This window comes from Asaia platycodi JCM 25414, assembly GCF_000614545.1.
Lineage (GTDB): Bacteria > Pseudomonadota > Alphaproteobacteria > Acetobacterales > Acetobacteraceae > Asaia > Asaia platycodi.
Genome location: NZ_BAKW01000002.1, coordinates 168217 through 260849, shown reverse-complemented (window position 1 = coordinate 260849; position 92633 = coordinate 168217). Strand labels below are relative to the sequence as shown.

Here is a 92633-nt window from a genome sequence, read left to right as displayed (position 1 = left end):
ACACAGAAAGGGCGCAGTCCCCGTTCCGGGACTGCGCCTTCTTTTCATGACATCAATGCCACTCAGAGCGCGGCGAGAAGCGCATCAACATCACAAGATTCGGTCGCCCAGCAGGTGACGAGACGGATCAGAACCCCTTCAAGACCCGGTGGATTGGTCCATCGGTAGAATTCGTACCCCTGGGCTTCGAGCGCCGCGACACCGCGCTCGGGCAGTACGACGAAAACCTCATTGCCCTGTACCTCGAAAGGCAAAGCCGCCACCGGGTGGCGTCGCAGGCCATGGGCCAGACGCTGGGCCATGGTGTTGGCATGGGCCGCATGGCGTAGCCACAGATCGTTTTCGAGAAGGGCCAGAATCTGGGCGCTGAGGTAACGCTGCTTGGACCAGAGATGCCCGCTGCGCTTGATGCGACGCAGAAAATTCTTCGCCAGGTCCTCGCGGAAAATCATCACCGCCTCGGCAGCCATGGCACCATTCTTGGTGCCACCGAAGCTGATCATGTCAAACCCGGCTCTCCAGCTCACATCGGCGGGGCGACAGCCGAGCGCGGCGATGGCATTGCCCAGACGCGCGCCGTCAAGATGCGTGGCGAGACCCGCTTCACGTGCACGTGTCGTCAGCGCACCCAGCTGGTCGAGCGAATAAACCGTGCCCCATTCCGTGCTCTGGGTAAGAGAGAGAGTCTGGATCGGGCTGGTATGCACCCCGTGACCGCCATTCTCGGTCAGCACCCGGTCGAGATCTGAGAGCGCCATACGCCCGTCATCAGAGGGAATTGGAACCAGCTTGGCACCATGCGTGAAGAACTCCGGCGCGCCGCCCTCGTCATTGGCAATATGAGCGCTCTGGTCGCACACCACCGCCCCGAAAGGATCGGTCGCCGCGGACAGGGCCAGGCTATTGGCTGCCGTACCGGTCGCTACGGGAAAGACCCAGACATCGCGCTCAAACACTTCACGCGCCATCGCAGAGAGGGCTGCCGTCGTTTTGTCCTGACCGTAAGAGGTGTCAGATCCGTGATTCACTCGCTCAAGCGCTCTCATCACTTCAGGGCAGACAGGGGCGATGTTGTCACTCGCGAAGTTCTTGCGTATTGCCTCGGTCACGTCCGTTCCTCACTTCGTTTTCAGGCCCCGTCTGGTTTTTCGCCCGGCCAGGCCTCCTTGTCACAGGAATCTTCCGCATGAAACACGATCCGGCGCTGTCAGGAAAGCTTATCGACGGCAAGGCCATCGCCCGCAGCCTGACGGATCGTGTCAAGGCAGAGGCCGAAGCCCTGCGCGAACGAACGGGCAAGATACCGGGTCTCGCCGTCGTCCTGGTTGGCAACGACCCGGCCAGCGAAGTCTATGTGAAGAACAAGGCGATCCAGACCCATCGTGCCGGGATGCGCTCTTTCATGCACATGCTGCCCGAAACAACCGAGCAGGACGAGCTGCTGGAACTGATCGCCCGACTCAATGCCGATCCGCAGATTCATGGCATTCTTGTGCAGTTGCCCCTGCCACAGCAGATTGACCCGATCGTGGTGACCAATGCCATTGCCCCCGAAAAGGATGTCGACGGTCTGGGCGAGGTCAATGCCGGGCGTCTGAGCTCGGTATTGATGGGCTTGTGCCCTGCACGCCGCTTGGCTGTCTGATGCTGTTGAAGGAAACCCTGCCAGGTCTGCGCGGCCTCCATGCCGTGGTGATCGGCGCCTCGAATCTCGTCGGCAAACCGATGGCGCAGCTTCTGCTCAAGGAAGGCTGCACGGTTTCGGTCGGTCATATCGACACCAGAGACCCTCAATGCCTCGCGCGCGAGGGCGATATTCTGGTGGTCGCAACGGGCAAGAACGGTCTGGTTCGTGGCGACTGGGTCAAACCGGGAGCGACGGTGATTGATGTGGGTATTACCCGCATCTCGCTGCCGGACGGCAAGACGCGCCTTGTCGGCGATGTTGCCTTCGAAGAAGTAGCCCCGATTGCAGGGCATATTACTCCGGTGCCGGGAGGTGTCGGTCCCATGACCATTGCCTGCCTGCTGCATAACACGCTTCAGGCCGCTCGCAACGTGCTGGAGCGCCCCGAAGCATGAGCCGCGTCGCCATCGAGCTGATTCCCCGGGATACAGAGAGTCTGAATACCGATCTGACACTGCTGCGCCAGATCGCCCCGGCAGTCGAAACGGTCAACCTTCCCGATCTGCTGCGCCTGCCGCTCCGCTCGTGGGAAGGCGCTGCTCTGGCGCAGAATCACGGCTACACGGCGATCCCTCATATCCGCGCCATCGATATCGCGCCTGACGCGCCTCTCCCTTGCGCAGAGCAGGCAGGCGTCAAGGAGGTGCTTGTCATCGCTGGCGATCCGCCGCCCGATGCGACGCACCGCATCTGGCCCAACAGCTCGGCACAGATCATTGCCCGCTATCGCCGCGAAGCGCCTCATCTGACCGTCTATGCTGCTTTCGACCCCTATCGTCGTGCGCCTTGGCAGGAACTCGAAGACCTGAAGCAGAAGCGTGACGCAGGGGCTGCCGGGTTCTTCACCCAGCCGCTGTTCGACCAGCGCATGTTCGAACTCAGCGCCTCATGGCTCGAAAAGGATCGCGTCTTCTGGGGGTTGTCCCCCGTGATAGGGCCAAAATCGCGCGCCTATTGGGAGAGGGTCAATCATGTGGTGTTCCCCCATGATTTCGACCCGAGCCTTGACGCAAACATCGTATTCGCACGCAAGATCCTGACCGAGATCCGTGTCAGAGGCGAAGATGCCTATCTCATGCCGTTGCGCGTGGCGCTCGATTCCTATCTCGGTCCGTTGCGCGACCTGCTGAAAGGCTGAGCCATGCTCAGCCCGGTGTCTGACCTGCCTGGGTTTCCCTGATTACATCGTGAATAAAAGCCAGCTTGCGCCTGATGCTGGTCGTCAGAACAAAAGGATAGAGATCCTGCAGCCCCATTGAGCGATTGAGGCTGTTCACCGCCATGCTGAGCGGTAACCAGGCGCTCATGATCTCGTCGAAGCCGAGGGTAAGATAGGGATCGCCACCGATAGCAGGAGCCGAGAATTGCGACGCCGAGGGCGTAAGTGGCGCGATGGCGATGCCGTAGAGCCAAGCCGTTTCGAGTGTCGAAACGATATGCAGATAATGCGCCCAGGTCTCGGCAAAGTCTTCCCAAGGATGCGAAGCCGCATAGACGCTTACATGATCGGCCTGCCAGTCATCGGAGGGTGGCTTGGCATAATGCGCCTTGAGCGCCTCCTGATAATCCTGCCGGTCATCGCCGAAAACGGCGCGACACCGTTCTAGCCTGCCGGCATCGCGTATGAGTAGGTTCCAGTAGTAATGACCTATCTCGTGCCGGAAATGCCCGAGCAGGGTGCGATAATACTCTCCCATCTCGACACGCATCCGTTCACGCTGATCGTCATCCGCCTCGTTAATGGCAAGTGTGATCAGTCCGTTGCTGTGGCCGGTCATGACCGGCCCGGAGCCGTCGAGTGCGTATTCGAGAAAGTCGAAAGCCAGTCCGTTCTCAGGATCGTCGCGCCGGTTCACGATCGGCAATCTGAGGCGGATCAGCGCATGAAACAGGCGATGCTTGGCCGTCTCGATCTTGCGCCAGCGTTCAAGATTATGGGCATCGTTCAGATCCGGGATGAAGCGATTGAACTGGCAGGCATAGCAGAGCGACCCCTGAACGCTCTCTTCCGGGCTCAGTAACCAGTTGCAGGCATCATAGGCATGGTTGGCGCAATAGCGTTGAGGTACGCCTTCATAGCCCGGCTCGAAAGCCAGCCATGTGCCGTGCTGCGGGCCTGGATCAAGCGCAGTGAGATCCGAGACCCTGTGCAGATAGCCGACTGCATGATGGCACGATTCGCAGCGCGTATTTTCGAAAAAAAGAGGCTGGTTGCAGCACTCGCAGGAAAAGAGTTTCACGAATCGATCATCCCGTTGGCCATACCATCGGGAACCCCGCGTCATGGCTTTGGTTCCCTGTGAAGGTAATGAGCCTGCATCAACACATCGAATTCCGCCTCGCACTGATCGAGCAGCCCCGAGACGGGGGCTGCCGTCTCAGGCGTATCCGACGCAGCGAGAGGAATATGATTCTGCGCCGCAATCAGCCCGGAAGTCGTATCGAATCCGACCCAGCCTGATCGGGAATCCAGATTTCCGCCCAGGCATGCAGATCGCAGACCAGACGATCCGGGTCAGCCTGCAAGGCCGAGCTCAATCAGATAGCCCGAGACAAAGCGCGCCGCATAACCGAGATGACGCGCCAGAGCGATCAACAGCCAAGCGCTATCGCGGCACGACCCTGCCTCGCGCGCCAGTGTCTCGCCCGGCGGCCAGACTCCCGGTTCCATCCGGCGCATGTAATGCAGCCGGGTCGCAATCCGCCTTGCGAGCGTGGTGAGCCGAGACAGATGGGTTTCGGCCGGTGACGGATCATCGGCGCTCAGAAAAGGGTTCAGAATGGCGGCATCGGCGATGAGGCGACGATAGGCCGGGTCATGTTCTCCGAACGCATTTCGTGCATCTGCGGGAGCCTGTAACGGGTCATACGGGGTCAGATCGACGATCATGCTTACATCGACAACAAACTGCGCCATACGCTCGGCGAACACGACCTGCGAGACGAGATTGTCATGCGCGTCCTGCCCCCAGCTCAGACTGGCGTGATTGGGGCCTATGGTCAGCGCATAGGTCGTCATGGCATTGCGCATGCGCAAAGGGGGACGCAGACGAATGGTCTGAGGTCCAAGCGAGACCATCCTGTCATAACTGTAGGAAGTGCGATGATTGAGCAGAATCGGTTTACTCACGTCCCTCGCCTCCCCGCACCAGACTTCATGGCGACCTGATCCTCTTCCCTTTTCCAAGCCCGGTTCTCGTTTACGTCATCGTAACGACGCCCCCTCGGAAGGCAACTCCGTGTGTCAGACAGGGTTATTGTGTTCAACTGAGCAAAACAGCGCCTCACTCAGCCTTATTCTATGCCAGTGCCTGTTTTTTCTGTCTTGGCAAAGCGGAAAAACTGATAGTTTAATAAACATTCGTAACGTTCCACCGCAATACGCGCCACGTCATTGCAGGCTAAAGGTGAGAAGAAATGGCGTCAGACAATTCGCCTCTCCACGAGGCGGGTATTTTCTCCACCTACGACACGCCCTTTTATTACTGCGAGCTGATGAATCGCGGGGCGCCACTGCCCGAGGCCCTGCAAGCGGTGCAGGAGAGGCTCTCCCATCTCACCCTCACCGATCTGCGCGAGCGCACGGCGAATGCCGAAAACCTGCTCTGGCGTCTGGGCATCACTTTTACGGTTTATACAGAGCGCGAGGCGATAGACCGCATCCTGCCTTTCGACGTCATACCGCGCCTTCTGACCGCAGAGGAATGGTCCCTCATCGAACGCGGTGTGCAGCAGCGCGTCAAAGCCATCAATCTCTTCCTCTGGGATATCTATCACGAGCGGCGCATTCTAAAGGACGGCATCGTCCCGGCCGGCCTGGTGCTGAACAATCCCAATTACTGCAAGGCGATGATCGGCGTCGATGTGCCGGGTGGAGTCTATGTGCATATCAACGGCACCGACCTCATCAGGGACCGTTCAGGGCGCTTTCTCGTGCTCGAAGACAATGCCCGCACGCCCTCGGGCGTGTCTTACGTCATCGAAAACCGTCATATGATGCTGCGTCTAATGCCCGATCTGGCGTCGGGCATGGCGCTGCGCTCGGTCGAGGATTACGGCGTGCGCCTGCACAAGGCGCTCTGCGACGTTGCCCCTGCCAGCGTTGCCGACCCGCAGGTCGTGCTTCTCTCGCCCGGCATCTACAACTCGGCCTATTTCGAACATGTCTTTCTCGCACGCGAAATGGGCGTGCCCCTCGTCGAGGGCCGCGATCTGGTGGTGAAAGACCAGCATGTCTTCATGCGTACGGTGGCGGGGCTTCGCCCTGTGCATTCGATCTATCGTCGCATCGACGATGCGTTTCTCGATCCGCTCGCCTTCAATCCTGAAAGCCTTCTGGGCGTACCCGGACTTGTCGAAGCCTATTGTCTGGGCAATGTCACGCTTGCCAATGCGCTGGGCACCGGCGTTGCCGATGACAAGGCTGTCTATGCGTATATGCCTCGCATCATCCGTTATTATCTGGATGAAGACCCTATTCTCGACAGTGTCGAGACCCATATCTGCGCCGAGCCGGAGGGCCTTACCTATACGCTCGACAATCTGGCCAGTCTTGTCGTCAAACCTGTGGGCGATTCCGGTGGATACGGACTGATCATTGGTCCTCATGCCACAGAAGACGAGCTCGAAGCCTTTCGTGAAAAGCTGCTTGAAAACCCGTCGAACTATATCAGCCAGCCCGTCATTGACCTCTCTGTCGTGCCGACCCTTTGCCCGGCAGGCGTTGAGGCGCGCCATGTCGATCTGCGCCCCTTTGCCGTAACCGGAAAATCGACCTGGGTTCTCCCCGGCGGTCTGTCTCGCGTCGCCCTGCGCAAGGGGTCTCTGGTCGTGAATTCCTCTCAGGGTGGGGGGTCGAAAGACACCTGGGTGATGTCGAAATGAGCCGATTCAATCCGCACATGGCCGGGATGCTGCCCGACCTCAACACGCTGCTTTCGCGCTATGCCGAAAACATGATGTGGCTCGCCCGCTATATGGAGCGTATCGAAAACCTGGCCCGCGTACTGGAGGTGACCGAAGCTTTTGTCCGCGGGGCAGACGGCAAGCCCGTCTGGGAGTCGATCGTGCAGATCAACTCCGACGAGGAACGCTTTCGCGCCCTGTATCCAGGGGCGAACGAGGAGGATTATCTGCGCTTTTATGTCACCGACAGCGCCAATCCGAGTTCGATCAAGGCCATGGCGCACTGCGTGCGTGAGAACGCCCGCTCGGCTCGCCCCCTGATCTCCACTGAAATGTGGATGCAGCTCAATGTCTTCACGCGCTGGGTGCTCGATCTCGATGTCAGCGATATACGTCGAACCGGCCTTTCGACGCTTTGCAACCGCATCAAGCAGGATTGCCAGTCTCACGCCGGGGTCACCGAAGGCACGCTCTATCGCGATCAGGCATGGCTGTTTTACCTGCTGGGCCGTCACCTCGAACGCAGCGACCAGATTACGCGGCTGATCGACACGCGCTATCACACGCTTCTGCCTGATTCCTCTGAGGTCGGATCTGAAATCGATATGACCCAATGGGCCTCGGTCCTGCGTTCCGCGGCGGCCTATCATGCCTTTCGCCGCCTCAAGCCCGTCACCACCACGCCGGCCAATGTGGTCGGGTTTCTGCTCAAGAACGAAGGCTTCCCCCGCTCTCTCGCCTTGAATCTCCGCCATGCCGATTCCGTGCTGGCCGCGCTCTCAACGCATTACAATCTGCGCCGTCAATGCTCGGATGTACAGGAACGACTTTCCGAACTTCGCGCCATGCTCGAAGATCAGACCGCCGAAGAGATCATCATTCGCGGTCTTCATGAATGCATGGACTGGATACAGGACCAGATCGAAGCCTGCCAGAACGGCCTCGCAGCAGCCTATTGGCCGCCAGCGGAGCCTCTCCCGGGCAGTGCACACTCACAATCTCAGTAAACAGGGCTCTGCCCCACTCCCCGGAGAAGGAGGGGCTCACCCCTTTCATCCCCGCACCCACCAAAGGGCGGTCGCCCTTTGTGGGTGCGGGGCAGCGCCCTGCGTCGAACAGACCTCAGCCCTCGGAATCGTCTTCCTGTTCTTCAGGCGCCGTCATCATGGCGTCTGCCACCACACCGGATTGCTCGCGAATGCGACGCTCGATATCAGCCGCCATCTCGGGATGGTCGCGCAAAAACTGCTTGGCGTTTTCACGCCCCTGACCGACGCGGGTGCTATCATAAGAGAACCAGGCACCCGATTTCTCGACGATATTAGCCTTCACGCCAAGATCGATCAGCTCGCCGACCTTGCTGATGCCCTCGCCATACATGATGTCGAATTCAACCTGACGGAAGGGCGGAGCCATCTTGTTCTTGACCACCTTCACGCGCGTCTGGTTGCCAACCACCTCGTCACGATCCTTGATCGACCCGATACGGCGGATGTCGAGACGAACAGAAGCGTAGAATTTGAGCGCGTTGCCCCCCGTCGTGGTTTCGGGATTGCCGAACATCACGCCGATTTTCATCCGGATCTGGTTCAGGAAGATGATCATGGTGTTCGAGCGCGAAACGGTGCCGGTCAGCTTGCGCAGGGCCTGGCTCATCAGACGCGCGTGAAGACCGACATGACTGTCGCCCATATCGCCCTCAAGCTCGGCGCGCGGCACGAGAGCGGCCACGGAATCGACCACCAGCACATCGACCGCACCGGAGCGCACGAGCGTATCAGCAATTTCCAGCGCCTGCTCACCAGCATCGGGCTGGCTGAGAAGCAGATTATCGACATCCACACCCAGCTTGCGGGCATAGCCAGGATCGAGCGCGTGCTCGGCATCGATAAAGGCGCAGGTGCCGCCCTTCTTCTGGGCTTCGGCAATGGCATGAAGGGCCAGTGTCGTCTTGCCCGAGCTTTCGGGACCATAGATCTCGATCACACGCCCCCGCGGCAGACCACCGATACCCAGGCCGATATCGAGGCCCAGCGATCCGGTGGAAATAACGTCAGCCTGCTCCTTGGGGCGCTGCCCCATACGCATGATCGAGCCCTTGCCGAAAGCACGTTCGATCTGGCTCAGCGCACCCTCGAGTGCTTTCGTCCTGTCTACGCTCATGTCCTGTCCTCCGCTCGCATCAGTCTCGCCGAACTCCGCCGGAACGGCAATCGGGCATGAGGCGATTCGTCTAAATCGTTCACTTTTGTTCTGGGGAACATATCATGACCAACGCCCCTTTGCACAAGGGGCAACAAAGAAAAATGCCCCCTCTTTCGAGGGGGCATGAAGTCATGTCCTGATCAGTTGTTTACGCTACCGACCGAAAGGCCGCCGCCGCGAGGGTCTGTGTCGCCGTGACACGTATCGCCCTTGCAGAGCGAGGCGTTCACACGACCCTGCCCCTCATGCGGCACTTCCGTGCCCGATACGGCGGCACGGGTGGCTGAGGCCAGCGCATCGGCAGCATCGTTCTGGCCAGAACTGGCCAGAGCCGCAACGAGGTTACCCCGCCTCTGGACGATGGCGGCGGAAAGCAGAGGCGCAGGGTAGCGCCCCGGCGATGCCGCGAGCAGCACACCCGTACCATCGGCCATGCGGCCGGTGCCAAACAGGTTGTTATTGGTCAGGGCGCAGGCCACCGCGCCGCCCTTGTTGTCAGTCGCGACAAATGAAGTCGAGGCCGGAAGTGCAGGAAGGGCGCCGGAACGGCTGGAGCCGGCATTGACCAGCGTCTGGGCCGCGCTCAGCAACGCGTCACCACTCAGGCCATGACGGTCTTCGCTACGCCATGTTGCGACCACACCCTGTGCCGAGGCGCCGGTGTGGAACGCCGCAGCAGCGCCGATTCCACCATCGGCCGGAGGCGGCAGGAACGAGGCCGTATAGCCGTCCTGTTCAACCTGAAGAGCGGCAAGCTGCATCGGCATCGCCGTGCGCATTGACGCTGTGGAAAGCCCGGCACCCGCCTTGTTGGCCCCTTCGACAAAGATCGCGCCGAGCGCGCCATTATAAAGGTCGCCCACGCCAAGATTGGTCATGCGCTCAAGGAAGCTCGCGAGTTGCGGCTGCACCATCGCGTCGCCATTCTGGAGCGGCGTGCCGTCTGCTCGGCTGAAAACGGTATGGGCGGCATCATCCGCAAAAAGCGGCGTCTGCACGGCTGCGATATCCTGTGCCAGAATGCGGCTCACCGTCGTGCCGGACCGCGCCAGGCGCACCGACGGGCCAAGCAGATCGGCGAATTCTACGGTGCCGTAGCGGAGCTGCATGGTAAACAGGCCGCGCGGCGTCATCGGAATGGCGGCCTGACGCGTTGCCGGCGCTGCCGGAGCCGCTACAGGCAGGAAGACGAAGGCCTGCGGAGCCTCACGGCCACGGCTCACAAGGCAGGCCCCGCCACCGCCCAGCGAAGCGCGCGAGGGCAGCGTGACCGCAAGAGCCATACCGACCGCTGCTGCAGCATCGGCGGCGTTACCGCCATGAACCAGCACATCGCGCCCGACCAGTGCCGCGCGCGGCTCGTCGGCCACGACCGTGCCGATATAGCCCGTGACGATCGGCGTGGTCTTGCCGAACAGACTATGACCGATATGCGCGACGTCGCTGCATCCGGCCAGAAGCATTGCCGCAGTCAGAGCGCAGGCCGAGCGCAAACCCGCCTTGCGCGTGATGCGCTCTGCGGGGCGACAGGGGGCGTTCGTCCGACGATGCGCCACGTGCGGTGTCTCCATGACCCGGCAAGCCTCTTCTCTTCTGTTCCGCAGGGCCGGTCTTCGAAGCCGAAGACGCAACCCTTCGGAAATTGGGTTCGTTAACGCATCTAACCGTGATCAGGACGATGGGCAACCTGCCAGACGCGTCCCTGTTTTGCGAAATCGCCGTCTCTGTCTTATGCAGAAGCTCCTTTTCTCCCGCCTTGCAGGATCGCTCTCATGACCCGCCCGACCCGCGCCCGGCTTGCCGGTGCCTTTCTCGCCCTCGGTCTGACCGCATCGGCCAGCGTTTCCGCCTTCGCCGAGCCTGCGACCAGCTTCACCTCGCAGCAGCGGGCGGAGATCGTCTCCATCCTGCGCCAGGCGCTCAAGGATGATCCCAGCATTCTGAGCGATGCCATCGTCGCGCTGCGTCAGGGCGCCCAGCAGAAGGCGAGCGACGACGCGCTTTCTCACGTCAAATCCGACCGCGAGCGCCTGCAGAAGGGTCCGGACTACACCATTCGAGGCAACCCGAACGGCGATCTGACGATCGTGGAATTCCTCGACCCACGCTGTGGCTATTGCCGCAGCATGGTGCCGGTCGTCGATGCCCTGCTCAAGGCCGACCCGAAACTGCGCCTCGTTGAAAAAATCGTCCCGGTTCTGAGTGAGAAGAGCGTGCTCGACACTCAGGCCATTTTCGCCGCAGCTCTTCAGGGGGGCTATGACAAGATGAAACGCGCCCTGATGCAGGACACGGCACCCCCGACCCTCGATCGTATTCGTCAACTTGCTACCGCCAACGGCCTGAGCGCCGACAGACTGGTCGCTGATATGCACGCCTCAAGCGTGGCCGCCCAGATCAACGAAAACCTCGCCGAAGCCCGCCTAATCGGCCTCGACGGCACCCCCACTTTCGTGTTCGGCACCAACGCCATCATCCCTGGCGCCGTCTCGGCAGAAGAAATGCGCGCTCAGATCAAGAACGCACGCGCCGCTCACTGAGCTTGAACCAGCCGGGCTCTGCCCGACCCGGCAGGGACCAGGCCCCCTGCACCCCTGTCATTTTGAACGGGTTTCCAAAGGGCGACTCGCCTGGCGGGGGGGCGGGCCAGCGCCCCGCGTGCCCCTTCTTACGGATGGCTCGCCTTGATCGCGGCCTCCAGCCTTTCGAGATTCTTGAGAATCTCCGGCGAAGGCGGCGGCGGTTCAGGGCTCAGGCTTTCGAGCTTTTCGATCAGGGCTTCCATCACCACCATGCGCGAGAACCATTTCTTGTTCGACGGTACGACCAGCCAGGGCGCGTGCTCGCCAGCGGTGGCGCGGATCGCCTCCTGATAGGCAGCCTGATAATCCGGCCAGAACTTGCGCTCGGCCAGATCGCTTTCGTCGAACTTCCAGCGTTTATCGGGACGATTCAGGCGGCGTAGCAGGCGCTCCTGCTGGCAATCGGGCGACATGTGCAGCATCACCTTGAGAATATGGATGCCCTGACGAGACAGATAGGCCTCGAAATTGCAGATATCCTCAAGGCGATGATCCCAGAATTCCTGCTTCCTGGGATCGCCCTTCATGCCGTTGGTGTTGAGCGTGTCGGCATGAACGCGTGCCACCAGTACATCCTCGTAATGGCTGCGGTTGAACACGCCGATCTGCCACGCCCCGGCACAGCCATATGCACACGCCACAGATAGTCATGGGAAAGCTCGATGTCGCTCGGCTTCTTGAAAGAGACGACTTTCGTACCCTGAGGGTTCATGCCCGTCATGACGTTGAGGATCAGGCTGTCCTTGCCCGCACCATCCATGCCCTGAAGCACGATCAGGACCGAGTGGCGATGCTCGGCGGCAAGACGCTCCTGCAGCGCGCCGAGGCGCTGCTTGCGCTTGTCTAGCCAGGCCTCGACCTCGTCCTTGTCGAGACCGGCATGGTCATCGGGTTTGACGGAATCGAGCTGAAAGCCTTTTCCGTCGGTGATCATGTAACGCCCGGGGAGTTTACGGGCCACGCTCGCTGTGAGTTCAGTCACTTGTTCTATCCACTGCAAGACCACCGGCTGCCTGACAGACAGGCATCATTTCGATGGCGTTGATGTTCACATGAGGCGGCTGGCTCAACAGCCAGGAGACGGTCGACGCGATATCCTCAGGCGTAAGCGGTTCTGTGCCCTTGTAGACATCCGCAGCCTTCTGGTTATCGCGCAAACGCACATTGCTAAATTCGCTGCCACCGCACAGTCCAGGTTCGATCGTACTCGCCCGGATACGCGTCCCCAGCAGATCCGTACGCAGGTTGCGCATGAACTGGGCAACAAAGGCCTTGGTGGCGCCGTAGACGTTCCCCCCGACATAGGTAGGTGCCTGCGATGCTGCCAAGCGTAATGATGTATCCGTGGTTGCGTTCGATCATCTGCGGCAGAAACGCACGAGTGACCTCGACGACACCCGTCACATTCGTGTCAATCATGGTTCTCCAATCCTTGAGATCGGAATTCTGGGCCTTTCCAACCCCCAGAGCGAGGCCGGCGTTATTGATCAGCACGTCAACCTGACGCCAGTCAGAGGGCAGGCTCTCAGGAAGGGCTGCAATCTTCTGCTCGTCGGTGACATCCAGTTCGAGCGGCAGGAAGGCATCGCCCAGTTCGGAATGCAGCGCGTCGAGACGTTCCTTGCGGCGGCCTGTGCCGATCACCTTATGCCCCTCTTTCACGAGGCGCACCGCTATGGCCCGACCAAAACCGGCTGTCGCACCGGTCACCAGAATTACTGCCATTGTCTTCTCCCTTGTCAGGCTGCAGGTCTTGCGAAGGACGCACCCGTTCAGACGGGTGACACCGTCTATGGTTGCCGCAAGGGCCAACCCTTGCAAAACCACAGGCAATGGCCGACATTTTCAGCCATGGTTTCTGATTTCACAAATTCTGCCGATAATCTGACGGGCCGCCTGCTCATTTCGAGCCCGTCGCTTGGCGATTCGGAATTTGCACGCAGCGTGGTTTATGTCTGCGCCCATTCGGCGAACGATGGCGCAATGGGGCTGATCATCAACAAGCGCGCGCCTCACCCCACACTTGAAACCTTACTGGAACAGCTGGAAATCACCCCCTCGCCCCCGCGTCGGCGCATCAATCTGTGCATGGGCGGCCCGGTAGAGCCGACACGTGGTTTCGTGCTGCATTCTGCCGATTGGCAGCGCGATGACAGCCTCGTCATCAACAATGAGAACTGCCTGACGGCGAGCCTCGATATCCTGCATGAAATTGCCAATGGAAAAGGGCCGCGTCACGCTTTGCTGGCCCTTGGCCATGCCTCATGGGAGGCAGGTCAGCTCGAGGACGAAATCATCCGCCAGAATGCATGGCTCAATGCGCCTGCCTCGGATGATCTGATCTTCGGGACCAATCATATGGCGAAATGGCGCAAGGCTCTGGCGACAATCAATATCGACCCGCTCCTATTGTCCAATAGTGTCGGTCATGCCTGAGCATCGCTCGGGCAGGGGCAGTCTCGCATCGAGAATACGCTTTGCATCGGCTTCATCGATTGGGTGGCGATAGAACTCGCGATAGAATTCCATGATCCGCCCGATCATGTCCGGGCGATCGATCGTGCCATTCTGCACCAGCTGTCGTGCCCAGACGATTTGCAGCAGCAATTCGGGGCTATAGCGATCCCAGTTGAAGACACCGGCCGGATTGCGAAACACCTTGTGCCGCATCACTGCCGGGATCTGCGACCAGAGCGCATTCCCGGCGAGCCCATCCGGACTGCCTGAATCGGCTCCCATGATGATGATGTCCGGCGCCCAGCTCAGGATCTGTTCAAGCGATACCGGGCGCTTGTTGCCGTGAAGTCCGGTTGCGGCATTCACCCCCCCTGCATCGCGTATCCATTCATCGATGATGCTCTGATCGCCATCGACCGTCAGCGGCTCGAAAGACGCGATATGGAGGATACGCGGCGCCCCTGCTTTTGCCTCGCGGTGGGAAAGAACATGGGAGAAGGCTTCTCTGTAACGTCTGGCCTGAGATCGCGCGAGGGGCGTATCGAGAAGCGACGCACTTTGATCGATGGTGCTCAGCAAGCCTGCGAAATCGGCAAAACCGACCGCAACCGCGTTCAGGCCGAGCTTCTGTAACCCCTCGACACTGTGCGACTGCGTGGTGACGAAAGTCAGATCGGGATGCAGGGCCAGAACCGCTTCGGCATTCAGATTCATGCTGCCGAAAAATTGCGCGCGGCGCAGTCCTGGCGCAATGCAGACCATCCAGGGGAACCGGCTGGGCGAAATCACCGTGCCGATAATCCGGTCCGACGCGCCAAGCATGATCAGCGTTGCGTTATGGGCGTACCACCCATCGACGATGCGCTCGGGCGCGGCCACTGCCGGTGGCACGGCAAGACCGAAACACAGAGACAGGCCTGCCAGAATCCGTTTCACGACTTTCCGTCCCCTTCCATGAAAAAACGCTGACCGTCATGATCGTGATGACGCAACGCAACCCCATAAAACGCGCCCAGCGTCGCAGAATCCAGCACTGTTTCGGGATGCCCCTCGGCCAGCAGCCTGCCGTGCTCAAGCAGCACCACATGAGAGGCATGACGATAGACGAGATCGCTGGTGCGCTGTCATCACGACCAGCCGCCCCTCCTGCGCCAGCCTGGCCAGAAGCGCCATGAGTCTGATCTGATGACCGTAATCCAGCCCGGAAAGCGGCTCATCGAGCACAAGAACCGGCGCATCCTGCACAAGGACACGCGCCAGAAGGACGCGCTGATATTCCCCGCCAGACAGCGCCGTGCATGGCCTGTCTCGCAGATCTGCCAGATCGAGTAACGCCATGGCGGCCTCGACATGCGACACATCCTGCTCGGAGAGCCCTCGGGTCAGACCGCCATAGGGCAGACGGCCCAACCCCACGATCTGCGCAACGCTATAAGGCGGCAGCAGATCCCGGTTCTGCGGCACATAGGCCATAAGCCGCGCAATATGCTTTCGCGACAAACGGCGCAGATCCTCTCCATCGAGCAGCACCCTGCCCTTCTCGGGACGTAACAGACCCAGCATCAGACGCAGCAGGCTGGTCTTACCTGCGCCATTGGCCCCCAGAATGCTCACCAGCTCGCCCTTTCGGAACCCCATAGACAGGTGACGCAGCACATCCCTGCCGGAACGTGAGAAGTGGACTGAATCGAGCGACAGAAACGTCATCAGAGTCGCCCTTCCCGCCGCAACCGACGCAGAACGAGAATGAAGCCGAGCGCACCCAGCAATTCCGTCATCATGCCCAGCGGAATTTCGGAAGGAGACAGACTACGCGCCGCCGTGTCGGCCAGAAGCAGACAGCACGCCCCCAGAAGGGCGGCGAAAGGCAGCAGGCGCCGGTGCTCGGGGCCGATCAGCAACCGCGCCATATGAGGCATGATCAGCCCACCCAGCCAATGATACCGGCCAATGACACCGTCAGGGCGCTGAGCGCCGTTGCGACGGCCAGAATACCGAGGCGCAGCACCCCAATGGGCAGGCCAAGGCTGCGCGCCTCGTCGTCACTGAGCCCGAAAACATCGAGCACGCGTCCACTCGCCCAGAGCACCGCCATGCCCAGACTGAGCAAAGGCACCAGCACGGTCAGTTGCGCCCAGCCCGTCTGGGCAAGGCTACCGAGAAGCCAGTAGATGATGGTTGGCAGCTGGTCGAAAGGATCGGCCAGATATTTGAGCAGCGACAGCAACGCCGTGAAAAGCGCGCTGCTGATCAGGCCGCCCAGCAGAAGCGGCAGTGCCCCCTCCCTGCCGACCAAGCGGGCGACAATAAAGCCGAAACCGACCGCACAGGACCCGCCCAGAAAAGTCGCGATTTCAATTTCCAGCGCGCTGCCATGAACGATGATAGCACCGGCAGCGCCGAACGCCGCCCCGCTCAGCACCCCGAGCAGATCGGGCGAAACGAGCGGATTACGGAACACCGACTGAAACGCACTGCCCGACATGGAAAGGGCCGCCCCTACGAAAAGCGCGGCAATCATGCGGGGCAGTCTCGCCTCAAGCAGAACGGCTCTGATCTCGGGCGCACCCTGCCCCTCGACAGAATGCAGCAAATCGGTCGGGCTCAGCGCATAACGCCCGATAATCAGGCTCAGACCAAAGCTCAGCCCGAGCACGACAAGAGCGACAGCGAAGCAGAGGCGACTGCGCATAAAAGCTGTTTCTCCCCCGGCGCAGCATTATCGCATTGCGCGCTATCGACCTGAACGAAAACCCTGTTCAGCGATAAGGATCATCCGAGCAATTGGCGAGAGTGAAACCACGCCGGAAGGCACTGAACCGTCAGAAACAAACAGAAAAAGCAGGGAGAAAATCTCGACCGGAATTCTGATCGCCTCGCTCGGAAGCAAGAAAAAACGTCAGATTTTCCGGGAGAAGCCCCTGAAAAGGGGCTGATTATCTGGTCGGAGTGAGAGGATTCGAACCTCCGGCCCCTGCGTCCCGAACACAGTGCTCTACCAGGCTGAGCTACACTCCGAACCGATGGATGGGGCTATACTGCCAGTTGCGCGGCTCCGCAAGGGGGGGTGACTCTCAAAGTCGATGGGTTTCGGATTTTTCCTCGCGCTTTTTTTCGCGACCCAGAACGTCGAACGCCTTGTCAACGCTTGAAACGACCGTGTACAAACGGCGCGCAGACGGATCGGCCAGTCCCTGTTCGATCGATGCTTCGAGGGCAGCGATCACATGGACTGCCCAGTTGGCGACGTTCACGATCAGGATCGGCTTGTCATGCAGAGAAAGCTGGCGCCAGGTCAGGATCTCCATAAGCTCATCGAACGTCCCAAGTCCGCCCGGCAGGATCAGAAACGCATCGGCTTGGCAAACATCAGCCGCTTGCGCTCATGCATAGACTCGGTGACGATCAGATCGGTCACCCGGTCGTTCATGACTTCGCGATCATGCAGAAAGGTCGGAATGATGCCCGTCACTTCGCCACCCGCCTCAAGCGCAGCCTCGGCCACAACACCCATCAGCCCCACTGCGCCACCGCCATAAACGAGATGAATATGCCGCTCCGCGAGACCCTTGCCCGTTGCGCGGGCGGCTTCAGCGAATTCAGGCCAGGCACCGTGGCGCGAGCCGCAAAACACAGCGGCAGCAGCGATCGTCATCTCGAACTCATCCTTTGATCAATGATGTCAGGCTTTGGGGACGCGACGGAGACGCATCACCTGCACAATGCCGAGAAATGTAATGCATGCCGTGAAGATGAACAGGGCCATATAGCCGGATGCGTGAATCACGAGCCAAGCAAAGGGCCGGAAATGCCGATGGCGAGATCGAGAAACACCGAAAATGCCCCAAGCGCTGCACCGCGATTTTCTGCTCCCGCCCTGTCGACAGCCAGAACGCCGAGCGCCGGAAAGACGAGAGAGAACCCGGCTCCCGTCACAGCAGCACCCAAAGTTGCCGCTTCAGCCGAGGGAAGAAAGGCCAGAATCAACAATCCGAGCGTCTCGACAGCCAGCGAAATGATGGCCACATTCGTGCCGCCGATGCGACCGATCTGGCGGGCAAAGACGAAACGCACGATCACGAACACCATGCCGAACACGGCGAGTGCCTGAGCCGCGTCAGGCCAGTGCTCGGCTGCGAAATAAAGCGCCAGACACGAAGAAATCGCGCCAAACCCAACCGAGCCCGCTGCCAGCGCGCAGCCATGGGGCAACACAAGCCTGAACACTTTCGAAAATGACATGGCCGGAGCGTCGTGCTTGATGGGGGCCACGGCAGGATAGGAGCTCGCCAGAACCGTTCCAATGGCAGGAAGGATAGTGGAAACGATGCCCAGCGTCACAAGCCCGCCCCATCCTCCGCCCAGATGGGACATCTGCTCGCCTATGGTGGCGCCGAGCGCGATACCGCCATAGGAAGTGATGCCATTCCAGGAAATCACCTGCGCCGTGTTGGCGGCGCCTGCGCGACGGATGTTCCAGACGATTGCCGCCGTCGATGCCCAGCTTTCGGCCCAGCCCAGCGCAAGACGACTGGCGAAAAGACAGATCAGGGAGAGGGGGATGAAACCGGCGCTCAACCCTGAAACAAGCAGCATCAGGCCCGAGCCGATTCCGAGCGCCAGGCCAGCCACCGCCACGGGTTTGGGTCCCCGCGTATCGATGCGCTTGCCTGCCGAGGCGCGCGAGGCGAAAGTCGCAAAATACTGGAGCGAGACGGCGAAGCCCGCAATCACGGTGTTGCAATGCAGCACGCTGTGAACAAAGAGCGGGATGACGGCCATCGGAAGGCCAATCACGATATAGATAATCAGATTGAGCGATACGACCGGCAGGATGCGTCCGATCGGAGAACGCAGCACCACATCCTGCCCCGCAGCCATTTTGATTTCCTTGAGTCGTTATTCGTTGTGAAGCGTCAGATTTTGCCAGCCCGCTTACGCGCTGTCACCCCGCACTGACGCTTTTGCTCCGGTTTTTCACGCTCAACCGGCGCCCAACGCACAGATCAAGATCGAAAAGACTGCGCCGAGCCAGAGGGATGAGGAAGAAAACACCGTGAGCATGATGGCGATTCCTGATGCGAGAGGGAGGTCTCTCTCCAACGCAGCAGCGAGAAAAAAGGCAGCGTCAGGACTCACCAAAAAGTGTCAATTGCGCCTTTTTTTCGTCACTTTCTGTCGAGAGACCCGACAACGCCACGCCAATCAGTCTTATCGACCGCTCCAGCGGGAAAAAACCCTCAAGCAATATCTCAGCCTGAGCACATAAGGCCGCTTCGGTTTCAAAAACGGTCGGGTTCGAGCGCGTGCGCGTTGTTAGCTGGAAATCGGCATATTTTAGTTTCAACACCAGCGTGCGCCCGCTCAGCGCCTGAGCCAGACATTGCCGCCAGAGTTTGGCACAGAGCATTTGAACAACGTGACGCGCCTCCGGCAACGTCGAAACATCCGATTCAAAAGTGGTTTCAGTGCCAATCGATTTACGTATCCGGTCGGGCACAACCGGGCGGTCGTCTATGCCTCTGGCGATCGACGCATAGAAAGCGGCAGCCTTGCCAAAATGGCGCGCAAGAACATCCGGCGGGATTGCACGCAGATCGGCACCCGTGAAAATACCCAGCCTGTTCATCTTCGCCCGCGTCGCGGGGCCGATACCATGAAACTGCTCTACACGCAGCGAGGCCGCAAAATCCGGCCCCATGGCAGGTGTGATAACAAACTGCCCGTTCGGTTTGCGGTGATCCGAGGCGAGTTTGGCCAGAAAACGGTTATAGGAAATGCCCGCTGACGCGGTGAGCCCCGTTTCCTCATGGATTTCGGCTCGTATCAATCGGGCAATATCTGTGGCTGAACCGTGATCCCGATAGCTGCCGGTCACGTCGAGATAGGCTTCATCGAGAGAGAGTGGCTGAATGAGGTCGGTGTAGCGCGCAAAGATCTCATGAATCTGCCGCGAGACCGCGCGATAAACATCGAAACGCGGTGGCACGAAAACCAGATCGGGACACTGACGCAGGGCAGTGCGTGACGGCATGGCCGAGCGTACGCCAAAGCGACGGGCCTCGTAGCTCGCCGCAGCCACGACGCCGCGCCCCTCACCGCGCCCCACTGCCACCGGGCGCCCCCGCAACTCTGGCGCGTCACGTTGCTCAACGGACGCATAAAAGGCATCCATGTCGATATGGATGATGCGACGTGTTGCTGCTGTTCCGGCGGTCTCGACCATGAGACCTCTATGCCATCAGGACCCAGAACAAAACAAGATCATCTTCCAGGCAAGATCAATCTGTCAGGCGATGACATTCCATAGAAGACCGGGCACATAACGCGAGATTTCCGCGCGGACTGAAGGGGAAACCGCATAGAGAACGCGAAGAAACTCGTCATTGCTCGGCGCGACGGCCGCATCACGTATCCAGCCGATGATATCACCTACTTTCGTGTGCAGACCGGGCGTGAAAGGCAAGGGCGAAGCGAACGTCTCAGGAGGCGGCAAATCGCAGGGCTCAAGCGTGAGATACTCCCACTCACCCGCCTGATGGCGATTGACCTCGGTTACCCCCTGCCCGTCATGCGGCGGCAGGAGAGCCAGGTAATTGTTCTGCATGGGGCTCATGAAAGCCACATGTCCCTCATCCTGATGTCTGAGCTGGAAAACAATTGTCTTCATCGCCCTTGGATCGATCGGGAATTTGATAAACGTATCGACATTGCCCGGCACGTAGAGGGTAATCAGATCAGGCGTCGCGGGATCGATGCTGCCGATAACCTCTCGCAGGCCGACTCGAGCCGCGAAATCCTCATCGGCATGAACCACCTGCCCCTGACGGGGAGAGTAATAGAAATATGTGTCAAAGAAGCTCCGTATGCGGAACACGGAAGCCGGTTGAGCCTCTGCAAGACCAGCCTTCGGGGCAGCCCCTTCCGAGAGAGTGCCCGCTGCAACGAACCCGGTCTTGAGACTAAGGACAGCACTCTTGACCATCTCCTCATAGATCGGAGCGATATATCGCTCCAGCCTCGGCAACAGAGCCAGCGGCTCGAGATCAGTCACGTCGTTTCTATTGAAGTGGTCCCAATAGCCCGAGGAATCTGTGAGATCGACATTCAGACGACGTTTGATGCGCTGGATATAGTGCTCCATGCTTCGGCAGATGTAATGCATGACAAATGCGTGCGACCATTCGATCTGCTGGACTGAATTGGCGCTTTCGACATATTTGCCGCTGGGGCGCGCGTATCGCTCGGTTGCCACGTCAAACCAGTGCGGCGTGCCATAGTCGGTGCCCATTTTCTCTGGACGCACAAAGCTCTTAACCAGAACGTTATCACCCAGTTCTTCTGTCGAATGCTGCGTGAAAACCTCGACTGTCGGCAGCTTTGGCCGGACGACGCGATTGGAACTGCCGTGAATACGCCAGGAAAAGGCGATGGCATCGGCGTGTTTGAAACCGCGCAGAAACTCGGGAAGATTGTCGAAATGCCTCAGATAGAGATATTCGTCACCGTCCAGAAAGCCGAGCCAGTCGAACTGATGCCGACATTCCATAGCCGCCTCCAGGAACGAATCCTTCTGACGATAATAGAAATCCGGCTGCTTGATCGGATCGGTTCTTTTCAGACGAATGTCATAGCATTTGGCGGCAGCTGCAGGATCTCCCAGGTGCCATCGGATGAATGATCGTCGAAAATGAAAAACGTCTTCACACCCAGCGCGGCGTGCCATGCCACCCAGCCTGCGATATCCGAGAATTCGTCCTTGACGAAAAGCGCAAGGGCGACACTGAAGATTCTCGGCCATAAAGCAAACTCGCTGATCGGAATGAAGAGAAGCGGGTTATCGCACGTTACGTCAGCACGATCTACTCGGATTACGCTATTCGCTTTTTTTCTGTGGTGACTTGTTATGAAATCACAAGTCACCACAGAACTGTATTTTTATATTAGCGCTTGATATCAAAAAAAATAGATACAGGCGTCACCTGAAGCGATCGCCTTCACTCCGCGGCCCCTGACGGCTCTGAAGCATAAGAGATCCGCAGGAGAATGGCCGGAAGACGCATTGGGCTTATCGTGAGGGAAGGCTCTCGCGGATCAATGCCTCGAGCAGGGCAATGGCCCCTTCGCTGTCGTTAAGGCAGGGTACGAGCGTCAACTCCTCGCCACCAGCTTCAATGAACTCTTCGCGCAGCTCATTGCCGATTTCGTCGAGCGTCTCGATGCAGTCGCTGATAAAGCCGGGCATGATGACCGCAATACGGGTAATGCCCTGCTCCGGTAGCGCCGTCACATAAGGGGCCGTATAAGGCTGCACCCATTCCATTGGCCCGAAACGTGACTGATAGGTGATGGGCATCTGCTCTTCGCTGAGGCTCAGTGCAGTGCGAAGAGCGCGAAGGGTGCGCTCACAGTCATCGGGGTAGTAATCCCCCTTGTCGACGCAGAGCTTCGGCAACCCGTGGAATGAGGCTACGAGGCGCTGCGGCTTCCAGGAAAGCGACGCCAGATGGTCGCGCACACTCTTCTCGAGCGCCCCGATATAGTCGGGATGATCGGGAAAGGCTGGCAGAGTCTGCACGGCGGGCTGGCGGCGCAGCGTCATCAGATGGCGGAAAAGCTGGTCATTCGCCGTGGCCGTCGTGGTCGCACTGTATTGCGGATAAAGCGGGAGGAAGATCAGGCGATCGCAGCCTGATCCATCAGCTCTTCCACTGCATCGGCGATGGAAGGTTTGCCGTAACGCATGCCCCAGGCTACCGGAAACTCGCCTTCAAAACGTGCGGCCAGCTTTTCGGCCTGGGAGCGCGTGTAAACCCTGAGTGGGCTGGCATCTTCCTCGCGATCCCAGATGCGTGCATACGCCTCCCCGCTCTTGGACGGACGGGTCGTCAGAATTACGCCTTGCAGGATCGGCTGCCAGATAGCAGGCGGCGCCTCGATCACCCGGCGATCGGAAAGAAACTCGCCAAGATAGCGACGGACCGAGAAATAATCGGTGCCATCAGGTGTGCCAAGATTGGCGATCAGGACGCCTGTCTTGCCACCAGCCGGGACCGGATGCGTGGGGATGTTGCTCTTGAACGCCATGTCTCTCAATCAAATCATCAAAGTACAGAGAGACGAAAACAGCTCAGCGCGAATTCGGTTTCCGCTTGATGCGCACTGGAACCAATTTCGGAGCTGGCATGCAGCGAAGAGCACCTAAAGCGGCAAGGGCAAAAATTCCTGCGGCGAGCGTGTCGATAACGGGCATTGTCATCTCCGTTCAGGCCATTGCAGCACAACCCTGCATCCACCCTTGAACAGAGTTTGGCATCACGCGTTGCGCACGCAATGCCAAACTTACATGAATGACAAAATTGTAATGATTTGAGGCTGAATCAGCCTTTTGCCCGATCAGATCGAGCGCAATCAGCGCCTCAGCGATCTGAACCGCGTTGAGAGCCGCCCCTTTGCGAAGATTATCGGACACACACCACAGCGCGAGTCCGTTCTCGACAGTGTCGTCGATGCGCAGACGCGAGACATAGGTCGCATCCTCGCCGACGCATTCGATCGGAGTGACGTAACCGCCATCGTCACGCTCATCACGCAGGATAACGCCATCGGCCTCGCGCAGCGCCTCACGGGCACGGGCTAGATCGACCGGCTCCTCGCATTCGATATTGATGGCTTCGGAATGACCGATGAACACCGGCACGCGCACACAGGTCGCAGCCACCTTGATATCCGGATCGAGAATTTTGCGCGTCTCGACCGCCATCTTCCACTCTTCCTTCGTGGTACCGTCTGGCAGGAAGCTGTCGATATGCGGAATGACGTTGAAAGCGATCTGCTTGGTGAACTGCGCTATCGTCGGCGGGTCGCCCACAAAGCTGCCTTTACACTGGGCAAATAGTTCGTCCATCCCGTCCTTGCCCGCACCGGATACGGCCTGATAGGTCGAGACAACGATACGCTTGATGGTGAACAGATCGTGCAGCGGCTTGAGCGCCACCACCATCTGCGCTGTCGAGCAGTTCGGGTTGGCGATGATGTTGCGCTTCATCTTCTTCAGCGCATTGGCATTCACTTCCGGCACCACCAGCGGCACATCCGGGTCCATACGGAAATGCGAGGTATTGTCGATCACGATACATCCAGCCGCCGCCGCGCGCGGCGCATGGACGGCCGAGATCGAAGCGCCGGGCGAGAAGAGCGCAATGTCCCATCCCGCGAAGTCGAAGGTTTCGAGATTCTGGATTTTCAGGACTTTCTTGTCACCAAAGGACACTTCCTGTCCCGTGGAGCGTGCCGAAGCGAGCGCCGCCACCTCGGAAACAGGAAAATCTCTTTCGGCAAGAATGCGCAGGAGTTCACGACCTACAGCACCAGTCGCACCCACGACCGCAACGCGGTATCCCATTATCACTTTACCTCAGTCAGAATTCGACGGTCACCGTGCGAAGGACAGACGCTTGAGCAGCGCCGACAGACGATGACGGCGCAGTTCATAGCGCGCCTTGTTATTTGTGGCCATGTAATTCAGCTGAATAGTGTAGCGCGGACCGACATACTGCCTGTGTCCGTGCCAGGTTTTTGGGCCATTGGGGAAGATGAGCAGCGTACCGTGGGCAGGCTTCACCTCGACATCATAATCCTCAAGATTATCCGGCCCGTTGAGCAGGCGCAGACATCCTTCCTGAGCCGACCAGGCCGCGCTCTCCGGGTTCAGGTAAAGCAGAATGGTGACCAGCTTCGCTTCTGAGTCACGATGAATGCGCCCATCCTTCTCGCGTGTGCGACCGCGAAGGGTCAGCATGCTCGGCGCGCTCTCGATATCGAGGCCGAATTTCTGAGCCACAATCTTCTTCAGACGCGGTCCCTGCAGCTCTTTCGTCAGCGCCCTGACCGTCGGATGCAGCTTGAGGCCTTCAGGGGGAAAAGATCCGCCAGAGCGCATTTCCGGCATCAGATTGATGAGAGTCTGGAGGTCCTCTTCGCGCACGAAGTTAGGGACGACCACATGTCTGAACGGTGCCTCGCTGATCGGGGTCCGTTCAAGAGCTTCGTACTGAAGAGCGATCTGTGACATGGAACGCGAGCCTATTCCTGACGCGGTCCAGAGACAAGGCGCTTCTTACCCCTTCATGCGATGATGTGGGTGACGAACGGCGCTGTTGCGCACGAATTGCGTATACCCAGCCCCGATGCGGTCCGTATCGGAGAAACACGAGCGCAGAGATGCGGTCTTCTCCTGACGCTCCTGCCCGGCCAGATAGGCAGCACGCACGAGGTGCGGCGCCGTAGAGCAGCGCAAGGCAGCCCGACTGTCGAAATCCATACGGCGTCCCTGCTGTTCGACCGGATGCTCGGGAGCCGCCTCGCCCACGCCGAATCCCGTCACCAGTAGCGAAAATGTGACTGCCACCAGTATGGGCATGCGGCGCATGACAGACCCCTCCAAACTGCAATATCAGAACACGCGCTGATGGGTTAGACCCTCAGCGCGCTCTGGTGCGGAGTCTATAGACGGGATCCGGCATTGAAAGTTTCGACTCTTTCTGGTCCCCTCTTCAGAACGTGCGATTGTGAACTGAAATCGTTCGGAAAAGTTTTATGCTTGTTGCTGTCAGGCGAGAGTTCCATGGTTTTTTGCGCCATGAGAGTGCCATTTTGAGACGCTATGCAGATCTGCGAGAAACAGCCGGGGAGGGCTGCGAGCATGGGTGAGATCGGTTCGTTACCAAGCGCGTTGAACGGGGCCAATACAGTCTATCTGGCCGACCTCCATGCGAAGTGGAGTGCAGACCCGAGAAGCGTCGATCCGTCCTTCGCCGATCTGTTCAAGGCGCTGGACGCCGAGAGCCTTGCAGCCCTGACCGGCGCAGCGGAAACGAGCCACCCCCACCCGGGCGCCGATCGCCCTGCCTGGGGTGAGCATGCCTCGCTACTCGACTCCCGCTCGCAGGGACAGTTGGCACCGAGGCCGAATACAGAATTTTCGGCGACCGATCTGCTTTCAAGCGTCGATGACAGCGTGCGTGCGATCCAGCTTGTGCGCGCCTACCGCGTGCGCGGCCATCTTGAATCGCGTCTCGACCCGCTCGGCCTTCAGGTGCCGAAATCCTATACCGAGCTCGACCCCGCGACTTACGGCTTCGGCCCCAATGACCGCGACCGCCCGATCTATCTGGGACAGATGGTCAGTTCGCTCCTGCCCGAACGGGCCAGCGCGACCATCAACGAGCTGCTCGCCGCCCTGCGTCAGACCTATTGCGGCCCGATCGGCGTCGAATACATGCATATCCAGGATGCCTCACAGCGCCTCTGGTTGCAGCACCGCCTCGAGGGGGATGACTGGCGCCACACATTCTCCGCCGCAGAAAAGAAGATCATTCTGAACCAGCTGACCGAAGCTGAAGGCTTTGAAAGCTTCTGCCAGAAACGTTTCACCGGCACCAAGCGCTTCGGCCTAGAAGGCAGCGAAGTCACCATTCCCGCTCTTCATGCCATTATCGAGCAATCGGTGCGCCACGGCACACGCAGCGTCTCGGTCGGCATGGCTCATCGCGGCCGACTGAATGTGATGGCCAATGTGGTGCAAAAACCCTTTGCCGCCATTTTCTCCGAATTTGCCGGGGCGTCTTTCAAGCCGACCGATGTGCAGGGCTCGGGCGACGTCAAATATCATCTCGGCACAGCAGCGACACTGCATGTCTCGAACGAAAAAGTGCGTGTCACTCTCCTCCCGAACCCTTCGCATCTCGAGGCGGTCGATCCGGTCGTAGTGGGGCGCGTGCGCGCCATTCAGGACTCCGAAGGCTGTGTCGGTCTCGAAAACCGCTATCGCCATCTCGGTCTGCTGATTCACGGTGACGCCGCTTTTGCGGGCCAGGGCATCGTTTACGAAACCATGGCGATGTCGCAGCTTATCGGCTACCGCACAGGCGGCACCGTTCATGTGGTGACGAATAACCAGATTGGCTTCACCACGATTTCGGCTCATGCGCATTCGGGCTTCTACTGCACCGATATCGCCAAGGCGGTTCATGCGCCCATTCTGCATGTGAATGGTGACGAGCCCGAGGCTGCTGCCTATTGCGCGCGCCTGGCTGCCGATTATCGCCGCGAATTTGCCGCTGACATCGTGCTCGATCTGGTGTGCTATCGCCGCCACGGCCATAACGAGGCGGACGAACCTGCCTTCACGCAGCCCACGATGTACAAGGCCATCGCGGCCCGCCCGACGACGCGTGCGCTTTATGCCAAGCGTCTGGCCCGCGAAAAGATCATCGATTCCGAGACCGCGGACGACCAGTTCCAGTCTTTTCAGGACCATCTGCAGAACCAGTTCGAAGCTGCAAAATCCTACGAGCCCAGCCGCGAAGACTGGCTGGAATGCAATCAGGATCCCTCGCGCCTTTCTGACGAGCCCCTGCGCGAACAGCCGGTCACGGGCATCAGCATCTCGGGCCTGCAACGTGTCGGTGCGGCCCTGACGCGTATTCCTGAAGATTTCGCGATGCATCCTCGTCTGCGCCGTGTCATCCAGGCACGCGGTCAGGCGATTGAAACCGGGGCAGGCATCGACTGGGCCCTTGGCGAAGCCCTCGCTTTCGGCTCGCTGCTGCTGCAGCATCACCCGTGCGCCTGTCAGGCGAAGACTGCCAGCGTGGGACGTTCAGCCAGCGCCACGCCGTTCTGGTCGATCAGCTCAACCAGAGCGACTATGTGCCGCTCAACAATATTGCGGACGGTCAGGCCAAGATCGAGGTCTATAACTCCCTGCTCTCCGAATTCGGCGTGCTGGGTTTCGAATATGGCTACACGCTCGCCGCCCCGAATTCTCTGGTCCTGTGGGAAGCGCAATTCGGTGATTTCGCCAACGGCGCACAGGTCATCATCGACCAGTTCATCGCGTCGGGCGAAACCAAGTGGCTGCGCACCTCCGGCCTCGTGATGCTGCTGCCCCATGCTATGAAGGCCAGGGTCCGGAGCATTCTTCGGCGCGTCTGGAACGGTATCTCCAGCTATGCGCCGAGAATAATCTGCGCGTCTGCAACATCACCACGCCCGCGAACTACTTTCATGCCCTGCGCCGTCAGATTGCGCGCGAATGCCGCAAGCCTCTGATCATCATGACGCCCAAATCGCTACTGCGTCACAAGGAGGCCGTGTCGGAGCTGGTCGATTTCGGACCGGAAACGCGTTTCCGCACCGTTCTGCCGGAAACCGATGCCCTGCTTCCGGATGCGGAAATCAAGCGCGTCGTGCTGTGTTCAGGCAAGGTCTATTACGATCTACGCGCCGCAAGACGTGAGTTGGACCGCAAGGACGTGGCGATCCTGCGCCTCGAACAGCTTTATCCCTTCCCGCGCGATGTGCTGTCGCAACAGCTCGCCCGTTATCCGAATGCCAGGATCATCTGGTGTCAGGAAGAGTCGCAAAATGGTGGCGCCTGGGCTTTTGTCGATCGTCGCATCGAGAACTCGGCCGAGCGCTGCTCTCACGCTCAGCCCCGCCCGCTCTATGTCGGACGCAAAGCTTCGGCTTCACCTGCAACCGGTCTTGCCAGTGAGCATATGGCAGAACAGGCCGCGCTGGTTCAGGAGGCACTCGGCTAACGCCGTTCCGCTCGAAGCCGCCTGGCACCCTGAAACCCGAGGAGATCATTTTCTCTCCTCGGGTTTCAGGGAATATGGCCGCGGATCAGATCAGCGCAGAATGCTGCGCACAGGCTCTGACCATATGTTGCGTCAGATCCGCAAGCAGGGCGCTCTTCAGCCGAGGCGTCACCCAGTACAACGAAACATCGACCGGGTGATCCGGGTCGATAGAGACCAGTTCGCCATTTTTGAGAAAGCGCTGGACCAGCGACAGGGGCTGCAAGGCCCAGCCGAGGCCCCGCACTGAAAAATCGATCAGAGCCTGGGTAGAAGGCACGTAATGCGTGCGCCTCGGCTCGGCTTCAAGCCCACGCGTTTCAAGCCAGCGCCGCTGCACTGAATCGCGTTTATCGAAACAAAGGCAGGGAGCCGTGACGATTGACGTGTCATTGAGCCCCCCTACCAGATGATGCGCAGCGAAAGCGGGGCTCGCACAGGCGATATAACGCAGGCGTCCGATCGGAATGGATTTACATCCTGGCACAGGGTCGGTCTGCGCTGTCACAGCCGCCGTGACTTCCCCAGAGCGAAGCCTGTCCGCCGTAAGGGCCTCATCTTCTACCAGGAGATCGAGACAGATATTCAACTCTTCCGCGCAGCGCGTGGCGATATCGGGTAGCCATGCGGCAAGACTGTCGGCATTCACGGCCACGCGCATCGTCACAACAGGAATATCTCCCTCGTTCGCAGCTCCTGAAAGATGCGGTATTTCCGCCTCGAGCAGACGTACCTTGTCGACATGGGCTGCAAGGGTTTCACCCAGAGCAGTTGCCCGGCAAGGTTGGCCACGCACGATGAGCAACGCGCCTAGACGCTCCTCATAACCGCGAACACGCTGTGACACGGCCGAAGGGGTTATACGCAACTTGCGCGCAGCGCCTTCAAATGACCCCTCGCGAATCACGGCACTAACGGCGCTCAGACAGGCATAATCAAGCATGAATTAAGTTTTCCTGTTTCTGGATAAACAAAACAAGTTTTTCTTACCCTCCCAGCTTCAGCTATCGACACAGCATGATGTTGCGTGCCGCCCCCTTCATGACAGGGTTTGCCCTCTTCGCCTCCCTGAGTGTGGCGATCGGGCCGCAGAGCCTTTTCGTGCTTCAGCAAGGTCTGAAAAAAAACCATATCGGTCTCATCGTTCTCTTTTGTTGCCTTTCGGATGTTGCCCTGATCGTTGCGGGGGCCGGATTTGCCCATGGTGTTTTTCTGCTTCGCCCGACCTTGGCACGATGGCTGACACTGGCAGGCGCCGTTTTCCTGCTCTGGAATGGCATAAGCTCCCTTAAGCAGGCGATGGATACAAGATCCATTGCGGATAAGGAACAAAATCCGGTTTCATGTCGCGCCACGCTGCTTATCGCAGCCGGATTCACCTGGCTCAATCCGCAAGTCTATCTCGATACGGTGCTGCTGATCGGATCCGCCACACTCGCACAACCGTCACCATTAAGACCCTCCTTTTCCCTGGGAGCAATCGCGGCGAGTTTCCTCTGGTTCACTGCGCTCGGTTACGGCGCACGGCTCCTGCGGCCGATCTTCACCAGACAACGTCCACGTCGATACCTCGATATTCTCACCGGCAGCGCGATGCTCTGCCTTGCTTTGCTCGCGATCGGAACCGCACTCGACCCGTCATTTCTCCCGCTTCGCTGAACTGACCCGAGACAAAAGAAATACGAGACAAATTCATTCCACTCTCACGCAGAAAGAGATCAAGACATGGCGAATATCGTCAAATGGAATCTGCCTGCTACAAAATGGGTCCCGGTGGAAAAATCATTTCTCTTGGCATGTCGACGCTCCATGTGGATTTTGACCGCAAGCGCTATCAGATCGAGTTTGCGGATGGCACGACTGTTAAAGGAATGATCCTTACCTATTATTCGGGCGGCTCCTATCAGGCTTGGGGTATGATCGGTCTGGGCACCCAGACTGACGTCTATATGTTCGGCACGAACAGCGCTTTTTATCCCGGATATCGCACTTATACCTATCTCGGTAACAACGGTCTGGTCTGGCTACCGCAATCTTCGGGTATTGGCCCGGTCATCAAGGCCAGCGACACAGGCTTTTCAGCGACGAACCTGCCCACAGGCCAGAAGGTATCAGCCATCTGTTATCTACCAGGCACGATGATCGCCACCCAGCAAGGCGAACGCGCAATCGAGACGCTCCGTCCAGGCGATACACTCATCGCCTGGACGGACGGTATCGCACAGCAGAAGACCATCATCTGGACCGGCAAGGCGCATCACATCGTCGATGCTCTCGCCTTGCATGACGATTGCGCAGGATATCCCGTCTGTTTCCTCAAAGGCTCGCTTGGCAACGGAACGCCCGATCGCGATCTGTTCGTTACGCCAGAGCATTGTCTGCATATCGATGGATGCTTTATCCCGGCGCGCATGCTCGTCAACGGCAAGACAGTTTTTTACGATAAAACGATCGTCGCCTATGATTATCATCATATAGAACTCGCACGACACGCGGTTATCCAGGCGAATGGCGCAGCCAGCGAGAGCTATCTGGATACGGGAAAACGATGCATGCGCGCCCCTCGCTGTCGCCCCGGATATCGTCAAACCCATATGGGAGCGACTGTCACCCCTGAGCCTGGAGGCATTTCTGGCGAAGAGTAGCACGACATGCGACCCTGATCTTCATTTGCTGGACAGCGAAAGGAACCTGTATCTGCTGCCTTATCGCCGGACCGGAAACACCTGGCTCTTCCGGATTCCGAACGTGAGCGCCGTTTATACTATCGCTTCCAATAATGTGCGCCCATGCGACGAATTCGGACCGTTCCTCGATGACCGTCGCCATTTTGGCGTTCTGGTATCCCAGATCACGATCTGGGGCGGCGACAGAACCACCTCCCTCGATCTCGATAGAATTGCGCAGTCTGGAGACGGCTGGCATCGAGAAAAAAACGAACAGGGCTACTGGACAGATGGCGCCGCCTCCCTCGACCTAGCCGACATCTCCTCTATCGGGACCGACACGTTCATTCTTTCTCTGACGATTGCCGAGACCAGACGCTATCCGCAGGAAGGCCATCCTGCTTCTCTCGACCGGACGGTAACAACCAGACGGAAAACGGCCTGACCAGACCTACCGGACGTCAGGAGCGAAGGCGCGACTAGGCCGATGCGGAAAATGCAGGATGCTCGGCGCATTGTTTTTTCAGATGCGCTGTCAATTCATCAAGAATGGCGCTCTTGAGGCGAGGCAAGATCCAGTAGAGAGGCACCTGCAATCTTCTGCCAGGATCGATCTCCACCAGATCGCCGCTGGCGAGATGCGGCGCTGCCAGGGTGACCGGTTGCAGCCCCCAACCGAGGCCACTCAGAGTAAAATCGAGCACGCCGCGGCTGGACGGAACATAATGGGTCATCGGCGACAACTCGGGCCGCTCCATAAGTTCCAGCCACTGCTTCTGCAGGCTGTCCTGTGCTTCAAGACAGATGCACGGTGCGGCGTCGATCGCCTCAGGCGTAAACCCATCAGGAAAATAACGCACCACAAAATCCGGCCGTGCACAGGCGGCATAATGCATCGACCCGAGATACACTGCTTTACATCCTTGCAGCAGATCCGTTCGCGTCGTGACAGCCGCCATCACATCGCCCGATCGAAACAGATCGGCTGTCATGGCGACGTCTTCGACCTGCAGATCGATGCAGATGCCTCTTTCAAGGGCATATTGCGTCATGACTTTAGGCAGCCATGTTGCCAGACTATCAATATTGACAGCCAGACGCAGCGCGATTTTTCCCTCATTTGCCGAAAGGGGGAGACCGGAGGTCTTGTGAATATCGGCTTCAAGCAAACGCACCTGCTCGACATGGGCGCTGAGCAACTGTCCCAATGCGGTTGCCTTGCAGGGATAGCCACGCACGATCAGAAGGGCGCCGAGGCGGTCTTCGAAGCTGCGCACGCGCTGTGATACCGCAGATGAGGTGATGCGCAGAACCCGTGCGGCGCCCTCGAACGAGCCTTCACGAATAACTGCTGCTACTGCGCTGAGCGCCGAGTAATCAAACATATCTCAAGTTATGCTTAATGGGCCTAAGCATAACAAGTTTTTCTTAAGGCCAAGTAACGTCTATGGTCGCGCATGTCGCCAGATCTCACCTTTTCGCGTCTGATCAAATACACCTACAATATGAGAAGTAGAAAGTAAACAAAAATATAGTATGCGTTTTTGGATGTATATCGTTATTTTGTAATAATATAGCATCTATATATAAATATAGAGTGTGCCGAATAATCGGGTGGTTTTATGTCTAATATCCAAAAATGGACTGTGCCTTGCTACTCCAGAGGGCAGAATGGTGACGGAACTGCGATATCTTCTCTCGGAACTGCAACGCTTTATATTGATTTTGATCGTAAGCAGTTCCAGATAGAACTGGCTGACGAAACCACGATTACAGGCACAATCCAGACCTATTTATCGGGTGCAGCCTATCAAGCGTCCGATATGTTCGGTTTCAGCACTAAAAACGCCACCTATATGTTTGGTGATAACAACCGTTTTTACCCGGGCTATCTGCTCTGGTCCACGACTGGAGACGGGAGCCTCGTCTGGTCTTCCAAGCAGACGAGCACCTATGGGCCTGCAATCAGCGCAAGCAAGACGGGGTTCACCTCCACTACTCTTCCTGCTGGTGAGACCGTTGCAGCCATTTGCTATCTGCCCGGCACCGCTCTCATGACACCGGGCGGCGAGCGCCTGATAGAGACTTTGAAGCCAGGCGACAGAGTGATCACACTGCGCAACGGCGTCGAACAAAGTGAGACAATCATCTGGACAGGCAAGGCCCGACACAGTGTGGGAAGCGACAGGCTGGACGATGATCGCGCCGGCTATCCGATCTGTTTTCGCAAGGATGCACTCGGGGAAGGAAAACCCAATCAGGATCTGTATGTGACCGCCGAGCATTGCCTGTATCTTGCAGGGTGTTTCGTGCCCGCCAGAATGCTCGTCAATGACATGACGATTTTCTATGACCGTACGATCACCGATTATGAGTACCATCATATCGAACTCGAGCGACATGCAATCATTCTGGCAAATGGTGTCGAAAGCGAAAGTTATCTCGACACCGGCAATCGGATGATTTTTGAGCAAAGCGCGCTGACGGGCTCCACGATACACCATCTGCCCAGAACTGTTCCTGGCAGCACGATGCCTGCGCGCCACTGAATGTCACAACGGACTTTGTCAGAGAATTATGGGAACGTTTCTCCCCTATTGCTCTGGAAAATCTCTATGCGGAGGAGGAATTTACCTCCGAACCGGACCTGCATCTCGTCAGTCAGAGCGGCGGCCGCTCGATCCGTTCAGACAAACGGGGAATACCTATCTTTTCCGCCTGGATGGGCCGCTTGCCACGTATAAAATCACCTCGCGTCGCGCCCGGCCTTGCGATGAAACCGGTCCCTTTCTGGATGATCGTCGTTATTTCGGCGTGCTGATCTGCGATATGACACTCTGGGCCAGCGACAGAACTCTGTCTCTGGATTTGAAAGAGACGTCCCATATCTGTTCGGGCTGGCATCGCGGTGACCAGAACGAAGGGTGCTGGACAACCGGATCGGCCAGTGTCTGCCTGAGCCCAGGCATGGAAGAGGGCGATGGCCCTCGTGTCCTGTCCGTGACGATCACACGCACGCGACGATATTCACTGGGCGTTAGTGGATTGCCGGCTCTTCCTACACTCTGCGCATCAACGAGTAGAACGAAAATGGCCCTACGCTGAAAAACAGGCATCGCCCCTCTGCCATGCGCGGCGATCGATAGCCGCACACTGAAATCGACACGCAAATACCAAGGGTATCATGACTCACTCTAGACTGTCCTTACTGGCCCGAGCATTTGCCTGTGCCGGGTTCCTTATGAGCGCACCCGCCTTCGCCGACACTCTGGACGCGAAAATTGCCGATGCCTTCGCACCTTTCAAGGAACGCTACGCGGTGCCAGGCCTCGTGGTCGGCGTGACAGTAAACGGTGTGCATCATTTCTATGCGGCAGGGCTGGCATCACGCGCCGATCATCGCCCGGTCACACCTGATACGCTTTTCGAGCTTGGTTCGATGAGCAAGATTTTCAACGTGACGCTGGCGGCCCTTGCGGTCGAGCGTGGCAAGATGAGTCTGAACGATACGGTCGCCCATCATCTTTGCGACGATCGATGCACAATCGGCACCAATCTGACCCTTCTCGACCTTGCTACCCATCACTCGGGGGGGCTCCCCCTTCAGGTGCCGGAGACAGTCACTGACATCAAAGGTCTGACCCAATGGCTCGAAGCCTGGCACCCCCCGCAGCCCGGTGCGCGAAGCTATTCCAATATCAGCATCGGTCTGCTGGCTATATCTCCGCCCAATCTCTGGGAATGAGCTATACCAACGCCGTTCAGACGATCCTCTTCCCTGCTTTCGGCTTACGCCATAGCTGGATCGAGGTACCGGCCAGCGAGATGAAAATTTATGCATACGGCTATGACAGGAAAACCGACGCACCCGAGCGGGTCCATCCCGGCTTGCTGGCGGCAGAAGCATATGGTGTCAAATCCACACCAAGCGACATGCTCACTGTGCTGGATATCGAGATGGGCCTGGGCCATCCACCGGAAGATCTGAAGCGCGCCGTCGCAATGACCCAGCAAGGCCGATACAAGACGGCCTTTTTTACCCAGGACATGATCTGGGAACATTACCCCTGGCCAACGGCCCTCCAGCCGATACTACTGGGCAATGGCTATGACTTCATCATGAAACCGCACCCGGTCACGGTGATCACTTCGCGACGCCCCGATGAGCAGGAGGTCATTTTCAACAAAACTGGCTCAACCGACGGTTTTGGGGGGTATGTTGCGATGATCCCGAGCAGGCACATCGGTGTCGTCGTGCTGGCCAACAAGAACACGCCGAATGAAGCCCGTGTCGAAGCGACATACGGGCTTCTGAATGCCCTTCTGGCGAAATGAGGCCTTTCCTGCTGGGCGCAAAGCGCATGGGCCCAGCAGGAAACGCTACGTCTGACGTCTTTTCAGCCCGACACCCCAAATATGGGAGATCGCGGCACTATATCCCAAGGCGCTCTGATCCCATTATTCCTCAGAGATGAAGCGCCTTGTCGAAGGCGCCCAAAGCCGCCTCTTTCAAGGCTTCAGAGAGCGTCGGATGCGCGTGGCAAGCCAGCGCCACATCTTCTGCGCTGGCCTTGAAGGTCATGGCCAGCGTGGCTTCGGCGATCAGTTCGCCCGCGCAGGCACCCAGAATATGGACGCCCAGAATGCGGTCGGTCTTGGCGTCGGTCAGCACCTTGACCCCACCATCGGTGGCCGCGATGGCGCGCGCGCGCGCGCTCGCCATGAAGGGGAAGCTGCCGGTCTTGTAGGCAATGCCATCCTGTTTGAGCTGTTCTTCGGTCCGGCCGACCATGGCAAACTCAGGCTGGGTGTAGATGACCGACGGGATGGCGTCATAGGCACATGGCCGACACGCCCCGCCAGATGTTCGGCGAGGGCGATCCCTTCTTCTTCTGCCTTATGCGCCAGCATCGGCCCAGCGATCACATCGCCAATGGCATAAATGCTGGAGCATGACGTGCGGAAATGCGGATCGACGGGAATACGCCCGGCTTCATCGGTATCGATCCCGACCACCCCGAGATCGAGCCCCTGAGTGTAGGGTTTGCGCCCGATAGACACGAGAACGACATCGGCTTCGAGGGCTTCGGTCTCTTCCTGACCGACTTTCTGCAAGGTCAAATCGAGCGCGGGGCCTTCGGTCGCCACTTTGGTCACCCGCGTGGAAAGGCGGAATTTGAGGCCGAGCTTTTCAAGCGAACGCTGAAACTGGCGCCCGAGCCCGCGATCGAAGCCAGGAGCAATATGATCGCCATATTCGATGATCGTCACCTCGCTGCCCAGTCGCTTCCAGACGCTTCCGAGCTCGAGGCCGATCACACCGGCTCCAATCACGGCAAGACGCTTGGGCACTGCGTCGAGAGACAGAGCACCGGTCGACGACACGACGCGCTTTTCGTCAAACGCGACACCGGACAATACGGCGGGCGCGCTGCCCGTTGCAATCACGATCGACTGCGCCGTCACGCTCTCGCCGTTGACCGACAGACTATGCGGCCCCGTCAGCGTCGCTTCACCAACCTTGAAGGTGACGTTGTTCTTGCGAAAGAGATAGCCGATGCCCTTGACGGTATCGCCGACCACACGCTCCTTGCGGGCCATCATCTGACCCAGATTGAGCTGGGGCGTGACCCCATCGATACCTAGCGCCACGAATTCTGTCTCGGCCTCGTGCAGACGCTCGGAGCTGTGCAGCAGGGCTTTCGAGGGAATACAGCCGACATTGAGGCAGGTGCCGCCGGGCGTTTCACGCCGGTCGACGCAAAGAACCTTCAGACCGCGCTGCGCGGCCTTGAGCGCACAGACATAACCGCCAGGGCCAGCGCCGATGACGGCCAGATCGAACTCACAACTCTCCGACATGGCGGTCTCTTTCCTATCAGACATCGAGAAGCAGGCGGCGGGGATCTTCCACATATTGCTTGACGCGCACCAGGAAGCTCACCGCCTCGCGGCCATCGACCATGCGATGATCGTAGGACAACGCAACATACATCATCGGACGGATGACCACCTGCCCGTCGACCGCCACCGGGCGGTCCTGAATGGCATGCATGCCCAGAATGGCCGATTGCGGCGGGTTGAGAATCGGGGTGGAGAGTAGCGAGCCGAACACACCGCCATTGGTGATCGAGAACGTACCACGTGACAGTTCATCGAGCTTGAGCGTGCCTGCGCGGGCACGTGTGCCGTAATCGTTGATATGGCGCTCGAGTTCGGCAAAGCTCATCTGGTCCGCATCGTGCAACACCGGCACAACCAGCCCGCGCTCGCTTCCGACAGCAATGCCGAGATTGACGAAGCGGCGATAGAGAATGTCATCGCCATCGATCGTCGAATTGATAGCCGGAAATTCTTGCAAGGCCTTGATACAGGCGCGCGCGAAGATCGACATGAAGCCGAGCTTGACCCCGTGCTTCTTTTCAAAAACCTCGCGATACTCGGCGCGCAAAGCCTTGGCCGCGCTCATATCCACTTCATTGAAGGTGGTCAGGATAGCGGCCGTGTTCTGCGCGTCTTTCAGACGGCGAGCAATGGTCTGTCGCAGACGCGTCATGGGCACACGCTGCTCACGACTGTCCTGCTCGTTCTTACCGAGCAGCGCGGCCAAAGCGCTGGCCACCGCCGGAGAGGGCTCAGAAGGAGCCGCAGGTACAGAAGCCGGGGTCGACTGAGGGGCAGCATGGGGCATCGCACCTGTAGAAGCCGGTGCTGCCGCGCGCGGCTGCTCCATACGGGAAATCACATCCCCCTTGGTGATGCGCCCGTCGAGCCCGGTGCCTTCGGTAATGCTGCCTGGCGCGACGCGCTCCTCAGCCATCAGTCTTGCTGCCGCAGGCATCGGATCGCGTGCGGCCTGTGGGGCAGCAGGCGTTGCCTTTGGTGGCGCTGCCGTGGCCGAGACATCTCTGGACGGGGCAGCGGCCGGGACCGACGCACTGGCTTTGCCATTCGGGTCGAGCGTGCCGAGAACGCTGCCAACAGCCACTTCAGCACCAGAGGCCATCAGGTCATTGCCCAGAACGCCAGCCTGAGGCGCAGGCACCTCAACACTGATCTTGTCGGTTTCCAGCTCGACGACAGGTTCGTCTGCGGCCACCGCCTGCCCGGGTTGCTTGAGCCAGCGGGTTATCGTCGCCGAGGTGACACTTTCACCGAGAACCGGCACCTTAATCTCGACCGACATCATCTCTCCCTTTGCCCGTTAGGACTTCTGTCGCGCAGCATCTCTAGCGACCATAGACAGGAACAGTCCGCGTGCCTACTGCGCGCACCGCACCTCCCGACCCCATAGGATAGGGATCATAAGGGTGATTTGTCAGGGTTTGACCGGGATCTCCCGCAGCAACACACGATATTTCACCCGATTGTGACGCGACATCGCGCAATGGCCGGGTCTTTCATCTGGCCCGACAGCGCCTCATATGCTGGGCCTGCTCCCGACAGCTTGCGGGGGCACCTCTCTCGCTCCGCGTTGCGCCTCGACACACAACAACCACGAAAGACCCGCTTTTATGTATCTCGGCATCGATCTCGGCACTTCGGGCATCAAGGCGGTTCTGGTGGATAAGAACCAGAAAGTCGTTGCCGCTCATACCGAAAAGCTGACAGTCAGCCGCCCGCATCCGGTTGGAGCGAGCAGGATCCGAATGATTGGTACGAAGCGACCCTGCGTGCGCTCGACGCCTTGCGCGATAGCCATCCCGAGGCGCTTGCCTCAGTGCGGGGCATCGGTCTATCAGGACAACAACATGGTGCCGTTCTGCTGGGTGAGGATGGCACCGTGCTGCGCCCCTGCCTGCTCTGGAACGACACGCGGCAGAGTCGGAATGCTCGCTTTTCGAGCATCGTTTTCCGCTCTGTCGGCAGATTACGGGCAATATCGCCATGCCCGGCTTCACCGCGCCCAAGGTGATGTGGGTTGCCCGACACGAACCAGAGGTTTTCTCCAGGGTCACCCATGTCGTGCTTCCCAAGGCCTGGCTGCGCTTTCGCATGACAGGCGCTCTGATCGATGACATGTCGGACGCTTCAGGCTCGCTCTGGCTCGATACAGGGCGCAGGCTCTGGTCCGATGCAGCACTCGAAGCCTCCAATCTGCGTCTCGCCTCCATGCCTGGTCTTTGCGAGGGTACCGACGCCGCCGGCACACTGAATGCCGAACTTGCCGCGCGTTGGGGCATGATAGAATCCCCCATTTTCGCGGGGGGCGCTGGCGATAATGCTGCCGGGGCGGTCGGCCTCGGTGCCATACACACAGGCGATGCGTTTTTGTCTCTCGGCACCTCGGGCGTAGTCTGGGTCACCACCGATTCATTTCATCCCGGTGGCAATCACGCCATTCACTCTTTCTGCCACGCCGTGCCCAATCAGTGGCATCAGATGGGTGTCACCTTGTCTGCCGCAGCCTCTCTGGCCTGGTGGTCACGCGTAACAGGCATGGACGAGAAAGCCCTGCTCGCCGAGCTACCTGAAGCGCCTGAAACCCCCTCGCCCGTTCTGTTCGCGCCCTATCTCTCCGGCGAGCGTACACCCCATAATGACGGCACGGTGCGGGGTGGCTTCGTCGGCCTCACCCAGGATACGACACGCGCCGAGATGACCCAGGCCGTTCTGGAAGGCGTTGCGTTTTCCTTCCGCGATGCGCTCGAAGGTCTGGCCGAGTCCGGTACGGTCATTACTGAGGCCGATGTGATTGGCGGCGGTTCGCGCAGCCCGCTCTGGACCGCGATCCTCGCCAGTGTTTTGGGTGTCACGCTTCATCGCCTCGCCAATGGTGAGCAGGGAGGCGCCTTCGGTGCCGCACGTCTGGCGCGCATCGCCGTAACGGGCGAAGACGTCAGCGCCGTATGCCTCCCCCCGGAGCGGGTAGCGTCCATCGCCCCCGATGAACGCCTTAGCGGTCCCTATCGCCAGGCCTATGCCCGCTATCGGGCGCTTTACCCGGCACTGAAATCCATTCCGTAAACCGCTCCCACAGGAATTTGCCCTGTCACGCCCCCAACTCCCTCTTGGAAACAAGAATGGGAGGGGAAGACATCGCTCGTTCAACCCGACATGGATGCGGCGCTTCATCCTCATCAGATCGCCGCAGCATCCCCCCCTCGTCGGGAAACGATAAAGAACCCCGAACGGACGTTCCGGTTATACGAAGCGCCTGTGCGTCATCCTGCTCCGGGGCGCTTTCTGCGTGATAGCAAACTGGGGACGATCGAGACCCGGCAATCGAAAGCCGCATTCGGCCTCTGGGCGTCGATATCTTTCTACAGATCACGATGCGGCATCTGACGTTTTTCTGCTGCACGGCGCCAGAAATTGCACAGGACCATGCCCAGAATACCAGCCAGCATTCCAAAAGCTGTCGAACTCAGCTTCGTAGCCGGGAGGGCCGCCATCAGAATCCCGCTCGACCCGCCAATGGCAAAGGCCATCGTACCGAGCAGCGCCGAAGCCGCCCCTGCCTGATGGCCATGATGAGTCAACGCCAGCACATTCGCATTGGGGCCGATGAAGCCGAGCGTGAATGTAGTGGTGATGATCAGCGCGCAAAGCGGCCAGGGGTCGTTTTGCCCCACAACGTGACTCGCGCTCACGGCCAGCAGGATCAGCCCTGAAACGAGACAGGCTGCGAGACCGCCCTGCATGACTGATGTGAATTTGAAGCGATGCGACAAACGCCCATTGATCTGCGTCGCCAGAATGAACCCACCCGCATTGATACCGAAGAAAATTGCAAAGGCACGCGGCGTAAAGCCGAGCAAATGCTCGAACAGAAGCGGCGCGTTGGACAGATAGGCGAACATCACGAACGTGCTGAAGCTGGACAAGGTGGCCGCAGACATGAAAACCGGCTCACGCACGAGACTGAGGTAGCGACGCAGGATTTCGATAGGCGGCAAAGCGTAACGACGCTCTTCCGGCAGGGTCTCGGGCATGACCACCAACCATAGCCCTGCAAGCAGCGCAGCTGCGACTGCGCCGGCCCAGAAAATCAGCCGCCAGCTACCGAAGGCAAGAAAAATACTGCCCAATGTCGGGGCCAGAATGGGCCCGACACCGAACACAAGGGTCAGCTGGGACATAAGCTTCACCGCTTCGTGCCCCGTGGCGACGTCGCGCACAATGGCACGCGGAATCACACTGGTAATAGCGCCGCCGAGAGCCGCAACCAGACGCAGCAGACAGAATGACCAGTATGAGGCGGTCGTCGCGAGCGCGATCGTCGCCAGCACATAGATGGCGAGCCCGACCACCATGGGCTTGTGCCGTCCGAAGCGATCGGAAAGCGGCCCTAGGCAGAATTGCCCGATGGCGAGCCCGATGAACCAGGCGGCCAGCGTGAGCTGCGCCGAACCGGGCCCCTGACCCAGATCGCGCTCGAGCTGGGGGAAGGCAGGCAGATACATGTCGGTCGAGATCGGGCCGATCGTACTGACAAGCCCGAGCAGAATGATCTGCCCGGTCGAAAACCGTATGGCGGGGTGAGGCGATGAGGTCAGCACGGGAAAACCGGGTCCAATCAATGTCTGCCGTGAAGACACGGATAAAAGCGCCAGAGCCCCGAACAGGGCCTGACGCTGAATCCATCGGGTTTTGGGGCGATGCGCGTCCCCCCCGAAAGGAAGATCCGTCTCTCTCAGGTGTAGAGTCGGATTGTCGTCCCAGCCTGCCCGAAAGGCAACCGGCGTTTTCGCCTGACTTCACGCATCCTTCGCCGGTCACGGACTTGTGCGTCCTCGCCGGTGCCAAGAGGCAAGGTAAGAGGAAAATCTTCCTACTTCCGGGTTTGCCCTGCCCTCTCACCTCAAGCGCTTTATCCCCGGCCGGTTTGAGCTAGGCAGTGCTTCGTCAGTAGTGAGTGAGGAAGAGGCATCATGCGCATAGCGATGATTGGCGGCGGTTATGTCGGACTCGTATCCGGCGCCTGTTTTGCAGAATTCGGTACCGAAGTCGTCATCGTCGAGGCCGATCACGACAAGCTCGTGGCGCTTAAGGCAGGAGCAATCCCCATCTATGAACCGGGGCTCGACAAGATCGTCTCCGCCAATGTGGCCGCAGGCCGTCTGAGCTTTACCGATGCGCTGGCCGGCGCCATCGATACTGTCGACGCCGTGTTCATTGCAGTTGGTACACCCACGCGCCGTGGCGATGGCCATGCCGATTTAACTTACGTTTATGAAGCAACGCGCCAAATCGCGCGCCACGCCCACAAGGGCCTGCTGGTGGTGACGAAATCGACCGTCCCTGTCGGCACCGGGCGCGAAGTGGCGCGCATTCTGCGTGAAGAGCGTCCCGATCTGTCGTTCAGCGTCGCCTCAAACCCTGAATTTCTGCGTGAGGGTAATGCCATCGGTGATTTCATGCGACCAGATCGGGTCATCATCGGCATCGACGATACAATCAAGGATGGCGGAGCCAATGCCCGGGCGCTGATGCACCAGCTTTACCGCCCGCTCTATCTGATCGAAACCCCCATCGTCATGACCGGGCTCGAAACGGCGGAACTTACCAAATACGCCGCCAATGCCTTTCTCGCGATGAAGGTCACCTTCATCAACGAGATGGCCGATCTCTGCGAGAAAGTAGGCGGCAATATCCATGACGTTGCTCGCGGCATGGGGCTCGATCAGCGCATCGGTCGCAAATTCCTTCATGCGGGACCGGGCTATGGCGGCTCCTGCTTCCCCAAGGATACGCGCGCCCTGACCGCCATAGCGCGCGATGCAGGCAGCCCCTCGCTTCTGGTCGAAGCAACGGTCACGATCAACGAAGCCCGCAAATCCGCCATGGCCGAGCGCGTCATCGACCTTTGCGAAGGAACGGTGAAGAGCAAGACCATTGCCATTCTGGGCCTCACCTTCAAACCCGACACTGATGACATGCGCGAAGCATCGTCACTCCCGCTGATTCATCGCCTGATCGAGGAAGGCGCCACCATCCAGGCCTTCGACCCGGAAGGCATGAAACCCGCCCGCCCGCTTCTGCCTGAAAGCGTGATCTATGCGAACTCGGCGCAGGAAGCCGCAACCGGCGCGGACGCGCTCGTCGTACTGACCGAGTGGAACGAGTTCCGCGCCATCGCTCCGGCCAAGCTGAAAGCCGCCATGCGCGGTACCGTCATTGCCGATTTCCGCAACATCTGGGAACCTGCGACCCTGCGTGCAGCCGGATTTACCTATCGTTCAATCGGCCGCCCCTGAACGACCCGGTCGTGCAACGGTGAGGGCAGCTACCTGACTTCACCACGCCAGGATCACCACTCCTGCCCGAGCTTTCGCACAACCGCTGGATATGACCCAGAGTCAGAGAAAGCACTCTGGCGCTTCTCAAAGACTGCTCAATCGCTCAGGAAAACGCTGGCAGCGAGGAAAGCCGCGCAGCCAACATGCTCTCCCCCGATGGCACAGACCGCCTGAAGCGAGCTCAGATAGAGCCAGGCGAAGAGCTAGACGGGCGTGAGTGCGTTATTATCCCTGCCGAACTCTCCTGACTCACCCAGCCATGACGAGCGGCCAAATGAACGGCCAGGTGAACGGCTCCCGGTTATCGCGAGAGCCGGATTGCTCAGTTCGCGCGGTTCGCCATAGCGGCGGCGCGTGCAGCGGCCTTTTCTTCTTCGGTCCATACCTTACGTTCGCGCACTTTCGGCACCTTGACCTGCTTAACCGGGCCGCCACCCAGCACCGGCGCGCGTGCCGTGGAATGACGCGCTTTCTCGCAGTGCCACTCGTGATTTTCATGAACGGTCAATGCGCGCCCGATGGTGCGCTCAACATCATGCAGCCAGGCGCGCTGCTCGGCATCGCACAACGTAATCGCCCGACCGCTGCGCCCTGCGCGGCCCGTGCGACCGATACGGTGCACATATGCTTCAGGCAAGCTGGGCAGATCGTGATTGACCACATGGGTGACTGTATCGACGTCAATGCCGCGCGCGGCGATGTCCGTAGCCACCAGAACGCGTGCACGGCCTTCGCGGAACGCTTCGAGCGCGCGCTCACGCTGACCTTGGGACTTGTTGCCGTGCAAGGCCTCGGCAGTAATGCCCGCCTCGGTGATATGAGAGCAGACCTCGTTGGCAATGTTCTTCTGCAGTGTAAACACGACGGCCTGCCCGACATCAGGCGCACTCAGCAGCGACAACAGGGCCGCCTTCTTGTGCTCCGCATCGAGAAACATGACGGTCTGCTCGATACGATCGACCGTGGTGGACGGCGGCGCGATTTCCACCTTGGCCGGATCGCGCAGCAGACTGTCCACCAGGGCAGCGATGGATTTCGGCATCGTCGCCGAGAAAAGAATCGTATGGCGTTCACTCGGCGTTGCGGCGACAATCTGTTCGATGGGCTTGGCAAACCCCATATCGAGCATCTGATCGGCCTCATCCAGCACCAAAGCTTCGAGGGTCGACAGATCGCAAAGCCCCTGCTCGATCAGATCCAGCAAACGGCCGGGCGCAGCAACGATGATATCGACACCTTCCTTCAGCGCATTGACCTGATGAAACTGGCTAACGCCCCCGAAGATCGTGGTAACGCTGAAGTTCAAATGGCGACCAAATACCTCGAACCCATCGGCAATCTGGCTGACGAGTTCACGCGTCGGAGCCAGAACGAGCACGCGGGCTCCATTCTTCGGTGCGGGGCGTGGGTCAGCCGCCAGACGATGGAGCAGCGGCAGCGCGAAGGACGCCGTCTTGCCCGTTCCCGTCTGAGCCATTCCCAGCAGATCGCGGCCTTGCAAAAGCAGCGGGATGGATTGTGCCTGGATGGGGGTGGGCGTCTTGTAACCAGCCTCGGCAAGAGCCTTGAGAATAGCAGGCGCGAGGGCGAGTTCGTCAAATGTCATGGTCATGATGAAGCAGCGCCTCCGGCGCACAAAATTGGTTGCGCCTTGGCGGGCATTTAGACTGTGGAGGTGCCCTTTTGCGGACGAATCAGCGTCGCGTCAACGCAAACGCGCATTCATGCCCTGATGGTAATCCATTGTGGCAATAAGGATGCGTTTCGGCCCGCCTGCGCCTTGAGGAAGATCCAGATCAGGCCTTTGAAAGCAGCGCAGAGCAAAGCGCGATTGTCTAAACGAATGGCGCGTTAGAAACCGGGAATTACAAGCAATTCGCCGCATCGAGGCAATTTTTCCCATTTTATGGCAAAATTTTTCTCAATACCTCGAACTAGAGCGAAGACCTCTCTCACTAGAAGGGTTGGCACGGTTCTTGCAGGAGGGTGTTCATGAACAGCTTTCTGTCCTCCTCACCCTTCCGCACCGACCGCCTTTCGCGTGTTGCGATCGGCCAGGCCATGCTGACGGAGCAGGTGCCTGAGCTGGTAGTATGTCAGACCGAGCGCCATAGCGGCCTGCTTCTGGTTGAAGCGGGCGTTATGCAAGGCGTGTTCGAGCAGACTACGCTCATAAGCGCGGGTGGCCTCGGTGAAATTCACCCCATCGGGCAGGGCGTCGGACAGAACCAGAGGAGCTGGAGCTTCACGCGCAGGCAACGGAGCGCTCTCAGCCTCTGGCGTGGCAAGCGGACGCAGCCAGTCGGGACCGTTGCGGAACGGGTCGAACACGATATCGTCGAGGGGTCTTTCGGGCCGGTCCATGCGATAGACGCTCCGTTCGACAACATTGCGCAGCTCACGCACGTTGCCGGGCCAGTCATAGCGCATGAGGCGGTCGCGGGCCCCGTCGGAGAACCCGTTGAAAAGCTTGCGCCCGAGGCTTGCGGTCATGCGGGTCGCAAAATGTTCGCACAGGGTCAGGATATCCTCCTGACGGGCGCGCAGGGGCGGCAGCATGACGACGTCGAAAGCCAGGCGGTCGAGCAGATCGGCACGGAAATCGCCCTTCCGCGCCATGGCAGGCAGATCGGCATTGGTGGCGCCGATGATACGCACATCGACATGGATGGTCTCGTTGCCGCCGACGCGCTCGAAACTGCCATATTCAATGACGCGCAGAAGCTTCTCCTGAACCGCCATCGACGCCGAGGCGATTTCGTCGAGAAAGAGCGTGCCGCCATGGGCCTGCTCGAAGCGCGACAGCCTGCGACGCTGGGCACCCGTGAAGGCGCCAGCCTCGTGACCAAACAACTCGCTGTCGAGCAGGCTGTCCGGCAGGGCCGCGCAATTCAGCTTGATGAGCGGTTTATCCCAGCGTGGGGAGAGCAGCGCCAGTCGGGCGGCCACGAGTTCCTTGCCCGTGCCGCGCTCGCCGATGATCAGGGCGGGACGGTCGAGTGGGGCCAGACGCGAGATGTGGTCGAGCATCTCCAGAAAGGCGGGAGATTGTCCGATCGGTGTCGGGTTTTCTTCGTTTCTGGGGGATCGTGCCATTTTATGGCCTGTCTCGCATCTCACGCCTCGGGGCGACCATGTTTCACCCCGGATCGCGTCGCTGACAAGAGAAGCTGGTGTTCTCCTGCAATCATTTCCTGTTAAAATCGTTTCAGCAAAGAAAGAGCATCACAATGGGTATCTTTTCCCGCCTCGCGGATATCGTGAATTCCAACCTCAACGCCATACTGGCCAGCGCAGAAGACCCGGAAAAAATGATCCGGCTCATCATCCAGGAAATGGAAGACACGCTGGTCGAGGTACGCAGCCAGGCCGTGAGCATGATTGCCGAACGCAAGGGGCTTGAGCGCCGTGCCCGCGCCATGGTGCAGGAAGAAGATGAATGGCTGCGCAAGGCCGAACTTGCTCTGACACGCGACCGCGAAGATCTGGCCAAGGGCGCACTCGCCGCCAAATCGACCATCGAGCAGTCGCGCAAATCGCTCGAGCAGCAGATCGCTCAGGTGAATGAAAGCCTCGACCAGCAGCATGACGATATCGGCAAGCTGCAGGCCAAGCTGGCCGACGCAAAATCACGCGAGAAATCGCTCGCGCTGCGCCACAAGGCGGCCACCAACCGCATCAAGACGCGCGAGCGCCTTTACGACACGCGCGTGAGAATGCTTTCAACCGCTTCGAGCAGGTCGAACGCGCGCTTGACGCGCTTGAAGGGAAAGCTGAATCCTACGATCTCGGTCGCGGTCCGGGCGGCACGCGCAAGCCGAGCCTGCAGGAAGAGCTGGCAGGGCTCGAAACCGATATGGCCGTAGAGAACGAACTCGAGGCGCTGCGCGCCAGGATCAAAAGTCGCCAGGGATGAAAACAAGTATGAGACGCGTTGAAAGCAAGGATGGCCTGTCATGAGTCATGGTTCAGGAATCGATCTGGTCGGCCTTGCGGCAGTCGTCATGCCATTCGTTTTGGTCATGTATATCATGACCATTCGCGCCCGCTCGCGCGCGACGGCAAGCAAACTTCAGGAATCCGATCTGGCGGCGCTCAACATGGCCCATGTGCAGACCCGCAGGCTTGAAGAACGCGTCGATCAGCTCGAACGCATTCTGGATGAGGACGTGCGGGATGGAGGACGCGGAGCTTCTCATGATGTCCGTACGCCTGCTTACTCGCCCCGCACGTCGCATTGCTCTGGCAACGCTGCTTCTCTCCGGCCTTGCTGCCGTCAGGCCGGGGCATGCTGCGCCGCAGGTGGTCGTGGATGCGGAAGATCTCGATCTGAGCGTGCCCTGTCTGGGACGCTTCGAGATTACGGTCGATCCGGCCATGAGCGACGGGGTGTCGATCGACAGCTCGGCAACGGGGGGGGCGCATCTCACCATGCGCACGGCCAAGACACAGGGCTCCTCCAAGGTGCTGATCACCAGCAAGAGCTGCGCGCCTGCGGCGAAGGTCGCGATTCTTGTCGCGCCCAGCGTGGGCGTTCTGATTCACGACAGCCACGACACGCATTTCGTCATCAACGGGACGCTGGCCTCACTTGAAGCCAGTCTGGAGGCCGGTCAGCTCGACGCCGACACTGTCCAGTCGCTCGATCTCAGCCTGCGTGGCACCGAGCAGGTGCATATCGCCCATCTCAACCGTGCGGCTCAGGTGGTAGAGACAGGCGCTTCAGGCTCGTGGTCGATCATGCCAGTCTCGACGCCTTTTCGGCCCAGCTTTCCGAAACCAGCCATCTCACCGTTACCGACGGGCGTTTCGATGTGCTCACCCTCATGGTCGAGAATGCTGCAAGCGTCCGTCTGGGCGGCACGGTCAACACGGCAACTGTTTCAGCCAGCGGCACGGGGCTCGTGGCCATTCCGAATGTTAGCGGCGCCCTGACGCGCACTGGCAATGTGCAGGTCGGCCCGCTTGCCGCCACGATCGCGCCAGTCACCGCACCCACTCAGGGCGGGGGACAAGGCGCCATGCCCGGTCCAGCCGTGCCGGCCGCACCCACCGCGCCCACAGCGGCTCCCCCTGTGCCGCCAGTCATGCCGAATACCGGCGCACAGTCAAACATCTCCCGTTCGCCCACGCCACCGGCTCCGCCAGTGGCGCCGCCCGTCCCTTCGGCGGTTGTGGCACCAGCGCCCGACGCAAGCATCTCTGGCCAGTCCAGCGCCGCTACGGCACCAACTGCCACCGCGCCCGCGATGCCCATGCAGGCTGCTCCGCCCCAGGCCGGTTCAGCGCGACCAGCTTCGACCGCACCCGCTCAGGCGCCATCGCCTGCGATGCCGGCCACGACCACACCCGGTGTGACGTCCGCGCAGACACCAACGAGCATACCGGATGAACAGCCTTGGGCGGTGCCCCCTGCGGAAACCGCGAAGTCACGCCAGACATCCCCCGCGCAGAGAACCAACGAGGCGGGCGGCACGCAGGTGGATACTGGCCAGGGAGGCACAACCCAGCCGGGAGCAAGCCAGTCAGGAGCCAGCCAGACAGGCAACTCCGGGAGCGCACCCCGAACCGATGGCACATCCGGCAGGGTGACGGCTGTACCGACACCCACCAGCCCGGCGCCAACCCCACAGGGAGAACAGACAAGGTGATACGGCTAAGCCTCAGCCTCACGCTCGTCATCGGCGCGCTACCGACCCTCGCTCTTGCCAGCCCGGACACGCCGCAGGCGGCGCTCTCGGCGGCGCCTTTCACCCTGACGCTCGACGCGCCTTGCGCCTCGGCCATCACGGTCGAAGGCGCGGCTGGCCAGCAGGAGGGCGCGGTTCTGATACATGAGGGCGATCAGATCCCGGCTGGGCTTTCCTTCACTTCCGACAGTCATTCAGCGCAGCTCGAAGGGCAGCATTGCGAGACCAATGCGCATCTTCGTGTCCCCCTCGGCACCGCCATCATCGCAAAAATGAGCAATTACGGCTCACTGCGCCTCTCTGGCATCAATGGGCCGCTTTCTCTTACACATAAGGGTAGTAGCGAGGTAACAGCCGATCAGGTCACGGCGCTGAGTGTCGATGGAAGCGGTTTTGGCTCCCTCAAGCTTGGCTGGCTACACGGACCTGCTGCGATCACGCTCAGCGGCAGCGGCAATGTCACCATAGGACGTGTCGACGCAAAGAGTTTTACCGCTCTTTCAAGCGGGTTCGGCAATATCACCCTGTCTGACGGCAGGATTGGCACCCTTGATGCTCGGGTGCGCGGTTCAGGCAATTTCGCCTTCGGTGGCATCGCCCGTACGGCTACCCTCGAAGCGAATAACTTTGGCACTGTCACAGTCGATACGGTAACGGGTTCGGTGCATAAAGACGCACACGCTCCGGGCTCGATCACCATCCGTCACGAAACGGCCCCACCCAAAAGCGTCTCTGCCACGCATGCGCTGCTTACCCTGCCCGATGGCACGGTCATTACGGCGCATAATCTGATCAAGCCCGACGGTACAATCGTCTCTTTCGACAATACGGCGAGCGCAAACGACAATTCTGACGAAGAATCGCCAGCACCGCGCCATTATCATTCGGGTCGCTGGGTCCTGATCCTGGCTTTGCTGCTTTTCTTTGCGCTTCGTCGAAAGATCGGCCCTCCGCTGAGCCGCATCGTCGCACGCCTCGGTCTTTCTCCTGGACAACCCGATGCCGAGCCAAGCCATCAACCGCAGATTGCCGAACTGGCCGAGCGGCTCAGGCGTCTCGAGATGCGCGTTGGCGCGGTCGAGCACTGCGTGACCTCGCGCGATTTCCATCTGCATCGCGAATTCCACACCCTCTCTCGCCGGTGTGGATAAGCGCCGCCTTGACACCGCTCCTCAACGGCATGTCCGGAAAAAGAACAAAGGGAAACACGCCATGAGCCGTCTTAGCCTGAGCGCCTTCTCTTTGATGGTGGCCTCGACCTTCGTCGCCCAGAAAGCCGAAGCCCAGGCTCTCAGCCCTTCCTCGCCCGAGGCAGTGCTCGCCGCCGCGCCTTACACGCTGCATATCGAAGCCGGCTGCATCGGTACGCTGCATATCCAGGGCGCCTCGGGGCTGCATGAACATGCCGATATGCACGATGTTCCGGCGGGGCTCTCGTTTCAGGCCGGAGCGCATGATGCCTGGCTGACGGGCAGCGCCTGCGGTGAAGAGGCGACAATCCAGCTCATAGCCGGGGCCGCCATCGTCTCGACGTCCATGAATTACGACGATCTGAAGATCGACTGGGTCGAAGGGCCGCTCTCGTTGCGTCAGGGGCGCGGCACGATCCACGCCGACAAGACGAGCGCCCTCCTCTATCGGGGCAGTGGTCCTGGCGATCTCCTGCTTGGCACGCTCAACGGGCCAGCGATCATCGCCACCTCCGGACCGGGCGATGTCCAGGTCGATACCGCGACCTCACCTTCCATCATCATCGGCGCGACAGGACCGGGCGATGTCACGATACGTGGCGGAACGGTCGATCAGCTTGCCGTGACCCTCTCCGGCCCGGGCGATGCGATTTTCGACGGGGTCGCACGCAACGCTACGCTACGCACCAGCGCCTCTGGCGACATCCGGGTGCATCAGGTTCTGGAAGAGGAACATATTCATTCCAGCTCGAGCGGCTCGATAGAGATCGCGCAGAAAGCAGCGCATGGTCGGGTCGCAACGGAAGCTGGCGAGCAGAGCCACACTCAAAGCGGCACCAGCATTACCGCGGGCGATATGATCCTGCCCGACGGAACTCGCATCAACGCCCATCGCATGATCAAGCCCGATGGCGCGGTAGTCGATTTCGACGCCCTGCGCCATATGGGCAGCGAGGCAACGCCACCGACCCCGCCTGAGCCTCCGGAACCACCCGAACCGCCAGAGCCACCCGAACCACCTGTGTCCTCCGTCTCGACGGGCAGCGATACGTCGCATGAGAGCGCGCATTCACCCTCCGACAAGCATCCCAAAGCCACCTATAACCTGAAGGTCTCCTCCGACTCCGACGGTGTGGTTCCCGGTGTGATCGTGCTGGTGGTGCTCGCCATCGCCCTGCTGCGCCGACGGCTCATCCCGAAGCTCATTCCACTGCTCCACTCTTTCAACCCCAGTTTTGCCAGACGTTGAGCCGTTTCTGCTGTCGCTGATGGCAAAAGTCTCTACACCCATGCCGCAGACCCAATTGCCACAGCTTCTGGACCTGACTCAGAGATTGCAGAAGCTCGATAAACGCGTGAGCGCGGTCGAAACCTGCGTGACCTCTCGCGACTTCCATTTGCATACGCAGTTCCGCGATCTGGACCGTAAAGGCGGCTGACGGGATCGCACCCTGCGCCGATGGCTCTTGACCATGCCTCCGACCCGCCTTCTGGGGCAGGGTTAGGGCTTTGACGTGGCGTCTCAGTCAGGCTAGGGCTTGAGTCATGATCCTCCCTGATGGCGGCTGCTGACCGTGAATTTAATCCTCGATCCTGTCGCGGCCATTGGGCGTGCCTTTCTCGGCATTGTGCGCAAGGCCGGTGCGCTAGCGCTTTTCGCGCTGGCCGGGCTGTCTCACCTGCTGCGGCCGCCTTTCTACTGGGGCGTGTTCTTCAACAGCCTGATCGAGATCGCCTTCTACTCGCTGCCTGTCGTGGCGCTTACCGCCATCTTTTCGGGCGGCGTCATCGCGCTGCAATCCTATGCCGGCTTCGCCCAGTATCACGTGCAGAGCGCCATTGCAGGCATCGTCGTTCTGGCTGTGGTGCGTGAACTCGGCCCGGTTCTGGCGGGCCTCATGGTAGCTGGCCGCGTCGGTGCCGCCATGTCGGCCGAGATCGGCACCATGCGCGTGACCGATCAGATCGACGCCCTACGCACGCTCTCGACCGACCCGATGAAATATCTGGTCACCCCGCGCCTGCTGGCGGGCACTCTGGCCCTGCCCTTTCTGGTGCTGGTGGCCGATATTCTGGGTGTGCTGGGCGGGTTTACCGTTTCTGTTTCCAAGCTAGGCTTCGACCCACAGAACTACATTGTGGCGACCTTCAACGCGCTGAAGCCGCTCGACGTGATTGTCGGCCTTTCGAAAGCCGCCGTATTCGGCTTCATCATCAGTCTGATGGGCTGCTATCACGCTATACCAGCCGTGGCGGCGCCGAGGGCGTAGGCTCTGCAACCACCGCCGCCGTCGTAGCAGCCTCGATCCTGCTTCTGGCCTTCGATTACCTCCTGACGGATCTGTTCTTCGCCTCATGAGCGCCCTGCCCAAGATCCGCATTCGCGGCCTGACCAAATCCTTCGGCTCGAAAACCGTGTTGGACGGTATCGATCTCGATGTCGAAGCTGGCACGTCTTTCGTCGTCATCGGCGGATCGGGCAGCGGCAAATCGGTGCTGCTGCGCTGCATTCTGGGGCTGATTACGCCTGATTCCGGCACGATCGAAATCGACGGCGAGAACGTCCTGACCGCCTCGCCCGCGCGACGCATCGCATTGATCGAACAGATCGGCATGCTGTTCCAGAATGCCGCCCTGTTCGACTCCATGAGCGTGGCCGACAACATCATGTTCGGCCTGCGCGCCAAGGGACGCGGCAAGGCGCATCGCCTGACCAAAATCCAGGCGCGCGAGCAGGCTGGCGATATTCTCAAGCAGGTCGGTCTCGACCCGTCAGTCGGCGCCCTCGCTCCGTCTGAACTCTCAGGCGGCATGCAAAAGCGTGTCGGTCTGGCGCGCGCCATCGCGGGCACGCCCAATATCCTGTTTTTCGACGAACCCACGACAGGGCTCGACCCCATCATGGGTGCCGTCATTGACGGGCTTATCGTGGATTGCGTCAAGCGCCTCGGCTCGACTGCCATAGCCATCACCCATGACATGGCCTCTGCCCAGCGCATCGGCGATCAGGCCGCCATGCTTTATCACGGCAAACTGGTCTGGAAGGGGCTTGCTTCCGAGCTGATGAATAGCGGCAACGCATGGTTGATCAGTTCACCCATGGGCGCAAGGATGGGCGATCGGGATGGAATTGCGTAAGTAAGGGGTAAGCATTCTTTTTCGCAAAAGAGAACCAAAAAACTCTCATTCGTCATGAGCCCCGAAACTAAGGTGTTCGGATCTCACCTAATTTCAAAAGTCTTTTTGCTTCTTTTTCTCCAGAAAAAGTATATCCCTTTCTGTTCTTGTTATGTTTCCACGCCTGCCCTATCTTTCAGCATGAACCTCTCGCCTGAAAGACCCCTAGAATGGCCAAGCGTCCCACTGCCCGTTTCGTGTGTCAGGGCTGCGGCACCATTACCAGCAAATGGTCGGGGCGTTGCGATGGATGCGGCGAGTGGAACACCATTGTCGAAGAAGCAGTCGAACCCACGAACCGTGAGAGCCGCAAGCGCGCTGGCAAGCTGACACTGATGCATCTGGACGGCGATCTGACACCGCCGCCCCGTATCGAAACATCGATTGCGGAATTCGACCGCGTGCTCGGTGGGGGGCTGGTGCCCGCCTCGGTGGTGCTGGTGGGCGGCGATCCGGGTATTGGCAAATCCACCCTGCTGCTGCAGGCCACCTGTGCCCTGGCCAAGGCGGGGCGGCGCGTGCTGTACGTGTCGGGCGAAGAAGCGGTGGACCAGATACGCCTACGCGCGCGTCGCCTGAAACTGGAGGCGCCGACGCTCGATCTGGCGGCCAGCATCAACGTGTCGGAAATCGCCAGCTCGCTGGAGCAGGACCGCGAGCATAATGTGGTGGTAATCGATTCCATCCAGACCATGTGGCTCGAGAGCATCGAAAGCGCACCGGGCTCGGTGGCGCAGGTGCGCGCCTGTGCTTTCGAGCTGATCCGCCTCGCAAAAACAGTCGGTTTCTCACTCGTGCTTGTCGGACACGTCACCAAGGAGGGCGCACTGGCTGGTCCGCGCGTGCTGGAGCATATGGTCGATGCCGTCATGTATTTCGAAGGCGATCGCGGCCATCAATTCCGCATTCTTCGCGCTGCGAAAAACCGTTTCGGGGCGACGGATGAAATTGGCGTTTTCGCCATGACCGATACGGGGTTGACGGAAGTACCTAACCCTTCCGCCCTGTTTCTGGCCGAAAGACGCGGCAATATCGCCGGCTCGGCAGTTTTCGCCGGTATGGAGGGGACGCGCCCTGTCCTACTGGAGATTCAGGCGCTCGTTTCCCCCAAGGCAGGTGAAGGCGCTGCACGACGCGCCGTGGTTGGCTGGGAAACTGCACGGCTGAACATGCTACTGGCCGTGCTGGAAGCCCGTTGCGGGCTCAAAATGGCAGGGATGGACGTACATCTGAATATCGCAGGTGGTCTGCGTATCAGCGAACCTGCTTGCGACATGGCCGTGGCGGCGGCCCTGATCTCCGCTGCGACGGGCGTACCGACCTCGTCAGGGGCCACCTATTTCGGTGAAGTTGGTCTGTCGGGCGAAGTGCGTCAGGTGTCCCAGACCGATCTGCGCCTGAAGGAAGCGCAGAAACTCGGCTTCGCTCAGGCCATATTGCCGCGTCGTATCGCGAGCGGCGCCGTACGACCCAAACCTCCGGAAGGTCTGGCACTCAAGGAAATCGGGCATCTCAACGATCTGGTCGAGCTTTTCCAGCCAGTCGAAGACTGAATTCATCAACACACATGCGCCAGCAAGCGACAAGCACTCAGTGGCTACCCGGATAAGCTACGCTTAATGTCATTAAGAAATTCAAGACATAGCTCATCTTGCATACCTGTTTCTCATGTTTAAACGGACAGTGAAGAGGCAGAAATTTTTCGATCAGTTCTGACATCGATTCTTTGCGCCACTGTTTTCACTCTGTGTCCGCTTGAAATAAAGCGAGGCGGGATTTGCTTTGCCCTACCACGTCGCTCCGGGAGCTCGGTTTATGCTGGCTGCGCCATCTTCTCGCCTTGACAGGCTGCGTCTCTCTGCCTTTTTCCGGTACGGACACCGCAGCGTTATGGAAAACCCAGTCTTTATATGCGTAGCCTTTTCAGCGTGCATGTCGTTATTTTTGCTCTTGTCGTTTGGGGCACGGCGGTCACAACCCCGTATCTCGACATGCTGACATGGCAACATGACGCCCTCGACGCGCTGAAGGCCAACAATGCTACGGTCTGGCTCAGTCATCTATTGCACCCTCACAACGAACACCGACTTGCCTTTGTGCGTGTGCTGACACTGCTCGATCTCACATTCGGCGGCGGGCGAGAAACAATTTTCATCATGACGACGCTTCTGGCCGTTATCGTCATTGCCGGGCTTTTATGGCGGGTCATGACAGAGCAGACCCGCGCCAAAGACAGGCTGCTGGCGCTCGTCGTCCCGATGCTGATCCTCAGCAGCACAGCGGCGCTCGATATCGGCCTGCCGATCAATTGCGTCTATCCGCTTTCTCTCGTTTTTTCCGTAGCCGCCATTGTGCTTTTTGCGCGCGCCACGATTGCGCTGCGTAAAATCCGCGCCTTCTCATGGGAGCGATGCTGTGTGCGCTTCTCTCTCCTTTCGGCAACATGACCGGTCTCGTCATCTGGCCTGTACTGACCTGGCTCGGCTGGCGGGCAAAAGCGGGATTACGCGTTTCCCTTATCACCCTTTCTCTGGGCCTCGTCGAAGCAAGCCTCTATCTGTGGCATGACCTGCCCGCCCATGCGTCGGGCGACACCCCATATGGCTTGGGCAGCTTGGTGCGACTGGGCGCCTATGCTGGCGTGTTTCTGGGGCTGCCCTTTTCTCGCCTCGCTGCCCTCACCCTGCCTGCCATCGGGTTTGGCTTGTGTCTGGGGCTCGTCGCCAGCGCCATTCTCGTTGCCGACTGCCTAAGCAAGAAACCGGCCACGCGCGCCTCACTGGTCTCTACCGGATTGATCCTCACCGGCCTCGGGGTCGCCATGATGGCAAGCCTGGGACGCGCCAATGAAAGCACCGAGCTGATCGCCCCGGCACGTTACTCCATTTACGTGGTTCTGTTCCACACCGGACTGGTCATGCATGCGCTTCTCTGGCTTCGCACGCACCCGTACCACAACCGACCGCTCGACCTGAAAACAGGCATGGGTTTTGCCATGCTGCTCGTGCTGTTTCAGGCCGTCTCAGGTCTGGCTGGACTGAAAGCGGCCCATGATCTTCGCGACGTCGTGATATCCTGGCAGCCGGGCTTGCAGGACGCTCGCTATACGAAGCTGGTTTTTCCAGATCTTTCCTATGCCGAAACGGTACGACGCGACGTGGAGGCGTATCTCCTGACCCGTTGACGCCCGTCCATCACGCCCTTCGACAGAGCTCTCTTGCCTTGACAAGCTGACCCTGCTTCTTGAAGCGAAAAGGAACAACACAGGAAGATACATCATGACCCAGACCCTGGTGGCCGAAACGCAGCTGGATACGGTCGTGAAAAAAAGCCTGTTTCGCGTTCATGCCGCGCCTGTTGCGAGCGAGGAAGAAGCCAGCACTTTTTTCGAACGCGTACGCGACATTGACGCCACCCATAATTGCTGGGCCTGGCGGCTCGGCGGACGCTATCGCAGTTTCGATGATGGCGAGCCGGGCGGGACGGCGGGGCGGCCTATTCTGCAGGCCATCGACTCACAGGAATTCGACCGCGTGGCCGTGATTGTGGTGCGCTGGTTTGGTGGCATCAAGCTTGGCGCCGGAGGCCTGGTGCGCGCTTATGGCGGGGCTGCTGCGTCCTGCCTCAAGCAGGGCGAGGCGATCGAGATCGTCCCCATGCAGCGTATCGGCTTTCATGCCCCTTTCGGAGTTTTGCCTATTATTCAGGCGCGTCTCGGCGACTGGAGCGCGATACAGGAAAGCTGCCGGTTCGATGAAAGCGGTGCCGGGCTGGAAATTTCCCTGCCGCTGCGCGACGCGGCGTCTGTCAAAAATACCTTGCAGGATCTGTTACGCGGTGCCCCCATCAAGGTACTCAATGATGACGATGAGACCGTTTGCGAATAAGCCCGGATCAACGCGAAGGTGAAACGACCATGCGGGTTTGACGCTCCCGGCTTTCCTTCCTACGGTAACGCATCATGTTACGATCGTAGGATCCCTTTTCATGCCTGTTTTCAGACATGCCGCCGCTCTGGCAGCTGTTGCACTACCCCTTCTCTCCTCAACGGCACTGGCCGCCCCAAGCAATCCGCTCTTCCAGGCAAGCCCATTACCGTATCAGGCTCCCCCTTTCGACAAGATCAAGGACAGCGATTACGGGCCCGCATTCGAAAAAGGCATGGCAGACCAGCTTAAGGAAATGCTGGCCATCGCCAATAACAAGGCCGCGCCGACCTTCGACAACACGATCGTCGCCATGGAGCGTTCGGGTCAGTTGCTGGGTCGCGTGCAGAGCGTTTTCTATGGTGTCTATTCGGCTGACAAAGACGACGCCATGGATGCCATCGACAGCAAGGAAGCCCCCAAGCTCAGCCAGCATTCGGACGAGATCTATCTCAACCCGAAGCTCTTCCATCGTGTGAAGACGCTGTATGATAACCGCGCCAAGCTGAATCTGAACCCTGAGCAAGCCATGCTGCTTGAGGTGACGTATCAGCAATTCGTGCATTCAGGCGCCGAGCTGTCGCATCCCGACCAGCAGAAGCTGCGCGCGATCAACACTCAGCTCTCGAAGCTGGAAACGGCCTATAACCAGAAGCTGATCGCAAGCTCCAAGGCTGGCGCGCTTGTGGTTGACAAAAAGGACGCCCTTGCCGGGCTCGATGACGGCGCCGTTGCCTCTGCCCAGAAGGCAGCTGAAGGCCGCAAGCTGTCGGGGAAATATGTTCTGCCGCTACAGAACACGACACAGCAGCCCGATCTGGCGTCGCTGACCGATCGCACCACGCGTGAAGCCCTGTTCAACCAGAGCTGGACGCGCGCTGAAAAGGGCGATGCCAACGACACCCGCCAGACCATTGCCGAAATCGCCCAGCTGCGTGCTGAAAAAGCCGCGCTCTTCGGTTATGCAAATTACGCCGCCTATACGCTTTACGACCAGATGGCCAAGACTCCGGCCGCAGTGAACAGCTTTATTCACCAGCTGGTGCCAGCGACCGCAGCCGAGCAGCATCGCGAAGCCGCCGAGCTGCAAAAGGCGATCGGTGAGAACCACCAGAATTTCACGCTCAAGCCCTGGGACTGGAATTTCTACGCAGAGCGCGTGCGCAAGCAGAAATTCGACCTCAACCAGAATGACGTAAAGCCCTATTTCGAGCTGCACACCGTGCTGACAGACGGCGTGTTCTTTGCCGCCAACCAGCTTTACGGAATCACCTTCGAGCCGCGCAAGGACATCCCAGTCTACAACCCTGACGTGATGGTGTTCGAAGTGAAGGACAAGGACGGCTCGCCGCTTGGTCTGATGTATTTCGATTATTTCAAGCGCGACAACAAATCGGGTGGCGCCTGGATGTCGAATTTCGTAGGTCAGAGCGATCTGCTGAAGACGCGCCCTGTCATCTATAACGTGGCGAATTTCACCAAGGCGGCTCCGGGCCAGCCGCAGCTCATCACGTCTGATGACGTGACGACCATGTTCCATGAATTCGGTCACGCACTGCACGGCCTGTTTGCCAGCCAGACCTACCCGTCGCTTTCGGGAACGGCAGTGGCGCGCGATTTCGTCGAATTCCCGTCACAGTTCAACGAAAACTGGGCGATGGACCCGAAAGTGTTCGCGCATTACGCGCGTCACTACAAGACTGGCGCGCCCATGCCTGCCGAACTGGTCGAGAAGATCAAGAAGGCCGCCCATTTCAATCAGGGATATGCGCTGGGTGAAATCGTGGCTGCTGCCCAGCTCGACATGTCCTGGCACGGCATCTCGGCCGACGCGCCGCGGCAGGATGTCGATCAGTTCGAAGCCAAGGCGCTCAACGAGACCGGTCTCGATGTCGCGGATGTACCGCCGCGCTATCGTTCCAGCTATTTCCTGCATATCTGGGGCAATGGCTATTCGGCTGGCTATTATGCTTATCTCTGGACCGAGATGCTGGATCAGGACGTGTTCTCGTGGTTCCAGTCCCATGGTGGTCTGACCCGTGAAAACGGTCAGCGCTTCCGTGACATGATCCTGTCCAAGGGTCACACCATGGATTACGGCCCGATGTTCAAAGCCTTCTATGGCAAGGACCCTGAGATCGGCCCGATGCTCGCCCATCGTGGCCTCCTTCCTGCCGCAAAGTGATATCGAAGGGCCTGCTCTCACCCATGAGAAGCAGGCCCTTTGGTCTTCCTGATTCCTGCCCATCCTCGAAGATTCGCCTGCATGAACAAGGTGCACGAAGACGGTAGCAGGACTAAAAGCCGCTCAGTAAGTGGCCGCGATATTGAACAGGAACGACCTGCCGATGCTGGGTGTGACACGATTACTGAACAGATTGCTGTAATTCAGGCGGTTGCCGAGATTATAGCCGTTCATTGCGATCTTCCAGTGCTTCGAAATAGTATGAGAAATCATGGCATCGAAATTGACAGTGGCTGGCACGCGCGCCGTATTGGCAGCATCGAGCCAGACGGCCTGGCGCCAGGTGATGCCACCACCCACACTGACATTATAGGGTGTCTGCGGTGCGATGTCGTAGGTGGTCCATAACGTCGCGGAGTTTTTGGGAACATATTGGATACGTTTGCCAAGATTGGCCGGCGTATTCGACCCGGTCACGCTGCTATCGTAGAGTGCATAGGTCCCGATCACGCTCCAATGCTTGGTGATATTACCCGACGCACTCAGTTCCAGACCCTGGTTTCTCTGCTGATCGGATGATGACGACACATCACCGGTCGTCGGGTCGGTAAGCGTCGCGTTGCTTTTTTCCAGACGGAAAAGCGCCGCCGTGAAGCCCATACGTCCATTGAAAGCGTTATATTTCGCCCCTAATTCGTAAAGTCTGCTGCGCTCAGGAGAAAAGCCGTTATCTGTCAGATAGGGCGCGTTACTGTTCGTGACGTAGAGGCTGGTCGGGGTGGTCGATTCAGCCCAGTTGAAATACACCATGATGTCGTCATTTGGCGTGTACATGAGGCTGACAGTCGGGTTCACGGTCAGTTCGGACTGCGAGAAGTGACTATCCGGCGTTGTCTTCACCCCTCCTGTCGCAGAGTAGTCACTCCACCACTGATCAAGCCGAAACCCGCCTTTGATCGAGAACCATTTGGTGAGCCAGATCTGATCGGAAAAGAAGAAGCCGATATCGGTTGCGGCACCATCCTTGTAACATTTTTTACCCACGCCATTGGTATATTGGCCAGACCGGCGGGATTTTGGGCACAATTTAAACGCTGCAGCCCCGGCACAATTGCTGACGGTTCGAGAAGGTTCGTACCGCCGCGTGTCATGTTGTAGGGGTAGTTCTTACGATGGTCTTCAACATGCTCGATGTCGAACCCGCTGATCATTTCATGCCTGACCGAGCCGGTCCTGAAGCGTGCGACCCCGGAAAAGACATTCTGGATTGACCAGTCACTCTGCCTGTAAGGATTGGGACCGCCTAACCCGCCATTGCGGACAATTTGTGCAGTCTGCGGCGCGTTGGAGAAAAAAGCACGCGTACAGGCCACATTACAATTCGACTGCGACGCAGAGAAATAGCGGTGATAGATGCCGCCCTTCGTGTCGTTGCTAAGCGTCAGCCAGGGCAGAACCTTGGCGGTCAGACGCCCACTGATCATATCGGTGCTGATATTATCCTTGTCGAACGTCGTGCCGTACCAGTTGGTGCGCGGCAATCCAAATTCCGTGAGAGGACGGCCTATTGAAGTTCCCGGCTTTGTCACGACCCAGACACCATAATCCGGGATACGATTATCGTTCTGATGAAAATAATCGAGCGTATAGGATATCTTTTTCCCCAACCCGAAAGTGATTGAGGGCGCAATACCCCAGCGATGCGAGAACACGGAATCACGCCCGACAACGTCATTGCTGTTTCCCATGGCGGAAAGCCTGACGGCAATCGTTTCAGTCAGTTGACGGTTGATATCGATCGTACCGCGATAATAGGATCCTGTCCCACCCGAAAAATTCGCCGCGTAGCTGTTGCCGCTATGCGGCGCCTTCGTCACAATATTGATAGCGCCCCCAGTGGTTCCATTACCGAACACTTCCGATGAGGGGCCTTTGATGACCGATACATGGTCGTAGTAAAAACTGTCACGGGTGTAGACACCGAAGTCACGTAACCCGTTTTCGTAGATATCATTCTGCGCCTGAAAACCCCGGATCAGAAACTGGTCACCCGACATGCCGCCTTCGCCCTCGCCAACCGAGGCCGTAATACCCGGTACGTTTCTGAGCGCCTCATCGAGCGATTTGACATTCTGCTGCTCCATCAAAGCCTGTGGCACGACATTGATGGTCTGGGGCGTGTGCATCACGTCCTCGGGCATACGACCGAGCCCGACAGGCTCGCGCAAAATGTTCATCCTGCTCCCCGTGACGAGAATATTTTCCTCGCCATGAGGGGCCGGATCCTTATCGAGGCTCTTCGTATTGTTCAAAGAGCGCGCAAGCGTGTCACCCTGGTTCCTTTCGATCCCCCCAGCTTTCGGATCAGGAAACTGCTTTTGTTCCCCATCCGACGAGTCATCAGGCGACGCTGCCTCCGCAGGGGTAAGATATGATCCACTACAGATGAGAGTCAGGCCAGCAACAACTGGCACGGAAGACCGAAGCCGGATACGAGAATGCATTTCTTGGGGGCCTTTTGGTTATCATTACCTTCGATCCACTCATAGATGCGAAAGTTTCTCATTATCAAACCATAGAAAGACTGCGACAAAAAATGTCATCTCAAATTTAAGTGTAAGCTAATCGCTCATTCAAACAGCATTGGTACTACGACGGAAACAGAGACGTGGCATCCATCTCATATGCCTAGGTATTCCGTGTCGGCGCTGATCGGTAATACGGTGCAGAACAGCATCCAGAAGCAGGTGCATAGCTGCCCTGCTTCTGGATTGATCATGTCAGAAAAATAGTTCTTGACGGAGCCAGTGGAAAAGAAGGGAACCGTCTATACTTCTTCCTGCCAGCCACTAGATCGCATTTCTTCGAGACGTGACGCCGTTCGTTCGAAAGCCTTGGCGTTCTCACCGCTCTGGTAAAGAGTCTCGGGCTGGGCCGCGGCAGTTGCGAAAAGAGTAGTATGATTTTCATACATGACGTCGATCAGATTGATGAAGCGTCGCGCTTTATCGAACTGGTCAGGAACGAGTTCGGGGATGCCATCAATAAAAATCGTGTCGAACCGGCCGAGTAAGGCCAGATAATCCGCAGGCCCGAGCGCCGCACCACAGAGATCCTCAAAACCGAACCATGCAATCGTCTTCCAGCAGGATGGTACGGCAATACGGCGTGACCCTATGGACACGAAATCCGGTCCGGCGCTGGCCTGCGTCAACGCCTCGAACCTCTGCCGCAAATGGGCAGTATTTTCTTCCGAGAGCGGCGCGAGCCAGATCTGACCGTCAAGCTCACGCCCACGCCGATAATCTCGAGCTGACTGAAGCGGAAGCACCTCCATATGCGCAGAAAAAGCTTCCAGATACGGTCGCATGGTTGAACGGTTCTGTACCTGGTTTTTCATCAGATCAGAGGGCGCCGTGTTCGAAGTCGCCACGACAACCGTACCGAATTCCATCACCATATCGAGCAGACGCAGGATCAGAACCGCATCGGACATGTCATTGATCTGGAATTCATCGAAGCAGAGCAGATCATTCTGCTCATGCACTTTCAGTGCCAACTCACGCACCGGGTCTTCGCGACGTTCACCGCGGCTCTGACCTTTATGCAGCGCGCGCAAGACTTCCTGCATGAAAACATGAAAATGGATGCGGCGCTTTTTCGATACCGCTACTTCACGACAGAACAAATCCATGAGCATGGTCTTGCCCCGCCCGACTTCGCCGACGAGATACACCCCCCTGATCGGCGCGGGACGGCGCTTCGCCAGGCGCGAGAAAAAACCATCCCTGCTTTCATGGCGCGCTTGCAGAGTCTGCGCCAGTCGATCCAGCGCCGCGGCCGCATGACCCTGCGCTGAATCGGCCTCGATCTGCCCAAGGTCGATCAGACGTCGATAGGCCTTCAGCACGCAGCTCTCCCGACCGTGGGTCGCCTGCGCAGGATTCAGTTCTGGCATCGGTCTCTCTCTGCTGTCGCTCAATCGCGGTTTCTGATCACGCTACTGGCTCGATCGTAACACGCGACCGAACGTAACGCGCCCCTGTAGCAGGGTCACGCCTTGGTGAGACGATACAGATGCGAAAGCCTCGGAATTGCATGATATATAAGACAAAAACAGTGCCGATTCTCACATCAATATGCACATGACGAACCATGGGAATGAGACTATGTGGGTAAGGTATCGCATAGCCCGCAGACAGAATTCCGAGGTATCGCCATGGCTTCCGACGGACGCGAAGCGTTCTATCACGGCACCGACACGCAGGGGCGGGCCATACGGCGTCCCATGTCGCCCCATCTGGATGTCTATCGTTTTCGCCTCTCAATGGCGCTTTCGATCGGCAATCGCATGGCGGGCGTCGCGTCGTCGCTCGGTGCAGGTCTGGCCGTTGCCTGGCTGGCAGCTCTCGCCCAGGGGCCGCGTGCCTTTTCCCGTGCGCAGCGTGTCGCGACCCACCCGCTGGGGCGGCTCGTCTTTCTCGGCTGGGGCGTGGCCACCACTTATCATTTCGTTGCCAGCATCCGCCATCTGATCTGGGATAGCGGCGCCCGTTTCGAAAAGAAGGAAATCGATGAGGATGGCCGACGCTCGGTCTTCCTTACCGCCGGGCTTTGGGTCTCGCTGGCCACCGCCTTTGTCGCCCTCTCACGCTTTCGTAGCAAGGGAACACGCGCATGAACCGCCTTTCAGACATGCGCACACCTCTTGCGCGCGCCAAGGGGCTGGGCGGCCTGGCCGATGGTGCCGAACACTGGACAGCCGAGCGTGTCTCCGCTGCCCTTCTCGGCCCGCTCACGATCTGGGGGGTCGCCCAGCTTCTGCGTCTCGCCGGGCGTGACCGCGAGTCCATTCTGACCTGGGCAGGTCGGGTGCAAAACGCTGCCCCTCTGGGCCTGCTGATCGCCCTGACCGGTCGTCACGCCCAGCTCGGGCTCGAAGTCGTGGCTTCCGATTATTCGCGCGGCTGGCGCCGTTTCGGCCTGCGGCTGATCATTCGCCTCAGCACGCTTCTTTTCGTGGCGCTCGGCTGTGCCTCGCTCGCCCGTATTCTGATTACCCGCCCGAAGGAGGGCCACTCATGAGCGCGGAATCCGCCAAGAAATACCGCATCGTCGATCACGCCTATGATGTCGTGGTGGTCGGTGCCGGGGGCTCGGGTCTGCGCGCCACGCTGGGCATGGGTGCCGGAGGCCTGCGCACCGCCTGCGTCACCAAGGTTTTCCCGACACGCAGCCATACGGTGGCGGCACAGGGGGGCATCGGTGCCTCTCTGGGCAACATGTCCGAGGATAACTGGCGCTGGCACATGTACGACACCGTCAAGGGGTCGGACTGGCTGGGCGATCAGGACGCGATCGAGTTCATGTGCCGCGAGGCCGAAAGCGCCGTGATGGAGCTTGAGCATTTCGGCGTGCCCTTCTCGCGCACCGAAGACGGCAAGATCTATCAGCGTCCCTTCGGCGGCCATATGAGCGAATATGGTAAAGCCCCGGTCGCCCGCGCCTGTGCGGCAGCCGATCGCACGGGTCATGCCATTCTGCATACGCTCTATCAGCAATGCCTGAAACATCGCGTCGATTTTTTTGTCGAATATTACGTGCTCGACCTGATCATGGACGAGCATGGGGCCTGTCGCGGTATTGTGGCCTGGTGCTCGATGACGGGTCGATCCATCGCTTCAACGCCAAGATGGTTGTTCTGGCAACAGGTGGCTATGGCCGTGCCTTCCAGAGCTGCACCTCTGCTCATTCCTGCACGGGCGATGGTGGCGGTCTGGCCATGCGCGCCGGTGTGCCAACTCAGGATATGGAATTCGTGCAGTTCCATCCTACCGGCATTTTCCCCGCAGGCTGTCTGCTGACAGAGGCTGTCGTGGTGAAGGCGGCTATCTGACCAATGCCGAAGGCGAACGCTTCATGGAGCGCTATGCCCCGACGGCGAAGGATCTGGCCTCGCGTGACGTGGTCTCGCGCGCCATGACCATCGAAATCAATGAAGGCCGTGGCTGTGGTCCGAAAAAGGACCATATCATGCTGCATCTGGAGCATCTCGGCCCCGAACTGCTGCATCAACGTCTGCCCGGCATTTCCGAAACCGCGCGTATTTTCGCCGGGGTGGATGTCACAAAAGAGCCTGCTCCGGTGCTGCCGACCGTGCATTACAATATGGGTGGCGTCCCGACCAATCTGCATGGCGAGGTTCTGCGCCCGACAGATGAGAACCCGGAAGCTGTCGTACCGGGATTGATGGCTGTTGGTGAAGCGGCCTGCGTGTCTGTGCATGGCGCCAATCGACTGGGCACCAACTCGCTGCTCGATCTGATCGTGTTCGGTCGTGCCGCCGGCAAACGCGCTGCCGAAATCATCGACCCGACAACGCCTATACCGCCTCTGCCGAAAAATGCCAGTGAGGCCATTCTCGACGCTTTCGACAAGACACGCGAAGCTTCGGGGAAGTTCACGGTTGCCGAACTGCGCGAACGCCTGCAACGCATCATGCAGAGCCACGCTGCCGTGTTCCGTAATACGAAATCGCTCGCCGAGGCTGCGCCAAGATACGTGAACTCTGGAAAGACGCGCAGCATATGGGCCTGGCCGATCGCTCGCTCATCTGGAACAGCGATCTGATGGAAGCGCTCGAATTTGCCAATCTTCTGGCCAACGCGACCGTAACGATTGAAAGCGCCCATGCGCGTCACGAGACGCGTGGCGCCCATGCGCATGACGATTATCCCGAGCGCGATGACGAGCACTGGATGAAACATACCGTCTCCTATCTCGATAAGGACGGTGCGGTGAGCCTGCTCTACCGGCCGGTGCGGATGCAGACCCTGACAAACGACGTCGAGGTCTTTCCGCCCAAAAAACGTGTTTACTGAGGGAGCCTCACCATGGTTGAACTCCGCCTGCCCAAAAACAGCACGACCCGCCCCGGCAAGTTCTATCCGGCTCCTGCCGGTGCCAGGAACAAGGCGACTTTTCAGGTCTATCGCTGGTCGCCCGACGATGACTCGAACCCGAGCCTCGACAGCTATGAGCTCGATCTCGACAAGGTCGGGCCGATGGTGCTCGACGCGCTGCTGTACATCAAGGATCATATCGACGCGTCGCTGACCTTTCGCCGCTCCTGCCGCGAAGGGATCTGCGGCTCATGCGCCATGAATATCGATGGCGAAAACACACTAGCCTGCCTTAAGCCCATCAGCTCGATCAAGGGCACGGTCAAGATCAATCCGCTGCCGCATATGCCGGTGGTGAAAGATCTGGTACCCAATCTGAACGGCGCCTATGCCCAGCTTGAATCAATCCAGCCCTGGCTGAAAAGCGATACCCCGCCGCCGCCGGATACCGAGCGTCTGCAAAGTGTCGAAGAGCGCGAGAAGCTCGATGGCATGTGGGAGTGCATTCTGTGCTTCTGCTGCAGCACGTCCTGCCCGTCTTATTGGTGGAATGGCGACCGCTATCTCGGCCCTGCAACACTGCTGGCAGCCAATCGCTGGATCATGGATAGCCGCGACGACCACAAGAGCGAGCGTCTCGAAGCCTTGGATGATTCCATGAAGCTCTATGGCTGCCGCACCATCATGAACTGTACCCAGACCTGCCCCAAGGGTCTGAACCCGGCCAAGGCCATCGCCAACATCAAAAAACTGCAGGTCGAACGGGAATAACGCAAGGGCATTCAGGATACAGTCATCCTGAATGCCGTCATGTCGAGTGCCGGGCGTTGCGCGCATTCTCTAGCTGAAACGTGCGCAGCGAAATCAAAAGGTAATCCCGGCGCGCATGCCTACAATATTACCGCCTGTCGGGCCGATATACGGCCCCTTCTGATTATCAACATGAGCGTGTGTGTAGTTGAGCATCAGGCGCATATAGTCCAGCAGATACCAGTTTACCCCTGCTGTCGCTGACCACCCACGCGTTCCGCCCTGCATTTTCCAGCCGTCGAGCAATCCCCACGCACGGCCAGTTCCCATGCCCCCGGCCCACCGCGCGTCACAGGATCGAGTACCCTTGGTGAGGCCCACTGCCCGGTCAGAGCATAGTAATTCGGTGTCTCTCCTGTAAGAAAAATACCTGTCTGGAGACTTGCTGCCTGAACTGTTCCACGATGAGTTCCGAAATCCGTGGTCCCATATGTCCGGCGAAAGGCGATGTCACGCACACCGTATTCTCCGAGCACCCAGGCTGTCTTCCAGATCCCAAAAGCTTCGAGGCCACCAGCGAGAGAACTAGCGATCGGAAGTGTATTGATACGCGCCGCAAATGCATCATTTGTTCGGGCCAGCATCCTGATCTTCTGGGAGAACGTCGCGCCCGGCTTGACGTCTTCGTAAAATCCCCAGGCTCCCAGATGAATCAGCGCATCCTTGCTGCGCCATGGTATCCAGTGCGAACGGAATGCGTAAGTCAGGTCATCACGCAGATTATTGGAGATATTCGATGCGTTGACATCGTTACCTGTGATCTGGGTCGAAACATGCCAGCCATCACCATAGATCTTGAACGTACCGCCCAGACCATACCACCCTTTGACGGGCAAAATGGCCGTCGCCACCAGATCCCGGTCGAGAAATACCGTTTCTGCCGAGCCTGTTGAGCCATCAAAGCCACGGTCATTGAATTTATTGCCTAGAGTATATTCGACCATATGGCGGGCCATACGGTCACTCCAGGTCGCATAGGCACTCACAACCGACACTTCGTTGTTGGAATAATCTCCTTCGAACACCCAGGAGAGCTGGCGCGCACGCCCCTCTACCCCAAGACGCACGGCGCGCAGACTGGTGCGGGAAACGTTCTGGTCGTGAAACCGCGACCCGAATGCTGCGCCGTAATCAGTGAGGATTCGTCCTCTTATCCGGAAAGCATATTGCTTATCCGGCGTCATGAACTCCGGCAGGCCCTTGCCCCATTTAAGAACGAGCCCACCCATATGAGTTGTTCGCCCTGCATAGGGAATCGACGAGTCAACGCCCAAGGCCGGTGAGGAATTGAGCGGAATGGAGGAAACCGCGCCCCAGCTGCCTGGTGAGGCCGCCGTCTCAGGAGAACGCGAACTGCTCCCGTTGCTCGCCCCACTGCTCCCGGGAGGCGTATCTGACAGAGGGATCGTTGCAAAACCTGCCGCCTCCGCCTGACTGGATGCTGAAGCTAGGCGCACAGGGGCTGGAGGCGCATTGCTGGGAGTCGACCCAGTATGAACTTGCCTTTGACGGAGGTCGCCGTTTGGGGGGGCATACGTCTGCGGAGGGACACTTCGACTAACTGCGGCAACAGAAACCGTTTTAGCTCCCGATTTATACCCTTTTTTCCCCTCAAGAGCAGAAAGACGCGCCTGCAACTCCTTGATTTGCTGTGCCTGTGCCTTGACCAGTGTTGCAAGCGTCTCGAAATTTACATCCGTCTTTTTAATTGCGGCATGCGCCTGTGACGTCAGGAATGTCGAGAAAAAGAGCAGGGCAAAAGAGAACCCTCCTCTAAGCAGCCGACCCGCATGCTCTTCCTCTCCACCGATTGTTGATTTCATGTCGATTTAACCCGCTGCGCGTAGGGTCGTGCGATCAAGGCCGCGAGTAATCCGCAGAGTGCAGCCAAAGATAGCCATGCACCGGGTATGGCACGATCACCCGTTACATGAATCAGCCATGTGCATATGGTGGGTGTGAACCCGCCAATGCAGGTTGCAAGACTGTAAGCGAACGAGAAACCGGTCGTCCGTATCCGCGGCGGAACGATTTCGGTCAACCAGACCACAGCAGCGCCATTATAAGCGCTATAGATAACAGCGAGAGCCAATTCCACGACAAGCAGACGGCTGAAACTGGGAGCTGAAACCAGCCAGTTCATCATCGGCCAGGCCGAGACCAGAGCAAGAAGGGTCGAGCCGATAAGCAATCTCCGGCGTCCGATTTTATCCGACAAGGCACCGAACAAAGGCAGAAGAACAAGATTGGTCAGACCGACGCATAAGGTGACGGTCAGACTGTCACGACTGGCGAGATGCAGGACGCGCGTACCGAAAGAGGGCGTATAGGCTGTGATGACGTAAAACGAGGTTGTCGTCATCAGGACAGTCAGAATACCTGTGCCCACAATCCGCCACTCGGCACACAAGGTGCGGATAACCTCGCTGAAATGCGGTGGCGCGTGGGTCGTGCGAAAACTGTCGGTTTCCTGCAGGTTACGTCTGAGAAAAAACAATACAGGCACGATCAGGCAGCCCAGAATAAGGGGAATGCGCCATCCCCATGCCGACATTTTCTGGGTATCGAGTGTGCTCGTGAGCACCACGCCAAGCAAAGCAGCACCTGCAACAGCGACCTGTTGGGAAGCCGACTGAAAGGCAACGATGAAACCCTTGGTCTTCTCTGTTGCAATCTCGGCGAGATAGACAGAAGTCGAACCAAGCTCCACCCCAGCCGAAAAACCCTGAAGCAGGCGACCACACAGAACAAGAAGCGGCGCAAGCAGACCGATCCGACTATAATCCGGGGTCAGAGCAAGAGTCGCCGTACCGATAGACATGAGAGCCAGCGTCAGGATCAAGCCTTTGCGACGTCCGATACGATCGACATACGCTCCAAGAATAAGCGCTCCGAGCGGCCTCATGAGAAAACCTGCGCCGAACGTTGCAAAAGACAAAAGCAACTCGGCCTGGGGATCTTTGGACGGAAAAAATGCAGCGCCTATGGCAGCGGCGTAGTAGCCGAATACCATAAAGTCATACATCTCAAGCATATTGCCACTGGCAACCTGTCCAATAGCCTTTATGCGTTCACGCATGGTGGCAGGTGCAGAGGTAGTCAGCTCAGTCGTTTTGGGATCAGCAATATCTTCGATTGCCGTACCTATACTTATCATGTTGCCGCCCCTTGCTCTTCGCAGGCTGGTAGGCAGACATGTTCTGCACGTTCCCGAGGCGGATGACACCAATAAAGAAACAAGAAGAATTCATTTAAACGTGAACTTTCGATAATGTTCACGTCATTTACTGTTCATTATTCCTTCTGATAAGGGCGCGAAACGCAGGCAGCAACCAGTCCGCAACAGGCTGCAACGATGAGCCAGAGAGCGGGCATGGCGCGATCTTGCGTCTGGTTGATGAGCCACGTGCATATGGCGGGACTGAACCCGCCAATACAGGTGGCGAAACTATACGCCAAAGAGAATCCGGTTGTACGAATGCGCGGTGGCACGATCTCGGTCAACCAGACAATCGCAGCACCATTATATGCGCTGTAGAGCACAGCGAGTACGAGCTCGACCGTCAGCAACCTGCCGAAATCCGGCGACGCAACGAGCCAGCGCATAAGAGGCCACGCCAGACATATAACGAGAGATGTTGCCCCGATCAGAAGCTTCTTGCGACCGATCCTGTCCGAAACAAGACCAAATACCGGGACGAGAATACAATTGGTAAGTCCGGCACAAAGTGTGACCAGCAAAGCATCTTGACGACTCAGATGCAGAATACGTGAGCCGAAGGCCGGGCAATAAGCGGTGATCACATAGAACGAAACTGTGCTCATCACGCCTGTCAAAATCCCGATGCCACCGACATACCAGTTTGCGATCAGCGCTCTCACGACCTCACGCAGATCCGGATGATTTGTCTGGGACTCGAAGGCTTCTGTTTCCTGCAGATTGCGACGCAAGAAAACCAGAACAGGCACAATCAGACACCCGATGAAGAGCGGTATGCGCCAGCCCCATGCAGACATGACTGCACCGCCGAGCCATGAGGTCAGACCAAACCCGATAGCTGCTGCAGCAACAACGGCAAGCTGTATGGACGCGGACTGAAAAGCCACTATGAGACCGCGATTCTGCTTCGTCGCGATTTCGGCCAGGTACACGGAACTCGACCCGACTTCCACACCTGCCGAGAACCCCTGGATCAACCGTCCCAACAGGACGAGGATCGGCGCCATCATACCGATCGTCTCGTATCCCGGCGTCAATGCCAGCGTCATGGTCCCTATAGCCATGAGCGTGAGTGTGAGAATCAGCCCTTGCGTCGTCCAATGCGATCGACATAAGCCCCGAGAACCAGGGCCCCAAGGGGACGCATCAAAAATCCAGCCCCGAATGTCGCAAAAGACGACATCAGCTCGGCCTGCGCGTTACCCGAGGGAAAGAACGCCTTGCCGATATCACCAGCGTAATAGCCGAAGACCATGAAATCGTACATTTCGAGCATGTTGCCGCTCGCAACCTGCCCTACAGCCTTAAACAAGCCTGGTCGAGGCACGGCCTCCGGCTGAACGGAGGAAAGCGCGGCGGTTTCCTGATCGGCGCCAGTCATCGTGATATCATGCTCCTTGCACTACACTCAGGCGAAGCGGTCCCCATCCGCGTTGCGGACACAGGCGCAGCCCCGAACATGAACTATTTTCAATATTATTGGTGTTGTCAGATCATCTTTTAGGCACTGGCCGCAACCGACCGGTCTCTTCCCGACCGGCAATGTCCTACGCGTCCGCTATCGAGGTCTCAATGTGCCTCGTATTCCTTCATCAGCGCGGCCAGACCGTGCTGGCGTCTGGTGCGCAGACGGGCAGCAACGAGAATAGACTGCGCCTCGCGCACGGCACGATCGAGTTCTTCATTGATGATCACGTGATCGAACTCGCTCCAATGCGAGATTTCCGCCAGTGCCGCCCCCATGCGCTTGTCGATCTCTGCCGCATCATCCGAGGCGCGCGAGCGTAGACGGCGATCGAGCTCCTTCATCGAAGGCGGCAGAACGAACAGGCTCACCACGTCATCCGGAAGCGCATCGCGCAGCAGGCGATGGCCTTGCCAGTCAATATCGAACACCATGTCACGCCCGCTGGCCAGCGCCGCCTCGACAGGCGCACGCGGTGTGCCATAGCCACGCCCGAAAACTTCGGCCCATTCGAGCAGTTCGCCATTTTCCGCCATAGCGCGGAATTCCTCCAGCGAGCGGAAATAATAATGCACGCCTTCCTTCTCACCCGGGCGCGGAGCGCGGGTAGTGACCGACACGGAATGCACAAGGCTGGAATCCCCGGCGCGCAGGGCGTTGGCAATGGTGGATTTACCCGCACCGGATGGCGCGGAAATCACGAGACAGACGCCACGTCTTGCTACGGTCGTCATGTCATTCCTCCATCATCGTTTCCGGGTGCCGTGCTGAGCCATAGCGGCTCAGGCACGTTTTGAAAACAGGTCGGGCAAGCACTCAGGCCAACAGGCCGGCGCAAGGCTGCATCGCGCCGTTACATCATCGCTGTCTTTTCGCCACAAAACACGCCGTAAATCGAGACATCGTTTGACATAATCAATTCTCAAGCGAAGACGCCCTCGCGGAGGCCTCATGCAGAGCATTCAGGTCGAGAACCGTTTCGGCTGGGGCGCGCGCTTTGGCGAGACACGCACCACACCATGGCGGGAGTGGCTGGCAGAGCAACTCGGCCCTGACGATCCAACCCTTTTCGTCGGGGTGGGCGACTGCGCCGATGGGCTGATTGCCCTGCGCACGCAGCGCGAGGGCAAGCTGCGCGGCAACCCTCTGGTCAAGCCCATCCTTCAGGCAGAACTCGCGACCCAGAGCGCAGCGCTTCTCTCAACGCAGCAGCCTTTCCGTGATCGACTGGCCTGGTTCTGGTGCAACCATTTCACGGTCAGCCAGAAGCAGGACCGCGTGAAGGGCGTTGCAGGCGCCTATATGCGCGAGGCCATCAGGCCCCATGTCACGGGGCGTTTCGTCGATATGCTCATGGCCGTCATGCGCCACCCCGCCATGCTTCTCTATCTGGACAATACCGGCTCGGTCGGACCGGACAGCCCTGCCGGACTACGCCAGCATCGCGGGTTGAATGAAAATCTGGCCCGTGAATGTCTCGAACTGCATACGCTCTCACCCGCTGCGGGATACAGCCAAAGCGATGTCACCTCTTTCGCCGCGATCCTGACAGGGTGGAGCGTGGATATGAAGGCCGCGCGCCCCGGCTTCCATTTCACACAACGCGCCCATCAGCCCGGCGAAAAAACGCTCCTTGTGCAGCGTTTTCCCGAAGGAGAAGAAGGCGGCGTGGCAGCGCTGACATTTCTGGGCACCCATCCGGCCACCTATCGTCATATCGCCACGCAGATGGTGAGGCATTTCCTGACGGATACCCCCTCACCCGCCCAGGTGGTTCCTGTTTTCGACGCACTGAGCCGAACGCAGGGCAATCTGCGCGCCGCTTCTCTGGCCCTGATCGATCTTCCCGGCGCTGCCTCACCCGGCGCCACCAAGGGCAAGCTGCGCTCGCCCATGGAATTTGTAGTGGCAACCCTGCGCGCGTCTGGCGCAATGCCCACAGATATTCCGCCAGACGCGCCGCATAGCCCCGCTCGCCTTTTGATCAATGGATGCGCGGCGCTGGGCCAGCCTTTGTGGACCGCCCCCATGCCCAATGGCTGGAGCGATTGCGCAGCAGAATGGTCAGCCCCGGCCGATCTGCTTGCCCGCACCGACTGGGCGTATCGCTATGCCGCCACGCTGCGCGACCGCGACCCTATGACGATCGCTCATGCCGCGCTCGGTGCCTCGCTGCGCTCCGAAACCCAACTGGCCATGCACCACGCAGGCAGCCGTCAGGACGCCCTGACCCTTCTGTTTTCCTCCCCCGAATTTCAGAGGCGCTAAGTCATGATGCTCTCCCGTCGCTCAGCTCTGCTCGGGCTCACATCAAGCTGGTCGCTCGGTCGGGCGTCCCTCGCCCTTGCTGCCCCCTCATCCGGCGCGCAAGACCCGCGTCTGGTTGTGATTCTTCTGCGCGGCGCGCTGGATGGTATGGCCGCCGTTACCCCCTATGGCGATTCCGGGCTTGTGGCGCTGCGCTGCGACCTGCTCCTGCCCGAACCGGGTCATGAAGGCGGGCTGCTCGATCTCGGTGGATTTTTCGGGCTGCATCCTGCGCTTGCCGGGCTGCATGAACTCTATAGGCAAGGCAGATGCTGCCCGTTCATGCCGTGGCAGCGCCCTATCGCACACGCTCTCATTTCGACGCTCAGGATTATCTCGAAAGCGGTGCCGATCACCGTCTGGATAGCGGCTGGCTCAACCGGGCGGTCGCGGCCCTGCCCGGTCAGAATGCCACAGGCAAAAAGACGCGCCCCGACGGCTTCGCGCTCGCTCTTGGCCTCGACGTGCCGCTGCTCCTGCGCGGTCCTGCGCCTATCGGCAGCTACGCCCCGGCTGGCAGCCAGCACCCGACGTCGGATCTGTATCGCGCCATTGCCCAGCTCAATGCCCATGATCCGCAGATCGGCCCCGGATTGCGCAACGGCCTGAAAGCGCGGGGCTACTCCGACGAAATCACCCCGACTAAACCGTCTGGTCCCGACCGCAAAATCGATGGCTTCATCAGACTGGCTTCGGCGGCGGGGCTCATGCTGGCGCGCGCCGACGGCCCTCGTGTCGCGGCACTCGAAATCGGCGGATGGGACAGTCATGCCGGGCAGATGGGTGCATTGAAAGCCCCGCTCGCCCGGCTCGATCAGGGAATAGACGCCTTGCGCACCAGCCTTGGCTCAGCCTGGTCGCAAAGCGTGATTCTGGCCATGACGGAATTCGGTCGTACCGCGCGCATGAATGGCACGGGCGGGACCGATCATGGCACGGGCGCCGTTGCCTTTCTGGTGGGAGGCGCGGTGAAAGGCGGGCGCATTGCGGGCACATGGCCAGGGCTACGCCCCGGCCAGCTCTTTGAAAACCGCGATCTGGCCCCCACAACGGATCTGCGCAGCGTCATTGCCGGGGTGCTCTGCGCGCATCTTTCCATGCCGCGCAGCGCCCTGGCACGTGTCTTTCCCGGCGCACCTCTCACGCCCTTGTCAGGCATCGTGTCGGAACGGGCCTGAAGCCCAATCCGGAGACGTGTTCGGGTGGTCGCATGCTTCAGGGGATATAACGCTGGGCACGCAGCAGGGTGAAAAGATCGAAGAACGAGCTGCGTGTGGATTGATAACCCGTGAAGCCCAGTTCCCGGCTTTTGCTCATATCCGTCACGCATTCGACGGGTCGGCCCAGATCGGCATCCGTGTGCCAGGGCGAGGCCAGACGGGTGAATTCGGGCTCGACAAGCCCGTGTTTGGCCACCAGCGCTGCCCAGTCGCCCTCTTTACCCTTTAGCATCGTTTCGAGAGACGTCGCATGACCCGGATAGGGCGCCGCCTCAAGACCGAACCAGGCTGCGATTTCAGGCCAGAGGCCGCTCCAGCGAAACACATCGCCATTGACCACATTAAAGGCCTCATTTCGCCCCGCCGGGCTTGTTGCCGCCCAGTGAATCTGTCGGGCCAACTGGCGCGCATCGGTCACGTCTGTCAAACTGGACCATTGCACTGGTGAACCGGGAAAAACAAAAGGCAGACCGGTCGCGCGATAAAGCGAGGCGTAGACCGCGAGCGTCGTGCCCATATTCATCAGATTGCCGACAGCATGGCCGATCACGGTATGCGGGCGATGCACACTCCATGCAAAACCGTGCTTTTCAGCGGCTTCGAAAAGCACGTCTTCCTGAGCGTAATAGAAATTCTCGACATCGAGACGCGGCATGGTCTCGCGAAAGGGCGTAACCGGGGGCGCGCCTTTAGCGTAGGCCTCGAACGGGCCGAGATAGTGCTTGAGCCCCGTTACGAGGCTGGCATGGGTGAGACGCTCCGGGTGAGGCAGTGCCTCGAACACGTTGCGCAGCATCGCACTATTGGCAAGGCAGTTTTCGCGCTCGGTCTCACGACGCGTCCATGTCGTGAAAAAGACATGGCTAGGCGCCAGACCGGCCAGAGCGTCACGCAAGGCGTCGGGGTCGAGCGTGTCCGCCTTGATGGGCAACACGCCAGAGGGGAGCGCCTCGATGCGCCGCGCCAGACCGTAAACTGTCCAGCCTTCAGCAACCAGGCGATTGGCAAGATTCTGGCCGACCATGCCGGTCGCGCCGATGATAAGAGCCTTGTGAGTCATGAACCCTCCCGGGAAGTGTTTTTCTTCTTCCCGAAGCTGGGCGCCCTGGATACAAAACGCAATCCGGCACTTTTTTGTGCCCTGGGTACCCAAAGGGAACCATGACCGAAATCAGCCCTGACCCGCTCAGACCCTACCGCAAGGGTCCTTTTGCCGAAGATTGTGCCCCACGCCGCCTGCTCAAACTGTTTTCCGGCAAATGGGTAACGATGGTGCTGCACGCGCTGCATCTGATGGGCGGCGCAGCACGTCCCGGTAGCCTGCAACGCAATTTACCAGGTATTTCCAAGAAAATGATGACCCAGACCCTGCGCGAATTGCAGGATATGGGAATCATCGAACGCATTGTTCTTCAGACCATGCCGCCAGCGGTAGAATACCGGCTGACGCCGCTCGGACAACGCTTCATAGAGCCGCTTGAATTGCTCTATTGCTGGGGTGAGGAGAACAAGGCTCTCCTCGATCAGCTAGGCTAAGTTCAACGCCCGGTTCTGTCGCGCAGATGGGCCGGGTAGCGTTCGCCCACAACGTCGATACGCTCCAGAGCCGCCTCGATTCGCGCCAGCGCGTCGGGAGACAGATCCAGCGTTGCCGCTCCGAGATTTTCCTTCAAACGGGCAAGTTTGGTCGTGCCTGGTATCGGGGCGATCCAGGGCTTGCGCGCCAAGAGCCAGGCCAGGGCAATCTGGGCCGGGGTGACATCCATCTCGACGGCAAGCGCCTTCAGGGCCTCGACCAGCGCCTGATTGGCCGAGACGGCTTCGGCAGCAAAGCGCGGAACGCTACTGCGGAAATCATCCTTGCCGAAAACAGTTTCAGACGTGATTGCGCCGGTCAGGAAGCCCTTGCCGAGCGGGCTGAACGGTACGAAACCGATCCCGAGCTCTTCAAGAAGCGGCAGGATTTCCTTTTCCGGCTCGCGCCACCAGAGAGAATATTCGCTTTGAAGCGCTGTAACAGGCTGCACTGCATGGGCTTTGCGAATGGACGCAGCACCGGCCTCGGACAAGCCGAAATGGCGCACCTTGCCTTCCCAGATCAGTTCCTTGACCGCACCGGCGACATCTTCCATCGGTACGTCTGGATCAACGCGATGCTGATAGAATAAATCGATCGTATCGGTGCGCAAGCGCTTGAGTGCCTCTTCCGCCACCTGTCGAATGCGCGCAGGATGACTGTCCATTCCCTGCGCGACCTCACCGTTTCTGAAGCCGAATTTCGTGGCAATCACCACATCCTTGCGGAAAGGAGCCAGGGCTTCGCCCAGCAGGTCCTCGTTCTCGAACGGGCCATAAGCCTCTGCCGTATCGAAAAACGTGACGCCCTGCTCATAGGCGCTGCGCAACAGGGCGATGGCTTCGCCACGCTCGGTCGCAGGCCCATAACCATAGCTCAGCCCCATGCAGCCAAGGCCAAGCGCCGAAACCTCAAGTCCGCCCTGTCCCAGAAGACGCTTCTTCATTTTCGCACTCCCTCTCTGATCATCAAAAAACCGGCCTCAACGGCGATACTGCGCGTCGCTGACCTTCTCCATCCACTCGGTGGATTTGCCGTCCTGCGTTTCGGTAATGGCGATATGGGTCATGGCGCAGCTCGCAGAAGCGCCGTGCCAGTGCTTTTCACCCGGCTCGAACCAGACCATGTCACCCGCCTGAACCTGCTCCACCGCACCGCCATCGCGCTGTACCCAGCCCAGACCCGAAGTGATGAGAATGGTCTGGCCCAGAGGGTGACTATGCCAGGCCGTGCGGGCGCCTGGCTCGAATGTCACCGTCGCGCAGGCGAGAGCCCCGCTGCCGGCAAAAGGGGAATCGACACGCACCGTGCCGGTAAACCAGTCTGACGGCCCTTTGGCCGAGGGGGCAAAACCGGGATGTCTGATATCCATGAGAAACACTCCAAGCGAAAAACGGGCGCGTCTGACGGCGCTCTTTCGACCCGGATCACAAGACCACAGACATCTCCATGCGATTAGATGCTATAATCCGCACAAACCTATATCGGGACTTCATGAATGCAACGCGACGAGCTGGTCGATCTCAATGCCTTTCTGGCGGTGGCAGAGGAGCAGAGCTTTACCCGTGCCGCCGCCCGGCTCGGCACGTCCCAATCCGCTCTGAGCCACACTGTCAGGAGGCTCGAAACCCGGCTGGGCGTGCGCTTGCTCACACGCACGACACGGCGCGTTTCCGCAACCGAGGCGGGCGAGCGCCTGTTGCAGACCCTGGCGCCAGCCTGAACAGCATCGCCGAAGAAATTGCCTCTCTCAGCGAATTATCTGAAAGACCGTCAGGCACGGTGCGGATCACGACCTCGGAGCACGCAGCCTCCAGCCTGCTCTGGCCGAAACTCAAGACCCTTCTGCCGGATCATCCTGATATTCACGTCGAACTGTCACTCGATTCCGGCCTGACCGATATCGTTGCCGATCGCTTCGATGCAGGTGTGAGGCTGGAGGAAACGATCGCCCGAGACATGATCGCCGTGCCCATCGGGCCACCCCTGCGTATGGCCGTCGTGGGATCGCCTGACTATTTCGCCAATAATCCAAGACCGCTGCGCCCGCAGGATCTGGCGCAGCATCGCTGCATCAACCTGCGCATGCGCAGCTCTGGCGGCGTCTATGCGTGGGAGCTGGAAAAAGGCAGACGCGCTTTGCGCGTGCGTGTCGAGGGGCAATTGACGTTCAACAACGCCTCGATGGTCCGTCAGGCGGCGCTCGACGGTTTCGGGCTGGCCTGCGTCATGGAAGACCAGATGAACGAGCATGTGCAGGCCGGTCGGCTGATCCGTGTGCTGGAAGACTGGTGCCCGCCTTTCCCCGGTTATCATCTTTATTACCCGAGCCGTCGCAACGCCTCCGCCGCCTTTCGGCTCGTGGTCGAGGCGCTGCGTTATCGCGGCTGAATTTTCCGGCTGGGCTGACTCAGTATTCCTGCGCCGTCGGGCGGAACAGGATTTCGTTGATATCCACCGCCTCAGGCTGGCTCATGGCGAAAAGCACCGTATCGGCAAAGGATTCAGGCGGAATGGCCACCTGTTCGTAGAACGCTTTCATGCGCTGGGCCGTCTCTGCATCGGTGACGCTGCCGGTCAGTTCAGTTGCCACCGCACCGGGGGAGATGATGGTGGTGCGGATATTATAGGCTTTCACTTCCTGACGCAGCCCCTCCGACAACACCCGCACGGCGGTTTTCGTGGCCGAATAAACCGCACCGCCTGGCCCGACCTTGTGCCCGGCCACAGACGCCACATTGATGATATGACCGCTTTTCTGACGCTGCATCTGCGGCAGCACAGCGGCAATACCGTAAAGTGTGCCCTTGAGATTGATGTCGATCATCGCATCCCAAGCGGCGATATCGCGTTTTTCGAGCGGCGATGACGGCATGAGCCCGGCGTTATTGATCAGCACATCGACACGGCCATAAAGGCTGATGGCCTGATCAACCAGCGCCTGAACCTCATCGGCCTTGCTCACATCGGTCTTGACGATTGCCTTGCGATCAAGGCCCAGGCATCCGCCAGAGCCTCAAGACGGTCCATGCGGCGCGCACCGATCACGATTTTGGCGCCCTCTGCGACCAGACGTCGTGCCACAGCCTCACCGAGACCGCTGCTCGCCCCGGTAATGACAACGATTTTTCCGGCAATGTTCTGGGTCATGGTTCAGGACTCCTTGTCATCTGCAAAAACCTGCCTCGCAATGGCGAGCGCAGAAGAGGCTGTGGGCCAGCCGGAATAAAAGGCCAGATGGGTGATGATTTCGATGATCTCCTCGCGTGTGACCCCGGTATCCAGCGCCTTGCGCAGGTGGAAACCGAGTTCGTTGCCACGATAGAGCGCAATCAGACAGGTGATTGTCACCATACACCGCTCCCGCGGGGTCAAACCGGGCCGCGCCCAGACCTCGTCGAACAAAATCTGGTCGGTATAACGCGCCAGATCCGGTGCCATGTCACCGAAAGCCTTCTGGGCAGTATGGGTTTTCTCCGCCATGTTTCGACCCTCCTCATCCGTTTTCCACGGTTGGCGAGAGCGTAGAGTGGCACCTCAAGGGTTATTAGAGCATGAATTCGGCATAGGCTTATGCATGAGGTTCATGAAACACCCGTAAAAATACCATCCACCATGCAGTTCGCTTGAAGATTTAAAACGAAAGTCAGCGATGAGACCGGGCGATAACGCTACGCGACAGCCGACACAGCAACCGGACCGCCCGCTTGCAACGACAGAGCGGCCGCTTCGGCCAGCCTCTGGGCTTCGACACCCTCCCGCATTGTGGCGAGCGGCTTGCTGCCCTGTTGGATAAGGGCGCGAAAAGCATTCATCTCGGCACGATAGGCTTCGGCAAATCGGGTGATGAAGTCGCCCATAGGCGGCGCGGATGTAAATCCCTGTGCATCGGCGCTGACCACATTCGTTACGGGCTGATTGGCGACATAGAAAACCCGTTTTTCACAGACCGCTTCGAGCCTCTGATCATAACCGAAAGCCGCATGCCGGGCATTGATCATCTGCACCAGACGACCACTTTCCGAGCGCAGCGTGATCATCGCGGTATCGATATCACCCGCCTCCCCTATCGCCGGTCGATCAGACAGGCACCCGTAGCGTAGACGGACACGATCTCCTCTCCCAGAAGATAGCGCGTCATGTCGAAATCATGAATGGCCTGATCGCGAAACAACCCGCCAGATGATTTGATATAGCTGGCAGGTGGGGGAGATGGGTCGCGCGTATGCATGACAATATGCTGCACGCGCCCCGAGCGGCCGGAGGCGATTTCTTCTTTCACGCGCAGAAAATCGGGGTCATAGCGGCGCTGAAACCCGAGCATGACGGGATTGCCTGCTGCGTCGATTTCGCGGGCCACATCAATCACCTTCTTGAAATCGAGGCTGACGGGTTTTTCGCAAAAAACCGGTTTGCCCGTGCGTGCGGCCTGACGCAACAGCGACTCATGAGTGTCTGTCGGGCTCGCAATCAGATAGGCGTCGATATCGGGATCGGCAAAAATGGCCTTTGCGTCACTCAATCGCGCCTGACTGCGCGCCAGCAGGTCTTCACGCGCTGAAGACGCGATCGGGTCTGCGACAGCCACCAGTTTCATATCCTGCATGGTCATCAGATTGCGTGCGTGGACCTGACCGATACGGCCAGCGCCGAACAAGGCAAGTGTCGTCATTCTGCCAGTCTCCCGAAACCGTTTTTCATCAAATTACGCGCCCGGCCTCGCGGGCGCGATCCATCGTCTCAAGAGTCAGCAGCGACGCTGAAAGCGGTCTGATGGGCGATTGCTTCAGCCCCTGACCGAGACACCAGGCCATATGCTCGACCTGATAATGCAACCCGTCATAGGCCGAACGCGGTTCATCGAAAACGCACTGCGTCGAGAGGTCATTGGCCTGCACGATGAAAGGGCCGGGCGTATAGAATTTGCCCGCATGGTGATCATCCCTTTTCTTCCGGCAATGACGGCATGACAGGGCGTATGCGAGAGAAGGGTCGTATGCAGAACGGCCTGCGCGCCACTGCGGTAGTGCAACAGCATGCCTGTCTGGCCGTCCACTCCGCTCTCTGCGGGCGTCGTCTGGGCCAGAACATGATCGGGGCGCCCCAGAATGCCCGTTGCCAGCCCGACCACATAAGTGCCCAGATCGAGCATCGGGCCGCCGCCCAGATCGGCGCGCATGATGCGATGGTCCGGCAGAAAAAACTCTCCATGATCGGCCAGAACACTTGTTACGTCGCCGACAAGGCCATCCTGCAGCACCTTGCGCAGCACGGAAAATTTGGGAAGGAAATCCGTCCAGAACGCTTCCATCAAAAACACATCGCGTCGTTTGGCCAGCGCGATGAGCGAATCCAGTTCATGCGCCGCAACGCATATCGGCTTTTCGACCAGTACGGGTTTGCCTGCCTCCAGTGCGCGCCTGGCCATGTCGAAATGGAAAGGATGAGGCGTCGCGATATAGAGCGCATCGATCTCGGGATGATCGCACATATCCCCGTCAAAGGCGTGGGGAATGGAAAAACGACGCGCAAATTCCGCCGCACGCGCGCCATCGCGTGACTCGATCCCGATGATTTTCTGAGTGGTGAATTTCTGGACCGATGCGACGAAACGCTCGGCTATCCAACCCGGACCGATCACCCCCCATCTGAGCGACGGAATGCTGGCCGGATCGAGACGATCGGGTTCAGGCAAAGTGGAAGGAAAAGACATGTTTCTTGCTCCCTGTCAGGGTATGGGGATGTCGCAAATCCGGGGCGCACGCGCTCATGCAGATGGCAGGATCTGCCAGCTTCGGCTGTGAACGGAGGCCTCCATGGCATCCATGATCTGCTGGTTGCGCAGGCCGAAATCGAAAGCCGGGAAGCAGGCACCTTCAGACATGATGCCGGTGATGAGATCATGCACCTCGATGACTTTCACATCGAAATAGCCGAGGCCGCCCCCCCCAAATCGAAACCGAAAAAGGCCGAGAACTGGGGCACCTGACTACCGACGAGCAGGGTTCGAAAGCCGCGATCCGTTTTTTCGTCGCCAAAACGATAGAGCTTGAGCTCATTGAACCGCTCGCCATCCATGATGAGCGTTCCCTCCGTGCCGGAGACTTCCCAGTACACCCCGAAAATCTTGCCTGCCGCGATGCGTGACGCCTCGATCGTTCCCCCGGCACCGGAGGCAAACTGCACGAGAGCCTGAATCTGGTCCTCATTCTCGACATCGGCCCAGACGGCATTTGCGCCGAGGGTCGCGCCATAGCCCGACCCGGCTTCCGGCACCGGCCTTTGCCGGAACATCGTCTGGTTCTGCGCGATGGTCGCGGTGATATCGCCCATCAGGAATTGCCCCACAGCAATCACATGCGAGCCCAGATCGCCCAACGCGCCAGAACCGGCCTCGCTGCGCCTCAGACGCCAAGAAAAAGGCAAGTTCGGATCGTTGTAAAAACCCTGATCGAACCACGCCTGAACCGCGTCGGGCGTCCGATATCACCGCGCTCGATGATCTGTTTTGCGTAAAGCGCCGCGGGCGTCTTGACGTTATTGAACGCCACCATGGTCTTCACTCCCGCTTTTAGGGCGGCGAGGGTCATTTCCGCAGCGTCCTGTGCACTCAGGGCAAGCGGCTTTTCGCAATAGACATGCTTGCCAGCAGCAATCGCTTCCAGCGCCATTTCCTTGTGAAACAGATTGGGCGAAGTGATATCGACCACATCGATTGCAGGATCGTTGACCAATACCCGCCAATCCCCTGTCGATCGCTCGAAACCGAAGCGGCGGGCCGCTTTTTCGGCCAGTTCAGGCGTGGCGTCTGCCAGCATGGCAAGATGCGGCAAGGCCGGAAGATCGCGATAGAGCAGTGACGCCCGTCGATAGGCATCGGCATGGGCCTGCCCCATGAAACCCGAACCGATCAGACCAATATTGAGCTGCTTTTTCTTCATTGAAACGCTCCCGAAATGGCGCCCGACCCTGCGAAGCGGAACACCATTTTCGTTGTTCTGGAGGGGATTGCTGGCCCCGGTCAGATCATGTGCCTGCCGGGTTCTGTTTCATGCCGTCAGCAGAAGCGGGGCAAACGCGGCTTCGACACTCTGGCGTGCGCGTGTCACAGCAGCCAGAGGGGGCGCCATGGCCGGGTCCTGCTCAGCCTCGACGATCATCCAGCCTGATACCCGCTCTGCAGCACGAAACTGGCCACCGGCCCGAAATCGATGCAGCCATCTCCCGGCACCGTAAACATGCCCGCCCGCACGGCTGCATTGAAACTGAGGTCCTGCCCGCGTACGCGCTCCAGAATGGCAGGGCGCACATCCTTGAGATGGATATGGCAGATACGCGTGTCATAACGGTCGATCAAACGCCGGTAATCGAAGCCAGCCGCCATGGCGTGACCCGTATCGAGCAAGAGCCCGACCTCGGTAGAAAGCGCATCGAAAAGCTGGCAGATTTCCTGGAACGTCTCGGCCACCATCATGAGGTGATGGTGATAGGCCAGTCTGATGCCGTAATGACGGCGCAACCGCGCATCGAAAGCCGCGAGACGCGTCGCATAGGCACCCATCTGCTGCCTGGACAGGGTAAGACGGCGCGACATCTTCTCGTCCAGCGGCGAGGCAGAAGGCACCATGCGCCACATTCACCATAGACCATGATTTTGCACCCAAGTGCCCGCAAAAGCTGGGCATGGCTCGCCACCTCCTCCCATTCCTCTTCATCCTCGCGTTCGGCCAGTCGGCCCGAATACCAGCCTGAAGCGAGGGCCAGCTCGTGGGTAGTCAGTAGTGGCGCCAGCGTTTCCGCATTACGCGGGTATTTGCGCCCAAGCTCCGTGCCCTCATAACCCGCTTGCGCCATCTCACTGAGGCATTGGGCGAGCGGCGTGTCATCGCCAAGATCTTCAAGAACATCATTTGTCCAGGAAAGGGGGCTGCATCCCAGCCTCACCCCCGACGGCAAAATCTTCCGGTGGCTCATCGCCTGCTCCCGCATTCTGTCTATGCCATGAGCCTAGGTCGGGGCCGCATGTCGGACACGCGCAGAATTGATGTGTTCGCATCAGATCGATGATATATATCACATAAGCAATGTCACATTTTCGTTGGGTCTCCCATGTCGCAGCGTGCAACGATACAGGATATCGCCCGCCATTCAGGCGTTTCGACCGCAACCGTCGATCGGGTGATCAACGGGCGTGGGGGCGTGAAGCTTGCCAAGGAGCGTGTCGTGCTCGAAGCTGCGCGCCAGTTGGGTGACGGACGCAGGCTGATCGCGCTTCATGCAAGGCTGGCACGTATCGCTGTCGTGACGCAGCCCCCCGGCAATCTGTTTCACGCCGCCCTGCAGGACGCGTTTCGCACCATCATGCCCGCCTATCGCGAGCAGAATATCGCATGTTTCGAGCATCACTCGCCTATCTCGCATCCCGAGCGCTCTGCCGCTCTCATTCGCACGCTCGCCCGCGATTACGATGGGCTCGTTCTGTGCCTCCCCGATCATCCCGCCATTCGTCAGGCGGTCACCGAGGCAGGGCAGAAACTGCCGATCGTCACCATCGCCTCGGATATCACCTCACCCAACCGGCTGGCTTATATCGGCTCTGACAATCATCGCGCCGGGCGCATCGCCGCCGATATGATGGGGCGCCTTCTCGGCCCGCGCACAGGGCGTGTCGCGCTGATCGCGGGCACCATGCATTATATAGGCCATCAACAGCGCCATGCGGGTTTCATGGCAGCCCTCGACGAGCGTTACGCCGCGCTTTGCGCAACGCCCGCTCAGGAATGCCTCGAAAACGACGACCGTGCGGCAGATGCCGTTCATGCCCTACTGCAGGAGCATCGTGATATTGTCGGGATCTATCACTTCTCTACGGGGGCAGACGCCATTGCACGCCTGCTCGGAAAACTCGGTCTTTCAGAGAAACTGATCTTCATCACCCATGAGCTGACGCTTCATCGCGCCAGCCTGCTTAAATCCGGCGTGATCGATCTGGTGCTGGACCAGAACCCCATGCTCGAAGCGCGCACGGCGCTCTCGACGCTGAGCCATCATCTCGGTCGCAGTCCCGCCCCCCTCGATGGGCCGCTCATCCCGCTTTGCGTGCACACACGCGAGACGATCTGATTTCCCGATCTCGGGTCATGGCGTTCTGGTCTGATTGGTGCTTTTCTCATTCAACGCAGCACTACCGGGCGGCAGAGACTGGGCCGGAAAATCTTCCGTATCGAGGTTTCTCAACCGCGCGACTTCAGCCTCGGTCAGCGTGGTATCCGTGTCCGCCAGATGGCGTGTCACGAATCTGACGAGCGCCAGGATTTGACGATCGGTCAAATCATGACGGAAAGCAGGCATATGCGCCGTGCGATCACCCCCCTGCCGGTTCACCCCTGCCAGAATGGTCATGACCAGATTATCAGGACGCTGCGCCCTGACGGTACGGCTCAGACGCAGGGAAGGATAAAAATCATCCGGTGTCCCGGCTCCATCAAGCTGATGGCAGGAAGCACAGGCTGCCATGTAGAGCGCAGCACCCCCCGCGATGTCGCGATAATTGCGTCTATCCATATAAGGCGCCGGATCAGCATCGCGGTCCTGCCGCGCCAGATCGCGCGTTTCCCGATCTGATGGGGAATCGACGGCATAAAGACGGGCTGTGGCAGAAACCGCGCCTACAGGCTGCCCGGCTGGGACGCTCCGTTTCTGCTCACGCAGAAAACTGGTGATGGCAGCAAGATCGTCATGTGTCAGATAACGCAAAGAGTGCTCAACCGCTTCTCCCATGGGCCCTGCGGCCACAGCCTTGTCACGCACATGCCCATCATGGAGATAGGTCATGATTTCGTCATCGCGCCATGATGCAAGCGGGCCATTTGTGCCTGCGGCGATATCAGACGCATACCAGCCACCGAGCGACGCCCCTTCCAGCTTGTGTCCGGCCTTGGACGCCATCATGAAATTGCGTGGGGTATGACAGGTGCCGCAATGAGCGACATGATCGACCAGATAGCGCCCCCTTGCCTGAAGCGGTGTTTCATCCGGTCCCGGCGAAAAAACGCTTATGATCCAGGTAAAGCCAGTTCCATAAGCGCATCAGGCTGCGCCGGTTATAGGGAAAGTGCAGCGCCGTCATCGGCTCAACCGCCTTGTCAACGGGCGCGATCCGGGTCGTCATATACGCATAGAGCGCATGGATATCATCGTCGCTCATACCCGCATAGGAATCATAAGGCATGGCCGGATAGAGGCGATGGCCATCTGCCGATCTGCCCTCGCGCAGGGCAGCGGCGAAGGCAGCCTCGGACCACCCGCCTATGCCATAAGCCGGGATGGGGTGATATTGCTCGAATAAATGACACCCAGAGGGGATTTGATGCCGTATCCCCCGGCGAAAGCCGCGCCACCCGGCCTTGTGTGACAGGCCACGCAATCGGCTGCACGCGCGAGATAGGCGCCTCGCTGTATCAGGGTCTGATCGCTCGCTCGCGCGTGAGAGCCTGACAGCAGCACAGCTCCCAGAGCGAGACCGGCAAGACGAGCGCGATCGACAAAAAGGCGCATGACTCAGATCTCCCTGAGCATGATGGAGGCGGAGCGCAGCGACAGGGCACATCCTGTCAGGGTCGGATTGACCACGGATGCCGCAGGCATGATCCCGGTTGTCGCAATGAAAAGATTATCATGATCATGGCTGCGCCCTTCGGCGTTGACCACGGAATCGCGCGGATCATGGCCCATGATGACCGTGCCCATCGGGTGATCCCGGTTTTCCCACTGTGTCAGATTCTGGTCGAAGATTTCGCCACTGAGCAGCTTCAGGAACTGCGCATAATCCTGTCGGATCACCTCCCCAGCCGCACGAGCGTAATCATTCACATCGTAATAGATGTCCATGAGTGGCAAACCGTAGAAATCACGCTTGCTCGGGCTCAATGTCATGCGGTTTGTCGGCTCGGGCAGCATTTCGATATTGGAGTCCATGAAAACCCAGCGTGCGGCCATGTGCCGTATTTTCTCGTCCAGTTCCGGGCCGATCACGCCCTGCGACAAGAGGCGCTCGGTGATCTGCACATTGCCCACGAAATTGCCGACCTCATGACGGATACAGCCATGCTTCTGTCGAAAGCTGCCATCCCGCCATTTGAGCACATCGCCCTGCTGCACCGGTCCCCGACCCGACCACATGGCTCATCCGCAATCATGGCCAGCGAAAAAGCATTATGGTCCATCAGATTACGACCAACCATTTTCGATGAATTGGCGACATCGGAGAGAAGCAGGAGGCGCGGCGTCTCAAGGGCGTGAGCCGCCACAAGCACCATGCGAGCCGTCAGGCGGATGGACCGTTTCTCCGGCGTATAATAATGCACCGCTGCGATACGCCTGCCATCGGGGGTTTTCTCCAGCCGATAGACGGTAGCATCGGTTATCAGCTTCGCCCCGGCTCGTTCGGCCTTGGTCGCATGGCGGTCGCCGCTATATTGCGCGCCGATCGGACAAATCGGCGAGCAATTATTATTGCCGACACAGGCTGGACGCTCTTCATAAGGATCGGTTGCGCGACCATTGGGCTGATAGGTGAATGGATATCCCCCCTCGGCAACGCGATCTCGAAAACGTTGACTGAAATAGCCAAGTGCCTGCGGTCTGACCGGGAAAGGTGCCTGGCGCGGCGGAAAAGGCGCGCCGTTCTGCCCTGAATAATCGGCATGATCGTCACCTGAAACGCCCATCTCGATTTCTGCCTGATGATAGAAAGGCTCGAGATCGTCATACGCAATCGGCCAGTCACGCCCTACCCCATAGAGCGTTTTCAGACGGAAATCATTGGGGAGCAGACGCCAGCACGCGCCGCCCCAATGCCAGGTCGTGCCCCCCACCATGCGCAACATGCCGGGCACATACTCGACGGGACCGTGGTTGGTGATATAGCCCGGTACGAAGGAACTCGGCGCCCAGGGTTCGTTCGGATAGGGCTGGTTGCGGTTGCCCGCATCCGTGCTGACATTGCCGCATTCGCGAAAGCTGTCGAGAATTTTCCAGCGCGGTACGCGTGTACCTGCCTCGAGAATAATGACCGATTTGCCGTTTTTCGCCAGATGATGCGCAGCAAGACTGCCAATCACGCCAGAGCCGACAACGATGACATCGGCATCGTAATCCATAGGAGTCATTTTCAGGTCAGTCCGTTGCTAACGAGAGAGGCGCTTCGGCCCAGAACCCCGGCCCACCGCGCGCATAACTCGGAATGACCGTGACATCGCGCGTGGAGCGCCACATCAATGCGCCCTCATAGGTGATGAAGGCAGGCGTGCCAGTTTCCGAACGAGGCAACATCGGCCCCACGCGTCCGAGATACCAGGCCCCGACAAGCGCAACGGCTATGGCGTGGATTGCTACCTGCTCCCGCAGACCGGTGGCGACATAATCAGCCCAGCTCGTCACCGAGCGGGCTGACAGCGCGTCCGATAACTGCCAATAATGCGTCGGAAAGTCTGCGTCTTTTGCCATCAGCGCCTGCCAGACACGCGGCGCCAGGCCGCTATCCAGTTCGCTATCCAGCCCGCTCGACCCTGTGAGTAGACGAGACATACGAAGGAAATCCGAAGGCAGGTGCTGACCTCCGCCGGAGAAGCCAGCCCTTCGCCTGACGCCAATCCCATACCGGTCAGAGGCAGCAGGGCCACGCCATAACCGAGCAGGCGCCGTCTGGTGGTTTTCATGTTCAGTCGCCTCTGCACCGCATCTCTGCGCTCCACTCGATATCCGATGCCGTCTGATAACCGCCCTGCATCCATGCCGGGCGCGCCGTAACGCCTGTTTGATCGGGCAGAGGCACCGTTAAGGGCTAATCTAGCGGGCAGGATGAGGCGGGAGCGATCACCGTGATGATCTGATCTCATCACGGCAGATGAGGAAGCGGATCATGAGCGAGCCACCTAGCGGAGACGCGCCGCGCAAAAAGAGGGCGACGCTTCGCGATATTGCCGCATTGGCGGGTGTCGGCACGGCAACGGTCGAGCGCGTGCTCAATAATCGGGGCAATGTCCGGCCAGAAACCTGCCGACGCATCGTAACCATCGCGCGCGATCTCGATTATTTCCCGAGCCTGCCTTCTCTGCATCGGGGCGTGCTGCGTATCGACGTGCTGCTCGTGCGTCCCGAAACCCTTTTCTACACAAGGCTCAGCAATGCCTTCGAACGGCTTGCTGCGTCGCTCGGCAAGGATATCGTGATCCACCGCAGTTTCGTCGCGGAACACGACATTGCGGATTTCGTCTCACGTATCCGCCATGCCCCCCATCGCCGGGCCGCGCTCATTCTCGCCTGCCCTGCCCATCCCGATATTCTCGACGCCCTGCGCGAAATGGCGATGCAGAACCTGCCGATCATTCAGCTCATCACACGCAATCTGCCGGAACTGCCTTATGTAGGGATCGATAATCACGCAGCCGGGCGAACGGCGGCGCTTTGCCTGACCCGAACCCTGACACACCGCCCCGGTGCCCTAATCGCGCTCTGTCATTCTATGGCCTATGCCAATCATCGCGAGCGCATTGACGGGTTCTCGGACTTTATAGCCACGAGACCGCATGGGGCGCATTTCCTGCGCGAAGTTCTGTTCGATCGCGACGATCCTGAGGAAGCCGCACGGCTGCTGCATCAGGCCATTATCGAAAACCCGGATCTCGTAGGGGTCTATACCGCAGGTGGCGATAATCTGCGTATCGGCGATGTGCTGCGCCGCCATGCTGATCGACAGATCTGCTGGGTCGGACACGAGGTGAATGCCATTACGCGTGTCTGTCTGACCGACGGCATCATGGCCTTTGCCATAGACCAGAGCCCCGAGACACAGGCGGGGCTGGCCCTTCACGCTTGTTTGCAGAGGCTCGGAATCATTCCCTCCCTGATCGGGTTCGAGGCACCTAAATTCCGCCTCGTCACGCCGGAAAACCTCGATTGATCCCACTCAGCCGGGGCGCGCGATGACACGCAGCCGATGACCGTCCGGGTCGCAGGCCAGCATGGAAGTGCCAAAATCGAGCGATATCGGCTTTTGCAGGATCGTCACGCCCAGCGCCTGATAACGCTCGTGATATTTCTCGACCTCCTTTGCATTTTCCACACCGAAATTCAGTTCCGTACGACAGCCCGCGCCATCGCAGGCAGGGATGACATCACCCAGCCGCCAAAGGCTCAGGGCGATTCCTGGCTTGAGATCGAATTGGGCATAATTCTCAGTAAGATGCTGCGGTGTGCTCTCCAGCAACGCTGCATAGAACCGAGCGCTGTCAGCAACGTCACGCACGTAAAGAACCGAAAGAATCTGATCATTCATGGTGTTGTCTCCCCTCCCCGATTGGAGGCAAAACCTTGCTAGCCAGCTGCATGTCAGTTTCTGTCAGCATCGGGCGTGGCTTCGGCAATTCGGGACTGATGCCACTCCTTCATGAGCAACTCCTTGCGTCTTGCATAGCGCCTGCACGTCACAATCACTGTCTCGATCCGGTCGAGGCGGAAATGACGATATCCCCCACGCAGGCAGCACCAAGCCACGAGAATCTGGCACTTTCGAAATAGGCCATGGCGAAGGGCCAGACTTCCCTCTGGCTTGGCAGGTCACGCGCATCTCGATAGCTCAAGACGAGAACGGATTCGTCCCTGATTGCCTGACGCAGCACCGAAGGATCGATGCGCGACGGAACACAGGGCGTGGGCGGACCCGTCATAAGTGTTCCGCATTCCACCCCGCGACGATGCGCCTCGGGCAGCACGGCAGCAATGCGGCTGAGAGCACTGCGCGCGGCCTGACCCAGCGCATGGTCTGTGTGAGAGGCGACATAATCGGCCCCGAGAACCAGCGCTTCGATCTCCTCTTTGGTAAACATGAGCGGCGGAAGCAGAAAGCCCGGTTCGAGCACGTAGCCGAGTCCTGCTTCACCTCGTATCGGCGCCCCCATAGCGATAAGCGAGGCGACATCGCGATAGAGTGTTCGCTGACTCACGCTGAGCGTTTCCGCCAGCTTTTTCGCGCTGACAGGCTGACGATAACCACGCAGGGCGTGAAGCAGATCAAGCAATCGGACGGAGCGGGACAACACTCACCCTTGACGACGAAGCGTGACAAAAAACAAAATCGAGCTTATCGGAAGGATATGCGAGGATTTTGCAAGAAAACTTTCACTATCCACGAACTGATCCCGCGGCAATTCTCTTGCTTCGGCGCATCTACCGGCATTCAATCCTGTCCGGCGGTACTTTCAGACAAAGATCTTTCTATCGTCTCGTCCCGAGCAGCAATCCTTCTTGGGTAGACCGATCTGCCGAGACGCCGCTTCGTCGCCCTTCTGTGGGGCGCATTTTATTCGAAAGGCTCCATGAATACGGGGCCAAAGAGATGAGAACATCATGCTTCTGAAAAAGACGACCCTTGCTCTTGCCTCGATTGGAGCCCTCGCTTCTTCCAGCACCTGTTTCGCCGGGGCTATGGCAGCTGAGCCAGCGAAGGCAGAACTCACCATGGCGCCGCAATACGCGCTGAGCTGGCCGAAGGATCTCGGCAAGGTCGATCTTTTT

General features: G+C 59.1%; 84 protein-coding genes, 1 tRNA gene and 15 pseudogenes (1 of these 100 running past the window's edge). 42 read left to right on the top strand and 58 right to left on the bottom strand.

What is annotated here, in order from left to right; all coding sequences use genetic code 11:
* Nucleotides 1–62 precede the first annotated feature (62 nt).
* A complete protein-coding gene (locus JCM25414_RS03275) occupies nucleotides 63–1109 on the bottom strand; it encodes a threonine aldolase family protein (RefSeq protein ID WP_025840713.1) in 1047 nt (348 codons plus the stop codon).
* 77 nt (nucleotides 1110–1186) lie between these two features.
* On the opposite strand from JCM25414_RS03275, the pseudogene folD reads away from it, so the two are divergent.
* A pseudogene (folD, locus tag JCM25414_RS16640) lies at nucleotides 1187–2082 on the top strand (bifunctional methylenetetrahydrofolate dehydrogenase/methenyltetrahydrofolate cyclohydrolase FolD).
* Nucleotides 2079–2825 (top strand): methylenetetrahydrofolate reductase, encoded by a 747-nt coding sequence (locus JCM25414_RS03265; protein ID WP_025840712.1) that lies wholly within the window; start codon nucleotides 2079–2081, stop codon nucleotides 2823–2825. The pseudogene folD and the gene JCM25414_RS03265 overlap by 4 nt, the downstream one beginning before the upstream one ends.
* Before the next feature lie 7 nt (nucleotides 2826–2832).
* Here the strand turns inward: JCM25414_RS03265 and JCM25414_RS03260 are convergent, their stop codons facing one another.
* Both JCM25414_RS03260 and JCM25414_RS16635 read right to left on the bottom strand, forming a co-directional pair.
* Nucleotides 2833–3927: a zinc-binding metallopeptidase family protein gene (locus JCM25414_RS03260; protein WP_025840711.1), complete on the bottom strand. Its 1095-nt coding sequence runs from the start codon at nucleotides 3925–3927 to the stop codon at nucleotides 2833–2835.
* A 275-nt stretch (nucleotides 3928–4202) separates the two neighbouring features.
* Complete coding sequence (locus JCM25414_RS16635) at nucleotides 4203–4817, bottom strand: transglutaminase family protein (RefSeq protein ID WP_242403307.1); 615 nt, start codon at nucleotides 4815–4817, stop codon at nucleotides 4203–4205.
* A 287-nt stretch (nucleotides 4818–5104) separates the two neighbouring features.
* On the opposite strand from JCM25414_RS16635, the gene JCM25414_RS03250 reads away from it, so the two are divergent.
* Nucleotides 5105–6571 (top strand): circularly permuted type 2 ATP-grasp protein, encoded by a 1467-nt coding sequence (locus JCM25414_RS03250; protein ID WP_025840710.1) that lies wholly within the window; start codon nucleotides 5105–5107, stop codon nucleotides 6569–6571.
* Between the two features lie 26 nt (nucleotides 6572–6597).
* Nucleotides 6598–7599 carry an alpha-E domain-containing protein gene (locus JCM25414_RS03245; RefSeq protein WP_025840709.1) on the top strand — a complete coding sequence of 334 codons (1002 nt, stop codon included), beginning with the start codon at nucleotides 6598–6600 and terminating at the stop codon, nucleotides 7597–7599.
* A gap of 115 nt (nucleotides 7600–7714) precedes the next feature.
* Here the strand turns inward: JCM25414_RS03245 and recA are convergent, their stop codons facing one another.
* Together recA and JCM25414_RS03235 are read right to left on the bottom strand one after the other, a co-directional pair.
* Nucleotides 7715–8755, bottom strand: a complete 1041-nt coding sequence (gene recA / locus JCM25414_RS03240; RefSeq protein ID WP_025840708.1) for a recombinase RecA — start codon at nucleotides 8753–8755, stop codon at nucleotides 7715–7717.
* Between the two features lie 182 nt (nucleotides 8756–8937).
* Complete coding sequence (locus tag JCM25414_RS03235) at nucleotides 8938–10368, bottom strand: gamma-glutamyltransferase (RefSeq protein ID WP_025840707.1); 1431 nt, start codon at nucleotides 10366–10368, stop codon at nucleotides 8938–8940.
* A 201-nt stretch (nucleotides 10369–10569) separates the two neighbouring features.
* Here JCM25414_RS03235 and JCM25414_RS03230 point away from each other — a divergent pair, with 201 nt between their 5' ends.
* A complete protein-coding gene (locus tag JCM25414_RS03230) occupies nucleotides 10570–11337 on the top strand; it encodes a DsbA family protein (RefSeq protein ID WP_025840706.1) in 768 nt (255 codons plus the stop codon).
* Between the two features lie 128 nt (nucleotides 11338–11465).
* Here JCM25414_RS03230 and JCM25414_RS16630 read toward each other — a convergent pair.
* Both JCM25414_RS16630 and JCM25414_RS16625 read right to left on the bottom strand, forming a co-directional pair.
* Nucleotides 11466–12313, bottom strand: a pseudogene (locus JCM25414_RS16630) (PPK2 family polyphosphate kinase).
* A gap of 40 nt (nucleotides 12314–12353) precedes the next feature.
* Nucleotides 12354–13104: pseudogene (locus tag JCM25414_RS16625) on the bottom strand (SDR family NAD(P)-dependent oxidoreductase).
* Nucleotides 13105–13230: 126 nt separating this feature from the next.
* Here JCM25414_RS16625 and JCM25414_RS03215 point away from each other — a divergent pair.
* Nucleotides 13231–13815 carry a YqgE/AlgH family protein gene (locus tag JCM25414_RS03215; RefSeq protein ID WP_025840705.1) on the top strand — a complete coding sequence of 195 codons (585 nt, stop codon included), beginning with the start codon at nucleotides 13231–13233 and terminating at the stop codon, nucleotides 13813–13815.
* Here the strand turns inward: JCM25414_RS03215 and JCM25414_RS03210 are convergent.
* From JCM25414_RS03210 to JCM25414_RS03150, 14 genes and pseudogenes are all read right to left on the bottom strand, one after another.
* Complete coding sequence (locus JCM25414_RS03210; protein ID WP_025840704.1) at nucleotides 13786–14772, bottom strand: ABC transporter substrate-binding protein; 987 nt, start codon at nucleotides 14770–14772, stop codon at nucleotides 13786–13788. The genes JCM25414_RS03215 and JCM25414_RS03210 overlap by 30 nt on opposite strands.
* Nucleotides 14769–14921 (bottom strand): hypothetical protein, encoded by a 153-nt coding sequence (locus JCM25414_RS24375; RefSeq protein WP_242403305.1) that lies wholly within the window; start codon nucleotides 14919–14921, stop codon nucleotides 14769–14771. Before JCM25414_RS24375 ends, JCM25414_RS03210 begins: the two co-directional genes overlap by 4 nt.
* Entirely contained in the window at nucleotides 14908–15543 is a 636-nt protein-coding gene (locus JCM25414_RS16620; RefSeq protein WP_051535652.1) for an ABC transporter ATP-binding protein, read from the bottom strand. Before JCM25414_RS16620 ends, JCM25414_RS24375 begins: the two co-directional genes overlap by 14 nt.
* Nucleotides 15543–16528: pseudogene (locus JCM25414_RS16615) on the bottom strand (FecCD family ABC transporter permease). The gene JCM25414_RS16620 and the pseudogene JCM25414_RS16615 overlap by 1 nt, the downstream one beginning before the upstream one ends.
* A 249-nt stretch (nucleotides 16529–16777) precedes the next feature.
* A tRNA-Pro gene (locus JCM25414_RS03195) sits at nucleotides 16778–16854 on the bottom strand.
* 56 nt (nucleotides 16855–16910) lie between these two features.
* A pseudogene (locus JCM25414_RS16610) lies at nucleotides 16911–17491 on the bottom strand (LOG family protein).
* A gap of 128 nt (nucleotides 17492–17619) precedes the next feature.
* Nucleotides 17620–18717: an MFS transporter gene (locus JCM25414_RS16605; RefSeq protein ID WP_369345981.1), complete on the bottom strand. Its 1098-nt coding sequence runs from the start codon at nucleotides 18715–18717 to the stop codon at nucleotides 17620–17622.
* 247 nt (nucleotides 18718–18964) lie between these two features.
* Nucleotides 18965–20062, bottom strand: coding sequence for a DNA polymerase IV (dinB, locus tag JCM25414_RS03175; protein ID WP_025840703.1), 1098 nt, complete (start codon nucleotides 20060–20062; stop codon nucleotides 18965–18967).
* Nucleotides 20063–20125: 63 nt separating this feature from the next.
* Nucleotides 20126–21385: a glycosyltransferase family 2 protein gene (locus JCM25414_RS16600; protein WP_242403304.1), complete on the bottom strand. Its 1260-nt coding sequence runs from the start codon at nucleotides 21383–21385 to the stop codon at nucleotides 20126–20128.
* Nucleotides 21386–21453: 68 nt separating this feature from the next.
* Nucleotides 21454–21543: a glycosyltransferase family 2 protein gene (locus tag JCM25414_RS24370; protein ID WP_242403314.1), complete on the bottom strand. Its 90-nt coding sequence runs from the start codon at nucleotides 21541–21543 to the stop codon at nucleotides 21454–21456.
* A 361-nt stretch (nucleotides 21544–21904) separates the two neighbouring features.
* Nucleotides 21905–22923: pseudogene (gene hemH, locus JCM25414_RS16595) on the bottom strand (ferrochelatase).
* Between the two features lie 178 nt (nucleotides 22924–23101).
* A complete protein-coding gene (locus JCM25414_RS03160; RefSeq protein WP_025840702.1) occupies nucleotides 23102–24241 on the bottom strand; it encodes an aspartate-semialdehyde dehydrogenase in 1140 nt (379 codons plus the stop codon).
* Nucleotides 24242–24271: 30 nt separating this feature from the next.
* Complete coding sequence (locus tag JCM25414_RS03155; protein WP_025840701.1) at nucleotides 24272–24910, bottom strand: 2OG-Fe(II) oxygenase family protein; 639 nt, start codon at nucleotides 24908–24910, stop codon at nucleotides 24272–24274.
* Nucleotides 24911–24955: 45 nt separating this feature from the next.
* Entirely contained in the window at nucleotides 24956–25267 is a 312-nt protein-coding gene (locus JCM25414_RS03150; RefSeq protein ID WP_025840700.1) for a hypothetical protein, read from the bottom strand.
* Nucleotides 25268–25540: 273 nt separating this feature from the next.
* On the opposite strand from JCM25414_RS03150, the pseudogene JCM25414_RS16590 reads away from it, so the two are divergent.
* A pseudogene (locus JCM25414_RS16590) lies at nucleotides 25541–28442 on the top strand (2-oxoglutarate dehydrogenase E1 component).
* 85 nt (nucleotides 28443–28527) lie between these two features.
* Here JCM25414_RS16590 and JCM25414_RS03140 read toward each other — a convergent pair.
* Nucleotides 28528–29424 carry a LysR family transcriptional regulator ArgP gene (locus tag JCM25414_RS03140; protein ID WP_025840699.1) on the bottom strand — a complete coding sequence of 299 codons (897 nt, stop codon included), beginning with the start codon at nucleotides 29422–29424 and terminating at the stop codon, nucleotides 28528–28530.
* Nucleotides 29425–29498: 74 nt separating this feature from the next.
* Between JCM25414_RS03140 and JCM25414_RS03135 the strand changes: the two genes are divergently transcribed.
* From JCM25414_RS03135 to JCM25414_RS21340, 3 genes are all read left to right on the top strand, one after another.
* A complete protein-coding gene (locus JCM25414_RS03135) occupies nucleotides 29499–30140 on the top strand; it encodes a LysE/ArgO family amino acid transporter (RefSeq protein ID WP_025840698.1) in 642 nt (213 codons plus the stop codon).
* A 137-nt stretch (nucleotides 30141–30277) separates the two neighbouring features.
* Complete coding sequence (locus tag JCM25414_RS21345; RefSeq protein WP_159101708.1) at nucleotides 30278–31126, top strand: Hint domain-containing protein; 849 nt, start codon at nucleotides 30278–30280, stop codon at nucleotides 31124–31126.
* Nucleotides 31127–31229: 103 nt separating this feature from the next.
* Nucleotides 31230–31592 (top strand): hypothetical protein, encoded by a 363-nt coding sequence (locus JCM25414_RS21340; RefSeq protein WP_148300924.1) that lies wholly within the window; start codon nucleotides 31230–31232, stop codon nucleotides 31590–31592.
* A gap of 34 nt (nucleotides 31593–31626) precedes the next feature.
* Here the strand turns inward: JCM25414_RS21340 and JCM25414_RS03120 are convergent, their stop codons facing one another.
* Nucleotides 31627–32532: a LysR family transcriptional regulator ArgP gene (locus JCM25414_RS03120; RefSeq protein ID WP_025840695.1), complete on the bottom strand. Its 906-nt coding sequence runs from the start codon at nucleotides 32530–32532 to the stop codon at nucleotides 31627–31629.
* Nucleotides 32533–32769: 237 nt separating this feature from the next.
* Between JCM25414_RS03120 and JCM25414_RS21335 the strand changes: the two genes are divergently transcribed.
* The 3 genes and pseudogenes from JCM25414_RS21335 (at nucleotide 32770) to ampC (ending at nucleotide 35482) form a co-directional block, all read left to right on the top strand.
* Entirely contained in the window at nucleotides 32770–33696 is a 927-nt protein-coding gene (locus JCM25414_RS21335; protein ID WP_081775769.1) for a Hint domain-containing protein, read from the top strand.
* Between the two features lie 265 nt (nucleotides 33697–33961).
* Nucleotides 33962–34252, top strand: a complete 291-nt coding sequence (locus JCM25414_RS23295; protein ID WP_159101707.1) for a hypothetical protein — start codon at nucleotides 33962–33964, stop codon at nucleotides 34250–34252.
* A gap of 79 nt (nucleotides 34253–34331) precedes the next feature.
* Nucleotides 34332–35482: pseudogene (ampC, locus tag JCM25414_RS26415) on the top strand (class C beta-lactamase).
* A gap of 130 nt (nucleotides 35483–35612) precedes the next feature.
* Here ampC and lpdA read toward each other — a convergent pair.
* A pseudogene (gene lpdA, locus JCM25414_RS16570) lies at nucleotides 35613–37009 on the bottom strand (dihydrolipoyl dehydrogenase).
* Nucleotides 37010–37025: 16 nt separating this feature from the next.
* Nucleotides 37026–38333 (bottom strand): 2-oxoglutarate dehydrogenase complex dihydrolipoyllysine-residue succinyltransferase, encoded by a 1308-nt coding sequence (odhB, locus tag JCM25414_RS03095; RefSeq protein ID WP_025840692.1) that lies wholly within the window; start codon nucleotides 38331–38333, stop codon nucleotides 37026–37028.
* 328 nt (nucleotides 38334–38661) lie between these two features.
* On the opposite strand from odhB, the pseudogene xylB reads away from it, so the two are divergent.
* Nucleotides 38662–40114, top strand: a pseudogene (gene xylB, locus JCM25414_RS16565) (xylulokinase).
* Between the two features lie 296 nt (nucleotides 40115–40410).
* On the opposite strand, the gene JCM25414_RS03085 reads toward xylB, so the two are convergent.
* Nucleotides 40411–41649 (bottom strand): multidrug effflux MFS transporter, encoded by a 1239-nt coding sequence (locus JCM25414_RS03085; protein WP_025840691.1) that lies wholly within the window; start codon nucleotides 41647–41649, stop codon nucleotides 40411–40413.
* A gap of 372 nt (nucleotides 41650–42021) precedes the next feature.
* Here JCM25414_RS03085 and JCM25414_RS03080 point away from each other — a divergent pair, with 372 nt between their 5' ends.
* Complete coding sequence (locus JCM25414_RS03080; protein WP_025840690.1) at nucleotides 42022–43347, top strand: UDP-glucose dehydrogenase family protein; 1326 nt, start codon at nucleotides 42022–42024, stop codon at nucleotides 43345–43347.
* A 364-nt stretch (nucleotides 43348–43711) separates the two neighbouring features.
* Here JCM25414_RS03080 and JCM25414_RS03075 read toward each other — a convergent pair whose 3' ends face one another.
* Entirely contained in the window at nucleotides 43712–45001 is a 1290-nt protein-coding gene (locus JCM25414_RS03075) for a DEAD/DEAH box helicase (RefSeq protein WP_025840689.1), read from the bottom strand.
* A 401-nt stretch (nucleotides 45002–45402) separates the two neighbouring features.
* Nucleotides 45403–46485 (bottom strand): phage shock protein operon transcriptional activator, encoded by a 1083-nt coding sequence (gene pspF, locus JCM25414_RS03070; protein WP_025840688.1) that lies wholly within the window; start codon nucleotides 46483–46485, stop codon nucleotides 45403–45405.
* A gap of 134 nt (nucleotides 46486–46619) precedes the next feature.
* On the opposite strand from pspF, the gene JCM25414_RS16560 reads away from it, so the two are divergent.
* The 13 genes and pseudogenes from JCM25414_RS16560 (at nucleotide 46620) to JCM25414_RS03005 (ending at nucleotide 59557) form a co-directional block, all read left to right on the top strand.
* Nucleotides 46620–47255 (top strand): PspA/IM30 family protein, encoded by a 636-nt coding sequence (locus JCM25414_RS16560; RefSeq protein WP_456303447.1) that lies wholly within the window; start codon nucleotides 46620–46622, stop codon nucleotides 47253–47255.
* Nucleotides 47256–47345: 90 nt separating this feature from the next.
* On the top strand, nucleotides 47346–47984 hold the full coding sequence (locus tag JCM25414_RS24355) for an envelope stress response membrane protein PspB (protein ID WP_081775768.1): 639 nt from the start codon (nucleotides 47346–47348) through the stop codon (nucleotides 47982–47984).
* A gap of 135 nt (nucleotides 47985–48119) precedes the next feature.
* A complete protein-coding gene (locus JCM25414_RS23290) occupies nucleotides 48120–49040 on the top strand; it encodes a hypothetical protein (RefSeq protein ID WP_081775767.1) in 921 nt (306 codons plus the stop codon).
* On the top strand, nucleotides 49037–50230 hold the full coding sequence (locus JCM25414_RS03050; protein ID WP_025840686.1) for a GIN domain-containing protein: 1194 nt from the start codon (nucleotides 49037–49039) through the stop codon (nucleotides 50228–50230). Before JCM25414_RS23290 ends, JCM25414_RS03050 begins: the two co-directional genes overlap by 4 nt.
* Nucleotides 50231–50291: 61 nt before the next feature.
* Nucleotides 50292–51518: a GIN domain-containing protein gene (locus tag JCM25414_RS03045; protein WP_025840685.1), complete on the top strand. Its 1227-nt coding sequence runs from the start codon at nucleotides 50292–50294 to the stop codon at nucleotides 51516–51518.
* A gap of 19 nt (nucleotides 51519–51537) precedes the next feature.
* Nucleotides 51538–51708: a hypothetical protein gene (locus JCM25414_RS23285; RefSeq protein ID WP_206777944.1), complete on the top strand. Its 171-nt coding sequence runs from the start codon at nucleotides 51538–51540 to the stop codon at nucleotides 51706–51708.
* Nucleotides 51709–51843: 135 nt separating this feature from the next.
* Nucleotides 51844–52628 (top strand): annotated as a pseudogene (locus JCM25414_RS16550) (MlaE family ABC transporter permease).
* Nucleotides 52625–53411 (top strand): annotated as a pseudogene (locus tag JCM25414_RS16545) (ABC transporter ATP-binding protein). The pseudogenes JCM25414_RS16550 and JCM25414_RS16545 overlap by 4 nt, the downstream one beginning before the upstream one ends.
* 205 nt (nucleotides 53412–53616) lie before the next feature.
* Nucleotides 53617–54999, top strand: coding sequence for a DNA repair protein RadA (gene radA, locus JCM25414_RS03025; RefSeq protein WP_025840684.1), 1383 nt, complete (start codon nucleotides 53617–53619; stop codon nucleotides 54997–54999).
* Between the two features lie 357 nt (nucleotides 55000–55356).
* Entirely contained in the window at nucleotides 55357–55893 is a 537-nt protein-coding gene (locus tag JCM25414_RS03020; RefSeq protein ID WP_025840683.1) for a hypothetical protein, read from the top strand.
* On the top strand, nucleotides 55890–56630 hold the full coding sequence (locus tag JCM25414_RS03015) for a hypothetical protein (RefSeq protein WP_025840682.1): 741 nt from the start codon (nucleotides 55890–55892) through the stop codon (nucleotides 56628–56630). Before JCM25414_RS03020 ends, JCM25414_RS03015 begins: the two co-directional genes overlap by 4 nt.
* A 94-nt stretch (nucleotides 56631–56724) precedes the next feature.
* Nucleotides 56725–57333 (top strand): IMPACT family protein, encoded by a 609-nt coding sequence (locus JCM25414_RS03010; RefSeq protein WP_025840681.1) that lies wholly within the window; start codon nucleotides 56725–56727, stop codon nucleotides 57331–57333.
* A gap of 100 nt (nucleotides 57334–57433) precedes the next feature.
* On the top strand, nucleotides 57434–59557 hold the full coding sequence (locus JCM25414_RS03005) for a M3 family metallopeptidase (RefSeq protein WP_025840680.1): 2124 nt from the start codon (nucleotides 57434–57436) through the stop codon (nucleotides 59555–59557).
* Between the two features lie 123 nt (nucleotides 59558–59680).
* On the opposite strand, the pseudogene JCM25414_RS16540 reads toward JCM25414_RS03005, so the two are convergent.
* Together JCM25414_RS16540 and zapE are read right to left on the bottom strand one after the other, a co-directional pair.
* Nucleotides 59681–62061 (bottom strand): annotated as a pseudogene (locus tag JCM25414_RS16540) (TonB-dependent receptor).
* A 323-nt stretch (nucleotides 62062–62384) separates the two neighbouring features.
* Entirely contained in the window at nucleotides 62385–63515 is a 1131-nt protein-coding gene (zapE, locus tag JCM25414_RS02995; protein WP_025840679.1) for a cell division protein ZapE, read from the bottom strand.
* 261 nt (nucleotides 63516–63776) lie between these two features.
* Here zapE and sdhC point away from each other — a divergent pair, with 261 nt between their 5' ends.
* The 6 genes and pseudogenes from sdhC (at nucleotide 63777) to JCM25414_RS02975 (ending at nucleotide 67230) form a co-directional block, all read left to right on the top strand.
* A complete protein-coding gene (gene sdhC, locus JCM25414_RS02990; RefSeq protein WP_242403300.1) occupies nucleotides 63777–64238 on the top strand; it encodes a succinate dehydrogenase, cytochrome b556 subunit in 462 nt (153 codons plus the stop codon).
* Nucleotides 64235–64642, top strand: coding sequence for a succinate dehydrogenase, hydrophobic membrane anchor protein (sdhD, locus tag JCM25414_RS02985; protein WP_025840677.1), 408 nt, complete (start codon nucleotides 64235–64237; stop codon nucleotides 64640–64642). The genes sdhC and sdhD overlap by 4 nt, the downstream gene beginning before the upstream one ends.
* Entirely contained in the window at nucleotides 64639–65421 is a 783-nt protein-coding gene (locus tag JCM25414_RS26940; protein ID WP_408734861.1) for an FAD-binding protein, read from the top strand. The genes sdhD and JCM25414_RS26940 overlap by 4 nt, the downstream gene beginning before the upstream one ends.
* Nucleotides 65307–66187: pseudogene (locus tag JCM25414_RS26935) on the top strand (FAD-binding protein); the annotation flags it as partial. The gene JCM25414_RS26940 and the pseudogene JCM25414_RS26935, both read left to right, overlap by 115 nt.
* The gene (locus JCM25414_RS26930) at nucleotides 66145–66438 is read left to right on the top strand and encodes a hypothetical protein (protein WP_277910962.1); all 294 of its coding nucleotides are present in this window, start codon (nucleotides 66145–66147) and stop codon (nucleotides 66436–66438) included. The pseudogene JCM25414_RS26935 and the gene JCM25414_RS26930, both read left to right, overlap by 43 nt.
* A 12-nt stretch (nucleotides 66439–66450) precedes the next feature.
* On the top strand, nucleotides 66451–67230 hold the full coding sequence (locus JCM25414_RS02975; protein WP_025840676.1) for a succinate dehydrogenase iron-sulfur subunit: 780 nt from the start codon (nucleotides 66451–66453) through the stop codon (nucleotides 67228–67230).
* 93 nt (nucleotides 67231–67323) lie between these two features.
* Here JCM25414_RS02975 and JCM25414_RS25725 read toward each other — a convergent pair whose 3' ends face one another.
* The 6 genes from JCM25414_RS25725 to gmk form a co-directional block, all read right to left on the bottom strand.
* Complete coding sequence (locus JCM25414_RS25725) at nucleotides 67324–67434, bottom strand: hypothetical protein (RefSeq protein ID WP_277910961.1); 111 nt, start codon at nucleotides 67432–67434, stop codon at nucleotides 67324–67326.
* Between the two features lie 20 nt (nucleotides 67435–67454).
* Nucleotides 67455–68498, bottom strand: a complete 1044-nt coding sequence (locus JCM25414_RS23280; protein ID WP_051535649.1) for a porin — start codon at nucleotides 68496–68498, stop codon at nucleotides 67455–67457.
* Between the two features lie 590 nt (nucleotides 68499–69088).
* The gene (gene tcuC / locus JCM25414_RS02955; protein ID WP_051535661.1) at nucleotides 69089–70348 is read right to left on the bottom strand and encodes a tricarballylate/proton symporter TcuC; all 1260 of its coding nucleotides are present in this window, start codon (nucleotides 70346–70348) and stop codon (nucleotides 69089–69091) included.
* Between the two features lie 215 nt (nucleotides 70349–70563).
* Nucleotides 70564–71553: a tricarballylate/proton symporter TcuC gene (gene tcuC / locus JCM25414_RS16525; RefSeq protein WP_242403299.1), complete on the bottom strand. Its 990-nt coding sequence runs from the start codon at nucleotides 71551–71553 to the stop codon at nucleotides 70564–70566.
* A 17-nt stretch (nucleotides 71554–71570) separates the two neighbouring features.
* Nucleotides 71571–71870, bottom strand: coding sequence for a hypothetical protein (locus tag JCM25414_RS24350; RefSeq protein WP_242403298.1), 300 nt, complete (start codon nucleotides 71868–71870; stop codon nucleotides 71571–71573).
* A 188-nt stretch (nucleotides 71871–72058) separates the two neighbouring features.
* The gene (gene gmk, locus JCM25414_RS02945; RefSeq protein ID WP_025840674.1) at nucleotides 72059–72688 is read right to left on the bottom strand and encodes a guanylate kinase; all 630 of its coding nucleotides are present in this window, start codon (nucleotides 72686–72688) and stop codon (nucleotides 72059–72061) included.
* A 217-nt stretch (nucleotides 72689–72905) separates the two neighbouring features.
* Here gmk and JCM25414_RS02940 point away from each other — a divergent pair, with 217 nt between their 5' ends.
* Entirely contained in the window at nucleotides 72906–74222 is a 1317-nt protein-coding gene (locus JCM25414_RS02940) for a DUF1800 domain-containing protein (protein WP_025840673.1), read from the top strand.
* Between the two features lie 3 nt (nucleotides 74223–74225).
* Nucleotides 74226–75439: pseudogene (locus JCM25414_RS16520) on the top strand (DUF1501 domain-containing protein).
* A gap of 37 nt (nucleotides 75440–75476) precedes the next feature.
* Here JCM25414_RS16520 and JCM25414_RS02930 read toward each other — a convergent pair.
* Nucleotides 75477–76541 (bottom strand): SDR family oxidoreductase, encoded by a 1065-nt coding sequence (locus JCM25414_RS02930; protein WP_025840672.1) that lies wholly within the window; start codon nucleotides 76539–76541, stop codon nucleotides 75477–75479.
* 101 nt (nucleotides 76542–76642) lie between these two features.
* Between JCM25414_RS02930 and JCM25414_RS16515 the strand changes: the two genes are divergently transcribed.
* A complete protein-coding gene (locus JCM25414_RS16515; protein ID WP_035442529.1) occupies nucleotides 76643–77017 on the top strand; it encodes a winged helix-turn-helix transcriptional regulator in 375 nt (124 codons plus the stop codon).
* A gap of 2 nt (nucleotides 77018–77019) precedes the next feature.
* Here JCM25414_RS16515 and JCM25414_RS02920 read toward each other — a convergent pair whose 3' ends face one another.
* Both JCM25414_RS02920 and JCM25414_RS02915 read right to left on the bottom strand, forming a co-directional pair.
* Nucleotides 77020–78003: an aldo/keto reductase gene (locus JCM25414_RS02920; protein WP_025840671.1), complete on the bottom strand. Its 984-nt coding sequence runs from the start codon at nucleotides 78001–78003 to the stop codon at nucleotides 77020–77022.
* Between the two features lie 36 nt (nucleotides 78004–78039).
* Nucleotides 78040–78429: a (R)-mandelonitrile lyase gene (locus JCM25414_RS02915; protein WP_025840670.1), complete on the bottom strand. Its 390-nt coding sequence runs from the start codon at nucleotides 78427–78429 to the stop codon at nucleotides 78040–78042.
* A 126-nt stretch (nucleotides 78430–78555) separates the two neighbouring features.
* Between JCM25414_RS02915 and JCM25414_RS26400 the strand changes: the two genes are divergently transcribed.
* A complete protein-coding gene (locus tag JCM25414_RS26400; protein ID WP_159101703.1) occupies nucleotides 78556–78780 on the top strand; it encodes a LysR family transcriptional regulator in 225 nt (74 codons plus the stop codon).
* Nucleotides 78781–78839: 59 nt separating this feature from the next.
* Nucleotides 78840–79448 (top strand): LysR substrate-binding domain-containing protein, encoded by a 609-nt coding sequence (locus JCM25414_RS16510; protein ID WP_159101702.1) that lies wholly within the window; start codon nucleotides 78840–78842, stop codon nucleotides 79446–79448.
* Between the two features lie 19 nt (nucleotides 79449–79467).
* On the opposite strand, the gene JCM25414_RS16505 is transcribed toward JCM25414_RS16510, so the two are convergent.
* The 10 genes from JCM25414_RS16505 to JCM25414_RS23610 form a co-directional block, all read right to left on the bottom strand.
* The gene (locus tag JCM25414_RS16505; protein WP_408734860.1) at nucleotides 79468–80022 is read right to left on the bottom strand and encodes an SDR family oxidoreductase; all 555 of its coding nucleotides are present in this window, start codon (nucleotides 80020–80022) and stop codon (nucleotides 79468–79470) included.
* Nucleotides 80019–80207: an SDR family NAD(P)-dependent oxidoreductase gene (locus tag JCM25414_RS26925; RefSeq protein ID WP_408734859.1), complete on the bottom strand. Its 189-nt coding sequence runs from the start codon at nucleotides 80205–80207 to the stop codon at nucleotides 80019–80021. The genes JCM25414_RS16505 and JCM25414_RS26925 overlap by 4 nt, the downstream gene beginning before the upstream one ends.
* Before the next feature lie 3 nt (nucleotides 80208–80210).
* A complete protein-coding gene (locus JCM25414_RS02900; protein ID WP_025840669.1) occupies nucleotides 80211–80540 on the bottom strand; it encodes a carboxymuconolactone decarboxylase family protein in 330 nt (109 codons plus the stop codon).
* Between the two features lie 188 nt (nucleotides 80541–80728).
* Nucleotides 80729–81097 carry a Gfo/Idh/MocA family oxidoreductase gene (locus JCM25414_RS21320; protein WP_051535648.1) on the bottom strand — a complete coding sequence of 123 codons (369 nt, stop codon included), beginning with the start codon at nucleotides 81095–81097 and terminating at the stop codon, nucleotides 80729–80731.
* 26 nt (nucleotides 81098–81123) lie between these two features.
* On the bottom strand, nucleotides 81124–81729 hold the full coding sequence (locus tag JCM25414_RS21315; RefSeq protein WP_051535647.1) for a Gfo/Idh/MocA family oxidoreductase: 606 nt from the start codon (nucleotides 81727–81729) through the stop codon (nucleotides 81124–81126).
* A 114-nt stretch (nucleotides 81730–81843) separates the two neighbouring features.
* Entirely contained in the window at nucleotides 81844–82770 is a 927-nt protein-coding gene (locus JCM25414_RS16495; RefSeq protein ID WP_199897581.1) for a Gfo/Idh/MocA family protein, read from the bottom strand.
* Nucleotides 82771–82824: 54 nt separating this feature from the next.
* Nucleotides 82825–82980: a hypothetical protein gene (locus JCM25414_RS23625; RefSeq protein WP_199897580.1), complete on the bottom strand. Its 156-nt coding sequence runs from the start codon at nucleotides 82978–82980 to the stop codon at nucleotides 82825–82827.
* Complete coding sequence (locus JCM25414_RS23620; RefSeq protein ID WP_199897579.1) at nucleotides 82977–83483, bottom strand: Gfo/Idh/MocA family protein; 507 nt, start codon at nucleotides 83481–83483, stop codon at nucleotides 82977–82979. The genes JCM25414_RS23625 and JCM25414_RS23620 overlap by 4 nt, the downstream gene beginning before the upstream one ends.
* Nucleotides 83462–83998, bottom strand: a complete 537-nt coding sequence (locus JCM25414_RS23615; protein WP_199897578.1) for a Gfo/Idh/MocA family protein — start codon at nucleotides 83996–83998, stop codon at nucleotides 83462–83464. The genes JCM25414_RS23620 and JCM25414_RS23615 overlap by 22 nt, the downstream gene beginning before the upstream one ends.
* Before the next feature lie 215 nt (nucleotides 83999–84213).
* Nucleotides 84214–84693, bottom strand: a complete 480-nt coding sequence (locus tag JCM25414_RS23610; protein WP_199897577.1) for a TIM barrel protein — start codon at nucleotides 84691–84693, stop codon at nucleotides 84214–84216.
* Nucleotides 84694–85166: 473 nt separating this feature from the next.
* On the opposite strand from JCM25414_RS23610, the gene JCM25414_RS02875 reads away from it, so the two are divergent.
* On the top strand, nucleotides 85167–86180 hold the full coding sequence (locus tag JCM25414_RS02875; protein ID WP_025840668.1) for a LacI family DNA-binding transcriptional regulator: 1014 nt from the start codon (nucleotides 85167–85169) through the stop codon (nucleotides 86178–86180).
* A 15-nt stretch (nucleotides 86181–86195) separates the two neighbouring features.
* Here the strand turns inward: JCM25414_RS02875 and JCM25414_RS21310 are convergent, their stop codons facing one another.
* From JCM25414_RS21310 to JCM25414_RS02860, 6 genes are all read right to left on the bottom strand, one after another.
* A complete protein-coding gene (locus JCM25414_RS21310) occupies nucleotides 86196–87008 on the bottom strand; it encodes a c-type cytochrome (RefSeq protein WP_051535646.1) in 813 nt (270 codons plus the stop codon).
* A gap of 79 nt (nucleotides 87009–87087) precedes the next feature.
* The gene (locus JCM25414_RS21305) at nucleotides 87088–87288 is read right to left on the bottom strand and encodes a hypothetical protein (RefSeq protein WP_051535645.1); all 201 of its coding nucleotides are present in this window, start codon (nucleotides 87286–87288) and stop codon (nucleotides 87088–87090) included.
* Between the two features lie 77 nt (nucleotides 87289–87365).
* Nucleotides 87366–87614 (bottom strand): hypothetical protein, encoded by a 249-nt coding sequence (locus tag JCM25414_RS21300; RefSeq protein ID WP_051535644.1) that lies wholly within the window; start codon nucleotides 87612–87614, stop codon nucleotides 87366–87368.
* 3 nt (nucleotides 87615–87617) lie between these two features.
* The gene (locus tag JCM25414_RS23605; protein ID WP_199897576.1) at nucleotides 87618–88133 is read right to left on the bottom strand and encodes a GMC oxidoreductase; all 516 of its coding nucleotides are present in this window, start codon (nucleotides 88131–88133) and stop codon (nucleotides 87618–87620) included.
* Nucleotides 88088–89227, bottom strand: a complete 1140-nt coding sequence (locus JCM25414_RS16475; RefSeq protein WP_199897575.1) for a GMC family oxidoreductase — start codon at nucleotides 89225–89227, stop codon at nucleotides 88088–88090. The genes JCM25414_RS23605 and JCM25414_RS16475 overlap by 46 nt, the downstream gene beginning before the upstream one ends.
* A 7-nt stretch (nucleotides 89228–89234) precedes the next feature.
* A complete protein-coding gene (locus JCM25414_RS02860) occupies nucleotides 89235–89666 on the bottom strand; it encodes a sugar dehydrogenase complex small subunit (protein WP_277910974.1) in 432 nt (143 codons plus the stop codon).
* 313 nt (nucleotides 89667–89979) lie between these two features.
* On the opposite strand from JCM25414_RS02860, the gene JCM25414_RS02855 reads away from it, so the two are divergent.
* Nucleotides 89980–91020: a LacI family DNA-binding transcriptional regulator gene (locus JCM25414_RS02855; RefSeq protein ID WP_025840666.1), complete on the top strand. Its 1041-nt coding sequence runs from the start codon at nucleotides 89980–89982 to the stop codon at nucleotides 91018–91020.
* 6 nt (nucleotides 91021–91026) lie between these two features.
* Here JCM25414_RS02855 and JCM25414_RS02850 read toward each other — a convergent pair whose 3' ends face one another.
* From JCM25414_RS02850 to JCM25414_RS16470, 3 genes are read right to left on the bottom strand one after another with little or no spacing between them, the layout of a single operon-like run.
* On the bottom strand, nucleotides 91027–91395 hold the full coding sequence (locus tag JCM25414_RS02850; protein ID WP_025840665.1) for a VOC family protein: 369 nt from the start codon (nucleotides 91393–91395) through the stop codon (nucleotides 91027–91029).
* 53 nt (nucleotides 91396–91448) lie between these two features.
* On the bottom strand, nucleotides 91449–91613 hold the full coding sequence (locus JCM25414_RS26395; RefSeq protein WP_369345979.1) for a WYL domain-containing protein: 165 nt from the start codon (nucleotides 91611–91613) through the stop codon (nucleotides 91449–91451).
* Nucleotides 91550–92155, bottom strand: coding sequence for a helix-turn-helix transcriptional regulator (locus tag JCM25414_RS16470; RefSeq protein ID WP_199897574.1), 606 nt, complete (start codon nucleotides 92153–92155; stop codon nucleotides 91550–91552). Before JCM25414_RS16470 ends, JCM25414_RS26395 begins: the two co-directional genes overlap by 64 nt.
* Nucleotides 92156–92465: 310 nt before the next feature.
* On the opposite strand from JCM25414_RS16470, the gene JCM25414_RS02840 reads away from it, so the two are divergent.
* A protein-coding gene (locus JCM25414_RS02840) for a tyrosine-protein phosphatase (protein ID WP_025840664.1) crosses the window boundary here: on the top strand, nucleotides 92466–92633 show its start. The gene runs 915 nt beyond the window's last position; only the first 168 of its 1083 coding nucleotides appear in the window; it begins with the start codon at nucleotides 92466–92468; its stop codon lies beyond the right edge, outside the window.

Coding starts and splice junctions, on each gene's coding strand:
- JCM25414_RS21345 (WP_159101708.1), top strand. CDS start 30,278: ATGTCGACGCTCCATGTGGATTTTGACCGCAAGCGCTATCAGATCGAG.
- JCM25414_RS03245 (WP_025840709.1), top strand. CDS start 6,598: ATGCTGCCCGACCTCAACACGCTGCTTTCGCGCTATGCCGAAAACATG.
- JCM25414_RS16605 (WP_369345981.1), bottom strand. CDS start 18,717: ATGGCTGCGGGGCAGGATGTGGTGCTGCGTTCTCCGATCGGACGCATC.
- JCM25414_RS16515 (WP_035442529.1), top strand. CDS start 76,643: ATGACCGAAATCAGCCCTGACCCGCTCAGACCCTACCGCAAGGGTCCT.
- JCM25414_RS26925 (WP_408734859.1), bottom strand. CDS start 80,207: ATGACCCAGAACATTGCCGGAAAAATCGTTGTCATTACCGGGGCGAGC.
- JCM25414_RS26930 (WP_277910962.1), top strand. CDS start 66,145: ATGGGCCTGGCCGATCGCTCGCTCATCTGGAACAGCGATCTGATGGAA.
- JCM25414_RS16475 (WP_199897575.1), bottom strand. CDS start 89,227: ATGACTCCTATGGATTACGATGCCGATGTCATCGTTGTCGGCTCTGGC.
- JCM25414_RS23285 (WP_206777944.1), top strand. CDS start 51,538: ATGGCAAAAGTCTCTACACCCATGCCGCAGACCCAATTGCCACAGCTT.
- JCM25414_RS23615 (WP_199897578.1), bottom strand. CDS start 83,998: ATGAAGAAAAAGCAGCTCAATATTGGTCTGATCGGTTCGGGTTTCATG.
- JCM25414_RS03045 (WP_025840685.1), top strand. CDS start 50,292: ATGAGCCGTCTTAGCCTGAGCGCCTTCTCTTTGATGGTGGCCTCGACC.
- JCM25414_RS26940 (WP_408734861.1), top strand. CDS start 64,639: ATGAGCGCGGAATCCGCCAAGAAATACCGCATCGTCGATCACGCCTAT.
- zapE (WP_025840679.1), bottom strand. CDS start 63,515: ATGCCAGAACTGAATCCTGCGCAGGCGACCCACGGTCGGGAGAGCTGC.
- JCM25414_RS21320 (WP_051535648.1), bottom strand. CDS start 81,097: ATGATCACGCTGCGCTCGGAAAGTGGTCGTCTGGTGCAGATGATCAAT.
- JCM25414_RS03005 (WP_025840680.1), top strand. CDS start 57,434: ATGCCTGTTTTCAGACATGCCGCCGCTCTGGCAGCTGTTGCACTACCC.
- JCM25414_RS03135 (WP_025840698.1), top strand. CDS start 29,499: ATGATGTTGCGTGCCGCCCCCTTCATGACAGGGTTTGCCCTCTTCGCC.
- dinB (WP_025840703.1), bottom strand. CDS start 20,062: ATGGTCGAGACCGCCGGAACAGCAGCAACACGTCGCATCATCCATATC.
- JCM25414_RS16560 (WP_456303447.1), top strand. CDS start 46,620: ATGGGTATCTTTTCCCGCCTCGCGGATATCGTGAATTCCAACCTCAAC.
- JCM25414_RS03265 (WP_025840712.1), top strand. CDS start 2,079: ATGAGCCGCGTCGCCATCGAGCTGATTCCCCGGGATACAGAGAGTCTG.
- JCM25414_RS03075 (WP_025840689.1), bottom strand. CDS start 45,001: ATGACCATGACATTTGACGAACTCGCCCTCGCGCCTGCTATTCTCAAG.
- JCM25414_RS02875 (WP_025840668.1), top strand. CDS start 85,167: ATGTCGCAGCGTGCAACGATACAGGATATCGCCCGCCATTCAGGCGTT.
- JCM25414_RS02850 (WP_025840665.1), bottom strand. CDS start 91,395: ATGAATGATCAGATTCTTTCGGTTCTTTACGTGCGTGACGTTGCTGAC.
- JCM25414_RS21315 (WP_051535647.1), bottom strand. CDS start 81,729: ATGACGACACTTGCCTTGTTCGGCGCTGGCCGTATCGGTCAGGTCCAC.
- JCM25414_RS23280 (WP_051535649.1), bottom strand. CDS start 68,498: ATGGGTGGGCTCGTTCTTAAATGGGGCAAGGGCCTGCCGGAGTTCATG.
- gmk (WP_025840674.1), bottom strand. CDS start 72,688: ATGACGACCGTAGCAAGACGTGGCGTCTGTCTCGTGATTTCCGCGCCA.
- JCM25414_RS25725 (WP_277910961.1), bottom strand. CDS start 67,434: ATGCGCCTGATGCTCAACTACACACACGCTCATGTTGATAATCAGAAG.
- JCM25414_RS03020 (WP_025840683.1), top strand. CDS start 55,357: ATGCGTAGCCTTTTCAGCGTGCATGTCGTTATTTTTGCTCTTGTCGTT.
- JCM25414_RS03015 (WP_025840682.1), top strand. CDS start 55,890: ATGACCGGTCTCGTCATCTGGCCTGTACTGACCTGGCTCGGCTGGCGG.
- JCM25414_RS21305 (WP_051535645.1), bottom strand. CDS start 87,288: ATGCCTTATGATTCCTATGCGGGTATGAGCGACGATGATATCCATGCG.
- JCM25414_RS03150 (WP_025840700.1), bottom strand. CDS start 25,267: ATGCGCCGCATGCCCATACTGGTGGCAGTCACATTTTCGCTACTGGTG.
- JCM25414_RS24350 (WP_242403298.1), bottom strand. CDS start 71,870: ATGACTGGCGCCGATCAGGAAACCGCCGCGCTTTCCTCCGTTCAGCCG.
- JCM25414_RS23610 (WP_199897577.1), bottom strand. CDS start 84,693: ATGTGGCGCATGGTGCCTTCTGCCTCGCCGCTGGACGAGAAGATGTCG.
- tcuC (WP_242403299.1), bottom strand. CDS start 71,553: ATGGCTATAGGGACCATGACGCTGGCATTGACGCCGGGATACGAGACG.
- JCM25414_RS03120 (WP_025840695.1), bottom strand. CDS start 32,532: ATGTTTGATTACTCGGCGCTCAGCGCAGTAGCAGCAGTTATTCGTGAA.
- recA (WP_025840708.1), bottom strand. CDS start 8,755: ATGAGCGTAGACAGGACGAAAGCACTCGAGGGTGCGCTGAGCCAGATC.
- JCM25414_RS03010 (WP_025840681.1), top strand. CDS start 56,725: ATGACCCAGACCCTGGTGGCCGAAACGCAGCTGGATACGGTCGTGAAA.
- JCM25414_RS21310 (WP_051535646.1), bottom strand. CDS start 87,008: ATGATGGCGTCCAAGGCCGGACACAAGCTGGAAGGGGCGTCGCTCGGT.
- JCM25414_RS02940 (WP_025840673.1), top strand. CDS start 72,906: ATGCAGAGCATTCAGGTCGAGAACCGTTTCGGCTGGGGCGCGCGCTTT.
- sdhC (WP_242403300.1), top strand. CDS start 63,777: ATGGCTTCCGACGGACGCGAAGCGTTCTATCACGGCACCGACACGCAG.
- JCM25414_RS03140 (WP_025840699.1), bottom strand. CDS start 29,424: ATGCTTGATTATGCCTGTCTGAGCGCCGTTAGTGCCGTGATTCGCGAG.
- JCM25414_RS02900 (WP_025840669.1), bottom strand. CDS start 80,540: ATGGCGGAGAAAACCCATACTGCCCAGAAGGCTTTCGGTGACATGGCA.
- JCM25414_RS21335 (WP_081775769.1), top strand. CDS start 32,770: ATGTCTAATATCCAAAAATGGACTGTGCCTTGCTACTCCAGAGGGCAG.
- JCM25414_RS03160 (WP_025840702.1), bottom strand. CDS start 24,241: ATGGGATACCGCGTTGCGGTCGTGGGTGCGACTGGTGCTGTAGGTCGT.
- JCM25414_RS24355 (WP_081775768.1), top strand. CDS start 47,346: ATGAGTCATGGTTCAGGAATCGATCTGGTCGGCCTTGCGGCAGTCGTC.
- JCM25414_RS26400 (WP_159101703.1), top strand. CDS start 78,556: ATGCAACGCGACGAGCTGGTCGATCTCAATGCCTTTCTGGCGGTGGCA.
- JCM25414_RS03215 (WP_025840705.1), top strand. CDS start 13,231: ATGGTTTCTGATTTCACAAATTCTGCCGATAATCTGACGGGCCGCCTG.
- JCM25414_RS03080 (WP_025840690.1), top strand. CDS start 42,022: ATGCGCATAGCGATGATTGGCGGCGGTTATGTCGGACTCGTATCCGGC.
- pspF (WP_025840688.1), bottom strand. CDS start 46,485: ATGGCACGATCCCCCAGAAACGAAGAAAACCCGACACCGATCGGACAA.
- JCM25414_RS03155 (WP_025840701.1), bottom strand. CDS start 24,910: ATGTCACAGATCGCTCTTCAGTACGAAGCTCTTGAACGGACCCCGATC.
- sdhD (WP_025840677.1), top strand. CDS start 64,235: ATGAACCGCCTTTCAGACATGCGCACACCTCTTGCGCGCGCCAAGGGG.
- tcuC (WP_051535661.1), bottom strand. CDS start 70,348: ATGCGTGAACGCATAAAGGCTATTGGACAGGTTGCCAGTGGCAATATG.
- JCM25414_RS16495 (WP_199897581.1), bottom strand. CDS start 82,770: ATGTCTTTTCCTTCCACTTTGCCTGAACCCGATCGTCTCGATCCGGCC.
- JCM25414_RS02930 (WP_025840672.1), bottom strand. CDS start 76,541: ATGACTCACAAGGCTCTTATCATCGGCGCGACCGGCATGGTCGGCCAG.
- JCM25414_RS02915 (WP_025840670.1), bottom strand. CDS start 78,429: ATGGATATCAGACATCCCGGTTTTGCCCCCTCGGCCAAAGGGCCGTCA.
- JCM25414_RS16600 (WP_242403304.1), bottom strand. CDS start 21,385: ATGGAATGTCGGCATCAGTTCGACTGGCTCGGCTTTCTGGACGGTGAC.
- JCM25414_RS03250 (WP_025840710.1), top strand. CDS start 5,105: ATGGCGTCAGACAATTCGCCTCTCCACGAGGCGGGTATTTTCTCCACC.
- JCM25414_RS02855 (WP_025840666.1), top strand. CDS start 89,980: ATGAGCGAGCCACCTAGCGGAGACGCGCCGCGCAAAAAGAGGGCGACG.
- JCM25414_RS21300 (WP_051535644.1), bottom strand. CDS start 87,614: ATGCGCCTTTTTGTCGATCGCGCTCGTCTTGCCGGTCTCGCTCTGGGA.
- JCM25414_RS02975 (WP_025840676.1), top strand. CDS start 66,451: ATGGTTGAACTCCGCCTGCCCAAAAACAGCACGACCCGCCCCGGCAAG.
- radA (WP_025840684.1), top strand. CDS start 53,617: ATGGCCAAGCGTCCCACTGCCCGTTTCGTGTGTCAGGGCTGCGGCACC.
- JCM25414_RS16620 (WP_051535652.1), bottom strand. CDS start 15,543: ATGACGTTTCTGTCGCTCGATTCAGTCCACTTCTCACGTTCCGGCAGG.
- odhB (WP_025840692.1), bottom strand. CDS start 38,333: ATGTCGGTCGAGATTAAGGTGCCGGTTCTCGGTGAAAGTGTCACCTCG.
- JCM25414_RS02920 (WP_025840671.1), bottom strand. CDS start 78,003: ATGAAGAAGCGTCTTCTGGGACAGGGCGGACTTGAGGTTTCGGCGCTT.
- JCM25414_RS03230 (WP_025840706.1), top strand. CDS start 10,570: ATGACCCGCCCGACCCGCGCCCGGCTTGCCGGTGCCTTTCTCGCCCTC.
- JCM25414_RS03235 (WP_025840707.1), bottom strand. CDS start 10,368: ATGGAGACACCGCACGTGGCGCATCGTCGGACGAACGCCCCCTGTCGC.